The organism is Prevotella histicola, assembly GCF_055385135.1.
This window is the reverse complement of record NZ_AP043793.1, coordinates 865,074-980,416: the sequence shown is the minus strand read 5'-3', so window position 1 is coordinate 980,416 and position 115,343 is coordinate 865,074. Positions and strand designations below refer to the sequence as shown.

The following is a 115,343-nucleotide window of genomic DNA, read 5'->3' as shown; positions in this document are numbered from 1 at the left end:
TTTGAAAGGGCGTCTTTTGCATTCTAAAAGGTGCCCTTTTGCATGGTAAAAGATGCCCTTTTGAAGTGTAAAAGACGCCCTTTTGTAATGTAAAAGACGCCCTTTTGCAAGCCAGTTTGTAATTGCTTGATAGTGTTGATGTTACAAAGCACGAAAAAATTGATTTCTTCTTGTTTTGTTCTTTCTTATGTATTAAAATTTGTAAGAATGTTTCATGCGGAGTAAAACACATCCTACTTCCTCTTATTCTGTTCTCTTACACCTTATTATATTGTGTCATCTCGATATAGGTTTTACAGTCTTGATGATCTTTGGGCTTTACCTTTATATTATAGTATACAGTCGAACAATTGCTTTATGTTTATCAATCGCTACTTGTCTTGAACTCATTGTATTTATGAAGAAATAAGAATAAAATGTTGTGCATACCCAAAATTCTTTTTATTTTTGTAGCAGATAAAATCAAACCATATATATATGATAGACGTAAAGCAGACTTTAAGTGATGCTGGTGAAAGCATGGAGATGGCAACAATGTACCTCAATGATGAGTTACAGCGCATTCGTGCAGGTCGAGCAAACGTAGCCATACTGGATGGTGTACGAGTTGATTCTTATGGTTCAAAGGTTCCTTTGAATCAAGTAGCTTCGGTTATGGTGCCTGATGCACGTACTATTGCTATCAAACCTTGGGATAAGAAAGCTATAAAAGACATTGAAAAGGCTATTATGGACTCTGATGTTGGCATTACACCAGAGAACAATGGTGAGATGATTCGCCTGAATCTCCCTCAGCCAACAGAGGAACGTCGTAAGGATTTGGTTAAGCAATGTAATAAGATAGGTGAGCGTACGAAGGTACAAATCCGTAATGTGCGTTCTGATATCAAGGAGAAACTGAAGAAAGCTATTAAAGATGGCTTGTCTGAAGATAATGAAAAGGATGCAGAAGACAGTCTGCAGAAGCTTCACGACAAATACATCAAGCAGGTTGATGCATTGCTTGATGAGAAGCAGAAGGAGATTATGACCGTATAAAAAAGGCTAAAAAGGTAAGAGGGTAAAGAAGTAAAGGATGGTAGATTGATAACTGTAACATTGGTTATTACGAATAAGAAGATCCCATTATTTACTTTTTTACCCTTTGTATTATGCTCTTTACGTTCTTGCCTTTTTACTTATTTATCTTTTGCATCATGTGTTTTATTCTTTAATCTTTTTATTTTTACTCTTAAATAGTGCGTGGTTTAGTAATAAAGAATACTGGAAGCTGGTACACAGTGAAGACTGAAGACGGCAGAATGATTGACAGTAAGGTGAAGGGAAACTTCCGTTTGAAGGGGATTCGATCTACTAATCCTGTGGCTGTTGGTGACCATGTTGTGATTACTCCGAACCAGGAAGGGACAGCTTTTATCACAGAAATTGAAGACAGAAAGAACTATATCATTCGTAAGTCGCCTAACTTGTCAAAACAAAGCCATATCATTGCAGCCAATATTGATCAGGCTTTCCTTGTCGTAACAGTAAATTATCCTGAGACATCCACCACCTTTATTGATCGGTTCCTTGCTGGTGCTGAGGCTTATCGCATACCTGTCATCCTTGTTTTTAATAAACATGACCTCCTTTCTGAGGATGAATTGCGTTATCAGCATGCTGTGATGAATCTTTATGAGACGATTGGTTATCGGTGTGTAGAGATACAAGCCAGTGCTGATGCAGACTCTCCTTTTAGCGTAGAGGCTCTGAAACCGTTATTAGCAGATAAGATAACACTGTTAAGTGGGAATAGTGGAGTGGGGAAGTCGACTATCATTAACGCTCTGCTTCCACATGTAAATCTCCGTACAGCAGAGATTTCTGATGCACATAATACGGGCATGCACACTACGACATTCAGTGAAATGTTGGAATTACCATCAGGAGGTTACCTGATAGATACCCCTGGAATCAAGGGATTTGGTACTTTTGATATAGAGAAGGAGGAACTTACCAGCTATTTCCGGGAGATCTTCAAGTTCTCAAAGGACTGCAAATTCTCTAATTGTACACACACTCATGAACCAGGTTGTGCAGTGCGTAAAGCTGTTGAGGAGCATTACATCGCAGAGAGTCGGTACAATAGTTACCTCTCTATGCTTGAAGATAAAGAAGAAAATAAGTACCGTGAAGCCTTCTAAATACTGGAAATAAAATAAAAGAATAGTTGCTGTCACTTTTTAACATCTTACTAATCGCTTGTTTATTAGTATGTTATTCCGTTTTAAATAGTGACAGAAGTGACAGCAAATTAATAAATACTTCGTGTTACTTATTGACAGAATAAATTCCAGATGGTTAGGAATTTTTAGCTCAATATTGGTGATAAACCCCTTTCTCAGAAACAAAATGTTCTCACAACGATAGAACATTGGAATGTGAAAGATGCTAAACACGAATGGTGTTTACCATCAGCACCATATGTGCTGGGTGTCAACTCAATATGTGCTGGGCTGCTGCACATAAGTAAAAGATAAGACGGTGTGTTTGTTTCGGTTGTTATAGCGTATATAATAAGGTACAGGTTTGCTAATGAATATGAAACGTTTCTACTGTTAGCAACGATTGGAAATGTTGTTTAAAACTTCTTTCCAGTTGTCGGCAAACTCACGAATAGTTGGGAAAAGAATGTTGGCACCTTCATTTATGAGTACCGAATCAGCCAAAGGTCCACTGTTAATAGCTACCGTGTAGCATCCGGCTGCAACGCCTGCACGTACTCCCAGCGGAGCATTCTCAACAACAATACCTTCTGAAGGCGCATAGTTGCCAGCCTTCTTTAGCCCCATTAGATATGGATCAGGGTTAGGTTTGCCTCGTTTTACATCGAATGCCGTTGTTATCTGATCTCGTGAAACGAAATCTCCAAAGTCGTGTGTCACACGTTCGATGAGTGGGCGTTGTGCGCTTCCTGTTACTATACCGATCTTCAACCCACTGTCCTTAATCTTCTTCATAAGGTCAGTTACTCCATCAAAAATCTTTGCTTCAGGCATCTCATGGAAGTAATGTGCCTTCAGGTCATACATCTTCTGTGCCTCTTCCTCAGTAAGTTCCTTTCCGAGTTGTGCCTTGGCATATTTCCGGATGGTATCAACACCGCGTGCACCTTCAGTGGCATAGGAGTCTTCAACAGTGAAATGTATCCCGAATTCTTTCATGGCACGCTGCCATGCAATACCATGATTGGGCATCGAATCATAAAGGACGCCATCCATATCAAAGAGGACGACTTTAGGTGAAGTTGGTTGCATAGATAATAAAAAAGCCCCCCTCACCCCTTTTTCTGTAAGGGAATGAGGGAGGATTTTCGTATTTTTACTTTTCTTTTGTAAGTCTTTCCTGTATTGCTTTGCTCTCAGCCTCATAGCCAGGCTTATTCAAAAGAGCAAACATATTCTTCTTGTAAGCCTCTACACCAGGCTGATTGAATGGGTTAACTTCCATGATCAGACCACTGATACCACAGGCTTTCTCAAAGAAATAGATGAGCTGACCGAGGTAATACTCATTCAATGTTGGTACGCTGATACGGATATTAGGAACGCCACCATCAACGTGAGCCAAACGAGTTCCGAGCTCTGCCATCTTATTTACCTCATCAACACGCTTACCTTCGAGGAAGTTCAAACCGTCAAGGTTCTCATCGTCATGTGGGAAAAGGAGCTTTGTGTTAGGCTGTTCAATAGAGATGACAGTCTCAAAGATAGAACGTTCACCCTCTTGAATCCACTGACCCATTGAGTGAAGGTCGGTTGTAAAGTCACAAGCAGCAGGGAAAATACCCTTGTGATCCTTGCCTTCGCTTTCTCCATAGAGTTGCTTCCACCACTCTGCGAAGAAGTGAAGTTTAGGCTGGAAGTTGGCAACAATCTCAATCTTCTTACCTGCTTGAGAGTATAAACCTTGGCGAACTGATGCGTAACGAGCTGCAATATTGTTTGCAAATGGAACCTCATTTGAAGTCTCTTTCTCCATTACCTGTGCACCTTCTACCAATGCTTTTACGTCAAAACCTGCAACAGCAATAGGTAACAAACCAACTGGTGTGAGGACCGAGAAGCGTCCACCAACATTGTCAGGGATAACAAATGTCTTGTAACCTTCCTTGGTTGCGGCAGCACGTGCAGCACCCTTATGAGCGTCAGTGATGGCTACGATGACGTCTTTTGCGGCATCTTTACCCATCTGTTCTTCACATTGCTTCTTTAAAAGACGGAATGCGAGGGCTGTTTCTGTCGTTGTTCCAGACTTTGAAATATTGATAACACCAAACTTTTTACCCTTAAGATAGTCTGTTAATTCCGAGAGATAATCCTCTCCAATATTGTTTCCTGCAAAGAGAATCGTAGGATTTTTTCTGTCGTTTACAAGCCAAGCGAAGCTGTTACCCAAAGCTTCAATGACAGCACGAGCACCGAGATAAGAGCCGCCAATGCCTGCTACGACTACAACCTCACATTTCTCACGGAGTGTGTTGGCAACAGCCTGGATCTCACTGAGGAACTCTGGGGTAATGCTTGATGGCAAATGAAGCCATCCAAGGAAGTCATTGCCAGGACAAGTAGCCTTTTCTAATGCTTCTTGAGCAGCAGCTACGTGAGGTGCATAAGCCTCTACTGCGCCCGGATTCAAGAACTGGGCGGCTTTCGTAATGTCTAACTTAATACTTTCCATTTGTGTTTATCTAAATGAATCTGTTAATAATTTTATTTCCGTTTGTGGGTTGATACGCTCGTAAAGGATGTTGTATACCGCATCAAGGATAGGCATGTTGACATGCAACCGACGGTTTATCTCCTTCATACATTTTGTTCCGAAGTACCCTTCTGCCACCATTTCCATTTCAATCTGTGCTGCCTTTACACTGTATCCTTTCCCTATCATTGCACCGAAGGTGTGGTTACGTGAAAACTTACTGTACCCTGTGACTAATTGATCACCAAGATAAACGCTGTCAATGATAGCCCTTTCTATGGGATTAATGGTATTAAGGAAGCGGTTCATCTCCTGCATTGCATTCGACATCAGCACAGCTTGGAAGTTATCCCCATACTTTAAGCCATAGCACATACCAGCTGCTATAGCATAGACATTCTTCAATACGGAGGCATACTCAATGCCTATGACGTCTTGAGAGGTCTTGGTCTTTACATAGCTTGATGCCAATTTCTCCGAAAAACTACGTGCTTTGTCCACGTCAGAACAGCCTATAGTAAGATAGGTAAGCCGTTCCATGGCTACTTCCTCAGCATGTGAAGGCCCTCCTATGACTGCTAAGTTCTCGTAAGGTACGCTATATGCCTTATGAAAATATTCTGAACAGACGAGGTCTTCATCTGGTACTATACCTTTAATAGCTGTAACAATAAGCTTAGAGTGAAGCTCTTTCTTGAGTTTTTTCAGTAAGTCTTTTAAGTAAGGAGATGGTGTAACGAATACTAAAGTGTCGTATTCTTCAACAATTTCATTGATGTCTGATGAGAAAAAGATCTCATTTAAGTTGAAATGAACCCTAGTAAGATATGCCGGATTATGTCCTTTTCGTTTGAATTCTTCAATCTTGTCTTCCTTTCGAAAGTACCAACCGATGTCGTGAGTATGCTCAATAACAATCTTAGCGATAGCTGTTGCCCAGCTACCGCTTCCTATGATTGCTATTTTACCAACGTCGAACATTGCTTTACATCTCCGCTAATTCCTTACAAAAGAAGAAGCTTTTGCAGTATGATGCTCTATGGTATATATTAAATTACACACTAAAGAGCATACAAAAGCACTCCCTTTGTACAGGAGTTAGTTATGGATTTGTTATTTTGCTTTATCAATCCACTGTTGAATATCATCAACTGAAGGCTTCTCATAACCGAGTTTATACTTCTTGTTGATCTCTCCGAGCTTCTGCTGTAAGCCTTGTGCCTTCTCGTCTTTGATGTCAGAGATGAGGTTAAAGCCTGCTTTTCGCAGAACATATACCCAGTCTTCAGCTACCCCAAGTTCAGCCCATTCCTTTACAGAACTTTGTGGAATCTTTGGCTCAGGCTTCATTTGTGGGAAGAGCATAACCTCCTGAATGTATTCTTTTCCAGTCATAAGCATGACAAGACGGTCAATACCAATACCGATACCAGATGTAGGAGGCATACCATACTGTAATGCACGGAGGAAGTCTTGGTCAATGATCATTGCCTCATCGTCCCCCTTATCAGCCAAGTGCATCTGATCAATGAATCGCTCTTCTTGGTCGATTGGGTCATTCAACTCAGAGTAAGCATTTGCCAACTCTTTACCGTTGACCATCAATTCGAAGCGTTCTGTCAGCTCAGGCTTAGAACGATGCTTCTTCGTTAGTGGTGACATCTCAATAGGATAGTCAGTGATGAAGGTTGGTTGAATGTATGTTCCTTCACAGAATTCGCCGAAGATTTCGTCAATGAGCTTGCCTTTACCAAAGCTCTCATCAATGGTTTCCATCTTCAAATCATTGAGAGCTATGTTGCGAATCTCCTCCTCTGTCTTGCCGTTTAAGTCGAAACCAGTCTTCTCTTTGATAGCATCGAGGATAGGCAAGCGGCGGAATGGTGCTTTGAAACTAATTGTTTTATCACCTACCTGTACTTCAGGTTTGTCGTTAACTTCGGTACAAATCTTCTCCAACAGGCGCTCTGTGAATGACATCATCCAATTGTAATCCTTGTATTGAACGTACAGTTCGACACAAGTGAACTCTGGATTATGGAAGCGGTCCATACCTTCGTTGCGGAAGTTCTTGCCAATTTCATAAACACCTTCAAAGCCACCAACGATCAAACGCTTGAGGTATAGCTCTGTTGCAATGCGCATGTACATATCAATGTTCAGTGCATTGAAGTGTGTAATGAATGGACGTGCACTTGCTCCACCAGGGATACTCTGCAGTGTTGGGGTCTCTACTTCTGTGTAACCAGCTTCATCAAAGAACTGGCGCATGGTACGTAAGACCGTAGCACGCTTCAAGAAGGTATCCTTAACGCCATCGTTCACAACGAGATCAACGTAACGTTGGCGATAACGCTGCTCTGGATCTTCAAACTTATCGTATGCTTCACCGTCCTTATACTTTACGACAGGCAGTGGTTTCAGACTCTTTGAGAGTAGTGTGATCTCCTTTGCATGAACGGAAATCTCACCCATTTGTGTCTTGAATACAAAGCCTTTGATACCGATGAAGTCACCAATGTCAAGCAGTTTCTTGAATACTTTGTTGTATAAGTCTTTGTCTTCACCTGGACAAATGTCGTCACGAGTGATATAAACTTGGATTCTACCTTTGCTATCCTGTATCTCTGCGAAGGAAGCTTTACCCATAACACGACGTCCCATCATACGTCCTGCAATGACAACCTCACGCTGTTCGTCTTCCTTGAATTGCTCTTTGATGTCAGTAGAGTAAGCATTTACGGGAAACTCTGCTGCTGGATAGGGATTAATTCCCATGTCACGCAATTCCTGCAGGCTTTGGCGACGGCCAATCTCCTGCTCAGATAATTCTAAAACGTTCATCTTTATTATTAAATCGAATATATTCTTATAGGTTGCAAATTTACGAAATTATTCGCAAAATGCGGCTGATATTGTGTTTTAATTGCTGATGAACGTTATCTCATAGTTTGTTGTTTGCTTTCTTAAGGGTGTGATTTGGAGGAGAAGGAGTGCGGAAATGGAATGGTGTTGAGTGATGAGCACGAATGGTGCTTGCCAACAACTCCATATGTGCGGGGCGTCAACTCCATATGTGCTGGGCGTGCGCACCATATGTGCGGAGCATGAACGTGCCAGTAAAAGACAGAAATTGTACCCAGCAGTAGGGTGGAGTTGTACCCAACAGTTGGGTAGTCTGCTACCCAGCGGTTGGGTACAAGAGGACTTATTCGTTGGGTACAAGAGCACCCAACTGCTGGGTATGCTTAGTGGATTCTTTGTAGAGTGTGATAAGTTTATTCCTCTTCAGAGAATCCTTTCTTGTTTCATAAGTCGTCAGAATCAGAAACAATGTCGTTTAAGGAAGTCTTCATACTGATTCCGATATCCATTGAAGACGTTGATATCTACGCCACCATGTATCCCACGCACCTTACCATCAGGGCTGAGTTGCCAATAAATCAGTTTTACATTTGGCTTATATTCTCCATAACGAGCTATCCAAACCAAATAATTATCAGTTAAATCAGGAGCCAAAGGTAGATATTGGTTTACAAAAGATTGGCTGATATAGAGGATAGGACGCCTTCCCGTGCGTTGTCTTACACGCTCTAACCACGCACGAATACTCCTGAACATAACCTTTGCTCCGCCCATTTTCGCTATCTGGACATCACTTGGTTCTACATCCAATACCGGAGGAAGATCGTGCTTATTGAACTTGCTATGTTTTAGAAAATAGTCCGCTTGTGCTGCACCAGGCGTAGTTGTCGAAAAGAAATGGTAGGTTCCTGTCCTTATGCCATGACGACGTGCCTCTGTATAATCCGTTAAGTAATAGGCATTAAGTATGGTACAGCCTTCAGTTGATTTGACATAAGCAAATGAAATAGGGTAATCAACCTTGCCATTGATCGTCTTGGAACTCAGTGTTCCGAGGTCTGTGATACGTAGTTTGTTCCAGTAGATATGGTAATACTTATTATTTTGTTCATGCTGATGTCGTGAAAGGTCTATTCCGTAGATACGTTCTGTGGTGTACGTGAGACGTTCTCCCTTAAAGATATCATTCTTCCATTCTCCTACTTGTAAGTATTCGTTAGGGGCAACATAGATACCAAAGCCATCTCGTTTGCCTCTTTTCCAGTGTCCGTCATAGAAACTACCATTGTTGCCGAACAACTTTCCATATCCATTAGGGATACCTTTCTGTGTTTCACCTTTATATATACCGCTGGGAAGATGTATTCCTTCTATCTCGGGACCTACCGATTTCGGGTGAAGAAGATGGTGTTGTTTTAGATTGTCAATCGCCTTGGGGATGGTTAAACGTGTAGAGATACCGAAAGGAGTCATACCCGTTTCGGTCTGCAAAAGTACAGTCTGTGACTCTTTATATATCTTCAGGCGATTGCAGGAGATAGTCTTTTTATTAGCATTCGGTTGTATAACATAGTTGTTAATCTGTCTTATCTGAAGGTGGGAAGTTGACAACGTCATGTCATGTACAACCTTCATGATTCTCTGAAGAGAGTCCATTTGATGTACAACCATTGCGTGATAGTCTGCAATCTTGTTATATCCGTAATCTTGCACACTGTGTACACGGAGATAATATCCCAGTTCGTTACGCTTGGTTTGTAGTCCCCCTAGTTCAGCGTCCATCTGTATTAGTGAGTGAAAGAGCAGTTTCTTTAAGTGATTATCCCTTAAATTGACTATTCGTGAGGGCTTATGATTCCATCCAATGACGATACGACCAAAGCAAGAGGGTATGATGGAGAAACGATTTACCCAATATCCGTGCTGCTCGATACGCCGTTTATAGATAGAATCCTTATTGATAGAACCGCCAACAAAAGACGAATCACTATAGTCTGAGAAATAAATTCTGGGTTTACCATTCACCTCTATTTGGTAATAGGATGACTGACTGACAATCACAGTACTCTCTTCCATGTTCTTTTGAGACAGAGGTTGACAACGATAAGCCAAATATAACAATAGGAGAATAGCTAAAACTATGCCTCCAATATACCCGATTCGCCTATTAAGGCGTATTTTTAACATCTAAATTAAAATTAAAAACTTTGCAAATATACAAATAAATCCCTAACTTTGCATGCGGATAATGAGAAAGTCTATTAATATATTATTTTCAATCTTACTCTCAATTTTGATAGTATGGATTGGTTCGGGCATCATGACAATGGTGTGCGAGCATACGGGTAATGTGTCTTTAGCGCAGCAAATGGAGAAAAAGAATTGCAAGAATTCTGATGCCAAGCACTGCATGAAGATGCAAATAAAGACGCTCTCACCAACGAATACTGCTCAAACTGTAACACATCAGTTTCATCCAGTGCAGTTATCACTTCTTCCACAACTAACGACAAGTTGTGAATTGTTGCCTTTGCTTGTTCAGACAAAGGCTCCAGAGAAGATGTTGTCATTGCTTTGGCATAGCCCACCGCGGCAATATCTTCGCATTCTTACAATGCTTTTGATTTAAAGAGGATATTCTCTACACCTTTAAGAGAGAATATTCGGAGGTGTCACACTGGTTATCAGACTTATGAATGATTAGATAAGCGTCTGTTAACTGGTGGAAAGTTTCGTGATATAGCACAATATGAATGTAGGTAATCACACCTTATTTATATTGAAACATCATCTTTAAACATTAATCAAAGGCAATGAATAAAATTATATACTTAGCAAGTCTGTCATTATTAACTTGCATATCAGCCTCTGCTCAACAGTCAACTCCCGACTCAACAGCAACTCTGAAAGACCAGACATTGGATAATGTCACCGTCACAGCACGTGCAGCAACGGTACGAACATTGGCTGGTGCCATCAACGGAAAAGATATTTTACGTGATGAACTCTTCAAAGCAGCATGCTGTAACCTGGGAGAAAGTTTCGTAAATAATCCCTCCGTAGATGTCAACTACTCTGATGCTACAACGGGAGCAAGACAAGTTAAGCTGCTGGGACTTAGTGGAACGTATGTCCAAATGCTCACAGAGAACCTTCCAAACTTCCGTGGTGCAGCCCTTCCATATGGTCTCGGATATGTTCCAGGTAGCTGGATGAAGAGCTTACAGGTTAGCAAAGGCAACTCATCTGTTAAGAATGGCTATGAGGCAATGACTGGTCAGATAAACGTAGAGTACGTTAAACCAGAAGATCCAACAGGTGTTTCGGTTAATCTTTATGGTAATACGATGGGGAAATTTGAGGCAAATGCTGATGGAAATATCCATATCAATGGTAACAAAAACCTTAGTACGGAACTATTGGCACACTTTGAAAACAACTGGAGTAAGCATGATGGCAATGGAGATGGCTTCCAAGATGACCCACAAGTGAGACAGTATAACCTGCAAAATAGGTGGTATTGGAAGACTGGTAACTATATGCTCCATGCTGGTTTATCCCTCTTAAAAGAAGACAGGATGAGCGGTCAGGTCAATCACCACCACTCAATGACAGCTGGACTGGAACCTTATCGTATTAATATAGGTACGGATCGTTACGAAGCCTATATGAAGCATGCTATCATTTTGAACCCGGAACATGGAACAAACATGGCACTTATGGGTAATGTTTCTATGCATAAACAGAATGCATCATATGGTATTAAACAGTATGATGTGAACGAAAAGAATGCATATGCATCTTTAATCTTTGAGACAAACTTCACTCCAGAGCACAACCTTTCGGCTGGTTTAAGTCTCAACTATGATTATTTACATCAGAATCTGTCGTTGCCAGTGGGAGCAATACCATCAAATTACGGTAATTTATACCCACTTGTAGGTGGTATTGAAAGTGAAACAACGCCAGGAGCTTACGTGCAATACACTTATAATGTCAATGGAAAGTTCATTGCTATGGCTGGGTTACGCGTAGATCATAGTAATGTTTATGGTACGTTCGTTACTCCCCGATTCCATTTGAAGTGGGTTCCTGCAAGCTTCCTTACTATCCGTCTCTCTGCAGGAAAGGGTTATAGAAGTCCACATGCATTGGCTGAAAATAACTATTTGATGGCTTCTGGTAGACGACTTATCGTTGATAAACTCAATCAAGAGTCTGCCTGGAACTATGGGACATGCCTTGCCTTCCTGATTCCTGTTGGTCAAAAGACATTGAAACTGAATGCAGAGTATTATTATACTCACTTCCTTTCGCAGGCAATTGTTGACTATGACACAAATCCGCAAGAGCTTCATATCACCAATTTAGACGGAAAAAGTTACTCTCATACATTCCAGATAGATGCATCTTATCCTCTTTTCAAAGGCCTTGAACTAACTGCAGCTTATCGTTATAACCTCGTAAAGGCAACATACAACGGCCAATTGATGTGGAAACCATTACAAAGCCGATACAAAGGATTGTTAACTGCAAGCTATAAGACGCCTTTAGGACTCTGGCAGTTCGATGCAACAGTGGCATTGAATGGTGGTGGACGTATGCCTGAACCTTATACTCTTGCATCAGGAAACCTTTCATGGGATCGTAATTATAAGGCCTATGGGCAACTTAATGCACAGATTACGCGTTACTTCCGTCACTTCTCTGTTTATATAGGTGGTGAGAATCTTACGAATTTCAAGCAGAAGAACCCAATTGTAGGCTATCAGAACCCTTGGGATAACGGTTTCGAACCTACTATGATATATGGTCCAATACAAGGCGCAATGGGGTATGTGGGCATAAGACTTAACCTTGGAAAGCGCATGTAATTCTCATTTGGTATCAATAATATCAAACAATCAATAAACAAACAAAACAATAAACGATTATGAAGAAAGCAATTTTCACAATGATGCTCCTCATGGTAGCCATGATTGCATCAGCAAAAGACCTCAAAACAGTTATTTTCACAACAACACCACAGATGCATTGCGCAAACTGTGAAGCAAGGGTTAAGAACAATCTTCGCTTTGTTAAGGGGGTAAAAGAGATTAAAACTGATGCTAATGAACAGAAGGTTTATGTCACTTATGACGCTCAGAAGACCAATGAAAACTTGATTCAGAAGTCTTTCGAGAAGTTTGGTTACAAGGCAGAGAAGACCACTAAGGAGGCTAAAATCCCTGTTCATGAGAACGAAGAATGTGATAACATGTAATCAGGTTATCATATAAACAAAAAAGGTCCAGGCTCTTTGGAAGATCTTTCCATAGAACCCGGACTCTTTTTAATTTATCGGTCTTAACATTCAAAGACCGTTTATTTCGCTTTATGCATCCGTATTACAAGTTGGAAAAGTGATGGGATAAGAATACAAAGTGAGAAGAATAATCCACCATACATTAGTCGGCTATCACCATGAAACAGGTCTATAAGCTTTCCATCATTCATCTGTGGCATTAAATGGAACATCAAAAATGCTACAGTATTATTCACCCAATGGAATAAAATACCAGGAATTACACTGCCTGTTCGGTAAAACATCCACCCTAACAGTAGTCCTATAAGGAAAGCATGCAGCCCTTGTACAAAGTTCAGATGGATAATTCCAAATATCAAAGCTGATAAAACGATGGCAATCCAATGTTGGTCACCCTTAAGACTACTTAGAAGTTTGTTCAATATTGCCCCACGAAAAACAAGTTCTTCGGCTATTGGAGCCATTATTGCTACGGCTATATATCCCCAAGGAGTCTTCATTATGAGCTCAAAGAAATGCTGTGTCTGGTCTGGTAACGTCAGATTTGCTTTCTCAGATATAAATTCCATGGGAAGAATAGAGCCAATTGTCAACAAGAAGGTCCACATTAGGACAGCCCATGGTCGTGCTTTTAGATAATCTCTTGATACCTTTGACCATCTTGCTCGGATAAAAATAACGATCGTCAAAAGACTACCAAGAACGTCAATAACGGATTGTAGTTCAGAACTATTACTATAGTTGGATACTTCAGACAATGGAATTCCCTTGATAAGGGCATAACATCCTTTGGCAATCCAGCTACCAAAGACCTGTAATAGTACGAAAGCTGATATAAACAAGATGATGTAGAGGATCGAAGTCCATATGTTTTTATTATTCATATAAGCAAATTTATGACAGTTGATGATCTATATTTTATGAATTAATCAATGGCATCAAATAGGTGGTTTACGGCTATCTTGTCTTGTTCGAGCTGATGAGACAATGCTTCCAAGGATTCAAATTTCCTCTCTTTTCGTATGCGTTGTACAAAAGAAACACAAAGAGTCTGATCGTACAAGTTGTCAGATAAATTAAAAATATTCACTTCTAAAGAAATTTTTGAACCATTGAAAGTGGGGCGTATACCAATGTTCATCATTCCTCTTTTCCACTCTACAGAGTCTTCCAGACGGACTTTCACCGCATAAACACCAGATGCGGGGATGAGTTTTAAGCTGGAGCTCATGTCAAGGTTGGCTGTTGGAAATCCCAACTTATGACCGTTCTGATAACCTTTTACGATCTTTCCCTTTATAGAATAGGCATATCCTAACGCGCGATTGGCAGCTTCCATCTCTCCTTGCATAATATATCTGCGTATTAAAGAGGAACTTATTTTTTCTCCGTTAGGCTGGAATGGATCTGCATGAAGGACTTTTATTCCTATTTCATGCCCATATCGGACATAATCATCAAACCCTTCCTGACGATTATGACCAAAACGATTGTCATAACCTATAAGGAGTTCCTTTACATTCAGTTGTTTAGAAAGAACTTCATCCATAAAGTTACGGGCTGATAAGGCTGCCAATGACTTATCAAAATGTAACACAATGACATTCTCTACATGTGTCTTCGATAGTAACAATAGCTTCTCTTCAAGGGTAGAAAGCAACTCTGGCTGATATTCAGACTGCAGAACCTGACGGGGATGTGCATCGAATGTGATTACAGCAGACTCCATCTCGTTCCTTTTAGCCTCATCAATAACCTGATTAATCAAGAACTGATGACCGCGATGTACCCCATCAAAGAAGCCTATAGTAGCAACAAGGGGTGGTAACTTCGGTACTTCTCCCTGTTTAATATATATTGTTCTCAAAGTCTTTTATATACAGATTTTAAATTAAATGCCTATAGAATATTGTCCAATAGTCTTACTCGTAAAGGTGTGATCTGTCCTATCATGTCACGCATACAGAGGTCAGGAACTGCAGAACAAACATGCCTTACAGACATGCAAAGTTACTTTAAAAGGGCCATAAAGTCTTTATCCGACTACTCAAAATGTGTTAAAAGTTTAATTTTCCTTTCATGTTGTTTCTATCTTTTCATTATTTTTCATTATCTTTGCAGCCGAATTAAGAAACCCGGACTTGTAGCTCAGTTGGTTAGAGCAACAGACTCATAATCTGGAGGTCCCTGGTTCAAGCCCAGGCTGGTCCACAAATAGGTTTCAAAAGGATGTCAAACAATACGTCATTTTAGCCTTCAAAACAAGGATAATCGCTGTAAAATCAAGGTTTTACAGCGATTTTTTGTTTTTTATCCATATCCGTTTGACTGCCAAACTATACCTTTTGATAGTCATCATTCGGTCATTTTCTGCTACAGAAATTGCTACACAAAAGCAGGCTCTCAAAAAAATGTAGCAATGAATGGAAAATGACTATCAAATTGACGGCATGCAAAACTTTCGTTTTCAAGAACTTATGTCGAACTTTGTAGCCAAAAAGCTACACTAAAATGATGTGTTATGAAAACGACTTTCAAGGTATCCTACTACCTACGTTCCAACTATGAGAACAAAGAAGGAAAATCACCTGTAATGCTCCGAATATATCTCGGTGGCGAAAAGGCAAATCTTGGATCCACTAAAATTTTTGTGGATAAATCCAAGTGGAGTAACAAAACCAGCAGAATGATTGGCAGAACAGCAGAAGCACTCTCCATTAATGCTTCTATAGATGCACTGACAACAACACTGATGCAGATTTACAGGAAATATGAAACATCAGAGGAACTTTCCATAGACCTTATCAGGTCGGTATTCCTTGGTACAGACAAAGAATATACAACTTTTCTGCCAGTCTTTGACAAGTACATAGACTCCATCACACAACAAGTTGGTAAGACATTAACAAAGGGTACTTTTTATAAGTATAAGGTGGTGAGGCAGAACTTTCAGGATTTCCTACAAGCAAAGTATCATCGCAAGGATATTGGACTGACAGAACTGACAAGTGCCGTTGTTCAGGACTTCGAATTATACCTTACATCTGTTGTAGGTGGCGTGCATAACACAACCACCAAGAAATTGAGAAACCTGAAAACGGTCGTGAACTATGCGAGGAACAGAGGACTTATCATGCATGATCCATTTGCGAATCACAAGCTGCGCTATGAATTGGTAGATCGTGGCTACCTCACAGAAGAAGAGGTACTCTGTATTATGAAGAAGCACTTTGACATAGAACGGCTGGAGTTAGTAAAGAATATTTTTATTTTTTCCTGCTTCACGGGATTAGCCTACATTGACGTATATAATCTTACCTACGATAAAATTGTTACCGTAGAAGAAAGACAATGGCTCATCACCAAGAGATACAAGACAAGCGTAGATGAAAACGTCATGTTACTGGACATTCCACTTGCCATTATAAGAAAGTACTACGACATCAATAGAAAAGGGGGGAAAGTCTTTCCTATGTTGAGCAACCAGCGTATCAACTCATATTTGAAAGAAATTGCCGACCTTTGTGGCATAAAAAAGAATCTGACCTTCCACATGGCAAGGCATACTTTCGCCACTATGTCTATATCCAAAGGGGTACCAATGGAGTCTGTATCAAAGATGCTTGGACATACAAATATCAGAATAACTCAGATTTATGCACGAATAACAAACAAGAAAGTGGAACGTGACATGGAAGAACTGGCTGGAAAACTCAGTAAGTTCAATACAACTATGGGCATATAATATATTAATGTATAACCCTAAAATAATAGATGATTATGGAAACAAAGAAAGAGCTTTCTTACTTCCGTTTGAAGTTAGAGAACTACCTCAGTGAGCATTTCCCCGAAATGCTAAGTGACAAACCATTCATAACGGCAAGAGCCGATGAAGCCCTTACCACCTACTGCGATGCAGTGGCACAAGGCTTTTCTCATCCCGAGGCGGAGACGATGGCAAGCGAAGTTCTGTATCAAGGACTGCATTTCTCCAAGTACGACACCCTTGTTTCAGTTTTAGAGAATGAGTTCGAGAAAGAACTCCCTTCTCCTCTTCCTGAAAGACTAACACCAATGCTTCTGAAGAATAAGGCTGTGCAAAGCGTTTTCAATAAGTACGAACTGACAGACGACTTTGGCTCAATTCCAGAGTATGAGAAACTCTACACCGAACTGACAGGGACAATCGTTCTGCTTATAGAGGTTAATGGCCTGCCAACCGTCGATAGTAAGAACATGACTTGATGTAGCACCATCGGGAGCTTTTGTAGTGTCAAGAGCCAAGATAAACGCTCCGCTCCACACGCCAAGAGTTTGTACAAACACTTGTCTTTGTGTAGCCTGCGCATCTTGTTATTGCTCTTGAACTATTAAAAGCTCCGATATGAATACAATCATCATGAATCAAGATGTTCTTAAAAGTGCGATTTCTCGCCGAGACAATAGAAGCGAGCTTCCATTGTCCTCACGGCTTAACGAAATCGTTCACACACCTGCCTTCATCAAGGCAGACGCATCAAACAAAACCGATAATATCAAGCAGCAGCCGACTTCTCCCAAGCAAGTCCGCCGCTTCTCTTGGACACGCTTTATCGAACTCGCAATCCTACTTTCCATCGTTATCGGTGTCATTTGGCTTATATCGAAGATGGTAACGCCGCAAGTCGTAACTGCCGTCTCTGTCATTGCAGGCTTTCTGATACTACGCTTTATAGTCAGGGTAATTCTAAAAGTGACATTTACGCTGCTGAGCATTCTCTTCTGGCTGGCAATTCTCTGTGCCATCCTGCTTTGCGTGCTTTGAGAAGCACGACGATGTAATCTGTAAACACTTTCATTTATCGTTCATCAGGTGGTTATCTCGCATTTTGAGATAGCCACCTTTTCTATTTTCCACTATGGTCGTTGCACTTTCGCTTCTTTTCCAATGCTCCACGATATGCGATGACAAGAAGACGGATGCTGTTCCCTTTTTATCCGCAAAGGTAGTACGGGGCTTGTGGCTTTCCCAAGGTCCTAAGCCGCTTGGTTTGTCTGGAAAATCTCCACACCTACGGGTTGTATTTTCCGCCAAAACCTTGTGCAAGCCCGCCCCGCTACCTCTATTTTGCTACAAAAAGGAATCAGCATACTCCGATCTTTGGACGCATAAAAAAAATGTCGCTATGGATAAGCAAAAAGTAAATACAACATCTTCGATGAACAGAAAAGGATATAGCTCCTCCTCTCATTACCGCATTAACCCTACGGCTGAAAAAAGTGAGCAAGTGTTGGCAATTAAGTTTGTACAATGGGACGTTCCCCCTTTGGAGAGCCTTTGTAATAGCAAAGTATATCTCCTACGTGTGAAACTCAATCGTGGTGAGTGTATGAGCCGTGAGGAAAAGAATTGGCTATGTGAAGCGGTGAACTCTAATACCTATTTCCGTACAGCCGTTCCACTGCAAGGCTATCGCTTTGACTTCTTTGAAGTGCTGAAGAAATACCTTGTCAATCAGTACGGACAATGGACAGAGTATTACGCACCCGACAGAACAAGCCTAAGAGCCTACCTATATGGGCGTATCAATCAAATAGTAGAAATTCCCAAGTATTAACAACATCAAAACTTATACGACAATGAAAGGTACAGAACATTTCACACGGACAATAGCCGAGTATCTCAATCAGCGTGCTATGACAGACCCTTTGTTTGCTCCTAACTTGATGAAACCGAACAAGAATATTGAGGAGTGCATCACCTATATTCTTAATGAAGTGCAGAAAAGCGGTTGCAACGGCTTTGATGATGATGAAATCTTCTCTATGGCTGTTCACTACTATGATGAGGACGATATAGAAGTCGGCAAGGCTGTTTCTTGCCAAGTTGCCGTCAATCACATTGTAGAACTCACAGAGGAAGAAAGAGCCGAAGCAAGGCAGGAAGCCATTAAGCAATATCAGCGTGAGGAACTTGCCAAGTTACAGAGCCGTAACGCACGAGTGAAAAAGACCGAGAACATAGCAACCCAAGTACAACCATCATTATTTGATTTTTAAGCCTATGAAACCGAGAAACAAATTTGAGAAGGCGGTTTTGGAACAAAGCAAGCATCTTCGCCCAATAACCAAGACACAAAGTAAGTGGGCATTCCGTGAGTGCATAGACCACTTTGCCTACCGATTGCCAAAAGGTCGCACTACTTGTATGGATTGTGGGCATAGTTGGGTAATGGACAAACAGAGAGAAACTTGTACTTGCCCTCATTGTAGGGCAAAGTTGCAGGTCAAGGAAACATACGAGCGCAAGTTGCAGCAGAAGCAGTATTTCACCCTACTTACCACTTGCGGAGAGTTTCAAGTATTACGTATGTTCCTACTTATTGTGGGTATGGAGAAAGGTTACAAAGCACAGACGTCTATAATTGAGATTGGGCAATATTGGTGGAATATGCAGGGACGAAAAGCAGTGGTTGCCATACAGAGGGTATTGGGACACTATGTTGATACTTTTTCTTATTATAGTCCTATGGCGATACGCAACGATAATGAAGCCTACCAGCATATTGCCTACTCACCCATATATCCGAAGTTCAAGGTTACAGACATACTTCGTAGAAATGGTTTTAAGCATAATTTCTATGGCATCGTGCCTACTAAGTTTATTCCTGCATTGCTTACAGACAGCCGTGTGGAAACATTGCTAAAAGCAGGTCGCACAGACCATTTACGTTACTTTCTTGGCAACAAGAAGGCTTTTGAAGAACTATGGCAGTCCTACAAGATTGCAGTTCGTAACGGCTATGAGATAGCAGACATTTCTCTTTGGAGTGATTATGTAGATACACTTAGAAGATTAGGAAAGGATATTCATAATCCAAAATATTTATGCCCAACAGACCTTAAAGGCGAACACGACCGCAGACACGAGGGACTTCTCAGACAGCGTGAAAGGGAGGAGATAGAACAGAAGCAAAAGAAGGCTATGGAAGATGAAAAGCGTTTCAAGGAACTCAAATCCAAGTTCTTTGGTATCTTTTTTACAGATGGCACAATCCAAGTCCACGTGTTGGAGAGCGTGCAGGAGCATTTGGAAGAAGGTGTATCAATGCACCATTGCGTATTCTCTAATGCATACTACCTCAAGGAGGACTCCCTTATCCTTTCGGCTACCATTGAAGGCAAGCGAATAGAAACCATTGAAGTATCATTAAGAACTCTGGAGGTGGTACAAAGTCGTGGAGTGTGCAACAAGAATACAGAATACCACGAGCAGATAGTAAACCTTGTGAATGCCAATCGAGGACTTATAAGCCGAAGAATGAAAGCAACAGCATAAAGTATGAACCATTAAATTATCAGAGATATGAAGACAGAGATTGAAAATATCATCTACAACTATGCGGATGAGATACCGCATATTCTCATTAGGGTTATCAACGCAATAACCCTATCCGACAGCAAAGAGGAGTTAAGGTCGGCTATCAACAAAATAGCTGAAGAAACAGAGCTTGATAAGTTCTTTGCATACGGCTATGGCGCACATCACTTCTGGCTCAAACACCGCAAATTATCCAATGGAGAACCAAAGGAATATAGATTATTAAAGGTTGAATTTTAAGATTATGAAGAAGAAATTTTACAGAGTTCGGACACAATACGTCTTTGAAGGAGTGTTTGAGGTGGTTGCGGAGAGCAAGGAAGACGCACGGCAGAAAGTCCTGCAAAATTGTGGATTGGTTATGGGGTGGCAGTATTCACAGCACTTTGCCCGATGATGAAATAAATTGGGCTTTTGACAAACACCCCAACAAACGAATAGACAGAATAACGAAAGTGCAAAAATATCCTTCTGAATAATAGTAAAAGCCACGCAAACCGAAAATTTGCGTGGCTTCTTTTCTTTCTCTTTGAACGAGCAGGCGACCAAAGAAAAGAAGCAAAAGAAAGTCGCAATCTCAAACTGATAAATTATTCCATTAACCAATCTTTTAGTGAGATACATCCACCCTCTGTTTCTACCATAAGAATATCATCTACAAGGTTTACTCTTGGATAAATATCTATGTAAGCAGGCTTAGGTGTATCATTAGGTGTATATACACATATTCTGTTCCCTTTTAGTGCGTGAAAATACCCCAATTCCCATGGTGTCCATTGTGATTGAAAGCTAGAATCTGTATTGATATATAGTAGGGCCTTGGAAGACTTTAATCTCTCAATAATTGCTTTAGCTGTGCTAATATTAGTCAACTCTCGCTTTAAAGCATTTCTATCACTAACCCAGTCTATATAGACATTTAACCCAAAACTATTTAAAATCGCTTTCATCTTTAGTATCAAGTCACTATCGGATGAACTGTGAGATATAAAAAGGTCATATGTTTTCATTTGTTCAAGCTGAGAATTATAGATAAAGCGAATTAAATCTTCTGGGGTGTTGATAGGATTAGGGACTATTTTATCCCCAGGTCGTTTTTCCCCTTTCCTATTCGGTCGAAGACGAACCTCTTTTTCTCCAAATTTCTGCAATGTAAGAAATGCAAAATGTCTAAGGTGATAATTTCTTTCAGAAGCATTGACTTTGTAAAGGAACTTTATTGTAACGGGGCTTTTGTACTTAGAAGCTTCTTGTAACACTGCATAACGAGTATCAATATCAGTGGGGTTCTGATGTTTTCCAGCGAAATAAGTTTGAATATAATAATTAGAGTAACTAGGAATTACGTGTTGAACATACTTTTGATTTTGTCCTATTTTATCTTTTCTATTTTTTTGCTTGCATAGACTCTGTTCAAGTAAATTTTCCCTAAACTCAACTCGCTCCTTCTCTGGCTTCTTAAGTTGATTGTATAATCCCTCATTATAAATAATGGGTAGAGCAATAGATCGTAGATAACTGATAGGTTTTGGGAAGAAATATATTTTAGGTAGTCCTTTCTTTTCTCTCCCCTTATCCATCCTATTGTACTCTTTTGCTTTACTACAAATATCATCCCAGAAGTAAGAATATAAGAGTTTGAACTCTGATAAAAAGAGTTCCTCCGAGAATCCCTCTGGCATTATTGCTAAAATATTCCTCAATGGTCTCTTCAATATTTTTCGAAAGCGAAGCAGTTCTCCTTGATACCTCCGTTTGGTTCTCCCCATATTAGATAATTTTGCCAAAGAATAAAACGACTAAGGCTACAATCAAATAGAAGGGTGTTGTAGAGGGAGAACACGTCGCTTTGATAGTGTTCTGGAGCTGTGTACATCGACCTCCAAGATTTTCCACCCTATAAATTAGGTCAACATAAGTATCATCAGAGAGTTTGTCAAGAAAATCCTTCTGAGATTTAATCACCGCTCTCTCCAATCCTAGATAATAGCAATCTAGTAGATAAAGAAGCCCTACAGGAATCAAACAAAGGCAAGCATTTGGGAGTTGCATCTCTTTATCAACCAATAGTACAAGCATCGCAGCAACAAGAGTTACTGTCCAATTTTTACAGTTAGCACTATTCCCCGCCATTCTATTAATGATACCTTGAAGCATTGATATGTGAGCTTGTACTGCGGAGTCTTTTAAAACATCTAACTTTTTTTCTTTGTTCATTTTATTATTCTTTTAATTCGTATAATTTGTCCAATGCATGTACACTTAAATCTTCAGAATACTGTCGCAACTTATGGTGAGTATATACTTCTGTTAGCCAGGATTTTTTCCAATTATTCAATACTCTATTATCAATATCGGTAAGATGATCTATTGGTATGTTATATATAATACGTGGAGTGGGTCTTCCACCTTCAGAAAAGGACTCTACCGTTCTTTTCAATCGATATTCTGAGAAGTGTCTTCTCCTTATTAAATGCGTCGTTGCAATTTCGGAATAAATCCAAGGAGATTCTGTTTGATTAATGATGGTGTTAGGTGTAATTGAGTTAGGCGTATTCAGGAAAAATAAACACTCTGTATTGTCTATCATTTGAGTGAGTGCCACAGAGAGCATCATATGAACATGACTTGTTGAATAATTCCTTTTTTCATAGCTATAAGAGTGATTTCCATTAAGACAATAGACAGCATCTATCTGTTTTAGGAGTTCATTAGCATATCCCCAAACGCATGAGTCAATAAATGCAGTTAATCCAAAAGTATCTTTTAACCATCCTGCAAGAGCAATAGCAAGAGCCTCATCTTTATGTGAGTGTGATATAAAAATATCAGCCTTAATTTGGGGGAACCAGTTTGCTTGCATTTTACTCCCGTCAAGAAAACCATCTCCATTTGCAAAAGAGCTTATTTTTTCTATGATCTTTGCTCTTTGATTCGAAAAACTTTCCGAGCCTATTTCTTGTAATTTTTCGAAATCGTCTTGCTCGAAACAATTTTCCTTTAATGATAAATTAAATCCTCTGTACATAGCATTTATTACTTTTTCAAGCAAAGTTACTCATTCATAGTGACAAAGACGAATAAAACGGTAAGAAATCCTACCTTGCAAGCTGATAAAACTTGTAAGAAGCATATTTTGTGAAATCAAGGAATATAAAACAGGGTAAACTCCACTTGCCTCCGTTTCACTAATCCTTTCAAAACTTTTCCCTTATATCGGCAGAATGAAACATACTCCCGATAAAAGTTCCTGTCTCCAGCTTCTATTTTTCGTAGCAGCCTACTCTTGGGATGCTTACCATAACCGAGCAGTCGCCCTACACCCACATTATAGGCAAGGAGGCTGAGCAGCAGGGCATCCTTCCCATACCCCTTGAAGTGTTCAAAGCATTTCCAAAGGTCGGCACGAAGCAGCGAGTCTGCCTGCCGTTCCGTCATATCCGCAGTGAAACGCTCTCCTAATTGCAGCTGATGCCCATAACCAACATACGGATAATTCTTCCAGCCGTGCAGTCCCTCAAAGTATTTCACTACGACAACCGCACGTTCAAAAGGTGGCAAGTCTGCCAGCCGCACCCTGCGCTGGGCAAGGGTCGGCTGACAGAACAGGCAGAATACACAAAGTAAAATGAAAGAATTTATCGTTCGCATCAATTATGTTCTTAGTGGCGAGAAGATGCAGGCTTGTCCTTGCCCTCTTCTCGCTCGTTGTTGAAACTAAAGGTCAGCTGTTGAACTTTCCCAAAACTATCCTCCACATAGACATCAATCGTCTGGCGGTCAGCTGAGAGCGAGGTATAGTATAAGCGGAACACATCTTTTGTTAGCGGATAGCGGTCGTTAGGTTTGAAAACCGTGCCGTTATCATTTCTTAGCAAGCCCTTGCCATCAGACTGGAAATAACGTATCGTATAGCGAGTGTCAGCAAACTCACCGCCCCGCTTCAGCGTGCAGCGTATCTCAGCCGTCTGTCCCTTTATGATGTCCTTCTGAACCGGCATTGTCTCCACCGTAAACGGATAAGACTGCTGAACATCCAAATCCCTATCACAAGCAGATAGGCAAAACACGGCAAGGGTCAGCACGCCCATTACCCAAATCGTATTCAATATCTTCTTCATCTTTTCTTCTACTTAAAAGTTAAACCTTAGTCCTGCATAAACAGCCGGACGAAAACGATGCACGTCCGAGCCAAAGAGGAAACGTCCCTGCGCCTTTACAAGAAAGATAACCCTGTCCGTTAGGAACACTTCCACCGAGCCATGTACGGCACCGCCATAGACAAAGCGGGAGCGGTCGAGCAGTGTCGCCCCATCGGGCAGCAGCTTTTTGTCCTCGTTCAGTTGCTCATAGCCACCCAAGGCGGATATGCCACCATAAAGAAACACGTTCTTTCCTCTGTCGGAGAGAACAGGGTGCATATAACCCACCTGCAAGAGAGCATCCTTGAGTTTTACGTTATAGCTTCTGTACGGCATATTCTGCTGTTCATACTCTGCCATAACAAAGGTATAATTCTCACGACCCAAATATCGGGTGAGTGATGCTCCCATACCGAAATTGCCAGCAGCAAGGAACTTTTCACCCTTGATAAGCGGAACACCTCCTACAACCTCTATGCCCCTTTGCTTGGGTATCAGTCGCTGTGCCTGCGATGGCAAGCTAAAAGCCATTGCCACCGCCACGCAAGCCGATAAAATGATTTTCTTCTTCATAATGCCTACCATTTGAGTTTGAGGTTATCAATCTTCTTTGCTATCTGCAGGTCTTCTGCCGTTACATAAAAGGTTAGCGTACGACCGCCATTTCTCTCATAGAGCGTCACTTCAAGCTGCTTATCTTCTGCAAGAGAAAACTGCTCGAGCGCAAACACAGTGTGTTCACTTCCCATGCCACGCACCTGCATCACCTGATGATAGGCACGAAGTGGCTGAAGCACCTGCTCTTGTATAGCGGTGCGCTTTGCCATCTTCTTATCCACCACCTTAAACGTGATAAAATCCACAGAGTACGGCATATTCGTGCTGTTTTCCATACGAATGTGGAAATACAGCAAGCCGTTATGGGCATACAAGCCACGAAGCAGGAACTTCATACCAAACTGCTGAGCACCGATGTGCTTGATGCAGCGTCTGTCATTCTGATAGATAGTCTGCATCATCAGCTTTACTAATACGGGCGACTCGTTGCCAAGTTCCTTAAAGTAAATGTCAGAGCGATTGCTCGGCAGTCTACCTTCCGTCGTGGAGAGAAAGTCTTTCATCTCGATACTTAACTTCTCCGGCTCATCAGCATACTTGACGTTGAAAGCATAGAAAGAGCCGTCCTCACAGATAACACTCATATTGGTCTCCGTCTCAAAGTCCTTCACCGAAGCCTTTACACGCAGTACGTTCTCTGCATCCTCCGCCTTCCCTGCGATGATATTCTGTGAACCTAAGTCTACATAACGAATGGCAGAAGGGAAGATAAGATGCACGGTCTTGTCAAAGGTAACGTCAAGACCATACGGCAGAACGACACGCCCCGTTGGAATGGCACGGCTCATACCTTGAAAGAGCTCTCCCGAAGTAAGCGGATGGCTTGGTGTCAGACCATCATTGTTTTCCTGTGCTGTGGCTGTTGCTCCCACCATGGCAAGCATAGCCATTGATAAAATAATTTTCTTCATTGTTCCTTTTTTATTTGATGTTATTTTTTACTTATCATTTTTGATTGTTTTATTTGGACTGAACCAAGAAAAGGCGGTAGCCACCCTTGAGCGTTACCTTGATGGTGCGCAGCTTCTTTTGAAGCAGCTGACTTGCGCCCTGCATCACCCCACGGGCAGCCTCTGAGATAATCTGGTCTTTGGCAGAGGAAGCGAAGGTAAAGGATGTTCCCATTGAACCACCGATGTTCGCACCGACTTCCTTAAGCGCATTTATGTCCTCCGAACCTGGTATATACACGCCCTCCTGTCCGTCTGTGTCATATGCAGAGAGCTTGACGGCTATGATATGACCGTCCACCTCAATGCTTTTGATAAGTAGGTGCATACGGTTACCTTCAATCTTGGCAACGGCTATGAGTCGGCTATGCCGTGGAATTTGCAGTCCCTGTACCTTGGCACTTTCAAGCAGACGGAGTACGACATTGTCACCCTCCTTAAGAACAGTGGTCCTGTCTACTACAACTTTAAGCGTATTGCGCATTGTAGGTACAGCCGTGCTTGCAAGCGAATGAAAACCCATATTACGAGCCTTCTTGCCGTATTCCTCCATAAAGTACACATCGCTCATAGGCTGATCAAGTGAAGAAACTATCTGCCTACGCTCCGGCAGAACTTCCATTGCAGGCTTTTCATTCTGCATGGTCTTGCCCTTAGCGGCGTCAGAGCCACCTGCTGTATCTTCCGTTTTTTCATTTCCTGCCGCCAGACCATTATTGAAGGTAGGTGGAGTTGATGCTTTGGGAAGATACTTCGCTGCCATCTGATAGCTCTTTTCCATCAAGGCAAGCTGCCGTTTCTCTTCATTGTCCTCCCTGCTGTCTTTGGCTGAGAGTTCCTTTTTAAGATTATCTATTTCCGAGCGCAAGGCTTCACGCTCCTGCTCGTGTGGATCGGGAGCGTAAAAGGAGTTCAAGAGGCGATTATTCTCCTCATAGCGATGCATAGAGTTTTCTATCTTTGCCGTAGAAGCAGCCGTTTCTGCACGCTGCTCCTCTGATGGAGCAGTGTTCTGGGTGAAATAGTCCGATAGTCTGCCCATCTCCTCGCGGGTCTGTTCCTCCTCGTGTGCCTTGTCGCCCAATTCGTAGGCTTTGAGCTTGTTTTCGGTGAGCTTTTCTGTCGTTGCCTGCGGGATGCTGTCATTGAGTCCCTGCTCCGCTGCAGTCTTATCCTTGCCCGATGGTGCGAAGATGAACCACATTGAGAGGGCAAACAGCAGTCCCAGTCCTCCGAAGACTAAGCCTTTTTTCATTTGTTCTTTCTGTTTATTATCCATTTTCTTTGATTGTTTGATGATGTTGTAGATAAAAATTACCGTGTAACTCATGTAAAGTGCTGTCCGTCCGTATCGGACTGTCCGTCAGCTTTCCCGTGGGGATAGGTAGTTTCTCCTTCTTTGGAGGAAGGAAAAACTGCGCTATCATCCAAAGCGAGCAGAGCAGATAGATGAAGCTCAGCCCATAGACGATTTCCTTTCTCTGCCTTATCGTGAGCCTTTCACACCGATGGCGGAGCCACAGGTGAAAGCGCAGATAGTGACGTGAGAGTAAAAAGTTTCTTTTCCTTGCCATAGCCTTATCGTTTATAAGTCTGTATATCCCTGTTTTCCTTAACGAGGAAGTTCTCCATCAGGAAGCCTTGCGGGTTGTTGTCCGAACGGACAGAGTTCTGCAGCGTGCAGGTCGTAACAAGACTACGCTCTGTGACGTTGCTCTGGCGGACGATAAACTCCCGTGCATAGGTCGTTACCGCATAAGGGTAAGTATTAAAGTTGCAGTGGATAGAGTCCACCTCTATGCGCTGATTGACATTACCCGATATGGCACGGTTATAATAGCCCTTCTCTGCCAAGTCCTTATAATAGTTGAAAGCCGACTTGTCACACAGCACAAAGGCACGCTCCATATTCTTTTCGATGGCATCCTTGTCGGGCGCAATGGTGAAGAACAGCTCATGGAAACGGCGAACGTGTTCTCTTGCCTCTACGGGACGATTACGACTTGCATCCTGACTGAGGGCAAGCATGAGCGACTTTCCCTGATCAAGCACATAGATTTTCTCCCGCTGCTCCTTAGCGAAGCTGTACGAGGCATAAACGGCATAACCGCTTACTACCACACAGACGATGGCAAAGACAAAGGCATAGAGTCTTATTTGTCTGAATGAAGTCTCGATATTACCAAGTGATTTGAATTCCATTTCTTTTTTCTTTTATATCTGTTGATTAATTAGGCATAGTTGCTCGATTTCTATTTTCCTTTGAGCAGTGCACCCTTGATACGTCCACCGACATTTCCCACAGCAGCACCTGCGCCAGCCATAGCAGCCTTGCCACCGGTATATGCTCCTTGCGCACCATGCTGTGCTGTCTGGTTGACATTACGACCGTATGAGCCGATACCGCCTCCAGCTTCGATAATCCATCCTGCCACGGTAGGTACACAGAAGTAGCCTACGATACCGATAAGGAAGAAGACGATGTAGTACCACGTCCCCGAATCAGGCAGGTAGTTAGGGTCACTGAGTGCTTCGATATCCTTCTCTATCATCAGCACCTGTATTTTCGTAAGCAGTGCCGTAAGGATAGAGCTGACAGGCAGCCACAGGTAAACAGAGATATAGCGTGAGAACCATGCCGTAAGTGAGCCTGCAAGACCATCCCATACGGCAATACCGAAGACTATCGGACCGAGAATGGCAAGGACGATGAGTATAAAGGTGCGTAGTGTGTCGATGATAAGTCCTGCAGCATGGAAAAGAAGTTCTAAAAGGTCGTGTACCATCTTCATAATCCATTGCTTGGTCTGATAGGCAGCACGCTCGGCATACATACCCGCTATCGTCACGGCATCTTCAGGTCCGATGATGCCCATTTCCTCTATCTTCTCATCGAACTTCTCGTTGGAAACAAGGTAGGCTGTTTCAGGATTCCTAAGGTAGGCTTCCTCTTGCAACTTGTCCCGCTTGGCAGTAAGCTCGGCAAGGTTCCCCTCCTGCTGGTGTACCATCATCTCCGTTCCCTGCACTACGGGCGAGAGAACGGCATTCATCGTACCCAGTACGACTGTCGGGAAGAACATTATACAAAAGCCTAAGACAAAAGGTCGGAGAAGTGGAAAAACATCTATCGCCTCGGCACGGGCAATGGAAGCCCATACCCGAAGGGCAATATAAAAGAGTGCACCCAAGCCTGCAATGCCTTTGGCAATGCCCGTCATCTGGGCACAGAGTGGCATCATCTCGTCATAGGTTGAGCGTAGCAGCTCGTGTAAACTGGCAAAATCCATAAGCAAAAGTGTTTTATGAAAGTTTTTTCAAGTTCTTTTTTGTCTGTGGATTTACCAATACCTGCTTGCCGTATTACCGTAGAGTGCCTTGACAGAGGCAAGGTTGTTCTTCTCCCTTGCACGCACGTAGCTCACGGAAATGTTCTTCCTTGTGTAGTATGATACAAGCGAGCGGTTTTCCCTCAGTGTGGTATAAATACGGTCGATTGCCAGCATGCGCTCGTGGTCGTTCATCGAGAAGACATTACTCTTAACGATGGACTTTAGTTCCTTGAGACTCTCACCGCTCTGCTCCAAAAGCTTGGCATAGCCCGAAGCCATCGCAGCGAGTTCCGAAGGGCGGAAGTTCTTGTCCGAGAGCATTTTCTTATACGAGGTAACGTAAATCTCCGAGATGTCGCCCACCATCAGGATGCACTCCTTGACCTTGTAGGCATCGCCAATCAAGTTGTTCACCTTCTTGAGTGCATCGTAATACTTCTTGGTGTCGTTGTAGAGTTTCTCCACTTCCTTAAAACCGTCCAAGGTATTCTTCACCGTCTTGGAGGCGGTGGCTATCTCCTTGACCGAATTGACGATGTTGCCAGCAAAATTGCCAGGGTCGGTTACTACCCACTGTGCGTGGGCTTTGGGAACAGAAAGGCTCAATCCTAAGAGAGCCATGAAAATGTACTTTTTCATTGTTACTATAGTTTTGATGGTTTGTACTTATTTCTTTTTATTGTTTCTTTTCTCTATGGCAAGCTGACGGATAGCCGTTTCGATATCCCCACCAAGCTGTGCTGCCCTGTTCATCACCTCCACCTTCTCGGTTTCCTCCGTAGTGTAGGTTAGGTATTCCTCCATGCTCACTTCCGTAGCATAGACGGCACTCTGCATACCGCCCAGCCCTATCCACACTTCCTTGTAGAGTCGGTTGGGGTCGTTGTTCTGGTTGATGGAGAGTATCTGGCTCTTTTCCTTTTCCGAAAGACCGAGCATCGCCTGTATGCCGTCGAACTTGGTCATGTACTTGCGCTGGTCAAGCAGTATCTTGCAGTCAGAGTTATTAATAATGCTCTCCTTGACGATGGGTGACTGGATGATGTCGTCCACCTCCTGCGTTACGACAATGGCTTCCCCGAAATACTTTCTCACCGTCTTATAGAGATACTTGATGTAGTCTGCCATGTTTGCCGAAGCAATCGCCTTCCACGCTTCCTCAATAAGTATCATCTTACGGATACCCTTTAATCGGCGCATCTTGTTGATGAAGGCTTCCATGATGATAATCGTTACCACAGGAAAGAGGTCTTTGTTGTCCTTCACTTGGTCGATTTCAAAAACGATAAAGCGTTTGGAGAGTAGATCGATGTTCTTGTCCGAGTTCAACAGGAAATCATATCGACCACCACGATAATATTGCTTCAATGTAGTTAAGAGGTTGTTGATATTAAAGTCCGAGAGCGTTACCTTAATGTCTCTCTTTTCCATATCCTTTCGGTACACGTCCCGCAGATACTCATAGAAGGTATTAAAACAGGGTGTAACGCTGTGGTCAGCACATATCAGCTCGATATAGGTGTTGACGGCAGAACCAAGTTCGCCTGCCTCGGTCTTAGTGATATGCTCATCTGCACTCTTCCAAAGCGTGAGCAGCAGCGTGCAGATACTCTCCCTTTTCTCCACGTCGAAGAAGTAATCATCTGTATAGAAAGGGTTGAAGGATATCGGACTTCCATTGGTATAGGTGAAATACACACCGTCCTCACCCTTGGTCTTGCGGTGGATAAGTTCGCACAAGCCTTGATATGAGTTACCCGTATCGACCAAGAGGACGTGCGCTCCCTGCTCATAATACTGACGTACCATGTGGTTGGTAAAGAAAGACTTGCCGCTACCCGAAGGACCCAAGATGAACTTGTTGCGGTTGGTGATGACTCCTTTTTTCATCGGCAAATCCGATATGTCTAAGTGGACGGGTTTTCCTGAAAGGCGGTCTGCCATCTTGATACCGAAGGGAGAGAGCGAATCCTTGTAGTTCGTCTCTGCCGTAAAGAAACAGAGGGCAGGCTCGATGAAAGTATAGAATGACTCTTCTGCAGGAAAGTCTGCCGCATTGCCGGGAATGCCTGCCCAGTAGAGCGTTGCCGCATCAATGGTGTTGTGGCGAGGGTGGCATTCCATAAGAGCAAGTGCAGAGCCCACGTCATTCTTAATCTGGCGAAGTTCTTCCTTATCGCTACTCCAGGCCAATATGTTGAAGTGAGCACGGATGGAGGTCAGTCCCTGTGAATGGGCAATATTGAGATACTCCTGTATCCACTCCTCGTTGATTTGGTTGCTACGGCTATAGCGTGCCAGCGAGTGCATATTCCTTGCCTGCTTTTCGAAGCGTTCCAAGTTGACATCACTGTCCTCGATGAAGAGATACTGGTTATAGATATGGTTGCAGGGTAGCATCAATCCTACGGGAGAGGCAAAGGAAAGACGGCAGTCACTTCTGTCGGTGGATAGCCGTTCATATCGGCTGTCCGTGCTGACCGTTGTCGGCAGGTCATCCGTGTCGGAGAGTGTGTGTAGACAAAGCATATTGTCGCCCACACGCACAAGGTCTGCGCCCAAGCGGATGTCCTCCAACGACGCGTGTCCTTCTTCCGAGAGGGAGAAATAACGGTCCAAGAGTCCGCCCTTTTCATTTGTACCAACCAACTCTTCCTCTGTCATGCGGACAATCCTTAGCTGCTCGGTATCGTTGATGATACGCTCGAACTGGTCCACTGCTTCCATGAACTTCATCACCTCATCTTTGTTGGTGATTTCCTTGGGCAGCAGGTGTCCACGGCAGAGCGAAGAGAAATTACTCTGCTGTGCCATACGCTGCTTGTTCGTCTTGGTAAGGAAGAGATAGACTGAGTGGTGGAGATACGGACGTTCGTTGAAGTGCCGTTCAGAGGAGCGAGCAAGGAAACTCAGTCCGCCATCGGAGAGCTTTCCTTGATAGTCCTCCTTAATGAACCAGTCCTGCTTATGTACGATGCTGTAATTGGGCAGCACTTTTATAGCCTTGTGCCAGGCAGAGTGCATTGCTTCGTATTCTGTAGAAGTGACGGTAAAGAGTTCGGGCAATTCCACACGGAAAGCCACCGTGATGTCTGCATCCTTGCTCACCATACAGCCCTGCTCTATGGAGAGCAGTGGAAACTTCGATTCCAAGGTCGTTATCTTGCTTTTATTTCTCATTTCTTCGCTATCTTTGGTTGAAGGTTACGAATAAGGTGGCAGACCGTACGGCGGTTTACAAGGTAGCGTGGGTGCATACGCACTGCTCCTTTCTTCATCAGTCCGTACTGTCCGTACTTTCTGTTCATGGTGAACGTTTGCCACACCACTATGGTGGCACCCACTACACCTATGACAAGACAGGCTATCTGACTGATGCCGCAGAGATAGAGAATGACCACAAGAATGAAGACGGCAAGCAGCCCTCCTGCAAAGAGGAAGAGGTACTGCGCCTTCAAGCCCTTGAACTCCACCGTCCGGCCTACACCTTTGTTGATTTCAAATGCTGCCATCGCCTTACAGGAAGAAACTTCTCAAGATAGTGGCAGCCACGATGAGGAAGATACACGCACCGAACCAAGAGGCTGCGGTCTTGCTCGTATCGGGGTCACCACTTGAGAACTTGTTGTACACTTTAATACCTCCAATCAACCCCACTACTGCCCCCACGGCATAGATGAGTTTCGTGCCGGGATCGAAGTAGGAGGTTACCATTTTTGTAGCTTCATTGATACCAGCAATACCATTGCCTTGTGCGTATGCTCCTATGGTGGCGGTCATCAGCAGGAGCATCATCAGTGTAATTTTTTTGTTCATTTGTATGTTATAATTTTAAGTGTGATAAAATTGCTTGTTCTTAAAAGGAAGGGGAAAGAGAGGCACATTTTCATGTGGAAACCTTGTAGCTGTTAATGAGCCGTTTTCTTTTCCCGCTTCCATCGTTGATTGTTTACAGATAATATGAAAGAGGCTTGTCGTCGTCATTATCGGATGAAGTGTCAGAAGCGCTTGAATCTGCTGGTATTGAGTTTTGAGAAAACAACATTGCTTGTTGCTCGCTTTGTTCTTCCGCTTTACGGATTTTCTCCAAAAGCGAAGTTTGCTCACCCTGCATCTTGGCGATGTTCTCCTTGTACTTATCCAATAGATCTGAGTCTTGAAGCTGCCGAATAGTCTCTTTGACTTCTTTCTCATCAGCCTCCTCACAGTTCTTTGCCCATTTTTGCAGGCGGACTAAGTCACGTGCGAGGACGGACTGCCCTGACATCTCGGTTTCGTCCGATGTGGACTCAATGGGCAGAATTAATTCCTCACGGGCGACCTCATCCTCCTCAACTCGCTCCATCTCGAAATCAACGTCCATCTCGTTGTCCTCTTCCTTCATGTCCTCTTTCTTTTCGGAGTTCTGAGGTGCAAAATTATTACTATTCTGCTCTGAATTTTCAGATGAAGAAGCAGAGGGAACTTGTGGGATAATAGGGGAAATGGAACGGCTTTTGCCAATCAGTACAAACTCGGCTTGATCTTCTTTTCCTTCTCCTTTTTGTCCGTCTTTTTCCTTCGTCGCTTCATTCTCCTTAGTCTGCTCATTGCCCTTTTTATTTTTCTTGATAAGGATGCCATACGGAGATACATACCGCATATAGAAGTACAGGATACCCAGCATTATCCAAATGATGATGAGTATCAGTATAAAACTGAAAAGTATTGTTTCCATCATAGTGTTATTGTTGTCTTGCGTCTTTGTTTTGCTGCCGCATTGTTGAGCAATTCCAAATGTTCACGCAGGTGTTCCCTAAGAATGTTGTCTATATATGCGGCTATGGAAACACGCTCCCCCAAGTCCTGCAACACGTTGCGCAGGTTCTGCAGCGTTTCCAGATTAATGGAGAAGGCTGTCCGCATTTGGGAGCGGACGGGATGAAAGTACAGGGAACGGTAGTCCTCTATGGAAAGGGAGGACACGCCGGGCTTTTCCATTCTAGGCTTCCTTTCCCGTTTCTGTTCCGTGTTCCCCGTTTCCTCTCTTTCTATTTCATCTACCGGTTTTTCTTTTGCTGTTTTCGTTTCTTTCGTCTCTTCTAAATTATTGTCTTCCTCCCCTGATGTTGCAGGGGAGGACTCAGTATCCTCGGAAGGGTCGAAGGAGTTTGGTATCGTGACAGGTTTTACCACGACATTGTCCTCTGCCATTTTCTTCAGCTTGTTTTCCAGCTGTTGCTTTCTTTCCTCAATCGTTGCCATTTTCTGTTTTCGTTTTTAGGTTGAGACGTTGAATTATCTCATTGACGAGTTCGTCCAGCCCTGTACCCATTCGTAATCCCCTTGCAGGAGGCTGATAGGTAGAGCGAAACACTCTGCGCAGTCCGTATGTGGAAAGTTCGTGAGAGAAGCGGTGCGTGGCATACACATAGCCGGGCAGGAGCGTGAGTTCGTATTCGTCGATGAGCTTTGTATATTCATCGATGATGATGTTCCTTACTCTTCTGTCCACCTTGTTCCAGAACAGGATAATGTCCTTTATCCGGGAGTCGGACATCGAAACTCCAATCTCCGTGATAGTCTTGGCGTATGCCAGACATGAAACCAGCGACTGAATGTCGGCTTCAATCGGAGAAAGGATATAGTCCATCTGAAGGGACAGTTCCATCAGTTCGGTTGTTCCGGCATGTCCCGGGAAATCAAATATAACCAACTGGTACTTCTCGTTGCTGATACCGTCGATTTTACTTCGTGCAGTCCTGACGGCTTCCTTGGGTGCGGACTTGTAAATTCTGTATGCTTTTTTGCCGAGGTGATGAAAGTACTCCTGCATGGATTTGGAAAGCTCTTCGCTCTCCTGAACGATACTTTTCTCACGTTCCCTCAGTTTGTAGAAAGAGTCTTGCGACAGGTCGCAGTCCATCACGAAGAGGTTGATGCCTTGCTCGTAGTACAATATGCTGCTTACGATTTCGGCAAGAGTACTTTTTCCCACTCCTCCCTTTTGGGAAGAGAAGCCCAGAAAAAGGGGGCGTTGTTGTTTGTTCTCCATAATGATAATTTCTTAGTTCATATTATTTGTCTATTTGATGTTTGGATATTCTCTCATTATTAAGAGTCATCAGCAGACAGTTTGCTCTGACTGCGTATGGTTCGGGCGATAGTCCAAAAGGACGATTTCAAGTTCTTACAATTTGTTGTATTGACAATAGTTTGTCATGACAATAAATTGTTATGAATATGTATTGTTCCTTCTTGTCATCTTTGGTGCAAGCAGGCGGTAATATGATATATCTTTTGCTTGTGTTATCATACCATTGTTCGCTCGTTCTGACTGCAAAATAAATGATATTTCTGCTGATTTTATTACAGCGATGAAGTGCAGGGAAATACGAGGAAAAAGAGTGAATATCTCTGATAATGAGATATTTGAAAATCTGCCGTAACTTTGCAGGCGAGAATAATACATGGAGGTAACGTCCCGAAGCAGACACCCCAAAAGGGTGGATACTTCAATCGTATCAACTCTTAATATTGGCAAGGTGTGTCTTTGTCCGACAAACTCCGTTTCTGCCGACAAAGACCCTTGCCCCGAAGGGGAGAGAATTACTCCAAAGTCGTAATTAGATAAGGATAAAAACAATGAACGAAAAGATAGAACGATGGGACAGATGGGACACCCGTCTTCCCAACCCCAAAGACCAGCAGCGAGCGATTGATTTGTTTCAGCGTTCAGGGGCGCAAACCAAGTCGGATTTTGTGCGTGGTCGTATTCTCGGAGAGAGTTTCAAGGTCATCACGATAGACAAATCTGCCGTGGAATATTACCGAAAGCTCTCAGAACTGACGGCACAAATCCATAAGATTGGCGTGCTGTATAACCAAGCCGTGCGTGCCATCAACAGCTATCACAGCATAAAGACTGCACAGATTATGCTTGAGAAGTTGGAGAAATTGTCGGCTCAAATCATTGCCTTGCAAGAGCAGGCTATCAATCTAACTATTGATTATAGAAAGAAGAAGTATTGAGAATTTAGTTAGAAAGATGATAGCGAAGATTTCTGCCACAGAGAACCTTGGAGGTGCACTCGGCTACAACTTCAAAAAGGTGGAAAAAGGAGAAGCGAGTATTCTTCTTACCGCTGAATTGTATCAGAGCAAGGAGGGACGTTATACGATGGAGGAAGTGTTTGCAGATATGGAGGCATTGATACCGAAGAACTGCCGTACCAAGAAAACGGTGTTCCATTGTTCGCTCAATCCGCACCCAGACGAGAAACTCTCTGATGAAACACTCATGCAGATTGCAAGAGAGTATATGGAAGCACTCGGCTATGGCAACCAACCCTATATCGTATTCAAGCACAACGACATCGCCCGTGAGCATATCCATATCGTTTCACTTCGAGTGGACAGTCGTGGTCAGAAGATTAACGACAGATTTGAAAAGCGAAGGAGCAAGCAGATTACCGATGCCTTGGAAAAGAGGTTTGGCCTCATTCCAAGTTCAAAGGTCGTTGACAAAGCGGTGGAAGAAACGCCCAAAATTGATACTACCCAAAGAAATATCAAGGAGCAGGTGGCAAGTGCCCTTCGCATGGTGCTGAAACATTATAAGTTCTGTTCATTAGGAGAGCTGAATGCCATTCTTTCCCAATACCATCTTGCGGTAGAAGAAGTGAAGACGGAGTTTCGGGGAAAGAAATATGAAGGACTTGTCTATGTCCCAACAGATGATAAGGGAGACAAGGTAAGCAGCCCTATCCACGCCTCGGACATTGGACGTGGTGTGGGCTATACTGCCGTACAGAATAGGATGCAGAAGTCCAAACAAGCTATCAAGCCATTGATATCAATCATAAGGTACAGGGTGTTACAAACAATGCGTACCTCTCCAAAGACAGAGGAAGAACTTCGGCAACGATTGGAGGAACAGAGCTTGCGTGTGTTTATCCGAAAGAACGAAAGCGGTCGTATCTATGGCATTACCTTTATTGACGATGAGCAGGGTGTTGCACTCAATGGCTCACGCTTGGGTAAAGGATATACCGCCAATGTATTTAATGCGTATCTATCTAATCCTACGCACAACCCATTCTTGGACGAAACGCTGTATGGCAGTCCGTCTGCCCGTTTGGAACAATCAGCAACTGTCCAGCCTTTACAATCCAATGCAGAAGAAGGGGATAACCTTATTGATGAACTTATTAAGGATATGGTGGGGGACTCTTTCGTATCTACGGGCAATGATGATTGGAAGGAAGCAGCTTGGCAGCGTAAACTCCGTAGACAAAGTAAGGTTAATCTTAGACGAAAGAAAAGATAGGTAAGGTATTTCATATTTCAAACTTTGTTTGAACAACATTCAAATGCAATTCAAATAACGATAATACAACAAGTATAAAAACAATACGATTATGGCACAAGAAGATGATTTAAGGGCATTAGGTAAAGTCATGGACTTTATGCGGGGTATATCGGTGATATTCCTCTTGATAAATTGTTATTGGTTCTGCTACGAGGCTTTTCATGTCTGGGGGTTTACGCTTGGCATCATTGATAAAATTCTAATGAACTTCCAGCGCACCACGGGCTTGTTTTCATCCATCCTTTGGACAAAACTCTTTTGTGTGGTTTTCCTTGCCTTGTCCTGCCTTGGGACAAAAGGCGTGAAAGAGGAGAAAATCACTTGGCCAAAGATTTGGACGGTGCTTTTCTCAGGCTTCGTCTTTTTCTTTCTCAATTGGTGGCTGCTGGTACTGCCCATCGGCAAGATTGGTGCAGCTTCGCTCTATATCTTCACGCTCTCCATTGGCTATATCTGCCTGCTGATGGGTGGCGTATGGATGAGCCGACTACTCAAAAACAACCTAATGGACGATGTGTTTAATACTGAGAATGAGAGTTTCATGCAGGAAACACGGTTGATGGAAAATGAATACTCCGTCAATCTTCCTACACGCTTCTACTATAAGAAGAAATGGAACAACGGTTGGATTAACGTAGTCAACCCCTTTCGTGCCTCAATGGTACTTGGAACACCGGGTTCGGGTAAGTCCTACGCTATCGTGAACAACTACATCAAGCAGCAGATAGAGAAAGGCTTTGCCATGTACATCTACGACTATAAATTTCCCGACCTTTCAGAGATAGCTTACAATCACCTACTTCATCATTTAGATGCCTACAAGGTAAAACCACAGTTCTATGTAATTAACTTTGACGATCCGAGGAAATCGCATCGGTGCAATCCCATCAATCCTGCCTTTATGACGGATATATCGGATGCCTATGAGAGTGCCTATACGATTATGCTCAATCTCAACCGCTCGTGGATACAGAAACAGGGAGACTTCTTTGTGGAGTCGCCGATTATCTTGCTCGCCGCCATTATCTGGTTCCTCAAAATCTATGAGAACGGAAAGTATTGCACCTTTCCTCATGCCATTGAGTTCCTGAACCGTCCCTACGCACAGATATTCCCGATACTTACTTCCTATGATGAACTTGCCAACTACCTTTCTCCTTTTATGGACGCTTGGGAGGGTGGAGCGCAGGACCAGTTACAGGGACAGATAGCCAGTGCCAAAATACCACTGTCTCGTATGATAAGCCCTGCCCTTTATTGGGTGATGACGGGTGACGATTTCTCTCTCGACATCAATAATCCGAATGAGCCGAAAGTCCTTGTTGTGGGTAACAACCCCGACCGCCAGAATATCTATTCGGCAGCACTCGGTTTGTATAACAGTCGTATTGTGAAGCTCATCAACAAGAAGAAGCAACTCAAATCCTCAGTGATTATCGATGAGTTGCCAACCATCTACTTTCGTGGGCTTGACAACCTCATAGCTACTGCCCGAAGTAATAAAGTAGCAGTCTGCTTAGGCTTTCAGGACTTTTCACAGCTTACCCGTGATTATGGAGACAAAGAAAGTAAGGTGATTCAAAATACGGTGGGCAATGTTTTCTCTGGTCAAGTAGTAGGCGAAACTGCCAAGACATTGAGTGAGCGCTTTGGTAAGGTCTTGCAGCAACGACAGTCTATGACCATCAACCGCAACGACAAGTCTACGTCTATCTCCACACAGATGGACAGTCTCATTCCAGCATCCAAAATCAGTAACCTCACACAAGGAATGTTTGTGGGTGCAGTGTCCGACAACTTTGACGAGCGTATTGACCAGAAAATCTTCCACGCTGAGATTGTTGTGGATAGTACTAAGATCTCTGCCGAGATGAAAGTATACCAACCCATCCCCATAATCGCAGACTTCATAAACGAAGATGGCTCCGACAATCTCAAAGAGACTATCGAAGCCAACTATAAATGTGTCAAACAAGATGTTCTAACTCTTGTAGATACGGAGATTGAACGTATCAAGAATAATCCACAACTAAGTGTTTTATTAAAAGGAATATAGTTCTGTTGGTTACAGAATTATATATTACCAAGGAATTCTTCGTGGAGATCTACCTTCAGCAGAAGGTTCACCAAATAAGCCGCGTTGTTGGTTGAGTTGATGTTGTATTCTTAATCTTTCTTCGTCTGTTAATTTTCTGCCATCAATATAGACGATACTATCAAGTTCTGTATAGTTGTCTTTTCGAGCTATATATGGTAAGTAGTGCTGATTTAAAAAGTACTTATCTAAATCGGATAAGGTCAGATTCTTCAGAATTTCTCCTCCACTTATTAATTTAATAGTAGGATTACCATTCTTGCTATATGCCTTAGAAGATGCTATAGTAATAGAATTCTTATCGAAAGAGCCATTCATTATATAGTTTCTGCCACACTTCTCAAAATATGCTTGATAGCCATCTTTGATATTATCTCGGTAGATTGTGACATACTTATCTCTATCAGGGCGTTGTTGTTCATTGAACATGCCTGCAGCATTACAGAAAGCATGTAACAAGAATGCGACTAATTGCTTATAGCCAGCTGCCCCTAACTTATATTTGTCATCATTAAATGTCTGAGGAATACTAATAAACTGCTCCCCACCAACAAGACCAAAACTACCCGTTCCTTCATACTTACTGAGGTCGTATCCTATTGAAACATTAGGTAGTTTTATACCATATCTAGCAAGCACTTCTGGCTCGCCTTCCGAATTATAAAACCTTACATTTGTATTTTTTTCCATTTCATTTACAGCTTCATTGATTGCTCTTCTTATGTGCGGTGCCAAAACCTCACCTCCTACAACTTTTGCTTTTCTAAGTCTAATCATTGTCCAATATTGTGCAGGATATGACCCCCAAATGCCAACGGCTCGCGTTTCGGTTTGAGGAAAAGAATATATGCCATATCTCGTAGGTATATCTTTGGCTATTGTTGCATTAAAAGCATGTCTTTGCTGATTCTGCAAGAATGCTTCTCCTGTTTTCTGGATATTAATCTTTTGTTGTTCTGATAGTTTTGCAACAAACTCTGGAGACGATTGAGATATAGAAATATCTTCGACTGTACCTTCAACAGTCTCATCATTTGAACATGAATACGATGAGAAGATAGCAATAATTACTATCAACCCCAAAAATACTTTTCTTTTCATAATACAATAATTTGATTGGTTTTTATTTGTGTAATACTTTTATTTGATTGAGAGTTTTTACATAATTTTCTACAGAAAGATATTCGTTTAGCGTGAAGCCCATCTTATATGCATCTTCTTTTGATAAGGCTAGGATGTATTTACTACTGCCTTTATCAAACCAAACAAGTCTTGTAAGCATAGCTATATGATCAGTTTGCTCCATATATATGTTTTCTTTATTGCTCCTTGGCTTATTTTCTTTCTGATATTCAGTCATATTATTGTCTATATCCTCTATAACGTTATCATTGCAAGAGGTTGCAAAAATGACATATATCATTATGAGTATTATATTTATTTTTTTCATTTAGGATAAATTTAAAATTATTTTTGTTCTATATCTTCAGGGCCTCCAGCATGTGCAGTAAAATCTCCTTCAAGATTACATCTTTCACCTGTAGGCCAAATGCCTGAAAGTTTTAGATATCCATGAGCGAACCCTTTTTTATCATAATTATTGAGTACACAGGTACCTGAAAGAGAGGTGACTACCGCCGTTCTTATATGTCCAGTTACTGTTCTTAAAATGCAAACTCCTCCGCTACCAAATGTAGGGAGATGTCGCCTGTCCTCCCATATCTTTTTGTAAAAATCCAAAGGTTTATTCTTATAGAGTAAAGTGTCTGCAGTAGAAACTATAGTATAAGGCTCTTTTAACTTTAGTTTCTTCAACGGTGAATCAAAGATGATATCAAGAGAATATGCATAATTCGAACGATTGTCTGGCTGTTTTCGGAGATATAGGTCCAATTCTGTTAGTTGTCCCTCACATTCCAATCTTGATAAAAAGGAAGGATTGTATGAGCTACGCAGCCAGTTCCAAGAATCATAATCCTTATATACTTCTCCATTCAGCGTTATCGTTGCAAAGGTATCATATCCTTCCACTTCTTTCATACAACTTGAAAGAAGGAAAATATTGCATAACAATATTAAAGAGACTTTTAAAAACTTTATCATAATTCTATTCTTTATTTGTTAATATCACTTTTGTAGATAACTCTAATAGGGATATACTGTAAAGACTTATTTTCATAATTTAGAAGTACAATTGTATAAATATACTGTTGTCCTTCTTCTGAATGCGCCTTCATATACTCTATAGCATCTTCTGCAAACATATCCTTCAAAAGAATACTTCCCTCGTTAATAGTAACTTCTTTATATTTACCAATAGGATCAACTGACAACGCAGTTATGGCATCCCAAGAACTATCATCAAATGCTTTGCTAATATTTTTCTTGCGAGAGAAATATATGCTGGCATAGTCAAAATCATATTTATTTTTTATTCCATCATATAAATTACCACTCCTGTCTATGTAGAAAGTAGAATTTTCAATATCATAAATATTCAGAGAACTAATTTCCATATTTTGTATAGATACTCGTTCGCCTTGACTATTCAAAACTTCAAGAAAACAAACACAGTATTCGTTATCTGAAGTTTGTCTAAAAAGAATTTCATGTTTAGTGTTTTCTATCCATTCTATTGGGCTATTGCCATACTTAATACCCCATTTGAATTTGAAAGCGTCATTTATAAGATCCTGTGAGTTTTTAAATTCATTATCAAGACATTCAGCTTTAAGCAAATAGCCTCCTGGACTGTAAGAACCCTTAAGTATGTATCTTGGATTACCTACGACTATTGGCATACTATATTTAATTCCATTATTAGATGCCTCTACAAAGCAAATTCCTTTCCCCTTTGCGGTAAGTATTCCACTAGAATTAATAGTCGCAATCTTTGAATTATCTGTGCTCCAACTTGTCACCCCTATAGCGTTTGTCAAGAAATATTGGGCATTGGTATAAGCATTTATAGGTCCAACGATTAGAGTAGAGAGTCTTGATAATATCCAATCTTTTACTTGCTTTTCTTTTAAAAAAGAAGAGTGTTCTTGACTTTCATTATTAACAAAATAGTTTTTGCCAAAAGCACTGGCCATACTTTGCGGTTCAGCTTTATAAAGCTCAGGGTTATGAGTTAATCCTGACCCTATAGCCAAGGCACTAGAGGTTGGAACAAAAGGGATAGCTTTAGGCTTAACAAAAATTTCTCTTTGCAATAGAATATCAGGAACATTCAACTTATCTCCAAGATTACCATCTAGATTACCTGTGAATCCACTTACATCGTATTTTGAACTGGGATAAGTATCATAAAGCGGTATGTTGGGATAGTATCTATCAAAGCTAAAGTTAGTGTGACTAATAGTGGGTCCTATCCAAAGAAATTTTTTCTTAATTTTTATTCTAAAATAAGTAACTTCATCTCCAACTTTTTTAGCAGGAGAGATTTTTATGTCGGCATCTACCTTTGTTTTACCAGGTATCATGCTAACTAGTGCTGCGGTTATATCATTCAATGAAAGTCCATAAATAAATGGATTTAATGGGGTTAGAATGTCGAGTGAGCCTATTCCTGCATTGGCACCGGCTGATAAATAATGATCAGGAATAATCGGTTCTTTATATGAGCCATTAGCTATAGCAAACATGTTTAGTCCATGCCCATTATCACCTTTAGGGAATCCTAATTTAGAGAGTTCCTTTTGCCATAATATATATTCCCGATTATCCAAATTTCCCTCTGGGTTTACATAATCAACCAATAATTGGGCTGTAGCACTTGAATATGCCAATGAATTTCCCAATTGTATTAACTCATCCACATTAAATTTATTACCACTAAATGTTTTTATTACAGATTTAAGAAATTTTTTATCTGCGCACCAGTCGCGAATAGCTTTATAACCATATAGGACTCCCAAAGGAACATAAGCACCTAAATGTGGAGCATCATAACTTATATAAGTCTGAGTTTGGTGCTTGATATTCCTATCCTCCATTGTTTTAAGAGCATATCTTATGATAAGCCCTCCCATACTATGCCCTATTATTGTGTTTTTTTCTTTGCTATTAGATATAGCTTTCTGCTCATTTATCCAGTTAATAACAGATATCAATGTATATGCATTTGCCTGAATATATTCTCCAGAGCTCTTCCAATCTACATATACAAGATCATAGCCAAAATCTTTTCTTAACATTTCTAAGAAAGAATTCGGAGCAACGACATTATTGTAATGCGTAAAGCCTTTAGACTTGTTAGGTAATCTAGGATCAAAGCCTTCTACAATAATAAAAGGTTTCACAATAGTTGTATGATCACCTGATAAACAATATGTAACTTCTGCTTTTGTAGATATACCACGATAATCATCTCCGTCTATAACTATTGTATCTGAAAGGGGATTGGAGAGAAAGCTGTATTCAGAAGCTCTTGTTAATCCATCAGGCTTACGTTCTAATTTTGTTATAAACATGTGGGATAATAATGATTGTCCATTATCCAATGTTGCCTTTATTATTATTTCATTTCTTCCTTGTTGTAAATTCGCTTTTACCTTTTTATTCCCTCCAATTTCCTGAAAGCCATTTCCAATATTTATTTCAAGTTTACTTAAATGTATGTTAGTCAAAAGGTTACTTTGGGGCAAACTTATGACAACAGAAGATTCAGTTGTGTTTTCTACGAGTGAACTACAAGCGAACAGGTAACCTTGCTTATATGGATCTTTATTTGTAGTATATACTTGATCGTTTTTGTAGGTTATTAATCCATCTTTTAATGCATTTTCCTTAATTTGAGAATATTTGTACAATGCAAGACTTAATGATATAGAGTTATTCTCATCATAAGATTTTTTTTGACGGAAAAAAACATCTATGTCTTTACTTACTACACCTATTAAATCTGCAGACTTAATTGTTGACAACAAATAGCCAAATCTTACATAATCAGCAGCGTTATGTTCTGTTAAGGGCACTATTCCAGTAAATATATCAAGATCTTCATACTCTTCTGCATAATCTCTTAATAGTCCTGTTGGCACTTTATTTTTGTCAATGTGCGCAAACATTTTATCTAAGACTTTCCTTAAGCTCTCATCTTTACCTCTTTGTTGTGCCATTGTCGGCATACAAAGAAATAGAAATACGGAAAGAATTGCCGTTACTTTTAAAGTATGTATGTTCATATCTAATTAAGGTAAGTTAGGGCCTACTCGTAAGCTTTTCGGCTTCCGCTCCTTTTTACAGTATGGTCTGATAGATAATTATACTAAAATTACATTTTCCTTTTCTTGTCGCAAATATACAAATATATATTGTTTATAACAAGAAAAATAGTTATTTTATTTTCAAAAATTTGTATTTCCTTAGTATTTTCACTATATTTGCTATATTATTAACTATATATAACTCGTTGGCGGAAATAGATTAAAGGATAAATTAATATGCAATGACGGTTGCATATAACAGATATTTTGTAACTTAGTAATAACCAACATGCTAAGTTCAATAATCCGTATGCACAACTTATATGCGAATTTCGCAAAAATCCTTAATATATGCAATTCTTTTCAAAAGACTTGGTAAATTCGGCCTTAATTCCACCAAAGGGTCAGGGTATGTTTGAAGGTGTAGTATCCGATAATTTCGATGAACGTATCGACCAAAGGATTTTTTATGCCGAGATTGTCGTGGATATTGCCAAAGTTTCCGCTGAAATGAAAGTTTATCAGTCTATACCCACAATCGCAGACTTCAAAAACGAAGATGGCTCCGATAATCTCAAAGAAACTATTGAAGCCAATTATCGTAAGGTGAAACAAGAGATATTTTCATTGGTGGATTGTGAAATTGAGCGGATGAAAAATACTCCATACCTTACACATTTGGTAAAAGGCTAAATAAATTTTGGCTCTATAACGAATCGTGTGGGTAATCATAGATAACTTAGATAAAAATATTACCTTTGTCATATGAATAGTACCGAGATATTTACACAGCCTTTAGCCCTATCAGAAGCAACTTGTTAAAGGAGGGCAAGGGGATTCGTAAATGCAGAAAACTTTAAGTATATGGTCTATTTCATTACAGGGGAGCTTAAACTTAGTTACCCACACGATTCGTTATAGAGCCATAATTTTTGTTTGGGATTTTACATATTGCAGCCAGTAACTCCTAAAATAGTTTAAAGATAGTTTCGGGATTACCTTTATATAGACAATTCTAAATTGTTTTTAAAAGCTAAGACCTTCCTAAATGAAATAGATTCAGCTCTTGTGGTAGTGTTTTTGTTCTTTCTACCATTATTATGGGTTTATCATTTTGTGGAGTTCCCATGGAAGATGAGAAGTCTGTATCGTGTATCAGTGTAAGTCTTAGCATCGACACAATTTGAAAGAATGACACATGTATTCTAATCATTCGGAAGATGATGGAAGAAAGCGAGTTGACAATGAGTACAATCAATGTCAGTGCCTGTATTGCGTTAACACAGTCGCTATAGAAAAATCTTGTGGGAGTTTCTGTTTTGAGTTGTTAATATAAGAATGCTATAGCCTGTTTCTGCTTGTAAATTTCCCCAATGTCCCTTACGCCAAGCACAAAGTTATTGGGAAGAAGGACAATGGACTTGTTTGAGTTACCCACTCACAACTCCACTCGTATGACTCATGCCTTCTCTCTACTCAAAGACAGTCCTTTTGTCCGTGTGTGTAACCAATTCGTCAACTTACATAGGTTCAAGAATCCCTTTATTTATACTTCAGTCTCCTCTTTATCTTGGTGACATAGCACAATCCTCTTCGGTAATTTTTGGGCACCATGCTTAATCTACGCATGCCATATCCATGGTAAAGGTGCCATTTTGGGGAGATGCATCTCCTTAAGGGATTATAGTCATGCAAGAGGGCATTGGTAAGCTGTACAACTATAAGATTCCCTGCTCAACACCTCATCACCGTGTGTGCTTTCATGTCACCTTTCTTGCCACTTTTGAGTATCAGCTCATCCCTTGAGCGGCAGTTCGCTAAAAAAGTGTAGCATTCGAGAAGTGATGCATAGATGTTTGCGAAGAATTCTTGTGGCAATGCTGGTAGGCTTAGGTAAGGGTACTGTGATGGGGGATATAGTCGATTCAATAATGATACAATTTATTCACCTAAGTAGTCGTCCCTTAAAACTATATTTCAGCATAAAGCCTGTACTGACAAGCTCTATACTGATTCTTTTTATATGGTACAAAAGAACTCTCATAGCTCTTTTGAAGTTATATGCTGCCGCCGCTAATAAGACATTGATAGCATCTCCTTTCACACCTTTATAAAAGTTGCGAGATAATCGATGGTCTGCTTTAAGATGTCCTATGGTTGGCTCTATACCTGCTCGTTTACAAAATAGTTTGTGTTTCTTTCTCTTTTGGTAGTAGCTGTCTTTAGCTTTAGGAGTGTCTGGAATGAGTATCTTTGTCTTCCCAATCTGCTTTATACCTCTATACCCTCTATCTCCTGCTAACTTATCAACCTGCTTTCCTGTCATCCTTTGGGTTTGTTCTAACGTCTTTTTGATAGTATGCCCATCATATTCATTCCTAAAAGAACATGCACCAAGAATAAGTCCAGACCATGAACGAAGAATAGATACTTTATTGCCAAACTCATATTGCTTATGCTCCTTACCTTTGCTGACGCAAACTACATCTGGTTCGTGCAGAGAATATACTTTGTTCTTTGACTTCCTATTCTGAGAAAGAACTCTGTAATATAGCTCAAACATCTTCTCATATCCTTTCCTTCTCCCAAGATTACGCTCTAGCTCTCTTACTAATCTACCTGCTATGGTCTTCAGTTGCCTATCTGCCTTAAGAGCTTTCTTACGATTCTTGGGATGATTACGAAAACGTTGGGAACGGTAAATGCCTTTCAAGGTACGCGTATAACTCTGTCGTAGAGGAAGACTCTTGTCATGAACTATCTTCAGAACGTTTTTGATTATCTTTTTATGCAACTTCGCATCTGTAGGATAGGTTATATTCTTCTCCTGTACAGTAGAATCAATGAAAGCCGTATCAAAATGGTCTTCGTCATCATGGACAGTATTAACACGGATGATCTCGGCTAATATTAACTCCATACCTTCCTCACCTATACGATTTCTGAAGTGAACTAACTCGGAAGCATCACAGGGTTGTTTTGGCATAAATTCAAGTCCACCACAGAAGTATTGGTAGTAAGCATTCTCACTCCATTGAAAAACAACCATTTCATCTGACACATTACGCAAATATTTTAAAATTAAAAGACCACACATCAAGCGAATAGGATGAGCTGGGCGCCCGTTAGTACAGCAATACAATGGAGAAAAAGCTTTTTCAAAACACTTCCAATTAATCTTATTACTAAGTTGGAAAAGGGGGTGTTGATAACTAAGCATGTCCTCTAAATAAGAGAACATAGAGAGCTGTTTGGATGTACGTTTAAGCATAAATATCTGCAAGATTTATAATGTAAAGGTACAAAAACTTGCAGATATAAGCAAATAATTTGTAGCATAATATACTGTGAATCAGCGGAATATTAGATTTTTAAGGGTGGACTAAATATTCATTGAATATCTCCAACTCACGCAGAGAATCAAATTGTTTGAGTACTCCGAAGAGTATTACTACGAAATGAGTCCAATCGTCAAGACGCTTGATATAAGACTCGTACCGAAGGATATGGCTGATTTGTATGATTATTACCTATTTATAACTGGATGTTTTATATTTTTATATGCTAATAACTATCGGGTAGCAATAATTTAAAACAACGTGAGCTATATATCCAATATTATTTATATGTTGATATATGGCACCTATAGGACCTATAAACATCAGAAGCCAAGCTGATTTTTTACTAAATTATAATATAATCCTCGATGAGTAATGAGGTCTACATGTCGTCCACATTCCACTATTTTCCCATCTTTAAGGACAATGATATTATCTGCATTTTTAACTGTACTCAAGCGATGAGCTATTACAATAGCAGTCTTACCTTTGATAAATTTGTTTAAATGCTCCATGATTTCAAGTTCGTTATTTGCATCAAGGGAATTTGTAGCCTCGTCTAAAAATATATATTTAGGATTCTTGTAAACAGCACGTGCTATGAGTAGACGTTGTTTTTGTCCTATACTCAGATTATGTCCATCATAGCCTATTATCGTATTATATTTGAGAGGAAGTTTTTCTATAAATTCGTCTATATTAGCAATTCTTGCAGCTTTCTTGATACGGGATATATCTATTTTTGTAGCATTTGGGGCAATGTTATGGGCGATGGTATCAGTAAAAATAAATCCTTCTTGCATCACTGTTCCACACTTTTTCCGCCAGTCTTGCATATTTATATTATCTAATCTCTCACCGCCTATATATATAGTTCCTTTGTCAGGATGGTAAAAACCAAGGATAAGCTTTAGTAATGTGGTTTTTCCAGAACCACTTAGTCCAACTATTGCTGTAGTTTTACCTTGTGGTATACGCAAGCTGACATTGTCGATATTTGGTCTGGAATCAATTTTGTCATACTTAAAAGATATTGCGTTTAGAACAATATCTCCACAATCCTGATCGGATATATTTTTTTTAATTTCATTATCTTCATCTGGCTTCTCATATACATCTTGTAAACGGTCTAAACTCAATTGGGCATCTTGAAATTGGCGGATAAAATTAATTAATTGATCTACAGGACTATTTAAAGTCCCAACAATATATTGTGTGCTAATCATCATGCCAAGTGTAATTTTACCTTTTATCACTAAAGTTGCGACGAATGCTGTAATTATTAGGTTTTTAGCCTGATTGAGGAATAGCCCTCCAGATTGTTGAAACTGCGATAATTTCAAACTTTTCATAGAAAGGCGATAAATATTATGCTGAATATGCTCCCACTCCCAACGTTTCCTTTGCCCACATACATTCAATTTAATTTCCTGCATACCAGTAACCAGCTGTATTATACTACTTTGGTTAGCTGAATTCTGGGTAAATATTTTATTATCAAGGATGGCTCTTTGTTTCATAAAAGCCCAAACCCAAAAGATATACAGAATACTTCCCAAAAAGAAAATTAAAGATACTATCCTATTATAAATGCAAATAATACTACCGAAAATAATTATATTGATTATAGAGAAAGCAGCATTAATGCTAGAGTCGGTTAAAAAACCTTGTATTCTAGAATGGTCATTGATGCGTTGTAAAATATCGCCTGTTTGTTTCGTGTCGAAGAAGGATATAGGCAAGTGTATCAATTTTGTAAGATAGTCTGATATCAAAGAAATATTAATCTTTGTGCCTGTTTTTAGTAATAGCCAGTTGCGTAAAAATCCCATGAATGTATTACCCATCTCTAATACCATTTGACCTAAAAGTATTAAAATGATAATATTTATATTCTGACTTTTAATACCCTTATCAACAATGGCTTGAGTTAAAAAAGGCAACGTTAGTTGTATGGTAGTTCCGAAGATTAAGACCATGATAAGTAGTAGAAACTGCTTTTTGTAAGGTTTCAGATATGAATAGAGAAATTCTAGGGCTTGAATTTTCTTCTTATTATCATCTCCCTTCTTTTCATAAAATTTATTGGTTGGTGACAAATATAAAGCAATGCCAACACCACTTCCTTGCGCATTTATGGAGTTTAAAAAGCAATTACCAAACTCTAACTCGTTAAATTTTGCAATCATACCTGTAGCAGGATTTGCAACATAAAAGACTAATCCTCGGGATGTTTTCTTTATTTTATATAATACAACAAAATGATTTTGGTTCCAATAAATGATGCAAGGTAAAAAACTCTCTTGTCCTAGTTCTGATATGGTTAATTGGATACCAATAGTGCGAAAACCAACATTTTCAGCAGCTCTACTAATTGCATAAAGTGATACGCCCTCATGAGAAGTTGTGCATAGATTTCGAATGTGTGTTATGTCATAATGATTGCCATAATATTTGCATATCATGGCGAGGCATGTTGGCCCACAATCCATAGCATCGTGTTGTTGAAGGGCTGAGATTTTTTTCATTATTAAATAATATTAAAAGTTCTGTTCCTGAGTCAAGTAATTCAAGAAATAGTTAAACACTTAGTGATGTAGAGACTTTCCATTATCAAATAAAAGATATTGTCATGAATTTGAGTAGATGTTAGGTTGGGAAGATATCCTTCTTTGAATATTTCCATGCATATACTATTACCTGTATTTGGAAGCGAAAAAAGAGTTAAAAATATACACCAACCTGTAAGTTTATATCTGCCTTGGGGTGAATTCATATAGTAACTGTCATCTATAGCTTCTATATGACAATTTGATTTTAGTTTAAACTCAAAGTTAGTCATTATTTCTGATATGTTTTTAGCAACATTAATTCGCGTATATATTTTGTAGAAATTGTCATAGTCATTCATTGATTTAATATTTTCTGCATATATTATTTGATTTTTATTCAAATATGATATGATTCGATTATAATAAGTCGGGAACTCATATTTTAAACGATATTCTATCTGTTCACAAATATAATTGTATTTTTTCAGCCTTCCTAAGCAATGTGCATACTTGCTCTCATATTGGGCTGTTTCAATAGTGCTATATTTCACAATCTCATCAATATCGTTATTAGGTATCAGATATGATATTTTCTGCTGATGCTTATTTGCCAGTTCCGTCAGTAAAAGTTGTTCGTAAACAACATTGAACTTTCCCTTCATATCACCAGATTGCATGATACCGTCATATATACCAGTAAGGAAAGCTCGAGATTCCTTGCAGTATTGCTGTATAAAGTCCAAATTATTACCTCCGAAGATTCCCATATTCGCAGCAGTTTTACATTTACTGTCTATTATAATTTGTGGAGCAGCACCTATATGTTTCTTTATATAATCCACTGCTGAAGTATAGTCTGTCAACGAAAAATTGTCAATCATTTCCAAACTTTGGCATACGACTTCGGCATCAATTACCCTGTCGGGGAAATTCTGCCATATAAATACATCATTATCTATATGTAAAAATGGCTCTTTTTGGGCAGAATATGTCATTATTTTACCATAAGCCCATAAGGAGGTATCTATGTTGGCAATATCGTCAAGATTTACATGAAACTTATGGTACGGAAGTCTTAAGATATCTCTGAAAAGGTTCATACCAAAAGTATCTGTGTATAGTTCAAGATTAGGGTAGTATCGGGATATAGTAAGGCAACTATATGCCATTGATAGTAAGCAGTAGCGATAGTTTATCCAGCCACCATTATATCTGTTCTGACTTGCGTCTTTGTTAGCTTCAAAAAGAGGTTTACTCCAGAAAGACTGTATAATTTTCATACTATTTATATTTGATGCTCAATTATTTTTTATGATTTATATTAAACTTCCACACGAGTGAACACATAACATAGCGAGGTAGATTGTTATACCAAGTTTCTGTTCGCCCTTGTTCGTTCATCTCATATTTTGTGTTCGATAGTTGGTGAAGCAGGTCAAATCCCGTCAGTTTGGCAAGCAAAGCTCCTTTCATGAAGCTGTGATGGAGATGTATATTCCATACCCACTCCGTGGTATTCATCATACTTTCCTGATAGCCTCGGCGGGCATACAGGCTGAGGTCTGAGCCGAAAGAGAAATTTAGAGGGAGCTGAAACTCGGTTTCAAGCCCCAAGCGATAGGCTCCTGCGTGAATGTTCTTAAAACCGCTTCGTTGGCTGTTTAGGTTGTAGTATGTCCCATCAGCATGAAAAGCAAACTCACTTTTCTCGCTGGGTCTGAAATTTAACTTAACGGCTGCACCCCACTGCCAGTTGTTGACAACGCTGCGCATGCTTGATGCATCTTCTTCGGTTGTCGTCATGTCAACATTATGGGAATACTGAAAAGTAAGATGATTATCAAGCGTCCACCTGCGGGCACTGTCTAAAGGTAAACTGTAATCAAACTGTCCCTTTGCACGCCAATTGCCGTTCACACTGACTGGCATCATAGTTGCAACGCCTGTATGCGTATCATATAAAGTCGCATAGGCTACATCGTTGTCGGTCTTATTATATTCTACTGAGGCGTACCACAACCGTTGGCTGGCTCCTTCATGCCGCAGAGAAAGAGATGTGTTGTATCGGTGTATGTTTTTTAGGTCGGGATTGCCTGATACGATATACAGAGGGTTGGCATCATCACGGTAATCCACCTTGCTTACAAGTTCAGGAATTTCGGACTTCATATCGGCACGCACTTCCCAAACAAGGGCTTTACCACCCCGGAAGTAGGCTTCCGGTTCAAAGAACACAGCATTTTCAGAAACATCATGTCTGCCCAGGCGTGTATAGAAAAGTTTCTTTTTTACCAGACGCAAGGGCAGCCTGATGTAACCATAGTCTATATTCAGCTTGTTGGCACCGCTGGCAGCATTGATGTTCCACTCCAGCATCAAGCGGTGGTGGTTCTGATATTCGGTGTAAGCATAGCTGTTGTTATGGTCTAATACTGACAAAAGAGCGGCTTGTGCCGAGGGGAGTAAATCATAATGTGTACTGTCCCTATTTTCCAATTTGTCAAGCCGATAGAGAGAACTGTTGGCCTTGTTATACTTATAGTCGTATTGGTATTGCGGGCGAAGACTCCAGCCCGGCCAATTCCAATTGTATACGGTGCCTGCTTTTACGTCCCAGCGTCGGCGGTCATACCGGAGATGGTTGTTGCGGAAGTCACGAGCCGCCTCTGCGTCCTCATATTGAAGATCGTAGAGCGAAAAGCTACGGCCACTTTGTTTGTCAAACTCTGCGCCGAGATCCACATGCAGAAAGTCTGTAATATTTATGATGTCATAGCTGTTCGTAAACGTCACATGATAGTGTTCGTTTTTGTCGGTGCTTTTCTCTATCAGCTCATTAAGTAAAGATGTGGTATCTGAGGTGGATGTGTAATACATTCCATATTTCTCGTTACGCTTAAAATGAAAATTAAGATTTGCCATCGTGGAATACCTTCCTCTTTCTCCATAGTGAATAGAGTTTTGACTGTCAAAGATGGTAGCCTTGGTGTTTGTTCCTCCCTGCATACGCTTGGTGAGATTTCTATCTGGCAGAAAGACTTCTGTGCTTTTCAGTGTCTGATAGTCACCATCATTATGTACAATGGTATTCTGTGTACTGAGCCATTTGTCCATGTTACTGTCGAAGAATCTCGCATAACCTATCCCTGCTGTACGGTTGGTCAGCAGTCCGTTAGGTGTCTCTTGTGGCATCCACTGTCCTTGCAGACTTGGCTTCTGATTGTCGTTAAGGTTGTTGATATTTGTAAATGCAAAGAACATCTCTTTCTGGGAGGACTTCATGCTAAAACCTTTCAGTGTGAAGCGACTTTTTGTTCCCAGCCCGGCTTCTACATTGCCAAAAGTGATTGCATTGTATTCCTTTTTCAGTTTGACATCCATGACAAGACTTTGGTCGCCCATGTTTCTCTGCATGAGACGTGAGGCCGAGCCTTCTCTTTCATACACCTTTATTTTATTGACGGTATATGATGGCAGATTTTCGAGTGCCATTTTAGGATTGCCACTGAAGAAATCCCGACCATTGATAAGCAGGCTCTGTACGTGTCGGCCATTGACAAATATCTGTCCGTCTTTTGTCAGTTGTGCGCCTGGTAAGCGGGACACAAGTGCGTCAAGCATACTGCCTTGCGCAAGATTAAAGGCATCGGCATTATACACGATGGTATCACCGTACATCACCATCTTTATCTTCGTGGCCTTGACCACTACCTCCTGCAATTCATGGTAATTGTGTCCCATTAGGATAGGCTTGACATTGATACTGACTTGGCGCAGGCTTTTTAGTTCAAAGTCAGCATAAGTGTCCTGATAGTCAGGCATGACAGCCTTGATTATGTAATGTCCCTTTTTGTTTATTTTTCCATTGAAAACATACATGGAAATTTTTCCTTGATAGGGAATGTCCTCTACTACAGCCGTTGTTGTATCAATAACCGAACTATCCTCGTTCAGTAGAAAAACTTTGGCAGGTATTGGTTCTCCTGTAATTTTATCTGCTATTCTGCCTTGAACATTATGGTTGTAGTTTGCACCTCTAAGACCAGAACAAACTAAGAGACAAAAAAATATAGTTAGCGTGATTCTATTCATAAAAAAATTAGATAAAGTGTCTCATTGCAGTAATCTGCAATGAGACACTATTAACAGATTCTGTTTATGGAATTAAGTACCGTCTATTATCCACACCAACAGATTAGTCCATAAGAGAATGGAAGATATTTGCAGATACCACTTTTACCATTCCATGTACATGACTGATTTTCGTAAGAGCAACCAGAACTAGAGCCTCCTACAACATGTTTTAACTGTTCGCGATTGAGCGAATTTTTCATGAGTCCCTCAAAGGGATTAACTTTAATTTTTTTCATTGTTGTACTTTTTTATTAATGCATATTACTGAATATAAGTGTACTGCAGATAACTTATATTAGTTTTTATCCGTAAATAAAGAGCTAAAATCATTATAAGAGTAAAAATCATCAGGCATATGGTGATTATTTATATAGAAAGTTGGTGTATATTGTATCTTCAATTCTATGTTTTTTTGTACCAACCATGTAATTTTGTTGTTTTGTGCGTTTATTGCTTTGTCATCAATATCATTATATTTTTTTCGAAACTCTTCAAAATTTTTATCTGTCTGACTATACCAATCATGCAAAACTTGTAGCATATATTGATTTCCATATTTTTCTTTAAGGGCAAAGAATAGTTTTATAATATTCTTTTTTGTTTCATTGTCTTTGGAGGATACATAGAAAATTACCTGTAAGAAAATATTCTTATTGTCATATAATTTCTCCATTTCAATATGAGATTTAGAGCAGGAACGACAAAAAGGATCACATATCTTTAATATTGTAGTAGGCGCAGTGGACTGCCCAATATTTATGCTCATATCTAAAGGAACTTTTTCTATCAATGGGTATTCGTCTAATAGTGTGTAAAATACGTTTTTGTTAAATCTGACTCTATTAAAATATGGGAATAACTCGTTATATTTTTTATTTTGTTCACATAAACTCTTATACATGTTACTTCCCCATAGTACAATTAAATCAACTATAACAAATGGTGTGAAACAGTTAAGAATTATGCCCAAATGCAGATTTAATAAACCGCTCAAACAGGATATTATAAATAAGTATAGCAAAATAGATAAAATAGACAAACATATGATACACCAATGTCTATATATCATAATTTGATAATACAGAGAGTATATGATAAAAGGTAAGGTAATTACATTTAAGTATGCTGCCATCCGCCAATAGTTTAAATTTGTAGGACCTACACAAGCCAATACTATTAGTGTGCCTGTGAAATACGCAAGCCCGATAGTAGACCAGTTTACACCATAAATATTATTTGCTGATGATTTTAAAACTGTCGAACAATCCCATATTTTTCCAACTGGGCATAGTTTCTCAATTATATAAGATTTATATTCATTTACTTCACTGTGTACGAGAATTGCACAAATTATACTTCCTATTCCTACCCCTCCAATATATAGTTCTAAATAAATTGGTGTACCAGATAATAGTAAGGACAGGGCTATAAATAGTATAGTTATAATAATTATAAAAGCAGGTATTGCTTCTACAACTCTTTTAATGAAGAACCTTTTATATTTATTCTCGTATTCAGCTTCTGCAATATAGTCTTTTACATCAATGAAAGTCACAATCCCGGCATATATCTTTTTTAAATCTTCAAAAGACACACTTTCTTGTCGATGTGTTATGGGATTATACCATATTACAGATTCTTTGCTTATTGAGTATATGACACTAAAGAAAGATTCAGAGTTGATATGAACTAATACAATTTTCGGCTTATCGTATTTTTTTAATGCTTCTAAGCTTTTTATAGTATACGAATTCGTCGCAATATTATATCCCTCTAAAATATCAATAATTGCCATGAGAGAATTGGGGTAGGGATGCTCTGCAAACTGCCTATATATAGTCTCTTTGTTGATAGAAAGCCTATTATACTTTATTATTTTCCAACAAACTTCTGAACTATTTGTGGATGTAAAATTGTACATATTCATAAAAATATATTTTACGACAAGGTTTTTAAACTTTTAATCGAGTAAAACAGTATAGAAGCCAAACTAATCTCGTATGGACAATTATAAACCGACAGAATCAATGACCTTAATATGTTTATTTGCCATTTGCCACTTCTTACTATATAAGCTATATTTTGTTTTCATTCTAAACATAAATTAATTACCAAATATTAGGGATACATGAGTTAGGTCAAATTGACTAGGTATAATGGGCCTTCTCTTGCTCCCGGTATTATTTTGTTATGCCTGCTAAATAATCATGTTGATTAATTATCTTATAGGCGTAGCAAATATACAAATATAAATTGTTTATAACAAGAAAAATAAGTTTTTTTTTTTTTCGAAATTTGCATTTTATTAGGATTTTAGCTATATTTGTAGCACAATTTACTATTTACACATTGTTTATATGAGCAAAGAACTTATTTCATTAAAAGATTTCGAGATTACTCCCAACGAGAACGTTATCGAACGTAGCCAAAATTTCCAAAGTTACATTGACCAGATGGAGCAGTTTGGCTGCAAGAGTTATTGGGTCATGGCAAGAACGGGAGTAGGAGCCAAGATGCAGATAGAGGGCTATGATGGTGAAGTTTCCGCGTACATTTCCAATGATTACCTTGGTATGTCGCAAAGATCAGAAACTAAAGAAGCTGGCATAAATGCCGTCCTGAAATATGGCACAGGGGCAAGTGCCGCTCAAGCCATCGGTGGCTATTTAAACATCCATCAGCAGTTGGAACAAGGCATTGCAAAGTTCGTTGGTCAGGAAGATGCCATTCTATTCTCATCAGGTTTTGGTGCCAACGCAGGTCTGCTTCGTGCTATATTGGGAAAAAATGACATAGCCTACATCGATTCATATATACATACCAGTGCCACGAGTGGTTTAATTGGAACCAATGTAAAACATATAGGACACAATGACATTGACTATCTTGACATGATCCTTGAACGAGAAACGGGAAAATATCAGACTCGATTGGTCATCATTGATGGGGTCTATTCTCAAAATGGAGATTTATCAAAACTTCCAGAGTACATTGCAGTATGTAAGAAACACGATTGTCTTCTTATGATGGATGATGCCCACGGTATTGGAGTTATGGGAGAAAATGGCAGAGGAACAGCCGAATATTATAATTGCTTGGGACAAGTAGATATTATTACAGGAACTTTCAGTAAATCCTTCGGATGTGTCGGTGGTTTTGTTGCCGCATCAGAAAAACTGATTCAGTATCTAAGATATTATGCTGACAGTAATGTCTTTTCCGCTGCAATGACTCCACAGGTAGCAGCATCTTCATTAAAGGCTTTGGAACTTATACAGACACGTCCTGAAATTCGCAAGAAATTGTGGACCAATGTCAATTATCTGCGCAAACGACTGACAGAGGAAGGCTTTGATATAGGCTGTTCGGTATCAGCAATATTCCCTATTATGGTCAGGGACAATAGAAAAGTATATGAAATAGCACGTGAATTACAAAAAAGATGTATCTTTGTAAGCGGTATCACATATCCTGCGGTAAGAACCAAGGAAGCACGGCTTAGAGTCAGTGTGTTGGCTTCACACGAAATAGTACAGTTGGAGCAATTGGTGACCGCCCTTGTGGAAATTAGAAAATCAACACCTTTTTAGATGGCAGAAGAAGAAAATAAACCCAAAAGATACAGAAGGACAAACGTCGATATACAGGCAGACATTATCAAGGCAGCAGAAAGTCTGATCAAGAAAAAAGGCTTTGCATCAATGTTGGTGACAGAACTCATTAAAAAAGCCAGAATAGAGCCGCTTGTTTTCTATAACAGATATGATAATCTTAGAGAATTTTATGATGAATTCGTTAAGAGGTATGACTATTGGTTTAAGGATGTGCTCACTGGTGTTCAATTTCCTACAGATTCAGAATTGGGCTATATCAGTATTTTCAAGGATGTACAGAAAGCACTTCAAGATAAATCAGTGATGTTGGAACTATTACGCTGGGAGATTGCTGAAGGAAATGAGACCACAGTCCGTACGGCCATGCTCAGAGAAATGCACACTTTACCTCTTGTCAATATCTATGAAGAGAAATTCAAGGACACTGGTATTGATATATCCGCCATATCATCCCTGATAATCGGTGGCATTTATTACCTTAACCTTCACAGAGAGCGTTCCAAATTCTCTGACATTGACTTGAATACGGAACAAGGCAGAAAGCGTATAGAAAATGCTTTAGAGGGACTTGGACACATGATATTCCACAACCATGAAGTAAATAATTATAAAAAAGTAGTTGCTAAAAGAATGAAAGAAAATGGCGTCAGCGATGAAATCATAAAAAAGTGTTTGGATTAAACCATACAGTTCAAAGAGATTCCCCACTTATCCAGCGTGATAATTGGGGAATTTTCTTATTATAGAAACTATATTTTAATAAAGTGATATTTTAGGCTTTACCATAAACTAAACATAATAGATTGTTTCCCATAAATTCCTTTTATTTCCTACTTTACCCGAAAACTTTTTCATCTCTTCATATACCTATAATTTAGCAGCTTGATAACAGTATTCATCATTAAAATTATCAAGCAATGGAATCAAACAGCAATGACAATTATGTGCTGGTCTTGGAAGACCGCACGGAAGTGAAGAATGAAAAGGAAGCAGGAAAACTCTCCGTAATTTCTGGTATTGACGACAAGGGAAACCTTAAAACCACCGAGGCAATCGCCGCCAATCAGGCAGCGTTCTTGAAGTTCAACAACAAGGACGGACTTCTGAAGAACTTCATGACTAACTTCCTCAAACAGTTCAATAACCCGACTCATTTTGGACTGTACAAGGTATTGGCAGACAATGTGGAGCAAGGCGTGGACAACCTGCGTACCATGTTACAAAGCCGTGAGAAGCCCGAAAGCAAACAGCAACTGGCAGAGATGGGTGTTCCCTTTGAGGACTATCTGCCCCAGCAGAAGAATGCTACTGCCATCGATGAGTCGAAGATTGATTGGAAGCAACTCGATAATCTCGGACTTACCCGTGAGCGATTGGAGCAGAGTGGAGAATTAGACAAGATGCTCAATTGGCAGAAGAGCAATCTCTTGACGATTGCCGTACCTATTGGAGACACTACTATCTACACCGAAGCCCGCCTTGCTTTCCGCACGGACGATAACGGCAATGTCGGCTTGGCAATTCATCCTTTGAGAAAAGAACCACAGCTTGACTTTCCCTATATGGGCTACAAGTTCTCTCCCGAAGAAAAGGAGGCACTTCTCACTACGGGCAATCTCGGTAAAACTATCGAAGTAACTCCCAAGAACGCTGAACCTTTTTCTGCTTACGTCTCTATCGATCCGCAGACCAACGAAATTATCGCCCTGCGTGCTGACCGTGTGAATATCCCCAAGGAAATCAAGGGCGTGACCCTTTCTGACGCTCAGTATAAAGACCTTGTGGAAGGCAAAGCCGTGAAAGTGGAAGGCATGACCGCCAAGAGTGGCAAGACATTCGATGCAACCCTGCAGGTCAATGCCGAGCGAAAGGGCATTGAGTTTATCTTTGGCGACAACAAGAGTTTAAGAGAACGACAGGAACACAAACAGACACAGCAGCAAGGCGCACCGCATAAGCTCTGCGGCTTGGAGCTGTCAGATAAACAGCGTGAAGCATTGGATAGCGGTCGTACACTATATCTAAAGAATATGGTGGACAAGCAGGGACAACCTTTCAACGCCTATGTCCGCATGGACAAGGAACAGAATAGACCACGCTTTTATAAATGGAATCCCGACAAGAAGCTGGAAACTGGCAAGGAAAAGGTGGTAGCTGTGGCAGAAGAACACAAAACACAGGTAGCCGTCAATAACCACGGCAAGACCAACGAAGCCACCAAAAATGTGAAAGAACCACTCAAAACGGGACAGACACAGCCTACTGCTGAGCAGAAGCAAAAGCAGGACGAGAACAAACAGAAGAAGTCCCGTGGACGTAAGCTATAACCTTAAAATCATCCAACACTATGACAACTTGTATTATCGCCGAGAAGCCCTCGGTAGCCAGAGATATTGCCCACATTGTAGGAGCAACGAGCAAGCAAGACGGATATATGGAAGGCAGCGGCTACCTCGTCACTTGGGCAATGGGACATCTCATAGCCCTTGCCATGCCCGAAGCCTACGGTTTTTCTGCCTATAAAGCTGAAGACCTGCCCATTCGTCCCAATCCTTTTCAGTTAGTGGTACGACAAGTACGTAAGGACAAGGAGTATATATCAGACCTTGCAGCACTCAAACAACTTAAAGTCATCCGTTCCTGCTTCGACAAGGCAGATCGTATCATCGTCGCTACTGATGCAGGTCGGGAGGGTGAACTCATCTTTCGCTATATCTATCAATATCTTGATTGCAGAAAACCTTTTGACCGCCTTTGGATAAGTTCTCTCACGGACAAAGCTATCCGTGAGGGACTTTCCAATCTCAAACCAGGAAGCCATTACGACAACCTCTATCATTCTGCCAAGGCAAGAAGTGAAGCCGACTGGCTGGTGGGTATTAATGCCAGCCGTGCGCTGTCCATTGCCCGCAAAGGCGGCTATTCTTTGGGACGGGTACAGACCCCAACACTTGCTATGGTCTGCCATCGGTACATAGAGAGCCGTGACTTTTCTTCCGTACCCTATTGGAAATTATCCGTCCTTACAGAAAAAGAGGGCTTGTCGATAAAAGCCGTTAGCTGTAAAGACTATGAAAATGAAGCATTGGCACAGACTGCTCTCGCTGCACTTCGCAGTCAGAGCCAGCTTACGGTAGAAACGGTCACAAGAAAGGTAACGCATACCGCGCCACCACTCTTGTACGACCTTACTGCCTTGCAGAAAGATGCCAACAGACGCCACGGCTTTTCTGCAGACAAAACCCTCTCGATAGCCCAAAGCCTCTATGAGAAGAAAATTACGACCTATCCCCGCACAGGCAGCCGATACATCAGCGAGGATGTCTTCGAGGAAGTACCCGCCCTGCTGCGTAAGACAGGCATGCCACTATCAAATCCACTTAACCGCCATTCTGTGGACAACGCAAAGATTACTGACCACCACGCCATCATCCCAACTGGTGAAACACCATCAGGATTGTCGACAGATGAAACAACTATCTATCAAATGGTGGTCAATCGCTTTGTCGAAGCCTTTTCCCCCAATTCAGAGGAAGAGCGTATGCAGGTGCGGTTCACTCACGGCACCAATATCTTTACTTGGAAGGCATGCCGACAAATCTCCTTGGGCTGGAAAGCTGTACAGAAAGGTAAAGAAGTAGAAGCTGAAAAGAAAGAAGATGGTGATGAACATATTTTGTCTTCATTGCCGAACTTGACAGAAGGTGAAGTCCTATCACTTGTCAATGCAGACATCACCGAGCATAAGACCAAACCTAAACCTCTCTATACAGAAGCGACACTGCTTTCTGCAATGGAAAACGCAGGCAAGGAAGTAAAGGAAGATGATAAGCGCAAGGCAATGGCAGAGTGCGGTATTGGAACACCTGCCACCCGTGCCAACATCATCGAGATGCTTATTCTCCGTGATTATATCCGAAGGGACAAGAAATCCATCATACCTACCGAGAAAGGCCTGGCAGTCTATGAGATTGTCAATAATAAGAAAATTGCCAATGCGGAGATGACAGGCAGTTGGGAACTGGCACTTGCCGCTATTGAGGCTGGACAAATGCTGGCAGACAAATTCGCACAGGGCATCAATTCATACGTGGGGACAATCTGCGAGGAACTCCTCTTACTTTCTTCAGAGCAGAAGTCATATCCTGTCTACCGCTGCCCAAAATGCGGACAGCAAAGTGTCGGCATCTATGCCAAGGTAGCCAAGTGCAGGCATGAAACCTGTGGATTCCACGTGTTTCGTGAAGTCTGCGGCATACATCTCTCTGAAGATAACATCCGTGACTTGATAAGTTCTGGTCGTACGCCTATCCTTAAAGGGCTGACCAGCAAGGCTGGCAAGAAGTTCAATGCCCGACTTGTTTTGGGTGAAGACTACGCCACTTCCTTTGAATTTGAGAACAAAAAAGGAAAACAACGAGGGAGATAATCCTGGCAGAAACAACGAGGAACAGATATAGGTTGGTAGATACAAGTATTACCTGCCGACCTTTTTACCTCCACTTTTTTATTAAAAGAAAACACTATGGCATACAATAAGAAAGAAGTCCTGCAAGCCAACACGGAAGCCATCCGTGTGGTATTGCGATTAGAAAAAGAACGCCGCGAAGCCACCGAAGCTGAGAAAAGTATCTTACAGAACTACCAAGGTTTCGGTGGCTTGAAATGTGTACTCAACCGCACAGATAACCCCGATGACATACGCTATTGGAGCAAGTCAGAGCAGAATCTCTTTGAACCTACCCAGCAGCTCAAACAGATGATTTATCGTGAAGCCTTAGATGCTAACACCGCCAAGCGGTATTGGGAGAGCATCAAGGCAAGTGTACTGACCTCCTTCTATACCGATACCCGTATCGTTTCCGCCATTGCCGATGCTCTCACTTCTGTAAATGTACCCATACGTCGATGTTTAGATCCTTCGGCTGGCATGGGAGCATTTGCTGAGACCTTTGCAAGGCAAGCTGGAGTTGTAGATGCAATGGAAAAGGACCTGCTCACTGCCCGCATCAGCCAAGCCCTGCACCCGTATGGCAAAGGAAACATCTTCGTCCGAAACGAGCCTTTTGAAGCCATTGGGCAGTTAGAAAACAAAGACAAATACGACCTTATAACAAGTAACATTCCTTTCGGTGATTTCATGGTCTATGACCGAGAATACAGCAAAGGTAAGGACACTCTTAAACGTGAGTCCACACGTGCCATTCACAATTACTTCTTCGTGAAAGGTCTGGACTGCATCAAGGAAGGTGGCTTACTGGCATTCATTACCTCACAGGGTGTTTTGGACAGTCCTCGCAATGAAGCCATACGCCGTTACCTCATGCAAAACAGTCGCCTTATCTCCGCTCTCCGACTGCCATCGGGTATGTTTTCAGACAATGCTGGAACGGACGTGGGTAGTGACCTCATCGTCCTGCAGAAGCAAACAGGTAAAGAAATCAGCAAGGGAATTGAGCAGCAGTTCGTAGAAACCGTTTCCGTTCCTAAGGAAGAAGGCTCTTCTGTCGTCTTCAAGCATAACTCTCTTTTTGTAGGAGATTGGAAAGACATTTCTCATCGCACCATTGCCACAGAGCGCATAATGGGTACAGACCCTTATGGAAGACCTGCATGGGAGTATCGGTTCACAGGAGGGATTGAGGAAATGGCAGAAAGTCTCCGAATACAACTTACTCTTGAAATGGGACAACGCATCGACCGTAAACTATATGAGACCGGTATACCGATGACAGAAGCAGAGCGAGAGGCAGAAGCAGAGAAACAGCTTCGCAAGTTGGGTATTACCATAAGTCGGGAAGAAGAAACAGAGAAGACAAAGACTGAAGACAAGGGCATAAACGATGCCTATAACCTCATGCCCGACAGTATCAGGAAGCAACTGCCTAAACTCTATTCGACGGAAAAGGAACTCATTGGCGATAAGATAGCCTATGCACGCTATTTCTTCCCGATGGGAGCTTATACGGCTTACCTCTTGGAGTATGACTCCAAGACCCGCATCGGTTTCGGTGCGGTTACGATGGGTTACGGCTGGGAGCTTGGCAATATGTCCCTCGATGAAATGGAAGGCGTGAAGGTAAGAGGACTGGGCATTGAACGCGACCTGTATTTCTCTCCTAAGAAACTGCACGAGATAGCCGAACTGGAAGAAATCGTCAGGGGACAATATACCAAAGAAGAAGTGGTGGCAGAGGAAATCAAGGAAGAAGTGGTAACAAAAACAGAGACAGAGGATAAGGTTAAGGAAATTGTGGCCGTTGCTTCTGAGAACGATACGCAGATAATGGGAGATACCATTCATAGCGGAGAGACAGTTCCATTACAGCCATCATCATCAGAGTCTGCCCCACAACAATTCGTATCAGAACAGCCTTCCATAACTATTGAACCTGCACCCGAAGGTGTACCCGCTTTGACACTTCATCATCAATACGAGCAGGAACCACAGGAAATCCGTACGGATATTGAAGCCCCAAGAGAGATGAACGGACAGACAATATTCTTTGACGACGATCATCATCCGGTGGTGGACAATAACATGGAAGATATCGGACAACCGGAGCAACTGTCACTATTTGCCCCAGAGGAATACAGCCTTTGGACAAGAGAAGTTACCCGTGTGAACCATGAAATCAAGGATAATTCAGGAACTTCACAGGCGCGCCGTCCTGTAACACAAACTGTTTCCCAAAAACCAGCGGAGTCCAAGATGCAAAAGGCTGCGACCATTCCTCAACGGCGTACCCGTAGTAGCAGGAAAGCAGCTTCTTCCTCTTCACGTGAGCCGTCACTTTTCGACTTCATGAACGAAACCGAGGAGCGCAAGCCAAAACCGATAGCGGAAGTCAGAAAGGAGTTTGACGCTTCCCCACGCCCTTTTCTCTCTTCGCCGGACTCTCACCTGAGAGACGGCTCCATTGTCGTGCAGAAAGGGCAGGTGGGGTTTCTTTCTGACTTAAAGCGACATCCGACCTTCAACCCGATGGACTTGCCGTATGCGCAGCTTTCCCGTCTCAAAGCCTATATCGAGATACGGGAGTGCTATCATCGTCTTTATGACTACGAGGCGGAGAACCATGTAGAAGACAAGGAGGACCGCAGCAGGCTCAACCACCTTTATAATGACTATATTACACGCTGGGGCTACTTCAATCAGAAGGCGAACACCGACATTATCAAGATGGATGCTACAGGTGTGGAAATGCTCTTCTTGGAACGCTCCGAAAACGGCAGGTACGTCAAGGCGGACATCTTTGACCATCCTACGGCATTTTCCACCATGGAACTGACCATTGCCACAGACCCGATGGAGGCTCTTGGTGCATCGCTCAACAAGTACGGCGCGGTGGAACTTGACTACATGAGTTCACTTTTACCTGATATGGAGGAAAGCGACATCATTTCTTCCTTGGAAGGTCGCATCTATTACAATCCCGAAGAAAACGCATACGAGGTGGCGGACAAATTCATTTCGGGTAATGTGATAGAGAAGGCTGAGCGCATCGAGTCGTGGCTCTTGGACCATCCCGACCACGAAGAGGCAAAGCAGAGCCTTGCTGCCTTGCGTGCAGCCACACCAACACCCATTCCATTTGCAGACCTTGACTTTAATCTCGGTGAACGCTGGATACCTGCCAAAGTCTATGGCAGGTTCGCTTCGGAGTTTTTCGGGACGGATATTGGCGTATCCTACCATTCCAATATGGACGAATACAGCATTGTATGTGACCATAAGAATGCCAATATCTGGCACAAGTATGCCGTACAGGGAGAGTTCCGCCGTTATGATGGCATCAATCTCCTCAAGCACGCCCTGCACAATACCATTCCCGACATCAACAAGAGCAAGGAGGTGACGGACAAGGTTACGGGAGAGACCAAGACCATCAAAGTAAGGGACGGACATGCCATCCAGATGGCAAATGCCAAGATTGAGGAAATCAGACAGGGCTTTGTTGATTGGCTCGGACGGACACCTGACACGTTCAAGCAACAACTTTCTGACCGTTATAATCGTCTTTTCAACTGTTTTGTGCGACCCAACTTTGACGGCACGCACCAGACGTTTCCCGACCTTGACCTCAGACGATTGGGCATTGCCGACCTCTACAAAAGTCAGAAGGATGCCGTGTGGATGCTCAAAACCAACGGTGGCGGCATCTGCGACCACGAGGTGGGAGCGGGAAAGACACTCATCATGTGTACAGCTGCCTACGAGATGAAGCGATTGGGACTAGCAAACAAGCCGATGATTATCGGACTGAAGGCAAACGTCTTCGATATTGCCGACACTTTTAGGAAAGCTTATCCCAATGCTAAGGTACTCTATCCAGGCAAGAATGATTTTAATAAGCAGAACCGCCAGCGTATTTTCAACGACATCAAGAACAACGACTGGGACTGTATCATACTTACGCATGAACAGTTTGGCATGATACCGCAGGCATTGGAGATACAGGAAGCGATTATGCAAAAGGAACTGGACTCCGTGGAAGAGAACCTCGAGGTGTTGCGACAACAAGGAAGAGACATCTCCCGTGGGATGCTCAAAGGCTTGGAGAAGCGCAAGCAGACACTGGAAGCAAAGCTGCAGAACATACAGGACAGCATCGCCGAAAGAAAAGACGATGCCGTGGACTTCAAGATGATGGGTATCGACCACCTCTTTGTAGATGAATCGCACCAATTCAAGAACCTGATGTTCAATACCCGCCACGACCGTGTGTCGGGCTTGGGCAATCCTGATGGTTCACAGCGTGCCTTGAATATGCTCTTTGCCATACGCACCATACAAGAACGGTCTGGCAAGGACTTGGGAGCGACTTTCCTTTCTGGAACGACCATTTCCAACAGTCTGACAGAATTGTATTTGCTCTTCAAATACCTCCGTCCGCAGGCTTTGGAGAAGCAGGGCATCAACAGCTTTGATGCTTGGGCAGCAGTCTTTGCCAAGAAGTCGACCGACTATGAGTTCTCCATAACAAACGATATCATTCAGAAGGAACGGTTTAGAACATTTATCAAGGTTCCGGAGCTGGCTGCGTTCTATGCGGAAGTATGGGAGTAGAAAGCAGAAAATGGCATAAAACTCATATCTGACTGAAATACAGCGGATATTGCTTGTTTCTTCTTAGGGTTGCATCATAGGAAACAGGCAGAAAAGGGAGCGAAAAGGAGGGAGTTCAGTTACCAAATCGTTCGAAAAACGATGAAAGGAAAAGGACGGCTGAAAGTGGTAACTAAAACGGAGTTTTCTCTTTCATTATCAATGTTTTGCATCGTTCAAAGTTCCTCAAAGAAGTGTAATTTTGCAAGTAAAAAACAATGGAAAAAGAAAAATTCAAGCTGCTTTTCTACCTCAAGAGAGGTACGCAGGACAAAAACGGAAAAAGTCCCATCATGGGACGCATCAGCGCAGGAAGCTCTATGGTACAATTTAGTTGCAAATGCTCGTGTACTCCTCGTTTGTGGGACAGTCGCAAGAACCGACTGCTGGGCAAGAGTGCCGAAGCCGTATCGGTAAACAAGGAACTTGACCGCCTTCAGGTGAGTATTCACAAGGTTTATGAGTCTCTTTCGGGAAAATCCGATGCTCGCGTCACGGCAGAGCGAGTAAGGGAATTGGTGTTCGGGTTGAACAGCGAGTCGCAAGGACTGCTTTATCATACGGGCGAGTATATCAACCGCTTCCGTGAGCGTGTGGGCATAGACCGCAGCGAACGCAGACTAAAATGCCTGTTGCTCTTCCGCAAGCATCTGGCAAACTTCGTCAGGTACCGCTACCATGTGGAGGATATTCCCGTACAGAAAGTGGACACAGCCCTCATCAAAGACTTGGAGGACTACTTCGCCAAAGAAAAGGGCTTCAAGCTCAATACCTCGGCTGGTTATCTCTCCATGCTGGCTTCCTTGCTCAAAGACCTGCATAAACGGCATATCATTGACACCTATCCCTTCATCAACCATTCCATTCGTTGGGAAGTGGGCACTCCACGTTACATCACGAGGGAGGAGGTAAGCCGTATCGCAGCCTTGGGAGAAGACGAACTGCAAGGCTATGAAAAAGTGTCGAGGGACATGTTCCTTTTCTCCTGCCTGACGGGACTTTCCTATACCGACGTGTATCACTTGACGGAGCAGCACGTCTTTCACGAAGCGGGAATGACTTGGATACGCAAGCCGAGAATAAAGACGGGCAACGTGTGCCACATCCCCCTACTTCCCGAAGCCGCTGCCATTATCGAGCGTTATCGGGGCATTCACACGAGGGCTTTCCGACACGAACCGCCCAAGGGGTATCTGCTGCCCATACCCGGATGCGACACGGTAAACATACACCTCAAAAAGATAGCACGGCTTTGCGGTATTCAGAAAACGCTGACCTATCACATGGCACGGCATACCTTCGCATCTCAGATGACACTGTCGGAGGGCGTGTCCATTGAGAGCGTTTCCAAAATGCTCGGACACAGTCAAATCAAAACCACGCAAGTGTATGCGGAGACATCTCCCGAGCGTGTCTTTCTGGACATAGAGAAAATACTTCCACAACTCGCACATTATCAACTGACCAACTAAAACCGCAGAACAATGAAAAGTACATTTGCCATACTATTCTACATAGATAGAAGCAAGACCAATGAAGACGGACTATGCGTAATCCGTTGCCGTATCACCTGTAATGGAACGTCCTCATCGTTTTCCACGCAGTTGCAAACTTCCCCCGACGAGTGGCTTGCCCGAAAAGGGTGCATCAAGGCGACAACAGGTAATTCAAGCGGCATCAATCTGCAACTGAACTCAATAGAAGAGTGCTTGCATTCACTCTATGAACGTACATTAAGGGAAGAAAACTATATCACGGCGGAATACCTCAAGGAGCGTTATATGCAGCAAAGTCGCCCCATGCCAACACTTACGGAGCTATATCAATCCGTTTGTGAATACAAGGAGGAATTGCAGGGCAGAACATTAAGCAAGGCAACTGTCAGGGCTTTTAAGGACAGCTACAAGAGTTTTGTTCATTTCCTGCAAGTAAGGGACAGGGCAGACTGTATGCCCACAGAGGTGGACAAGACTTTGCTTGAGGACTATCGCCTTTTTATGCTTCGGGACTTGGGAAACAAGGAAAGCAGTGTCGGCAACCGCCTACGCCACTTGCATCAGGTCATTCGCAAGGCATTGCAGGAGCGATACGTTCGTGAAGACCCTTTTGAACTCATAGACATAGAAACGCCTACCTACGAGCGCAATGCACTTACGGCGGACGACCTGCAAAAACTCTTGGCTTACCGTCCGCACCGCTCGACAGATAACCATTGCAGACTTATTTTCCTCTTGGGATGTTTCACGGGGCTGGCATTCTCAGACTTAAAGAAACTCCGAATGGACGATGTTTATACATTCGGGGATGGGCGTAGGTACATATCGCTCTGTCGAACAAAGACACAGAACAGAAGTATTGTCCCGTTGCTGCCCGTTGCCGAGAAAATACTCGCCATTGTGAGCCACGGACGAAGGGAGGGGCTTTTCTTTCGAGAGTTTCCCAGCAACAGTAATTTCAATAGAACTATTCAGGAGATATGTATTAAGGCAGGACTGCCACCGCATACACAAGCGACCTCGCACACCGCACGGCACACCTTTGCCACGACCATCTGTCTGGAGAACGGACTTCCGATAGAGACGGTGAGCAAGATGCTGGGGCATCGCTTTATCTCCACGACCGAGATTTATGCACGGGTGACCAAGAGCAAGATTGCCAAGGAAATGCAACCCCTGATGGGTAGTGAGCATACAAGGGTACTGCGTAAAGCCTTACGGCTGTGTCCGTCAAGAACACCGAAAAAGTCAAGTCCCATAATTGGGATGTAACAGCCGTAATGAATGATTCAAAAAAAAGAAGTCCAACTTTTTAACAAGAAAAACAATGAAACAGAAGAACAAACAGGAACTTTCCTACTTTCGATTGAAGTTAAGAAGTTACATGAGTGAGCATCACCCCGAAAAGTTGCAAGATACGGAGTTTATCACTGCACGGGCAGATATGGCTCTCACAGTTTACTGCGATGCTGTAACACAAGGCTTTACACACATTGAAGCGGAGAGCATGGCAAGCGAGGCATTGTATCAAGGCTTGCACTTTTCCAAGTACGATACGCTTATATCCGTGTTGGAAAACGAGTTTGAAAGGGAACTTCCTGCACCGCTCCCAGAGAAACTCGTACCTATACTGTTGTCGAACAAGGCTATTCAAGCCACATTCGACAAGTTCGGTTTGACGGACACATTGGCTTCTGACGAGCAATACGGCCGTCTTTACACCGAACTCACAGGCACGATAGTGCTGCTCATCGAGAGCAACAATCTGCCAACGGTCAAACAGACGGAGGAAGCAAGCCCGAAGGCGTTGTAGGCAAAGGCGCACGCAAAGTTCCTGATGCCGTTTCTTATCGTGCAAAGGTACAACGGCAGCCTGTCTGCCCTGAAAGGTCGAGTCCTGCGGATGGAGAGAAGAATCTCCACCGCAGGATTTTTCTGTTTCAAGGTGGTATTGCCATTTTCTATATCCATGCGGTCGTATTCATCTCTCCCAACCTTGCAGGGCTGGGCTGCCGTAGAGAGATAGGCACGACAAGAATACGGCATACTCAGGCTCTTTGGACGCAAGGCGTAACAACTAACAACAGATAGGACTGACGATAATACGGACTATCTATTGTTTGTACAATTTGTTGTCATGACTATCTGTTGTCAAAACTATATATCGTCAAAATAATCTATCGATAAAACTATCTATCGACACTTCGACATCTCGATTTGTCGAACTATCGAATTATCGATAAAACAACAAAATAATAAAAGGAACGAGCCGGCACCTCATCTCATTACCGCAATAACACAGACGGATTTCCTTTGTTTTTCTATTGCTTTCTCTCTATTTCCCTGCTTATCCTCATTTCTTGCAGCGGTGCTTCCGAGGGTTTACTTTTGCACCCGAGAAGTACGGCAATGGACTGCATAACAGTTTGTTTGCTGAGTAACAATAAAGTAATCAAAACAAAATTAAGGCAATGAAACTCATTATCATCGACCGCAAAGCGTGGGGGCAACATCGCTCCGAATTTGCAGACTTTATCCATCGTGTGGAGAAACTCATCGGTAATCCTCCTGAGACCGAGCAATGGCTCGACAACGAAGCCGTGTGCAAGCGTTTAGGCATCAGCAAGCGTACCCTACAATCATACCGAGATACGGGCAAAATCCCTTTCTCCATGATTGGACACAAGTGTTATTACAAACAGACCGACATCTGTGAAATGCTGAATGCAGTCAAGGATTGAAATCAAAGAATGAATGAATTATGGCAGAGAATGAAATCATTACGCGGGAAGACCCTCAGATGCAGATGTTTGCACAACTGATGGAAGGCACTTTGAAGAAGTTGGAGCGGTATTGTGCCACAGCTCGTCCGATGTTAGATGGCGAGGTTTACCTTTCGAGCGAGGAAGTGTGCAGGCAATTACGGCTCAGCACACGCACGCTCCAAGAGTACAGAAATGCAAGAATACTTCCTTTCTACAAAATCGGAGGGAAGATACTCTACAAGCAGAGCGACATACAAGCCATGCTTGAAAAACACTATAACCCGATACCCAAGAAATTATGGCAAGAATAGATGAAAAAAGGAAACAACGCTTGGAACAAGCCATTAGAGATATGGGAAATTATGGCGTTAAGCTCCGCAAGCCCGAAGAGTTACCCGATTTTGACCAGCCCTTCGATTATGAAGAGGAAAAGAGAAGGTTTGAGCCTGTTGATAAAGTTGAGGAACAAAATGACAAGGAGAGTAACAAGGATTTTTCTCAACCGTCCTATCAAGAAACAGCGTTGTCGCCAACAGAAAGGGCTACTTCTACCGAAGAATTTCATCAAAGAATGGGAAAAACAAAGGACAGAAAGCAATTATCCGAGTTTCAGGAGAAATATCTCCAGCCCTTTCGCAACAGCCACCGCAAAGCCGTGTATGTATCAGAGGAAACCCAACGAAAGTTAGACTTCGTGGTACGGAGAATCGGTAAGCATGGAGCGAGCGTTTCGGGATATGTCGAACAGGTACTGCGGGAACACCTCGACCAATACAAGGAAGATGTGGAAAGATGGAGGAAACTCTGAATTACTGCATTCCTCGAATGCAAGCCTACGCCGAGTTACTGTATTCAATGAATGCAGTAACACAGCAGGGGCTTATAATCCCATTTTCTACATCAGCAAGGTGTGTCTTTGTACCACAAATTGCCATTTGTACCACAAAGACCCTTGCCCCGAAAGGGGATTAAATCACTCCAAAGTCGTGATTAGATAACAGAATAAAACATAAGATTAGGCTAAAATTAGAAGTAGCCAACAACAATCGTTACGGACACAGAGAGACAGAGGAAGTGCCATGCTGGGATAGATGGGACACCCGTATGACCGACGTGAAAGACCAGCTGCGTGTCATTGCCTTATACAATATATCGGGTGTCGTAAGCAAATCCGATTTTGTCCGTGCCCGAATCCTCGGGGAGAGTTTCAGACACTACCTAATATCATCTCTTTTCGTATCATCCCACACCTTAAGAGTGTAATAACTTGTGTGCATTATATTATTCAAGGGAGAAATAGAAACTCTAAAAAACAAAGTATCATTGAAATGACTATTCTTTAGTTTCTTATTATATGGGATTACGATACAGTAAACACTATCATCATAGTTATATTTATCATATTCAACTATTATTTGGTATGGGAGTTCTGGGTGATTGTTTCCAGTATCATCCTTTTTTGTTAGCTTGATTGCGTGCATGTTCATGAAGTTGTCCCATTTAAATCCCTTTTCAACAAAAATACTTTTTACATGTAATAGTGGGGACACTTTATATTTTACATCCTTGACAAATACACCATTATTTTTGGATTCCTGTTTAGTTAAAGAAAACATTCTTGCTCCATCATAGCCATATCCATAATAACCAATTGATATATTTAAGACTTCAAGAAATAATACACACAATGCAATTATCAGGAAACATATAATAATGACTTTTTTTTTCATTTTCATATACAAATAGGATTAGGTGATACGTCATTAAATGACATATCACCTTTTGAAAATATTAACGATTATCAGTTTTTTCAGAATATTTTAGATGCATCCGTTGTTTTATCTGAATATCATTTTTTTTGCCAGTATTATTATTGATATTCATATTAACCCGAGTAATACGTTTTGACAATTTGTCATACCAATTTTTAGGTATCAAGTCCGATTCTCCAGGTATAGCTTCCCCGGTCGCTTCTATCATTCCTGAATTATTAAATCCTTTTCTTGAATTAGCTACAGAAGCAAAGGCACTTTGAGCAACATCTATGCAAGATTTACCAGGACCTGCAACCCCATAGTATTTAGCTTTAGAAGTCTTCATTGCGGCAGATAGAGCTTGCTTGTCTTCTGCTGTAGAGGTTGCTATTCTCGTATAATCATCATAGGAATGATGCTCTTTCAAATTGCTATTAATAGAATTAGCCGTAAGAACAGCTTTTTTAAGGTCAGTTACAACCTTTCCATTACTGTCAACTATAGGCGTTCCTGAATCAGGATTTCGATTCTTTCCCCACGGATTTCCTCCTCCTGTTCCATTTATCGAAACGTATTTCCACCCTGAGGTTTCATTTCCAATGAGAACTGCAGCATGACCAAATCCATTAGCAGCCTCTCTGTCCAGTAGAAAGACAATATCTTTACCATCAGGATCTATAATCTTTAATGGGTTATTTAAACAATATACATAGGCACTAACATTCTGATATTTCTCCATCTTTGGATCCACAGTCATCCATAGACTCAACCGTGGCTCATAGTACCTCGCACCATAGTAGTACATTCCCGTTTCCTCGTCAAATTCTTTCGCATTGAAGAGATAAGGCGTGTTCCAAGTGTTGTTGCGCTCCTCGATGAATACCTCGCCGAACGGCACGTACTCGATATGCTGAGCTACCTCGCCGTCAAGGTTGGTGATGTAGCTTGAGCTGCCCAAGTGGTCGGGGTGATAGTAGAACTGCATCTTCTCGTAGTCGTCATTCGGCTTGAAGTTGCCATCAATGGCTGACCGAGTCATGACTTTCTCCTGTGCAGCCTCCGATGTGCCGTCGTTGCAGCAAAAGCCCTCGCCGTCCACGTAGTCGTTGTTGTCCTCACCATTGTAAGGCACATTGAATGTGGCGTAGTTGTCCTTGATGACTTGCTGCTGGCTGGCATACTTGCCCTTGTAATCTACGCTAACTGCATCAGCCTCGCTACCTGCATACGGTATCCGTCTCGGGTCTGAGCCATAGGAAGCAAAGTCACCGAGCTTGCTGACAATTCTCTGCGAGCCGATGTAGATATGCTTGGTGTAGCGTCCGCCTTGGTTGGCCACCAAATATGGACTGACGTACAATGAGAACTTTGCTGTGTTGGTGCGTCCTCCTGCAAACTCGGAGTTCACATAGATTTGCTCGCCCTCGCCACTGGTCTTTACCGTGCGCTCACCGTCGGCATCGTACCAGTAGTTGGAAACAAAGCCGTTCTCATCGGCAGCAAGAAGTCTGTTCTCCTCGTCCCACTTGAATTTCTGCTCGGTAGCCTTCTCATCCTCCTTACCGTCCTTCTTCACGCGGGAGGTATTGATATAGACAAGGTTGCCGTTGGCATCATAGGTATAACGATGGCCGTTGTTTACCTTGTCATTCTCACCGGCTGTTCCCTCCATACGGTAGTTCACATCCTGAACATTCGCCAGCTGGAACTTGTGTCCCGTGGAGTCCTGATAGGTGTAGGTGAGGTCATAACCTGCATTAAGCGTACCGTTGAACTGTACGTTCTGCTGGGTCAGGTGCTGTGCCTTTGACGTGATGCGGTGCATGTTGTCATAGCCCATCGCAAGGGTATAGGAAGCCGTCTTGCTATCAGCACCCGTGTAAGTACCCGTTGCTCTTGTCAGACGATACAGGGCATCATAGGTGTACTGGTGGCTCATCTGACCGCCTGCCTTGCCACCCTGTGGCAGTGGCGCGTTGTTGGCAACCGAAAGCACGTTGCTCATTGCGTCATAGCTGTAGGCATTGTCCATGATGGTGCCTGCCTTGGCATTCACCACAAGGTTCTGAAGTCGGCGACGCTGTGGGTCGTAGGTGTAGAACGTCTCCGCCCCGTTGCAGTACTTCAGGTAGCTGCGCTGCTCGAACTTGTCGTAGCCAATCTTCTGCACGTAGTCATAGCCGTAGGACTTGTAGCCGCGCACATGGGTGAGCTGTCCGCCGAGGTTGTAGTCGTAGGTGACCTTCTCCTCGTCGGGATAGATCATCTCCAGCAGGCGGTTGTGGCTGTCGTACTTCCACTGCGTGACGTAGGTGGCGATTGCCTGATTGGGCACAATCATCGTGCGCACGGTCTTCAGGACTTCGCCCATCTTGCCGTAGAAGTATTCGATGGCACCGCTGCCGTCCTCACGGAGCATCAGCCTGCCGATGCGGTTCTGCGAGGCATTGCGTCCGCCATAGTAGTACTTCACGTTGTTCTCTGGATGGTCGGGATAGTTGATGGCCGTCAAACGTCCGTAGTCGTACTCATAGTTGATGGTCTTGCCTTCCTTCTTGAGGTTGGCAGTCTGCTTGGTCACCACGTTGCCAAGTGCATCGTAGGTAAAGGTGGTAATACCGCTGGCAGGGTGGTTGACCTCCGTGCGGCGGTCGCCCATGTCATAGACCAATGTAGTTACGTTGCCCTCGGTGTCGGTCACCTTAACCAATCGGTCGATGCCGTCATACTCGAAGGAGGTGGTGATCATACCATCGGGTCCGTTGAGTTGCTCGGTCTTCACGGTCTTGCCACTACCATTGGTATAAGTTGCTTGACGATTACCCAACGCATCAGTAACAGTCGTTACGAGTACATTGCTACCTGCGTCCGTAGAGTACTCCGTCTTGGTCTCAGCATTGTCCGGAAGCGTTACTTTCATAGCACGGTTAAGCACGTCATAAACTGTTACGGTTGGCGACACGTTGTCAAAAGCCTTGTTGAAAGTTGTCTTGCTTCCCACTGCTTCGGTTACAGGGTAATAAGCCTTAGCCACACGACCGAAAGCGTCATAGACATTGCGTCCGCTGACAATCATTACGGTCTCGTCTTTCGGAGCACTACCCTTAGCAGCTGTCGTTACCACACCGTCTTTCTTCACCTGAACGGGACGCCCGAAGCCGTCCACGAAGGTTACGGTCTCCATATCATCGCTTGGGTGTTGTATGTCGTAATGCTTCGTCACTGCGTAAGCAGGCACTGTAATACCGTTGGTGCCGAAAGTAGCCTTAGGCTGATAGTCAAAGGCAATGATGTAAGGCACGCCTGTTGCCAACTCATTAGGACCACGCACAGCTTTCACACGTCCGAGATTGTCTATATCCGTTTCATAATAGAAGTGGTTGAGATCCATACGGCGGAGTGCCATACCATAGCGGTAGTCGAAGTTGGCTGCCTCGCTACGGTAGCCAAAGGCATCGTCTATGCGCTCCACATACATATTCATCACCGGCTCATAGCGGTAGGTGAACCACATGCGCTGTCCCTTGCTGTTAGCAGGAAGCGTGGTCTTGATGATGTTGCCGTAAGCATCATAAGTATAGTCTGAGACAGCTTCGCCGCTTCCGAGTTGTTGTTTAATCTGCGTGATATGGTCGGCATAGTTCAAATCGTAAGTCGCAGAAACTTGATGATAAATCTTACCATCACCGCCCGTTACGGTTACGTTGGTAGGTAGCCCGAAGATATGTTTGTTATCATTGTGAGCATATTGTATTGCGGTTTGGTAGTCGAACTTACCCGAACCGTCAGCACCCAACTTGCCCTTATCACTAAACTTGTAGGACTTCAACTCTCCGTGATAGCCTGTGAGGTAATACTCGTTCCAAGCCTCAGAGGTGGTGATGCCAGTTGCCTGTCCCTCATATTGCTTATTGGCGGTATAGCGTAGCGGTACGAAAGCGGAAGCGCGGTCGCTACAGAGCTTGGTCTGCTTGGTGAAAGTGTACTTGTCGCCATTGGCAGTGAGGTAGTAGCCGTCGTACTCATTACGTGTCTCGGTGTACTTGTTGCCTTTGGCATCCTCCACAGAGGCACTAAGTTCGTTACCTTGTGCGTAGTAGGTGGACACATCATAGAGCTGCACAGCCTGACGATAGACTGCGGATTCTCCCTGTTCGGTGTCGATATTCTTGGTTACGACCTTTCCAAAACCGAGGAACTCACGCTCGTGGCGATCCTTCTGTCCATCTGAATAGGCAAACATCGTCTTCATCATCGGTCCATCATCACGGATACCATCGTCAATGGTTACGGACGACATTACCCATTTACCACCGGGCAGGCCGTAGGTAGGCGTGCTGTGTTCGTAGTCCAGTGTAAAGGTTCCGCCAAGGGAGTTGGTCACGCTCTTGAGCATGTTCGTTCTGCCGATGGCAGAGCGGGTTACTTTCAGTTCACTTTCCTTATCGGATTCCACAATATCGAGGTAGCCGTCGCCATCTACGTCCTGCAAAGCATAGTTGTTACGATTTATACTATGACTGACAGAAACAACTGGATTTATGGAAATTTTGACAGGAATTAACTTTGGAGTGAAATTGACAGTAAATGCAACCTCAGCACCCTCTGAGGTTGAGGCAGATTCGCTAAGAGAAGAAAGCCCTTTCCACTGAATGGCATCCATAAAACCATTACCGATATTAAATGCCACCATGATAGTCTTGTCATTGCGCCATACCTTATCTGGTAATCCGTCAGAATTTACATCAGAGAGATTATACTCTTCTCCATTCTTAGAGGTTACAACATTGTATCCCCCGGCGAAGCTTGATGACCCCTTATTGAAGCCACCACCTATATTGGCGTTATAAGTAATTCCCTTACCACCTTGTATTCGTTCAATTCCCCAATCAATCGGTTCTGTGAAGTTGTACCCTAAATTAAGTCGAACTTTATTTCCCTTAATAATTTTATCAGGTAGACCGTCTCCATTCACATCCATGAATGTTTCTGTGCTCCAATCCTTGTTAGAGGGAGGAATACTGACAGATCCAGACATACTAGCTTTTGCCTTGTTGCTGGAGCCTTGGTTGCTGGAATGATCCTTTCCTTTTGCTATATGAGCAATCGTAGAACTTATCGAAATAATGGGATCACTTCCCAATGCCCATCCTTCAGACTTGTTCTCGCTGCCGATGGTTCCAATTCCACTATACTTTTCGCCACTGATACCTCCTTGCGAATTTGTATATTGTATGACTCCCTTTTGAAAAATATCCGGGAAACCATCCCCATTGAAATCCATCATGGTGGAGCGAGTTACACTCTTACCACTTGCATCATTGTATGTAAAAGCAATGCCTGCCTGATTGACATCACTTGTTGCAACCATTTCCTGTGTTATAGCTACAGCACCGGTTCCTTGTAAACATGTACCAGAAACTCCTGCTATATCATCAATATGTTCGAATGGGTTAGTTAATATTACATTTTGTTCAGTTAGTCTTGAAGCCCCAGCTTCTTTAGCTGTAAGGTACAATTCTGCTCGTTGTCCTATCCATCTGTCAAATGAACTTTGGTCTGTTCCTATTGGTACAAATGCCATTGTCAAAGGATCCATCTTGGCATCCTTGCTATCGGGGAGCTTCAGCAGTGATTCATCAATAGGTTTGCTATACCTACCTTCGGAAGCATTATAAACAAAACCACCCCAACCACGATACATTGTGCCGAAGCCTTTGTTCTCTGTCTGGGCATAGAAGCCTGCCTGTGCTGTTCCTATGCCACTGACAGTAGCTGCAGAAGTTACTGTCTGACCTGAGATGTTACCTGAATAGAAGTAATCTATCCATATCTTGCCTGCACTGACACCAGTGATTATCAGAGGATCCCCTGAAAGACTGCCACCACTGAACGTATAAGTCTTTTTACCCAACAGTTTGTCTACAGTCTTGACTGTCATCGTTACCATTCCGTTTACCGTTGGTGGTAGCATCGTGATGCCCGGAGTAACAGTCAGGGTTGGAACATTGGAAGCGAGTACTACAGGCTTACCTTCACTAACCATGTCAGCAAAGAGAACATAATGGGTTGCCCCTGCCGTACGCTGCCTGCTTCCATCCTTGCCTATGGTCTCTATTTGTGGGGTCCACTTTATTTTCGACCAATCCACATTAGAAGAAGAACTGATTTCAAAGTTTAGATTTGTCAAGCCATCCGGATTAGGAATCGTCTGTTTAATTTCTCCGTCAAACGCTTCATTCCATGCTAAGGTACGGGTATAGATTTCTCTTTTTTTATAATTCGGATTATTATTACCCAAGCTGTCTTTTAACTCATTAGATGCGACAATTCTGAGCGTAACGTCATCTGTTGTGACGGGTTTGGTGAACTTGCCTGACAGGTTCAAAGAAGTGCTCTCTGCCACATTGGTCAGTGTATTGGCATCATAAACGGCACCCTCCTGAGGTTGATAAACAGTGGTAGATAATCCGCCGGGGAGTGTTTCTGCCGCACCTGTATAGGTAATGACAGGCGCCCATTTCACGTTGTCAAAGGCACCGTTGCTTGTTTCCTCCGTACCAGACTGAACACGGAAATAAATGCGGTCGCCTTTCTTGACAGTGATATTCTGTGCCGTAGCATTATAAGCCGTTGCATCTCCTTTGGTAATTTTCTTGTTCCAGAGTTCCGTACGACCTTTCTGAATGGCTACGCGCACACCATCAGCATGAGCATACTCATCGGTATCGTATTCGCCTGTTGGAGTAATCAAACTAACTGTACCCGAGATGCTGATGATTCCATCTTTAGGTGCCTGCCATACACGTACCATATCTTCCATCGGAGAGGATTTAATCAATTCTGCTTGCTCGGCAGGATCAACCTCCCCAATAGTTTTATCTATTTTCTTGGCATCATAGATGATAGGGCTTGGTGTATCGGCACTGCTAAGCGTAAAATGAGGAATAGCATGACCTTGTTCGTCAATTTCTATATGATTAAAATAAACCTTACCACTAGAAACTATATCTACAAGCCCATCACCATTAACATCGCTGAAATATACAGAGGTTTTGGTAGTCGTACGAGAAGTACTTGTAGCAACAGTAGCCATGATATACTGCCACCCAGCCTTGATGGCAGGTCCTCCAGAGAAAGTATTACTGGATGAAGCAGAAAATTTAGAGATACCAATAACTTTGATAGGTTCTCCATAGGTTATTTTCTTTTCGTCTGTGCATATTTGCGGACGATAGTACACAGAACCTCCATCCTGATATATCTTGTCGGGTAATCCATCTCCGTTAAGGTCTGCAAAAGTCAATAATCCCTTAGAATTATCATGAGAGTAATTAAAAGAACCACCAATAGTGCCACTTGTTGAAGAACTTTGATCATCAACTCCTGCTCCAGCATAGAAAGAACCACCATAAGAAAGGCTTGTTGTTCCTCCTAAGGCAGTAGGTTTGTCGCTGAATATGCCACCAACTTCTTTGAGAGGACTTATAAATCCTGCGTCAAGGCCGTCATCGTGCGTATTCCATGTTTCCTGTTTTTCCTTAAAAGGCACATACCCCTTAGCAGCCTGTACATCATCATAATAGTCAAAATTCTGATAAGACACTTCTGCACCTTTGTCGTCGAGTTGCTTCACACCCGTAAGCACATCTTTGTTGAACGCACCCTCGCTATAGGTAAAGGCATAACTGCGGAGCGTACTTCCTTGGAAGTGCACCGTTAGCTTCTCTAACAAACGATTCGATGAGGTTAGGAAGCCATATCTTGCATTGTTGTTTTTGAGTCGTTTCTGTTTACTGCCTTCTAAGACAACCACTGTGTGGGGTGCTTGTCCGCTATTACCGGCACGTACTTCCTTAAGATAAATGGCTTTTGCCACAAGTCCACCACGAACAGGTTCGTCGGCTGTCTCATAGACGTATTCGATATAATCACCGTGTGTTTCTTCCACACGTTTGAGCTTCCATTCGGTAATCACCTCACGGCTTTGACCGCTTGCATCGGTGATGGTACCTTTGAGAACGGCACCTTCTCCACCATAAATATATTTGATTCCTTGTTTGTCGGTTACTTCCCAAGTATAGTCGGCAGGAGAATTACCCTTTCGGATAATACGGCTGAAGTCTCCTCCCTGCCGAGTGTAGAACTGTCTGTCCGCTTTTCGGTTCATCTTCTCACCACGGTGAGCCACACCCATCTTGCCATCGTCACCCATCGTGGAAAGCATAGAACCCGACATCAAATAAGTCTCGGTTTCTTTACTTGTATCGTATCTTGGAACACCCCAGCGAGTATCCAACGTAATAGAAGGAACAGAGAGATTCCAACCCTCTCCAAGCCATCCACTACCGCCTTCACTACTGTACTGTATGCCCAAAGAAGGAGCCATACCATTGCGTGCGGGAGGCATTTCAAAGGCATACTGAAGATTGGCAGAACCTCGGTTGTTGGCTGTAGGAGGAGTGATGAGATTGATTTTTGTCGTTGGGTCTGCCGCCTTGATGTCATTCATCATCGTCGGCGTAAATCCGTCGGTCTGTGGAGATTCCGGTGCCTTGATTACACCATTGATCATATCGGTGAAGTGCGTCGTTTTCGATACCACGCAGGCTGTAGCCTTATCCACCTTCACACGTTCCAAAGCCACCCAGTGCCTGGTGTCTTGGTCGAAGTAATAGGTATTGATGTCGTCTTCTGTAAAACCGCTCGGGATTCGCGTGCGGTCGTATTTTATCTTCACCGTTGCACCCTTGCCCTCGAAGTGGTTGCCGTGGGGCAGAAAGCGGTAGCCGTCTCCCTTGGCGGTGACGTTGGTCATGCCGTAGTCAAGGGCAGGAATGTCCGTCTCGCGGAGTGCCGTGATGGAGTATCTGCCATCCCTTGCGATGTCCGCAGCCTTCACGGAAAGGACGTTGCCGCCGATGGCGATGCTGTCCGCCCTGTGTGCGAGGAACTGCTTCTCCGCCTTTCCACCGACGGACACGAGGGCACGGGCATAGTCCGCCCTACCTTCCTGTATGGGTGTTATTGTCCTGCTGATGTTCCTGCCCGCAATGGTTGCCGTGAGCGTGAGGTGTCTGCCCGTCGATGGCACGATGCCCTCGAATTCTCCGTCATGGACGGTGAGGATTGTGCCGTTCACTGAGACACGGCTTGCCTTCCCTCGCACGAAGCCGTGGAGGTAGGTCTGACCGTCATAGGCTATGGGGGCGGAGGAAAGGATTATTTCTTCCTGCTTATTGGTATTAGTCTTTGTCTTAGAATCCGCTACGGTCTCGATATGTACATTCCTGACCGAATAAGCGTAGGAAGCAGCCGTCGGAATGGTGAAGAGGACGGTGTTCTTTCCGTCTTTCAGCCACTCTGGACTTATTTCCTCCCTGACGGTCTTCCATTCCTTGGAAAGTGCCGTGAGGTAGCCGCCGACAGCCATGCGGTCGTTGATGCTCCTGCTGATGCCCTGACCAGAGCTTACGCCCTTGAGGTCATAGACCAACCATGCGCGCATATTTGGAGAGACTTTCTCGACTGTTATCTCGAAGATGTTGTCCTCGGGGTTGTCCGAAACCCGTCCGTCGGACTGTCCTATGATGCCCGAGGCATGGTCTGCCGTGTAGGTGGTCTCCATAACGGAAGAAGTTGCTGCTGCTGTCGTCTTTGACTTATCCTCCTTCCTTGCCATCCGTGATATTCCCTGCGTAGCTTTTTCTGCATTATGGACGTTCTTCGTGGACGTCTCGGTCTGTGCTGTCTCCTGTGATATACTCGTGCCGTTGTTTTCACGTGCACTGTCCTGTCCCTTGTATATATGCGTCGCAGCGATGGCTGCGGTGATGGCTGTCAGTAATGCCGCCGATATGAGGTAATGCTTTGTCTTCATAGCCGTTGGGGTTTAGTAGTTTGCCATTATCTTCCTTGTAAATTCCTCTTCTAAGGTGAGTGCTTTGACGACGTACACGCCCGTCTGCGGTACGGTGAAGTCGGCACGCTTGATGGTGCCTCCCGCCATGTCCGTCCGGCTCAGCAGCCTTCCTGATGTGTCATAGACGAGCAGTTCGGCATCGGTCTCCTTGGTGAGTTTCAGCTCGGCACTGAACGCCATACCGGTCACGTCCTTCCTTGTCACAGTGAGGGCAGAATGGGCTTGCCTCTCGATGAAGGAGGTGTTTTCTGCCGACCTTGTCTGTGCCTTGGGCACGCTCGAGCTGCACTCGCTGCCGATCATTACCGCCATGCTGTCCTCGACCGCCTTCTTCGTCTCGTAGGCCACGCCCCTCGAAACGCTCGTCAGGGCGAAGTCTCCGCCGTCGATGCTCAGCCCGTCGATGGTCGAGAGTCCCTTGTTGAAGCCCATGCCGAAGAGCCAGCCGAGACCGGCTTTCTTGGCCGCACGGTGGACGACGATGCCGTTTACCGTATAGCTTACCGTGTCGGGGGTGAAGATGATGCCGAGTGCGTCACCTCCATTCAGGGTGACGGCAGCACCCATGGGCTTACCCTCGACCACGACTTGTGCCGTGGCATTCTTCACGTCGAAGCCGTGGAGGATGTTCTTTCCCAGTCCGAGCGTGGTGCAGAGTCCCGCCCTGTAGTCGGAGGTGAGCGAGGGAATAGTCCATGTGACCTCTCCCTGCTTTCGGCGACCGACCGCATGGGCATACTCAACGCCTCCCGTGCTCTCCGCCATGATGTCGATGCCCGCGTTCTGCTTAATGAGCAGACTGTAGTTTCCCGGGAGCAGGTTCTTCACCGTGTGCGTGCTTGTGGCGAAGATTCCCCGTGAAGCTACGGCACCTTTCTCCATATTCTCCACGGAATCCGCCAGCAAGCTGTATGAAAAACTCGGCAGGCCGACCACCATGCTGATGTCAAGGCTGCCGTCCTTTCGCGGCTTTCCGCCCGTGCAGCTCGCATCGTGCGGTGTTAGCCGTGCCAGTATGCCGTCGAAGCTGGCGAAGGTGAACGTGTCGAATCCGCTGCCATCGGTGTCCATGAAGATGTTGTCGAAGATGAGTTTTTCACGGCTCGCGTCCTTGCGCGAGCATCTGATGATGGTGTTTTCCTGTATATCGGTCTTGTCGCCTGCGTTTCTGTCTATGAGCATGAAGACGTTGCGGTAGTCCGCACCTGCGAACTTGTTGCCTTTGGCGAGGACTCCGTATCCGAGCTCAACCATGTTGCCGCTGTCTCCAAAGCCGTTTCTGCGCAGCTTGGGAATATTTAATGCTGTCTCGCCGCTTGCGATCTCGAAAATCATGCAGGCTGCCTTTGCCGTGCTTTCAACGGGTATGGTTATCTGCAGGTCCTTGCTGCCCCTGCCGTCGATGAGTAAGGTTACGCTGTTTCCTTTCCTGCGTACGATGAAACTCTTTCCGCCCGTATTGCCTGTTAAGACACGATTCCGTATTGTTCCGTCCTCTACGATTCGGATCTCACCCCGTGCGCTGACGTTGAAGCCGTATGCGCACTTCGTGCCCGATGCCTCGGTGAAGCCCACGTTGTAGGCGGGATGGAGTCTCGGGTTGGTGTACTCCATCGTACCGTTTCCCGTGTCGAGCGGGGAACTGACGATGTATGCGCCCTCCTTGGGCTCATTCTGCGACACTGCATCCATAAAACCGTCGGAGGTGACGGTGATGCCGTTCTGCGTCCAGATGTCCTTCCTGTACTCGGTGGAGTCGATGTTCGTCCTGACGAGCCACCTGCGGTTCATGACGTGCCACGGTGTTTTTCCTTCCGTCTCGACGGTGGTCGTGGCGGCATTGTCGTCGCCCCATATCATAAAGCCGCCGTCGGGCATGGGAGAGCCATCCTCGCGTCCCATGACGAGAAGGCGTTGGCTCGTCGGCAGGCCGTATGGGTCTGCGTCTCTGAAGCTGTCGTATGTCTTTTCAGTAGAGTATCTTGGTGCTTCCTCGTAGCTCGTCGTGGAGAGAGGCTGGAAGAGGTCGCCCGCGTCGTCACGCCCGATGCCCGTCACCCTGTGGTGGTAGGCGGCGCTTTCGTCCCTGTCCCATGAAAGGTTGCCAGTCCCCGTATAGTATGAGCCGTTGAGCGTGATGCCGTATCTGATGGCGAGATAGGTCTCCACCTGCCTGCGCTCCAGCGGCGTGAGCGTCCTGCCGTATGCGATGAGCTCGGGCGTGTAGCCATTGAGCGCACCGCCCCCGAACAGGGACTTGTCAAAGGCTGTCGAGAAATTGACGTCTCCGTCCCTGTATGTTCCCGTGGTGATGGTCGCACGTCTGCCTTCTCCCCACACGGAATGCACGGGGGCGTATGCCCTGATGTATGAGACGATGCGGGGACTCGTGGACTTGAATTCCTCTGCGGTCTGCCTCTCGCTCCCCGAATAAAGAAGGTCCTCGCCAGCCGTGCTTCCGTAGTTGAGCGGTTCTATGCCCTGCTGCCCGACCGCCTTGTCCCTGCTCACGAGGCTTCCCGCACCCTTGCGTCCGCTGACGGCATATAGCACCTCATCCTTGTTATAGGCGGTGGTCGTCGGGGCAAACACCCCGATGACGGTCATCTGCGCGAGGTTGGAGTATTTCAGTAGACTCTCCTTCGGCTGATTCCCCTCGGAGAAGTTCAGGGCGGGGTTGAAGTTGAAAGTCCGTATCCATGTGTGCCGCTGCGTGAACTCACCACCGTAGGCTGCGCCCTTGGCATCGTAGAGGTTGGTTCTAACGGAGTCGCCCGAAAAGTCGCGCCAATGATAGTACCCCTGCAAGTCTGTTGTCAGGGGGACGGTCTTCAGCCATGCCTCCGCACCGCTGACCTGACCGGGTGACTGCGCACGGGACTGCACGGGAATGAATAAGGCTGTAACTATTAGAAATGCTGTTTCGTGTAAATGTCGTCCCATAAGTTAATACTGTCTATGTTCTTTTTCAGTCTGATAAGATACCCGCAATAAAAACGGTAAAGAGAGAAAATCCGTAAAATAAAAGTGAGATGGATTGTATCGTGTGTGCGAAAATTGATTAATGCAAAGCCTTTTCGTAGAGTCCTGCATATCTCCCTTGACTGCCGAAAGTGGCGTTCTTTATGTCAAGGGGGCTGAAATTGGTAAAATCAACGTTGTCTTCATAAGCATGAACGTTTAAGTTGTTTTTTCCTAAGTGCAAATATAGGTTATTCTTCTTTAATTTGCAAGGAATTGCACAGAAAAATTTTATTTTAAACACACAAAAGGATAATGAAGACAATAAAAAGGAAGTATTAGACAGCAAATTCACGATGAGATGGGCTTTGGGCATAAAACGGCAATTCAAGTGCGGAAAAATGAAACGGACTGATAAAAAAGTGTGGCTTTCTTTTGTTTTCATCGAAAATAAAGACTACCTTTGCAACGTTAGGTAAGTGGTCTTTGAGACATTGCAGAATAAAGAAAGGGAAAGAAACTCGCTCGTTTCCAAATCGTTCACCTTTTATTATTCTATATTATGTTTTCCTTTTGTAATCAGCCGATTACATTCGCTCCTATTACTTTTATGGGAATGCCCGATACTCTAATATGGGTAATAGGCAACACCCTTGTATGGGGGCGGTATAACTATGTAAGGGTAGTCGATAACTTCAAACAATACTCGCATATTTAGTGCAGACGACAGAATTTTTTATTGCCCTATAGCCCATCCCCCCATATTCCCTTGCAATACTATCTATTCCTAGCAGTTACACCTATCCGTTGTATTACTCTATCTTTAAAGGTATAATAACCAAAAAGTTTGCCGTTCTCATAACGTGCTATTTTTGAAATATTTGTTTTGTCAGTTACGATTCTAAGAGACTCGAAGGGACATCTTATTATCTCCCAGTTTCCTAAGCCATCATTATCATAGATAATAAAGAGCATAGAAGCTCCATACGTGGAACCTTTTACATACATTTCCATAGCATAAACCTTATTATTAGGTTCAAAATAATATGATTTCAAAGAGATTTTCCCCTTTTCAAAATCAATATTGCCCGCTCCTGAAATAGTTCCTATTTCCGAAAAATTTTTACCATAACATCTAATTGTTGAAAACATGACATAATTATTGATAGTATCTTGATAGACATTTAAAAAGGAGGCTTTATTTTCCCCCAAAGGAAATATTTGGACACATTGAAGCGAGTTGTTCTTTAAAATACTATTTGATACCTTTTGAGCATGGATAACGGTTATATTAAATGACATAATGAATAACCATATGTATTTTGAAATATTCATTGTTTCTGACCTTTCTTTTTCGTTTCTTTGTAATTATACATCCTAATATATGAAGTCCTAACTCCATCTACGTATATTTCCTTTAACTTGCTAAAGTCCCATTTAGGAAGGGTAGGATTACCTTTCTTATCTTTTGTCATTGATCTTGGACTATAATATAATAAAGCCGATTTACTAATCCCCCGTTTACTTCCATTAGAGACCTTGATAGCATTAGATAGACTTTTAACCCACGCATTATGATTCAGTTTGTCTAACTCACCTTTATGTTTTCCACTTTGGATTTTAAGCGTCTTACTAGGATTAGTATAGAAAATCCGATTATTATCATTCTTATTTAATGAAGAGAACTGCCATGGTTGTACTATAACACCCTCTATAGTATTTGGAAATTTATCAGACTTAACTCTATTCATAACTATATCCATTCCTGCTAGTTGCTCCGTAGAATTTCCTCCTCTAAATTCGGCATAACCAATTCTAGCTAATTGCCCAATATCATCATTTAAATTAATTTCGGATATTGAAGTCTGTTTACCAAGTTTTCCTTGAAGATAATCATTCATATTAAAATCACCGGTCACAAAATAAGCTTTCCCATTATTTTTATTATCGTAACCTAAATAATTTCCTGATTTTGTGAAATAATCTCCTTCGCCCGTAGGATCAATCATAACTAAAGGATTGGCATGGCAATACAAATAAGAAGAAATATTTTCATAATCCTCCGTTAGTGGATCCACTCCATACCACAGACTCGTCACAGGGTTCATGTACCTTGCACCATAATAATACAAGCCCGTCTCAGAATCCATCTCCTTGCCGTTGAACTTGTATGGCATGTCCTCGCTACTACTATGTTCATCGACAAGTAGCTCACCATATGGCAGGTAAACATCATATTGGGTGATGTTACCCTTGTCATCGGTGATATAAGAAGTTGAGCCAAGATGGTCTGAATGGAAGAAGAAAGTTTCTTCTTTCGTCGTGTCATTGGGGATATAACCATAGCCAGCCTGCGGGGCATCGGGGCTTGTTGGGTCGTTCCAACTTATCGGTCCGCCCAGATTGCTGCCCTGCTCATCGTTATGCTTCGGAGTCTGCACCCAGCCTTCGAGCACAGTGTGGTCGCCAAGGTTGGTGATGACCGTGTTATAGCCCACACCTGTGTTTTCAGGGTCTCCGTAGGCACCTTTCTCGGTAGGTACGCTCGGAGCAACGCCCAACTGCTTGTAGTATTCCTCCTTCTGTGCCTCTATCTGGTTCATGCGCTCGGCATAGTCCTTTTCACCAGCTGTTACATAGCTGCCGCTTCTGCCATAGACATTGTTGAACGATACTTGAGTTCGGGATAAGTTTAGCATGAAAAGAGTTCCAACTGCCTTGTTTTTTCCACATACACTGGCAGTGCCTCTGGCTTGTTCTCAAAGAAGCAGTATGCTGTAAGGGCAGGACACAAGTTCATGATAAGGTTGTGTATTGAGCGGTGTCTTGAGTGAACAAGGTTGGCTTTGTTCTTGAGTAGTTCGTTAATGCACTCGATAATGTATCTTTTCCTCAGCATGATCTTGTCCCACATAGGCATCAGTTTGTTCTTCATCTTAGCCTTGAGCCCATGAATGAGTTGGATACCTTGACTGAACAGGCTCTCAAAGAGTTCCTGCTTGATGTATCCTCTATCAGCAAAGACCTTCCCAAATAAGACCTTTGCAAACACCGTCCATACCCTGCTATCCCTGTCATCCACATTTGCTCCTGTAAGACAGAACGTTATCACTTCACTAGAATCATTGCATAGCAGGTGCAGCTTGAATCCATGGCACCAGCCCATGATACCCTTCCCGTCCTTGGCAAGGCCGGCAAAGACTTTCTTGTAATATCGTCGTACATTGTGACATACGGGTATCATTATGCTATCAACAAACGTTATACCCGTACACTTGCCGAAGGCATAGAGCTTCCTGAACAGCATCATCTTAAAGAACACTCTTGGCATGAGTTCAACGAAGCGGTTATAGGAAACCGCGTCGGGAAAATCCTGACGCATCACCCCTTTGACCCAATTCAAATAATACTCCTTGAAATTGCGATATGCGCCGAAATGATAGCATACCAAAATGGTCATAATCTCACTTTTCGAGAGTCTGCCCTTGCGATTTCGGTAGCGTTTGCCGTCACTGTTATGGGACGGTAGACGCAGGTTTTTCGCTAATTCGGCACTCAAATTCTTATCAAACTCGTCGATTATACAGAAAATTTCAGTAACTTTGTCCTTGGTAATCATCGTTCAAAAATCTTGTAATCTATTGATTTTCACCTATAAAGATACGAATTTTTGACGAGATTACCAACTTTTTCAAGCCTTTTCTTATCCCGAACTCGCGTAACGATCCATTACCGATACAGATGTATGAGCAAAGATAGTCCTGCATATACTTATAACGTACTGTTAATGATTATATTGCACATAGCTCAAAAAATGATAGTGGAGGTAAACCGCCACTATCAAGTTCGGTTTATGATTTTAGTTCTATTTTATTTTAAAGAGTAGCATTTCCCCTTTACCATCCTTATCTTAAATTTTCCTTTACAAGATTCTATAGTAGATATTTTGTCTGATTCGATTTCTACACTAAGACTTAAAGGTTTGTATAGAGTCTTATCCAAGGATGAAATTATCTTTATTGGCTGATTATTGTAAAAGAACAAATAGTACTCTACGGAGCTGTTTCTATTTGAGCATAATTCCATTTCGTACACACCTTTTCTAATTTTACAACCATTCAACTCATAAACCGTTAGACGACGATAATTAACTGATTCTCCATTAATAAATATTAAGCTCTTCTTATATCGGCCAAAGTATTTTGGTAAATACTTTGAATATGGAACACCTTCCACAAATAAGAATGAGTCTTTATACGCATGACCGTTAATTGACACGGTCATTACTAAAGTAGAATCATTCCGCTTATTATATTTTACATTACATGTTTTATCCAATAATATATTATTGGGTATATTATCTTGTGCAAACGTTTCTGCAAAGAACAAGCTAAGAAGAAACACTATTACAAAAAACTTACTATTCATATTGATAAACTTAGTATGTATGTTTGTATGTCTCTATTTTTCCAGCGACTTTTCTTGTCGCATTTAAATTGGCCTTCCAAAACATAGTCCTACCATAAGCAGCCGAAGATGAATATAGTACATACCCTTTATTCGATCCATATGTTGCAGGATGACTTCCTGAATGAAAATTAGAAGAGAAACTCGTATACTTTCCAGCACTATAGGCCTTAATGAGCTTTGCTGGCCACGCGGCCTTAAAATGCATAAAATCTGCAGGACTAATTTCTACACCAGCAGTTTTAGGCTTAGGATGATTAAAACCTCTCGCAGCAAGATCAAAGCCATCCCACCTAATTGCGCCATTAGAGTAATCCTTACCATTAGTTAAGGCATTTATTACAGCCTCCATACTGTATTCGGCATTACCTTCATAATCCGTTTTGTATCCACCATCTCTAAACCCGTAAATACCTTCGGTTTTTAATGTTGCAAGAATGCTCTTTTTCTTATATTTAGATAAATTAGATATGGCACTTGCCAAGGCATACGACTCCTGTTTATTACCTGACGATTCTTGTGCCACTGTATTCGCGTACTGATTTAAGACATCATTAGTAACGGGTAATAAACTTTTATCCGTTGCACTTGTGACAACACCCTTTTTATCTGTTATAACGGAAGTGGCAAGATAAGCTTTATTATTTTTCACTCCATCATTTCCTAGTAACTTTCCACTTTTATTGTAATAATCGCCTTCACCTGTAGGATCTATCAACATAATAGGAGAGCTATGACAATAAATGTAACTACCAATGTTAATGTATTTCTCTGCTAAAGGATCCACACCATACCAAATACTTGCCATAGGATTCATGTATCTTGCACCATAATAGTACAAGCCAGTTTCCTCATCAAACTGCTTGCCGTTAAACTTGTACGGTAGGTCTTCACTGCTGCTGTGTTCATCAACGAGGAGTTCGCCGTACGGCAGGTAGGCATCATACTGGGTGATGTTACCCTTATCATCTGTGATGTAAGATGTGCTACCGAGGTGGTCACTATGATAGAAGAAGGTTTCCTCTTTCGTTGTGTCGTTGGCAATGTAACCATAACCAGCCTGTGGGTCACCAGGGTTGCTTGGGTCATTCCAGCTTACAGGTGGACCGGGGGTTGTATTTGGTGTGGTGTTGGGGCGTGGAGTCTGAATCCAACCCTGTGGCACATCATGGTTACCGAGTTCGGTGAGGACGGCATTATACCCTACACCCGTATTCTCTGGATCACCATACGCACCCTTCATTGTAGGTACACCAGGGGCAATGCCCTGCTGTTTATAATAAGCCTCTTTCTGCTTCTGTATTTGATTCATGCGTTCAGCATAGTCCTGCTGACCAGCCGTTACATATGAGCCGTTACGCCCATAGACGTTATTGAACAGACCCGTTCCTATCCTTGAAGCAACTCGTTTGTCACCAATGAAGTAATGCTTTGTAAAGCGATTCTTGTTTACAGAGAGGATACTTGCAGGATAAAGTGTGAAGTTGTCCGTCTCGTGGAAGGTAATACCCTGTGGTGCTCCGTTGATATACACACCTTCCATCGTGCCGTAACTCTTCATGATGCGTTCACCAGCAGCATTGTATGTATATCGGCTTGTTTTACCGTTGTCAGAGAGAACCATCAGACGGTTGTCTTCATCCCAATACATCTCACGGGTAGTGTTCGCCGAATCGTTCGTTACCAGTGTTGGATTACCGTTGGAATCGTATGTGTAATGGTCGTTACCAATCTGCGTTGGAGCCGTCGGATGGTTATTGTCCTCATACTTATAAGCAAAGTTATAAGACTTGGCAGTTCTCGTTGAGTCCACCTTCTGAACTTTTGTCAGCGGCTCACTCATCCGTCCGAACGACATCACCATATCATACGATGCACGCTTAGCCTTACCGCTTGCATGAATAAGGCGGTTTAGTTCGTCATATTCATACGTATGCGAACTCCTTCCTCCTAACTTCGCCCTATTGAGTTTTGTAAGCGACGTTGGGTTGGCAGCATTCGTAATACCGAGGATATTATCCACAGCATCATACTGGTACCTGTTCTCCATCACAGTCTGACCGTCCGCTGTAAGGTTCATCACCTGCAGACGTTCACGCTGCTTGTCGTAGGTATAGGTAGTCTCCGTGCCATTACCGAGTTTCGTATAGACCGTACGACCCTCCTTGTCGTAACCTATCCTATCAACAATAACGCTCTGACGTCCCTGTTTATTGCTCGTAAGACGCTCAACCTGTCCAGCAGCATTGTAGTGATAGGTAACTACTTCACCATCAGGATAAGTCATCGACTGCACACGGTTCCAGCTATCATAGGTAGCACCATAGACATAAGTCCTAATATCCGCCACGCTCGCCATGACCGTACGGACGGTCTTTGTCACCTCACCCTGTCGACCGTAGTAATAGGCTTCACCGCCACTCGCATCCTCTACGAGGGCAAGACGACCAGCGCGATTATACTTATCGCCAGCTTTACCATAGGTATAAGTAACACGATTAAAGAGATTTTCTGGATAAAGTACCTCATGGAGTCGCTCGAAGTCGTAGGTGTAAGAGATATAGCCCTTGTCAGATATCGACTTCCTAAGCTCTGCCGTGAGCTTCGTCAGGAGGTTACCCGCCGCATCGTAAGTCATATCCGTCTCACCTGCATCAGGATGATTCACCATCAGTTTGCGACCAAGCAAGTCATAGGCATACTTCGTCTCCCTACCGTTAGGATGCTGAACTGTCATCACCTGACCGACAGGGTCATAGCTGTACTTCACCGTGATATCCTCACCACGGGCATGCTGCACCGTCTCCCGGTTACGTCCCTTGGCATCCGTATAGTTCTCCGCATGTCGTCCCAGTGCATCCGTGACTGTTGTCTGGAGCATTGGTTCACCGTCATGGTTGCCGATACTGTAGGCTGTGCGTGTCACACTGCCATCAGCAAGCGTAACACTCATGGTACGGTCGTGCGCATCATACTCTGTCTTTGCCTGCAAATCACCTGTAGCATGGTTGTAAGTACCAATATTACCATGGCTCTCCGTCATTGGATAATAAGTCGCAATATTACGTCCGAAGGCATCGATAACAGCCCTTCCACTGACGATGGAGACCTTTTGATTGCTGCCACCAGACCACACCACACCTGTCTGCTTTGTCTGGACGGCACGCATCAGCGAGTCGGCAAAGGTGTAGGTATCTATGTTGCCTTCCTTAGAATAATGAATGGTATGTGCCTTACGCTCTGCAGGGAAGTACTCAAAGCGGATAGTAAACGGCTGACCGCTCTCTATCTCATACGGAGCACGGATTGTCTGCTGACGTCCTAAGGCATCGTAAGTATATTCCATCTTCTGCCCGTTAAGGTCGGTCGTTACAGACGGAGCATTCCAAAGACCATCATAAGCCGTACTGGAGCTATAGCCGTATGCATCCTTGACACTTGTCACAAGACTGTGATAGCGGTCGTCATACGTATAAGCATAGAACATACGCTGATGGTTATAGTTCTCCGGCTTCGTCATGCGTGTGATGTTACCATAGCCATCGTAAGTCATGTTATAGACAGAAGGCTTGTCACCATTATGAAGCACGATCTCCGTTATCTCACCGTTACCGTCCACCTTCGTGCTGCGTTCACGATAAGTCTTACCGCCACTGCTGACAGTGATATGGCTCGGAACACTGACAATATACTTGTCGGCTATCTTATGATAGTTGATATCTGCCTCTAAGCTATAGCCCGTTGTAGTCTCCTTATATCCCTGTAGGTTACCATAGTCATCGTAAGTATTGCTGACAGCAACCGAAAGACTGTCTCCACTGGCTTCATCAAAGTTACTCTGAACAAGCGTCTTTAGGGCAGGGAAGACAACAGCATCAGCCGTGTTATGACCAACGGCGAGTGTCTTTAGGTCGTAGTCATAGACAGCTCCCTGCAGTTTCTTTCCATCAGCGGTATAGAGATATTCACTCGTAACAAGTCCATGTGCATAGTAATCCCTGTTCTTGCCATAGGTCTGTACCGAGTAACGATAGAGTCTGTCACCGTTCTCTGTGTCTATCTGATTGGTACGTACCTGCTTGAAACCATAGAAGTCACGCTCACGACGGTCACGATAGCCACCATTATATTCGAAGGTATTCCTGCTTCGTACCGCTCCGTTCTCCTTGTATCCACCTGTCGTCTCAACCGATGACATCACCCAGCGACGTCCCGGCAAGTCGTAACTTGGAGTTGTCTGCTCATAGTTGATATTGATATGTCCGCCGAAAGGAAGCGTCACAGAGCGCAGCATGTTCGTTCTTCCCGTAAGGTTGCGATAAACAATAAGCTGCTTTCCTCCGTCAGATATGATAAGATCAGGTCTTCCATCGCCATCTATATCCCTTAAGGCAGCACTCGTACGGCTAACTCCACTTGACCAAGATTTGGTAACCTTAGCTGTAAACCTTAGTTTTAAAAACAGAATATGTATTGGAATGGAAACAGCAAAATTACCATATTGAGAAACGGACGTTGCCAATGACTCATTGAAACGACCTTGTTGTTCTTCGGAATAAGGAATAAATCCAGAACCCGTATTCAGCATTATGGTGAACTTTTCAGCATTACGAGTTACCATATCAGGTAAACCGTCGCCATTAACATCTATAAAAGATACATTATACTTTGTTGTTGTCTTCGTTCCATTAACACCAAAAGATATATCGGCATTACCGAGAACTTCAATGGATGTACCAAGTCCTGCACCCCATGTGCTATTTTCAGAAGACTCCAATGACGTAACACCGCTATTCTCTTCATTTGTAAAGTCATATCCAAGACCAAACTTCACTTTATCACCAAAGAGCATATCAGGAAGTCCGTCACCATTAAGGTCAGTCCAATCACTTTCTGTATGAGAGGTTCCAGAAGTAAAGTTCCCACTTGCACTCACAGACACACTGGAGATAGCATTACCATTGGATGAATTATGTCCATCACTACCGCCTGATGTTTCATCGTCTTGTGGTTTAGGGTTGATACTGATAGCTAAAGCACTCTTTGACGAAGCCCGTTTTGATAGACTAGCATCTGCTCCTATAGTAGAAGAACTTGCTTTAAATTTTGGTCGATTGACATTTAACTTCATGCGACCTTTCCCAAGTGTACCAGTTGCATTGGTATATTGAGTAACAATATTGCCATCTACCTCCTCTAACCAATCAGGATAACCATTACCATTGATATCCATTAGAGCCACCTTGCTATAAGAAGTCTGTGTACTCTTACTGCCACTGAGTCCTGCATAAGAGACTCCACCGCTTACACCATAGCCATTACTCTTTGACTCACTCATAAGTACAGGTGCAGACAATTCGCCCGCATTTTTAGCATAATGAACACTGTCAATTATAATAGCATCCTCGCCGATACGAGAACTACAGATTGTATCTAAAGAGACAAAGACATGCTCAGATCCACCAACATACATCCTCTTATTTGCATCATATCCCATAACAAAGAAGCGCTGTTCGTTGACAGGAGTAAGACTCTCTGCAAGTCTGTTCCCATCGTGGGTAGAATGATAATGCTCGGCTATATCCTTATATTTATCCCTGTCAATGGTCAGTGCTGATACTTCTATTGGCTGGGTGGCATAGGCCTTATTGCCATTATAGGCGAATTGTCCCCATCCTCGGTAGAGCCTTCCATAATCAACAGAGTTATACCCAGAGAATACACAAGCCTCTAACGTATCCACAAGAACACGCTGTTCAGCAATAACAACTGTGGATGTGGCACTTTGGTAAGAAAGGCTATCACGTAAGAAACTAACTTTAGCATAAGTAGATTTAGCTAATTCATTACTTATTGCAAAAGTAGCAGTCACCTTACCTGTATTTAATCGTTTAATAAGTGTTGTGTCTGTAACTACAATAGTATCTACCTTGAGCGTATTGGAAGTATTCAGACGACAAGTGTGATGCAATACGGGGAGTCCGTTTTGATCATGTAAAGTAAGGTAAACAGTAGTAGTATCTGTGTCATTCTTTTTATCTTCACGTACAACGGAGAGTGTTGGAACAATGAAAAGTTTAGGACGGTATTTCCTATTTAATACGGTAACACCCTGTTTCAACACTTTGCTCTCTGCTATACTAACAGGCTTGTTGAACATCCTACGAGATGCTACAAAACGTACACTTTCTTGGTCATCTTCATAATTATAGCTACCCGCCCATTGTACTTTTGTCCAATCAACTGGGGATGTGGTTGTAATTTCAAAGAAGAATGAAACAGAATCTTTCTCATTAATGTTACCAGTATAATCGTAGGAGCCATTGACTACACTATCAGCTGAAAGTTTAAGTCGTTTTACAATCGTTTCACCATGATGATCCAATCGTGTGACGATAAGTGTAACATCATCAGAAGTCTTCCCCTTCATATAAGGAGCGTGAAGCGTAACCTTACCAGTACGATTAAAAAACGCAATATTGTTTTCACCCTCTATATAATCAGCCTTGCTATTATATGTTTTTAAGTCTTCTGACAGATACCGATCCTTGCCAACAGGTAAAGAGACATAAGTAATTATAGGATTCCAAAGAACCTTATCATCCTCACCATCATATCGGGACTGAAGACGAAAGAATATTCTGTCTCCTGCTTTTACATCACAATTAAGATTGTTGGTTTTGCTACCAGCTTGTAATAAAGAGTCGCGGACCATAAAACCATCACTCTCATGTTGAATGCTGTAGATGATACCATCACCTTGATTGCTAAGTTTTTTTATAGTACTTTGTATGTTGACCTTGCCAGCAAAAGGTGCGCACCACATCCGGACGGCATCATTCAGGGGATATTCCTTTTCCAGGGAGTCACGGATAACCTTATAGTCTGGAATAAAATGCTTATCAATAGGTGCTCCTTCACCAATAATAGGATTGGCTGTCACATTACTTGCAGGACTAAATACAGGTTTACCATCTACAATATGATTGAAATAGACCTGACCATTGATAGCTATGTCTGTAAGTCCATCACTGTTGAAATCATAAAGATAGGTGGTTGTCTTGTCTTGTTCTTTTGAATGTGTATAAGAAATTCCAGCAGAGGCTTTAAGTTTACTTGAAATACCAACTTCAACAGCTGCATCAGCATTAAAAGAGTGAGTGGTACTATTTCCATCAGAGAAAGAGTTTACCCCTGATACCAATATAGTTTTTCCAAAGAGTAAATTCTTTCCATCTGCGCTCATGTTCTTACGATAGAAAAGTTGGTTACCTCGTTTGAAGAGTTTATCGGGTAGTCCGTCACCATCAATATCAACAAAAGCAACTTTACCAGAATTTGAACTCTTACTATTAGAGAAAGATGGACCAACATTTACTGTTCCAGCAGCGAAGCCAATACCTACCATTGTTCCCCAACCCGTAGTGTGGCTTTTTGAAGCTCCACCACCAAGAAGACTTAGATTGTCATCACACCCACGAACCGAATGGCTGAGGAATGCCTCGTAATCTTCTCCTTCGGCCTTCCATAATTCTGCCTTAGAAGAGAAAAGTCCATTTTTGAGGTCATTGTAATAGTCAAAAGATTGTGTAGCAACCTTACCATCCCTACTATCGTTCTGATCAATGCTCTTTAGCAGTATCTTGCCAAACGGTCCTTCTTCATAGTTTAAGGTATAGCTGCGGAGCTGCTGACCATTATTCTTCACTATGACCTTACGGAGTAGCCCTTTGTCCTTTTGCATAATGCCAAGTCTTCCGCTACTCGTCACATCTTTTCGGTCTGTGGCTGTAGAGTCAATATCAAACTCAATGCTATACAATCCTTCCGTCTCCCCGAATCCTGTCCAGGTATAGCGTTCAGGATAAAGGTTATTGCCAGACTTCATGTAATGGAAAGCGGCAAAGTTTCCGTGAACATCGGTAACACGGTCAAGTGCCCATTTGATACGGTTACCTTTGGTATCGGTAAGAGAGGTTGCATCACTGACATGACCACCATGACCACCATAACTATAGACTGTACCATCCTTTCCTGTCACTTCCCAGTAATAGTTCTTCGGGCTGTTACCCTTTCGGATAATCCTACTGAAACCACCTTCAGTCATTGGATAGAACTGCTTATCAGCTTGTCTTGCCAGAGAATCAGTCCTACGATAGAGTCGATCACTGAGCTGCTGTCCCATGAGGAGATAGCTCTCACTTTCGTACTGATCTTCGAAACGTGGTACACCCCATCGGGTCTCTATGTCAATGCTCTGCACCGGAAAACTCCATCCATAGCCTACAAAGCTACTGCCTCCCTCACTGCTGTACTGTAAGCCGGCACTTACACCAATATCATTACGCCCTGCAGGAACTTCGAAAGGATAGGACAGTGTTGCCGTACCATTCTGATTAGCTGATGGAGCTTCAATCTGCTGAATACCTGCTGCTGGGTCAGCAGCCTTCAACTCACTGATGCCTGTAGGGACATAGTTCTGTGTCTCGGGACTCTCAGGAACTTTGATGATACCATTGATAACATCCGTAAAGTGTGAAGTCTCTGCCATTGCCACCTCACGTTTAGTATCAATACCTTTCGACTGGAGCATTGTCCAGCGTTGGTGCAGTTCATCATAATAATAGGTGTGGATATCATCTACAGTATAGCCTTTCGGTATCAACGTGCTGTCATAAGGTACTGCAATACTTGCCAGATGATGGACAAAGTGATTGCCATGAGGTAAGAAACGATAACCTGACACCGTATCGGTTCTTGCCATTAAGGTGTCACAGCCACCTGTAACATTCACCATACCCGTAGGTAAGGTTGGTAGTTCACCCTTTCTAAGTGGAGTAATACTGAGAACTTTACCCTTTGCCATAGCCTCACGTGGAACGGCAAGCTGGGCTCGTCCAACATTGAGCGTATCGCTGTCGGAGTTGGTAAAGAACTTACTGACGGTACGTTTGCCTAAATCTGCAAAAAGTCTTGCAGATTTCCTGTTCAGCTTGTGAGTATCTACACGATTCCTCTTTTGATTTCTTATAACTTCTTTGGAGAATCTCTTCACAGAAGAGTTCTGTATACTATTCTTAACTTGTGTTCGTAAGGAAGTAGCCTTTCGGGAAGTGCTATCTTTTTGTACAGAAGAGACTGTATCACTGGATGTAGAATCACTGATTACAGTTTCTTTAGCAGAACGATTACTTCCACCATTACAGGAGTTTAGTATGATTCCTGCTAGCAACAGGAACGGAAGGAGGAGTGAATGTGTAGAATACTTCATTATTCTTGCTATTTTGTTTCAGGCCTAAAGGTCCTTAGTATATATACTTGCGTTGGAAAATTTTATAAAGGATAAAAAGAGGATTACTTTCTCACCAGTTTAAATGTCTTTTCTTTGCTACCACTTTGCAGTGTCAATAGGTAAACACCCGGCTGTGGAAGATAGACTTTAGTGGAGAAATATGTATCTGGCATATTCGTCTGACGACTGACAAGAGCTCCACCCGTCGTATAGAGCGCCATATCCAATGGAGCTACTTCGCTCAGTTCCACCTGCACACTGACATATCCATTTGCCGTTGGATTAGGACTTACACTTACATTCGCAAAGAAGTCACTACTTCCGTCAGAAGGGTTCATGGAAGGAATTTCTGTGATACCCGTCTTAGATATCTGAAACTCATTCTCTGCCTTATTGCCCACATGATCTGTCGTTGTAAGGAGGTATTTCCCTTCTATGAGTCCGTCAGCAGACTGTATGCTGTCACTTGTGGTACGATTGAAAACAGACATGTGTTCTCTCTGTAGGGTCATCTTGTAAGGGGCGATACCACCTGTTACCCTGACAGAAAGTGTTCCTGTACTACCGCTCTTCTCCGTTGGTTGCTTTACTTCTATTGTCGTAAACATATCTTTGGCAGCTCGTAGCGTGAAGACATCACGCCTTCCTAACGGTATATTCTTAAAGACAATACTGTCACCAACAGTCGTATTTGCCTTATGATAGCTTAGAGTTTTGACAGAAAAGCTACCCGTTCCTGTAGGATCAACGGCAAGATAGTAGCTCTCACCTTCTGCAAGAGGCTGTATCTGGCGTAGCTGCTTGCTATCAGCTACAACATCAACATTAGGCTTGTCAATCCGTGTTACTGTATCCATCCATCTTCTACCAAGCCACTTGCCGTAAGCCTTACTCTGGCGGAAAGAAAGTTTACCATTGTTGTCACCCCAAAGAATACTCTCACCATCTTCAAGAGGCTTACTCATACTGATTGTAAGAAAACCGTCTTCCTCACAGCTCTTGGCTCTTGTCTTATGCAGGGCAGAGGCTTTGTCTGAGATAAGACCAGCTATACGGTGGCTATAGTCCTTGTTGGTATACCCATTCCAAATAACCTCGCTTCTTGAATTAAGGTAACTGCTGCGAAGGCTCACGTCATATTTCAAAGCAAGATAGCTTTCCACACGGCACCGTTCTGTATCAGAAAGGCGGCGATCGAAGACAGTATACTCAACAGTCCTACCATCAAGGTTCTTTACAGGCAACTTAGCATTCCCATTCCGACCGATATGCAAAGTCTGACCATTACCCATATTGGAAGAGGTCGTATAGCTATAAAGTCGCATTTCAGGCAACGAGTCCTTGGCATAATTCATGAATGTACCATCGCCAAGGTTAGCAGCACGTTCAGTTGTCTGTATACGGGTAATAGCTTTTCCACTTCCAAGAGACCATATTGCCTGCTCCTTTTCGCCATATACCTTACTTACGCCTATATAGGTAAGTCCAGCACCAGCAGAGACACGGACAGAGGTAGAATCGTGTGACCATACCATTGGCTTATCTACACCACCAGGGGTCTGAGCAGTAGCAGAAAGAGTGGATAGAAAGAAGAAAACTGCTGTGAGGTATTTATGTTTCATTTAAAGACCGTTTTAATATGATTGTAGTTATGCTGCTTATTTAGCTTTGCCAATAGGAAGACTGTAACCAATGGTAAGGCTGACAGTCTGAAGATTATTCATACGCTCCTGATAGCCATAGTCATTGGCACTGGTGCGGAGCATATCATTAAATCCGAAACCGTATTCCAGTCCTGCCTCAAGACCGTTCTTTATATCAACATAGCCAATTTTTATAGTAGGAATGAATACTACTCGTGCTTTGACAGATTCTCTCAGATGATCTTGGGTACGTTCAGCCTGCTGTCGGTATACCTCTCCAATGCGGTCATTGGTGAAGTCGATATTACGGCTACCAAACGGAATAGCGGCACTAATTCCTGCTCCCATATAGAACTTTGGGAAAGCATAGAAACGAAGCAGGACTTGTGGAGTAATGAAATTATAATGAAATCGTGTAGTCTCGGTTACATTTTCAGGTATCTTATGCTCTGTCAGCTTGCTGAGAATACGGGTGTAATCAATGCCCAGCTCAGCACCTAATCTACGATATTGCCATGTGCCAAAGATTCCAATACGAGGATTTACACCACCACGTTCACTCATTGTGAAAGTAGGGCGTATATCATAGTTCTCAATAATACTGCTTAATCCTGAAATGCTGGAATAACCAACTCCAGCTCTGAGTCCTATCCGAAAAAGGTGATAGTGAGGAAAAGAATAAGTTATCAAAGATAGTGATTCTTTCGGATTCTCCTGTACGATGGAGGGCTGACTATTCATAGAGTTGTCAAGAACATGTTCACCTATTTTCAGATTTGTTGGCTCATTGTCTGGTTCGCTCATCTCATGTTTTCTAATGGCTGTTTTATCGTTTAAATATGAAAGGTCAGTTGATAATGATGGAGAAAGGATAGGCTGCTCTGACGAGGAATGTTTGCCATTAGCAGTTTTTCTTGTCCTGCTTGATTTTTTAATTCTCCTTGTATTGATACTTGTAACGTTTCGGGGCACATTCCCCAGCTTATTATATACACAATCTGAACGTCCCGAATCCTTCTGCACTTTTGTCTTGTCTAAAGAAGAAGAGACATGCGGTGTAGTAGATTGTGATGGTGCCTTGTCTGCTGTCTTTTGTTCTATACGCTGCTCAGACTCTGGATCGTCATTAACACAGCGTTCTATACCAAAAAGAGTAGCTATGCCAAGAAAGATTCCTGCCAGAATATAACGTTTTTTCCTGTTGCTCTTGTCCTTCATAGATAAACTCATAAGGGTTAAGGTTTAAAAAGATAGCTGATACTTAGCTCTATGTTCTGTCCATGGGTTGAATGTTCTGCCCAGTTATAGTCATTACGCTCTGTCTTAATGGTAGAGTTCAATCCGAGGAAGTAACGTAAGTCTATATTCCAATGCTTGCCTATTTCATATCCAAAACCACCGCCAACAGCAATATCTGGCTGTCCTGTCAACTTCTCTTTCATTAGACGTTCCGTCTCATCGACAGTGGCAAAATGATAGTTTGCAAACTTACTGTCTTCTTGATTACTCTCGTAAGATATGCCCTTGCCATTAAGGTTAGCTCCCGCGCGTCCTCCAATTGAAATATTGAAGCCTTTGCGCCAAGGATAAATCTTCAACAGAGCAGATACGCCAATGTAATTATAACGAGGTGTTACCTTATAGTTTAACTCCTTATTATCATTATAGACAAGCTGTGAAGCCTTCTGCCAATAGCTAAATCCACCTTCAACACCTATGATGGAACCATCAACATGATACTGAGCAAATACACCAACTGTTGGCGTAAGCTGCCACTTGTCTTTGGAACTGTAATTGGAATAATAGTCTTCAGGAACAAGAATCCTATCCAGACCAGTAGTGACAGACATGCCGCCACCTAAGCGGATGCCTAACTTGAAGGCGGAATCTTGCGCGGATAAATGCCCGCATGAGAGACATAGTGCTAATACGGTGACTGACTTGATGATGTTCATATTGCTAACTGTTTAATAATTTTTGCAAAAATACGAAAAACAGTGAAAATCAACCGTAACTATCGTAAATTTAACATTTTTGTAGGCTTAATTTTCTGTAAAAGGAATGAATAGTATGAAAAACTGTGGACGAGAGGTAAAATCCATTGAGTTTGTTGGATATTTCATTTTTAGTTACTATCTTTGCCGTATTTATTGGTCTTTGAAGTATTGCAGAATAAAGAAAGGAAAAGAAACTCGCTCGTTTCTTAATCGTTCACCTTAATTATATCATATATTCTGCTTTCTATTAGTAATCAGCCAATTACATTCATACCCACTACTTTTATGCGGAGATATGCGATTTTCGCACTGCCAAGGACATCGGCATTGACAGACCAGAGAAGAATGAGATACTGCATAACATACCACCGACACCCGAGCAGGAGGTGTTTATTAGCAAGCTGATGGAGTTTGCCAAGAGTGGCGATGCCACAATCTTAGGACGTGCACCTCTGAGTGAGAGCGAGGAAAGGGCAAAGATGCTAATTGCAACAGACTACGCCCGCAAGATGAGCTTGGATTTACGCATGATTGATGAAAATGGCTACTCAGACCATATCGACAACAAGGCGAGCCACTGTGCGAAACTACTCAATGACTATTACAAGAAGTTCGACGCACAGAAAGGTACGCAGTTCGTTTTCTCTGATTTAGGTACTTATAAGCCCGGTGGAGACTTTAATGTCTATTCGGAAATCAAGCGTAAGCTGGTAGAAGACTATCACATCCCGTCCTACGAGATACGCTTCATTCAGGAGTGCAAGAACGAGAAGGCAAAGAAGGCGATGGTAGATGCTATGAACCGTGGGGATATCCGCATTATCTTCGGTTCTACCTCTATGTTGGGTACTGGTGTGAATGCTCAACAACGTGCCGTTGCGGTCCATCATTTGGACACGCCTTGGCGACCTTCGGACTTAGAGCAGCGTAACGGACGAGCTGCGCGCAAGGGAAACCTTATCGCCAAGGAGTTTGCGGACAACAAGGTTGATGTGATTATCTATGCTGTAGAGCGGTCACTGGACAGCTACAAGTTCAATCTGCTGCATAACAAGCAATTGTTTATCAATCAGTTGAAGACCAATACGCTTGGCAGTCGTACCATTGACGAGGGTTCAATGGATGAGGACAGCGGCATGAACTTCTCAGAATATGTAGCAGTGCTTTCAGGTAATACCGACCTTTTGGAAAAAGCCAGATTGGATAAAAAGATTACCACCTTGGAATCCGAGCGCAAGAACTTCCTCCGTGAGCGTGATGCCGCAACGGGCAAGTTGGCAGAGATTGAGAGTTCTGTATCCTTCCATACGGACAAAATCAAAGAGGCACAGTCTGATTTAGCTCTCCTTGAGAAGCGTGTGGAGCGTGATGATGAAGGTACACCTATAAATAAACTTACAATCAAAGGTGTGGAAGACAGCACCGATATCAAGGCTATTGCTGCACGTTTACAAGAAATAGACGAGAAAGCTCGCACCAAAGGGGAGTACAACAAAATTGGCGAAATCTATGGTTTCTCCATTATGGTCAAGACAGAGAGCACTTCCAAGGATTTGTTTGACTGTTCGGTGAATCGCTTCTTTGTGAAAGGGCAGGAGTCTATCTACTACACTTACAATAATGGAAAGTTGGCAACTGACCCGAAACTTGCGTGTCAGAACTTCATTAACGCCTTGGAGCGTATTCCAAAGGTGATAGAGTCGCACGAGAAGGAAATGGAGAAAGTAACAGCCAATAAGGATGTTTACATTACTATTGCAAACAGCTCGTGGAAAAAAGAGGACGAGCTTCGCTCACTTAAAAGTGAAGCTGCGGAGCTGGACAGAAAAATAGCCTTAACACTTTCACCTCCGGAAGAGGAACAAGATGCAAAGGATGAAATGAAACAAGGAGAGGGTCTGTCTGGCAACAATCATTCTGTCGGGAAAGGGAATGATAACCTTTCTGTTCAGGATGCAGAAGAGGAGAAACATTCGCAGAGTTTCAAACCGAAATGGCGACATTATCCTTAATGTTATTCCTTAGTTCTCTCTATTAGATTTTGGCAAATAACGCTTGTTATTGCCAAAATCTAATAGATTACTTGTGTTGTTTACTATTTGCTTATCCTAAACCTTTCTTGAAGTTCGGATAGTGCAGCTAATAGTTCTTCAAATGAAGGTTTTTTCCCATAAATCATTGATTCCATCATTGCCTGATAGTCTGATTTCCATTCTTCAAGAATATCTTTCCGGGGGACAATCCTGAGACGTTTGCGTACATCAGGAGTATAATCCACATCTTTCACTGAAGTATAAATTTCTCTATGATGACGAATAGATTCCCATAATGCATCATCTGCAATGGCTTTCTTTGCAAAATCTTTATTCATCATGACGTAAAGGTCATAAAGATGTCGGCTCTTGCGCTCTGCTATCATTCCGTGTCCGGGAATGGAGAAGAGTTCGTGAAGCAAAAACGCCTTTTCAAGGAATGTCTTTGAGGGAATAGCAGTATAAACGGCACTGTCAGCCAATGGTGTAATCGGAAGATGCTCTCCAATAATACTTTTAATTTGTATTGATTCTGTCGGTTCAAGCAATGAACGTGCACTCACTTCCAATACAATATCAGGGCGGAGATATGTAATCTCCTTGTCAAAAACTGATTTGTAGTGAAGATAAATCTGACGTGGCTCGGGATAGGTGGTGTCACCTTCGCCATTGGGTTGGGCATTAACTGTGACAAACGACAGCAAGCCTTGTCTTTTTAGTTCTTCACAAATCATAGGGGTTAGTTCCTCTAAAACAAAAAGCGATGATGCCTTGCGCAATTTCTTGATTTGTTTTTTTGTGAGATCTCCTTCAGGAGCACCAAGAAAAACAGGATTGACAGCAACATCTATATCTTCCGAGAATCGCTCTATAAGTTTCCAACCTTTGCTCAGACTTGTGCCGCCTTTGAAAACGAGATGCTCTGCTATAGGAAGTGAAAAGATAGTTTGCAAGATTGCAGTTACCCAAAAATCTTTCTCTATCACTTGTGCGGGTAACCCAACTTTATCTGCAATTGATTCATAGACGCTTTTCCGTTGTGAGTCGGATAATCCAAGAAACCTATTCATATAGACCAACTATAAATTCCCTTACCTTTGATGGCATCAGTTTGAGGTCGGCAACTTGAAGGTGAGGATTTTCGTTTAACTTCATTTTAATGGTAGCAACCTGCTCATTAGTCAGGTTCTCTACTTTCCAGTCTTTAAGGGCTGTTGTTAAGAGAAGGGCCAACCGGCTACGGATGGAGAAATATCTGGGAGAGGCGCGCTTGAATCTTATGTTTTTCCCTTCGCCAAGATTTATAGTACGTGAGACGCCATCGGTTAAGTAAGCTATGTTCATCGGTATCTGTTGAGTCAGTCCTAACTGGTATTGGGCATAAAGCCCCGTTGGGACAATTCTTGCGCCATCCCTTTTTGCCATTGCTTTGGCAATATCCTCAAGCGATGGAGGAACCATACCCAGGCCATATACTTTTTCCATTTTGGGGTAGCAATAAATGCCACGTGCAACCCTAAGCATCTGTCCTTTTTCTACGAGACGTTCCAAAGCCTTATTAACGGCATCTCGATTGCCATACGAAATAAAATCCCCCACAAAAAACACAGAACCACGTCCGCGCTTCTTTGATTTTATAAGTATTTCACTTTCAATGCTTTTTGTCATAATTATAATTGTATTTTGTCGTGAAATAATGCATTATTCACGACAACAAAGGTACATATAAAATCTCATAATCAGCACAAAAAACGGAAAAAAGTACAAGCTTAGCGAGCTATGCCAGTATTAATGTACGTATTTTCAATTTTGGGTTCTGCGGGATTTAGTGTGAATTAACATGCCGTATCCCGCATTAAGCGGCACGAAATTCGTATCTTTGTAGTCTGTATGAAGAAATCAAGACCATCGGCAGAGGATATGGTACTGCCGAACGCTATCGGATAGCGATTCTATTCTTCTATGGTGATCTAGACATATGTTAACTCACACTAAATCCCGCAGAACCCAATTTTGTAACCGTTATTTTGTAATGTAACTGCTTGCATTTACACAACAAAACAACAATAAAAACCAACAAATACGCATCACCAACTATCTCGCCTTCTCAGCATCTCGTCAATCTCTTCCCGGAGAAAAAGTAATCGCCCATTGGCCTTGAGATAGGGAATTTTCCCTGCCCACACCCAATTATAGATGGTCTTTTGTTCTACTTTGAGTATCTTGGATACATCAATGATATCCAAGTATTCGGGTTTCAAGGGAGGATGGACAGTTATATCAACAGATTGCTCTTGCAGAATCAGCAGGCGGTCGAGTTTACCCTCGACGCTTATCAGCTTGTCGAACAGGCGTTTTTGCCAAGTGTCTTCGGTTTTATAATCTATGTACGGCATAGTTCTCCTTTTTGATAGTTACCATTGGTATCTTGTGACAAGATACGTTGTTCTTTCATATAGGCGATGTATTTCTTTGCAGTTCTGTCCTTGATTTCCATTTCTCGCATCAGAACCTCACAAAGTTCTTGGTAAGTGAGCTTGAAAGAATTTCGGAAGGCTTCTTTGACAACAGCAATGAGTTCCTCAGTCTTGCGCTTTTCCTTGTCCTCTTTAGACTTCTCGCCACGATAGACGTGCATGTCCTCAGCCTTATCCCAGCCGAAAAGCATCATCGGTACGTCCAACGGACTTCCGTCACGGACTTTCAATGCCTTTACGACCGAGTATTCGGGATTATCGTCTTTCTCAATGGAGAGTATCCCTGCTGCCTTTCGTTGAAGTTCCGAGCCGATATGCCCACGGAGTTTAATACCATTTGGTACGAAGTGTAGCACGCAGATGATACAGGTATTATAAATCCCCGCCAAGCGATAAAGCTCGTCCACAATGGCAATACTTTCCGTTTCATCGTTGGCAGAACGTATTAAGTCGGCTATTCCGTCAATCACTACAAGATGGATGCCTCCATGCCTGTGATGGAACAAGTCCATACTCTCACGGATAAGGTTCAGTCTGTCCTTACGAGACAGAGAGGCAAGGTACAGAGAATGGCAAAACTCCGGTACTGCCGTCAAAGAAGCCCTACGCAGTGTCTTACCCAAGTTCTTGTGCAACTGTGCCTCGGACTGTTCCGTGTCATAGTGTAGGACCGCCAAGCCTTTGGGATTGGCGGTAATCTCTAATCCCAAGGTCTTCTCTATCGGCAATCGTTTTTCTCCCAATGTCCCAGCAAGAATAGCACCCACATAGTTGCTCTTGCCCGTACCCTCACCTCCGGTAATGCAGAACAGGTTATCCTGTGTGCCGAGTGGCACACCGTTTACTGCTACTACTGATTTGGAAATGTCCGGTGGATTCTCATAATCAATCTCACAGGAACGTAACATCATCATGGTTTGGCTATATAGATCTGAGAACATCTTGGCAAGCAGCTCTTTCAGTTCCTTTGCCCCGTTGCCTAAGGCAAAGAAATCAGAAATGTCTTTTTCAGACTTCGTACCACTTAGCGGAAGTGAAAGGTTCAAGACCTTGTATTCCACCAGATGTTCAGACTGTTTATGTGCCTCCCGTACACCTGTTTCATCCGCATCATATAAGAGTATTATATGCCTAAAACGAAGCTGAAGGCTCTCAATGATACTTGTCGGTATCTGTGCCGTTTCACTATTGAAGCAAATCGCATTGAAGCCGTGTGCATACAATGAGAGTACATCCTTTTCTCCACCTGTAATGAAAAGCATATCTCCTTTGGCAGGAATCTGCTCCATTCCGAAGCAATAAGTCGCAGGCATCCGTCCACCATAAAGAAAGCGGATTTTTGGACTGTGAGGTCGGTATATCTTTACATAGTCATTTCCTATATAGGCAAACATAGGTTCCGTAGGTGAGCTATAAAGTTCAAATTTCTTACCTTCAGCAGATACACTTTCATAGCGTTTAAGACTCCGTACACGAAAGCGACGGAGTGTATCCCCATGGATGCCATAATGTGCCCAATAGTTCAGCAGACCATCGTCAAATGGCTGTATCTCAAAACTATATGGACGTTCTTCCGTCCACTTGGTTATATCAGCCTTAGGAGTGGGAACAATAGTTTTTTTATATGCTGACGTGATATGGCTGCTATGCTTTTCACCATCACATAAAGAATACAATCCAAGTTCTTGTACTATCGTTTCCAATACTTCGGGAAAACTTGTTTTCAGGTTCAAATTACGGAGGGTTGCCACAAACCAGAAGCAATCCCCAGAATAGGTGGTATCTCCATGATCATAGAATTTGTAAGAAGAAGTTTTCCTGTCGTAGTAGATATGGCAGGAAGCCCGCCTGTCGTCATAGAAAGGGCTTCGGAAGTTGCGATGAAGGTTTACCTCAAAGCCAAGGAAATGTGAAAACACATTCAAACCTCCTTGTGTAAGTAAAAGAATCTGTTCCTTTTCTATCATAGTTGTCGGTTTTTAGGATTAATACATGAACTCATGATGAGATTGTCCTTGAAACGGTTGAGCCGACCAAGAATCTCGTCGTTTTTCATACCTGATACGCGAAGCCGGTTACACTTCGTGGCTATCACGATAGACTTGAAGAAGTAGCGTACATCGCCACCCTCCGTGTAGCGATACCGTACCAACTGCTTCTTGCGCCAGCGGTAAAGGGTGGACTCTGAAACATTCAGAGTCCCGATAAGGTCTTTCGTGGTCATCTCCAGCTCGTCGTCAATGTCTTGAATAAGACGGGAGGTGCGCTCAACATACTGCTCAATACGATTGAGCTTGTCTATCAGTTCTTGATAGGCTTGGCTTTCTACTGCTATTATTTCCATCAGCGTAATCGTTTGGTTTTAATTGTTACATGTTCTATTCCAAGTTCACTGACTAACTGTGAAAGTCTTCTGAATGCTTCCTCAGTAAAAACTTCCAGATGAATTTCTGCTATAGGTAAAGGACCGGGCTGCCCATTACGTGCAAGAAACTCAAATATTTTGGTAGACTGGATGCCCACCTTTGAAGCGTACATCAGAATTTGTTCAAGAGTCATTGCTGTCTTTCCTCTTTCCCAGCGCGAAATCCGACTCGAACTAACTTTCAGAATAACAGATAGATACTCCTGCGAATAACCATTTTTCACTCTTGCTGACTTCAGCATTTCCAATAACTTTTTCATACTTATAAAGTTACTAAAGCACCGTTACAAGAGCAACCCGCCACATGCAAATGTTTGCACACTATGCAATCCGTCTTGCAGACGGTGCAAGTTTGTTTGTTAGTAGCGGAATACACAGTGTACCAATAAATATAACGAACTAAATCTAAAACATTTTATTACTCTTATATCTTTGTATAATTATTATTGTTTTGTAAAACTCCAGTGCAAGGTGCAAGTCCCTTTATATATAAGGGCTTGCACCTTGCACTGGAAAATGTAGCAGTAAAATCTCTAAATATTTATGGCACAAAGATTTGGAGATATAAACAAAAAGATCTAACTTTGTACTCCGAGAATGGGAGTGAGCGTGCTTTCAACTGATAGTCAAAATAGCGGTCATAAACCAGTCAGTTTGCTGCTACATTTCTGCTACAGAGACTGTCAGTACAAAAAGGTAAATATTTAGCTAACAGCGATAAGGACATATTGTGGATTAGTTCAGGCTGGTCCACAAATGATTCCCTTGTAATTAATGATTACAAGGGATTTTTTGTTTTTTGAAGGTTGCAGACATAGTCTATGAGATGCTACTAGGAACAGGGGTGCTGTGTTAATGATTGATTTCTACTTCTTTATGTAGCATAGAGTGTGTGGCAAAACTTGAATACGAATTATATGGAAAAGTGAGAATAATGTAAGGGAATGTTTTCTTTGCAGTTTTTATTGGTGTACTTTTACATTGTAGAAGCTTATCCTATTTCTTTTATCCGCACGAAATCTGATTGGTATAAGATTGTTCATAGGTTTGTCTTTTTAGTATGTAATTGCATGGTGATACAACGAAAATAAGCCTTATACCTCCAAAGAAATGATGTGTATTTGGGATTGTTCAGCCTTCCTTTAAGAACAAATTACGCTTGGAGTTATGATGTGTTGTAAGGTGTTTGACCCTCAGCACGTCTGGTGCGGACCACTAACTCCATTGGTGCTGGGCATCAACTCCATTGGTGCTAGGCGTCAGCTCCATTGGTGCTGGGCTGCAATACATGAGTAGAAGATGGTGGAATATGTTTGTTCTTGTCGTGGTAATATGTTTGATAAGATACTAATGACTTACTGATACAGGGAATATTTATCACTCATCAAAGTTATTATGCCTTGTAGATGTACGCTTATGATTATCAGAAGTCCATTTTCTTACAGTTTTTCTAGCTGCATTTTGCCTGTTGATAGCATATATGTTCATTTATTCAGCTTGCTTGTTTATCTGCCTAGCAAGTTGTCTTATATTTGCTCGAGCAGGTTTCCCCGTTTCTGTCTGTGGGATATTGTCTGTATGAAAGATATGCCGTGGCTGCCAAAACTTAGGTAGAATCTTCTTGCAAATAGCGTCAACGATAGTAATGTCGGTTAGTGTTGTCAGCAGTACAACAGCCTCTCCAAATTTCTCATCTGTTATACTTGTTATTGCAAAGCCACCCGATAGATGGGGCTTTAGTGTCCTTTCAACTTCTTCAATCTGAATCTTTATGCCTCCAGAATCAATGACATTGTCTTTTCTTCCGATGATACGAAAGCGTACGAAAGCCTCGTTTTCGTCAGTTTTGAATGTCTGAAGCTCGGCTATATCATTAGTAACCAGTGTTTGATTGCATACTGCAGGAGCATGGATAGTTAGACATTTTTCATGGTTTAGGCAGACTTCTATACCATCCAACGGCGTATACCATTCAGTAGCCTGGGGCCCGTTAAGGCGTCGAAGAGCAATATGTGACAGTGTTTCTGTCATTCCGTAGGTACTCCACACGGCATTCGGGAAGTTCTTTAGTTCCTCTGATAGTTTTTCATCAATGGCTCCTCCACCGATAATCAAGTGCTTTATCTGCATCAATCGTTCCCGTTCTTCAGGTATTTGCAATGAGTTATATACCTGTAAGGGAACCATGGCTGCAAAGGTTATTGGTCTTTCAGGGTTTTCAAGTTGCTGAAGTGATTCAGAAGACAGTGGATGTCCTGACGGTTTCACGCTCAATAGCTGCATACCTCGCTCTAATGTCCGCACTACAACCATCTTACCTGCAATGTAATCTAACGGCATACAGAGTAGGGCAGTGTCGTGTTTCTGTAGTCCAAGGAAGTCACAAGTGATGCGAGCAGAGTTCAACATGCGTTGCTTTTCCACCCATATTGGTTTCGGTTTCCCTGTAGATCCACTTGTATGAACACGCAGAAGGGGGCTGTCATTGTTCCATTCTGAAAGAAATTCTTGTAGTGTCACAATCCTATTCTATTCTTTATGAGGATATTAAATATTCCGATTTGTGTTGTTGACCCACAACTGTTCTCCTCTGATTTCAAGTGGCATGGGGATATTATCACTGAAAAGTTGTCCCGTACCTAAGCCTTGTGCCATAGTGATGTGTGGACCATAGATGTCAGCAGTGAGCTGTGCTATGGCGTTAAGTCCTATGTTACTCTCCAAAGCTGATGTTATCCATGAGCCAATACCTCGCTCTTTTGCCAACTTTATCCATTCCCTTGTACCACTAATACCCCCATGTAGACTGGGCTTGAGGATAATATATTGTGGTTGAATGGTATCTAACAGCTGGTTTTTCTCCGTAAGATTATTGACGCCAATGAGCTCTTCGTCCAACGCAATGGGCAAGGGACTGTTCTTACACAGCCGTGCCATCTCCTTCCATTGATGCTGTCGGATGGGTTGTTCTATGGAGTGTATGTCATATTTAGCCAATGCTTCTAATCGTTGCATGGCGTTATCAGGTGTGAAACCACCATTGGCATCTACTCGTAATTCCACCTCTTTGCGTGAGAAATGCTGTCGGATGTGTTGTATCAGGCGTAGTTCTTTCTTAAAATCAATGGCACCAATCTTTAGTTTTACACAATGGAAACCCGCCTTTAGTTTAGCTTCTAACCGTTGGAACATCTCATCGAATGTTCCCATCCATATCAGTCCGTTGATGGTAATGCCTTCTTCTCCTCTGCCAAAAGGAGTATTAAAGAGGTCAATTCCCCCTCCATTGTCAAGCTGTCTCTTTGCTGTCTCCAGTCCAAAGAGCATAGAAGGATAGGGACGCATCGCCTTTTTGTTAATTTTTCCAGACTGACAGAGGTCATCACAGAAGCCTTTTAGTATCCGTTCATATTCCTTTGGAGGCATAGCATCACATGATAGGTCGGGTAAGGTGGCACACTCTCCGATACCAACGATACCTGGTACATTATCATCAGACAATGTTACGTAATAGCTTTGTCGCGTTGTATATACACCACGGGATGTCCCTGCAGGTTGAATGAAGTGCAGTATGCGTGAAGATAGTTTGAATTGATACATCTAAAAGGCTTCTGTGTTATTTTGTTTTTATGATGTTTCAGTTATTTTTTTACTGTAAGTTGCGATTATACTAACAACATCTTATATGTGTGCGGCACGCTCAACACCATTGGAGTTAGCCCTCAACACCACGTGTGCTGGGCTGCAACACCAGTGGTGCTCGGCTGCAGCACATTGATGAAAAACAGGAAGACATGTGCCCGACAGGCATCCTTGAAGAACCAGTAAGTTACTTCTTACTGACTCAAAGTAGAGGATATTCCCTGCCGCCAGTTGTCTTTTGCCCTCTTAAGGGAACTGTGGATACTTGTCAAAGTCGGGCTTACGCTTCTCCAAGAATGCTTTTCCTCCCTCTTGTGCCTCGTCAAGTGTATAATAAAGCATGGTAGCATCACCAGCCAACTCCTGTATGCCAGCTTGTCCATCCAGCTCAGCATTAAAACCAGCCTTCATCATTCGCAGTGCCAAAGGTGACCGTTCCATCATAGTTTCTGCCCATTCAATGCATTCATCTTCGAGTTTTTCGAACGGAATGACCTTGTTTACCAGTCCCATACGCTCTGCTTCAACTGCAGAATACTGTCGACAGAGGTACCATATCTCACGTGCTTTCTTCTGTCCTACGATACGTGCAAGGTAAGAAGCACCAAATCCGGCATCAAAAGAGCCCACTTTAGGTCCTGTTTGTCCGAAGATAGCATTGTCAGAGGCTATACTGAGGTCGCAGACAACGTGTAGAACATGGCCTCCACCAATGGCATAACCATTTACCATTGCTATGACTGGCTTCGGCAAAC

General features: G+C 42.6%; 82 protein-coding genes, 1 tRNA gene and 5 pseudogenes (1 of these 88 only partly in view). 32 read left to right on the top strand and 56 right to left on the bottom strand.

Annotation, left to right across the window (positions count from 1 at the left end; all coding sequences use genetic code 11):
• Nucleotides 1-477: 477 nt before the first annotated feature.
• On the top strand, nt 478-1,038 hold the full coding sequence (gene frr, locus ACZ48L_RS04095) for a ribosome recycling factor (protein ID WP_025791886.1): 561 nt from the start codon (nt 478-480) through the stop codon (nt 1,036-1,038).
• A gap of 200 nt (nt 1,039-1,238) precedes the next feature.
• Nucleotides 1,239-2,183 carry a ribosome small subunit-dependent GTPase A gene (rsgA, locus tag ACZ48L_RS04090; protein ID WP_025791888.1) on the top strand — a complete coding sequence of 315 codons (945 nt, stop codon included), beginning with the start codon at nt 1,239-1,241 and terminating at the stop codon, nt 2,181-2,183.
• A 414-nt stretch (nt 2,184-2,597) separates the two neighbouring features.
• On the opposite strand, the gene ACZ48L_RS04085 is transcribed toward rsgA, so the two are convergent.
• From ACZ48L_RS04085 to ACZ48L_RS04065, 5 genes are all read right to left on the bottom strand, one after another.
• On the bottom strand, nt 2,598-3,296 hold the full coding sequence (locus tag ACZ48L_RS04085; protein WP_025791891.1) for an HAD family hydrolase: 699 nt from the start codon (nt 3,294-3,296) through the stop codon (nt 2,598-2,600).
• 64 nt (nt 3,297-3,360) lie between these two features.
• Nucleotides 3,361-4,719: a glucose-6-phosphate isomerase gene (locus tag ACZ48L_RS04080; protein WP_025791894.1), complete on the bottom strand. Its 1,359-nt coding sequence runs from the start codon at nt 4,717-4,719 to the stop codon at nt 3,361-3,363.
• A 6-nt stretch (nt 4,720-4,725) separates the two neighbouring features.
• Entirely contained in the window at nt 4,726-5,721 is a 996-nt protein-coding gene (locus ACZ48L_RS04075; protein ID WP_314694401.1) for an NAD(P)H-dependent glycerol-3-phosphate dehydrogenase, read from the bottom strand.
• 132 nt (nt 5,722-5,853) lie between these two features.
• The gene (gene lysS, locus ACZ48L_RS04070) at nt 5,854-7,584 is read right to left on the bottom strand and encodes a lysine--tRNA ligase (RefSeq protein WP_025791896.1); all 1,731 of its coding nucleotides are present in this window, start codon (nt 7,582-7,584) and stop codon (nt 5,854-5,856) included.
• 480 nt (nt 7,585-8,064) lie between these two features.
• A complete protein-coding gene (locus ACZ48L_RS04065; protein WP_464722025.1) occupies nt 8,065-9,792 on the bottom strand; it encodes a glycoside hydrolase family 25 protein in 1,728 nt (575 codons plus the stop codon).
• A gap of 106 nt (nt 9,793-9,898) precedes the next feature.
• On the opposite strand from ACZ48L_RS04065, the gene ACZ48L_RS04060 reads away from it, so the two are divergent.
• The 3 genes from ACZ48L_RS04060 to ACZ48L_RS04050 all read left to right on the top strand — a co-directional run bounded on the left by ACZ48L_RS04060 (nt 9,899) and on the right by ACZ48L_RS04050 (nt 12,868).
• Nucleotides 9,899-10,234, top strand: a complete 336-nt coding sequence (locus ACZ48L_RS04060; protein WP_025791898.1) for a hypothetical protein — start codon at nt 9,899-9,901, stop codon at nt 10,232-10,234.
• 184 nt (nt 10,235-10,418) lie between these two features.
• Nucleotides 10,419-12,479, top strand: a complete 2,061-nt coding sequence (locus ACZ48L_RS04055) for a TonB-dependent receptor plug domain-containing protein (RefSeq protein ID WP_025791900.1) — start codon at nt 10,419-10,421, stop codon at nt 12,477-12,479.
• A 59-nt stretch (nt 12,480-12,538) separates the two neighbouring features.
• Nucleotides 12,539-12,868 carry a heavy-metal-associated domain-containing protein gene (locus ACZ48L_RS04050; protein WP_008824110.1) on the top strand — a complete coding sequence of 110 codons (330 nt, stop codon included), beginning with the start codon at nt 12,539-12,541 and terminating at the stop codon, nt 12,866-12,868.
• Nucleotides 12,869-12,969: 101 nt separating this feature from the next.
• Here ACZ48L_RS04050 and ACZ48L_RS04045 read toward each other — a convergent pair whose 3' ends face one another.
• Together ACZ48L_RS04045 and ACZ48L_RS04040 are read right to left on the bottom strand one after the other, a co-directional pair.
• Complete coding sequence (locus tag ACZ48L_RS04045; protein ID WP_464722024.1) at nt 12,970-13,794, bottom strand: lysostaphin resistance A-like protein; 825 nt, start codon at nt 13,792-13,794, stop codon at nt 12,970-12,972.
• Between the two features lie 41 nt (nt 13,795-13,835).
• Nucleotides 13,836-14,777, bottom strand: a complete 942-nt coding sequence (locus ACZ48L_RS04040; RefSeq protein WP_025791904.1) for a bifunctional riboflavin kinase/FAD synthetase — start codon at nt 14,775-14,777, stop codon at nt 13,836-13,838.
• A 270-nt stretch (nt 14,778-15,047) separates the two neighbouring features.
• On the opposite strand from ACZ48L_RS04040, the gene ACZ48L_RS04035 reads away from it, so the two are divergent.
• The 9 genes and pseudogenes from ACZ48L_RS04035 to ACZ48L_RS03995 all read left to right on the top strand — a co-directional run bounded on the left by ACZ48L_RS04035 (nt 15,048) and on the right by ACZ48L_RS03995 (nt 20,749).
• Nucleotides 15,048-15,121: transfer RNA gene (locus ACZ48L_RS04035), tRNA-Ile, on the top strand.
• A 310-nt stretch (nt 15,122-15,431) separates the two neighbouring features.
• On the top strand, nt 15,432-16,655 hold the full coding sequence (locus ACZ48L_RS04030; protein WP_025791906.1) for a site-specific integrase: 1,224 nt from the start codon (nt 15,432-15,434) through the stop codon (nt 16,653-16,655).
• A 35-nt stretch (nt 16,656-16,690) separates the two neighbouring features.
• The gene (locus tag ACZ48L_RS04025; protein WP_025791909.1) at nt 16,691-17,155 is read left to right on the top strand and encodes a DUF1896 domain-containing protein; all 465 of its coding nucleotides are present in this window, start codon (nt 16,691-16,693) and stop codon (nt 17,153-17,155) included.
• Nucleotides 17,156-17,294: 139 nt separating this feature from the next.
• Entirely contained in the window at nt 17,295-17,714 is a 420-nt protein-coding gene (locus tag ACZ48L_RS04020; RefSeq protein WP_242401723.1) for a hypothetical protein, read from the top strand.
• Between the two features lie 361 nt (nt 17,715-18,075).
• Entirely contained in the window at nt 18,076-18,507 is a 432-nt protein-coding gene (locus ACZ48L_RS04015) for a hypothetical protein (protein WP_464722023.1), read from the top strand.
• A 22-nt stretch (nt 18,508-18,529) separates the two neighbouring features.
• Entirely contained in the window at nt 18,530-18,949 is a 420-nt protein-coding gene (locus ACZ48L_RS04010; RefSeq protein ID WP_025792479.1) for a PcfK-like family protein, read from the top strand.
• A 4-nt stretch (nt 18,950-18,953) separates the two neighbouring features.
• A complete protein-coding gene (locus tag ACZ48L_RS04005) occupies nt 18,954-20,228 on the top strand; it encodes a PcfJ domain-containing protein (RefSeq protein ID WP_025792478.1) in 1,275 nt (424 codons plus the stop codon).
• A gap of 27 nt (nt 20,229-20,255) precedes the next feature.
• Nucleotides 20,256-20,510 (top strand): hypothetical protein, encoded by a 255-nt coding sequence (locus ACZ48L_RS04000; protein ID WP_013265154.1) that lies wholly within the window; start codon nt 20,256-20,258, stop codon nt 20,508-20,510.
• Between the two features lie 4 nt (nt 20,511-20,514).
• Nucleotides 20,515-20,749: pseudogene (locus tag ACZ48L_RS03995) on the top strand (hypothetical protein).
• 111 nt (nt 20,750-20,860) lie between these two features.
• Here ACZ48L_RS03995 and ACZ48L_RS03990 read toward each other — a convergent pair.
• The 18 genes from ACZ48L_RS03990 to ACZ48L_RS03905 form a co-directional block, all read right to left on the bottom strand.
• On the bottom strand, nt 20,861-21,985 hold the full coding sequence (locus tag ACZ48L_RS03990) for a toll/interleukin-1 receptor domain-containing protein (protein WP_464722022.1): 1,125 nt from the start codon (nt 21,983-21,985) through the stop codon (nt 20,861-20,863).
• 55 nt (nt 21,986-22,040) lie between these two features.
• Nucleotides 22,041-22,487 carry a hypothetical protein gene (locus ACZ48L_RS03985; protein ID WP_025792474.1) on the bottom strand — a complete coding sequence of 149 codons (447 nt, stop codon included), beginning with the start codon at nt 22,485-22,487 and terminating at the stop codon, nt 22,041-22,043.
• 4 nt (nt 22,488-22,491) lie between these two features.
• Nucleotides 22,492-23,322, bottom strand: coding sequence for a toll/interleukin-1 receptor domain-containing protein (locus ACZ48L_RS03980; RefSeq protein WP_199897304.1), 831 nt, complete (start codon nt 23,320-23,322; stop codon nt 22,492-22,494).
• A 92-nt stretch (nt 23,323-23,414) separates the two neighbouring features.
• Nucleotides 23,415-23,921: a glycoside hydrolase family protein gene (locus tag ACZ48L_RS03975; protein ID WP_025792470.1), complete on the bottom strand. Its 507-nt coding sequence runs from the start codon at nt 23,919-23,921 to the stop codon at nt 23,415-23,417.
• Nucleotides 23,922-23,932: 11 nt separating this feature from the next.
• Entirely contained in the window at nt 23,933-24,391 is a 459-nt protein-coding gene (locus tag ACZ48L_RS03970; protein WP_025792468.1) for a DUF3872 domain-containing protein, read from the bottom strand.
• A gap of 12 nt (nt 24,392-24,403) precedes the next feature.
• Nucleotides 24,404-24,997, bottom strand: a complete 594-nt coding sequence (locus tag ACZ48L_RS03965) for a conjugal transfer protein TraO (RefSeq protein ID WP_025792466.1) — start codon at nt 24,995-24,997, stop codon at nt 24,404-24,406.
• Nucleotides 24,991-25,941, bottom strand: a complete 951-nt coding sequence (traN, locus tag ACZ48L_RS03960; protein ID WP_025792464.1) for a conjugative transposon protein TraN — start codon at nt 25,939-25,941, stop codon at nt 24,991-24,993. The genes ACZ48L_RS03965 and traN overlap by 7 nt, the downstream gene beginning before the upstream one ends.
• Before the next feature lie 49 nt (nt 25,942-25,990).
• Nucleotides 25,991-27,259: a conjugative transposon protein TraM gene (gene traM / locus ACZ48L_RS03955; protein WP_464722021.1), complete on the bottom strand. Its 1,269-nt coding sequence runs from the start codon at nt 27,257-27,259 to the stop codon at nt 25,991-25,993.
• Nucleotides 27,252-27,554, bottom strand: coding sequence for a hypothetical protein (locus tag ACZ48L_RS03950; protein ID WP_025068482.1), 303 nt, complete (start codon nt 27,552-27,554; stop codon nt 27,252-27,254). The genes traM and ACZ48L_RS03950 overlap by 8 nt, the downstream gene beginning before the upstream one ends.
• 4 nt (nt 27,555-27,558) lie before the next feature.
• Nucleotides 27,559-28,182 carry a conjugative transposon protein TraK gene (traK, locus tag ACZ48L_RS03945; protein ID WP_025792462.1) on the bottom strand — a complete coding sequence of 208 codons (624 nt, stop codon included), beginning with the start codon at nt 28,180-28,182 and terminating at the stop codon, nt 27,559-27,561.
• A 50-nt stretch (nt 28,183-28,232) separates the two neighbouring features.
• The gene (gene traJ / locus ACZ48L_RS03940) at nt 28,233-29,270 is read right to left on the bottom strand and encodes a conjugative transposon protein TraJ (RefSeq protein ID WP_004372732.1); all 1,038 of its coding nucleotides are present in this window, start codon (nt 29,268-29,270) and stop codon (nt 28,233-28,235) included.
• Nucleotides 29,271-29,321: 51 nt separating this feature from the next.
• Nucleotides 29,322-29,951 carry a DUF4141 domain-containing protein gene (locus ACZ48L_RS03935; protein ID WP_025792459.1) on the bottom strand — a complete coding sequence of 210 codons (630 nt, stop codon included), beginning with the start codon at nt 29,949-29,951 and terminating at the stop codon, nt 29,322-29,324.
• Nucleotides 29,952-29,978: 27 nt separating this feature from the next.
• The gene (locus ACZ48L_RS03930) at nt 29,979-32,492 is read right to left on the bottom strand and encodes a TraG family conjugative transposon ATPase (RefSeq protein WP_464722020.1); all 2,514 of its coding nucleotides are present in this window, start codon (nt 32,490-32,492) and stop codon (nt 29,979-29,981) included.
• Nucleotides 32,489-32,824 carry a DUF4133 domain-containing protein gene (locus tag ACZ48L_RS03925; protein WP_025792458.1) on the bottom strand — a complete coding sequence of 112 codons (336 nt, stop codon included), beginning with the start codon at nt 32,822-32,824 and terminating at the stop codon, nt 32,489-32,491. Before ACZ48L_RS03925 ends, ACZ48L_RS03930 begins: the two co-directional genes overlap by 4 nt.
• Before the next feature lie 4 nt (nt 32,825-32,828).
• Nucleotides 32,829-33,128, bottom strand: a complete 300-nt coding sequence (locus ACZ48L_RS03920) for a DUF4134 domain-containing protein (protein WP_004342556.1) — start codon at nt 33,126-33,128, stop codon at nt 32,829-32,831.
• A 133-nt stretch (nt 33,129-33,261) separates the two neighbouring features.
• Nucleotides 33,262-34,032: a hypothetical protein gene (locus ACZ48L_RS03915; protein WP_025792456.1), complete on the bottom strand. Its 771-nt coding sequence runs from the start codon at nt 34,030-34,032 to the stop codon at nt 33,262-33,264.
• Nucleotides 34,029-34,556, bottom strand: coding sequence for a DUF3408 domain-containing protein (locus tag ACZ48L_RS03910; RefSeq protein ID WP_025792455.1), 528 nt, complete (start codon nt 34,554-34,556; stop codon nt 34,029-34,031). Before ACZ48L_RS03910 ends, ACZ48L_RS03915 begins: the two co-directional genes overlap by 4 nt.
• Complete coding sequence (locus ACZ48L_RS03905; RefSeq protein ID WP_025792454.1) at nt 34,543-35,346, bottom strand: division plane positioning ATPase MipZ; 804 nt, start codon at nt 35,344-35,346, stop codon at nt 34,543-34,545. The genes ACZ48L_RS03910 and ACZ48L_RS03905 overlap by 14 nt, the downstream gene beginning before the upstream one ends.
• Nucleotides 35,347-35,936: 590 nt before the next feature.
• Here ACZ48L_RS03905 and ACZ48L_RS03900 point away from each other — a divergent pair.
• The 3 genes from ACZ48L_RS03900 to mobC all read left to right on the top strand — a co-directional run bounded on the left by ACZ48L_RS03900 (nt 35,937) and on the right by mobC (nt 39,718).
• Nucleotides 35,937-36,323, top strand: coding sequence for a plasmid mobilization protein (locus ACZ48L_RS03900; protein WP_025792453.1), 387 nt, complete (start codon nt 35,937-35,939; stop codon nt 36,321-36,323).
• 16 nt (nt 36,324-36,339) lie between these two features.
• Entirely contained in the window at nt 36,340-37,620 is a 1,281-nt protein-coding gene (gene mobB / locus ACZ48L_RS03895; protein WP_025792452.1) for a conjugal transfer protein MobB, read from the top strand.
• A gap of 91 nt (nt 37,621-37,711) precedes the next feature.
• Nucleotides 37,712-39,718 carry a conjugal transfer protein MobC gene (gene mobC / locus ACZ48L_RS03890; RefSeq protein ID WP_025792451.1) on the top strand — a complete coding sequence of 669 codons (2,007 nt, stop codon included), beginning with the start codon at nt 37,712-37,714 and terminating at the stop codon, nt 39,716-39,718.
• A gap of 24 nt (nt 39,719-39,742) precedes the next feature.
• On the opposite strand, the gene ACZ48L_RS03885 is transcribed toward mobC, so the two are convergent.
• The 4 genes from ACZ48L_RS03885 to ACZ48L_RS03870 are packed head-to-tail and all read right to left on the bottom strand — an operon-like array spanning nt 39,743 to nt 44,946.
• Nucleotides 39,743-40,858 (bottom strand): M12 family metallopeptidase, encoded by a 1,116-nt coding sequence (locus ACZ48L_RS03885; RefSeq protein WP_025792449.1) that lies wholly within the window; start codon nt 40,856-40,858, stop codon nt 39,743-39,745.
• Between the two features lie 22 nt (nt 40,859-40,880).
• The gene (locus ACZ48L_RS03880; protein ID WP_021670464.1) at nt 40,881-41,207 is read right to left on the bottom strand and encodes a hypothetical protein; all 327 of its coding nucleotides are present in this window, start codon (nt 41,205-41,207) and stop codon (nt 40,881-40,883) included.
• A 17-nt stretch (nt 41,208-41,224) separates the two neighbouring features.
• On the bottom strand, nt 41,225-41,860 hold the full coding sequence (locus ACZ48L_RS03875) for a hypothetical protein (protein WP_081767865.1): 636 nt from the start codon (nt 41,858-41,860) through the stop codon (nt 41,225-41,227).
• A gap of 11 nt (nt 41,861-41,871) precedes the next feature.
• Nucleotides 41,872-44,946 carry an esterase/lipase family protein gene (locus ACZ48L_RS03870; RefSeq protein ID WP_464722019.1) on the bottom strand — a complete coding sequence of 1,025 codons (3,075 nt, stop codon included), beginning with the start codon at nt 44,944-44,946 and terminating at the stop codon, nt 41,872-41,874.
• Nucleotides 44,947-45,366: 420 nt separating this feature from the next.
• Here ACZ48L_RS03870 and ACZ48L_RS03865 point away from each other — a divergent pair.
• Nucleotides 45,367-45,660, top strand: a pseudogene (locus tag ACZ48L_RS03865) (conjugal transfer protein TraG); the annotation flags it as partial.
• A 1,252-nt stretch (nt 45,661-46,912) separates the two neighbouring features.
• On the opposite strand, the gene ACZ48L_RS03860 reads toward ACZ48L_RS03865, so the two are convergent.
• The 7 genes from ACZ48L_RS03860 to ACZ48L_RS03830 form a co-directional block, all read right to left on the bottom strand.
• On the bottom strand, nt 46,913-48,238 hold the full coding sequence (locus tag ACZ48L_RS03860; RefSeq protein ID WP_278565434.1) for an IS5 family transposase: 1,326 nt from the start codon (nt 48,236-48,238) through the stop codon (nt 46,913-46,915).
• 100 nt (nt 48,239-48,338) lie between these two features.
• Entirely contained in the window at nt 48,339-48,452 is a 114-nt protein-coding gene (locus ACZ48L_RS03855) for a DUF4372 domain-containing protein (protein ID WP_231294698.1), read from the bottom strand.
• 176 nt (nt 48,453-48,628) lie between these two features.
• Nucleotides 48,629-50,833 carry a peptidase domain-containing ABC transporter gene (locus ACZ48L_RS03850; protein WP_025792445.1) on the bottom strand — a complete coding sequence of 735 codons (2,205 nt, stop codon included), beginning with the start codon at nt 50,831-50,833 and terminating at the stop codon, nt 48,629-48,631.
• A 41-nt stretch (nt 50,834-50,874) separates the two neighbouring features.
• Complete coding sequence (locus ACZ48L_RS03845) at nt 50,875-52,137, bottom strand: DUF6734 family protein (protein WP_008824353.1); 1,263 nt, start codon at nt 52,135-52,137, stop codon at nt 50,875-50,877.
• Between the two features lie 22 nt (nt 52,138-52,159).
• Nucleotides 52,160-54,949 (bottom strand): TonB-dependent receptor, encoded by a 2,790-nt coding sequence (locus ACZ48L_RS03840; RefSeq protein WP_025792444.1) that lies wholly within the window; start codon nt 54,947-54,949, stop codon nt 52,160-52,162.
• Nucleotides 54,950-55,035: 86 nt separating this feature from the next.
• The gene (locus tag ACZ48L_RS03835; protein WP_008824355.1) at nt 55,036-55,227 is read right to left on the bottom strand and encodes a TIGR04149 family rSAM-modified RiPP; all 192 of its coding nucleotides are present in this window, start codon (nt 55,225-55,227) and stop codon (nt 55,036-55,038) included.
• Between the two features lie 59 nt (nt 55,228-55,286).
• Complete coding sequence (locus tag ACZ48L_RS03830; protein ID WP_206777547.1) at nt 55,287-56,912, bottom strand: vitamin K epoxide reductase family protein; 1,626 nt, start codon at nt 56,910-56,912, stop codon at nt 55,287-55,289.
• Between the two features lie 436 nt (nt 56,913-57,348).
• Between ACZ48L_RS03830 and ACZ48L_RS03825 the strand changes: the two genes are divergently transcribed.
• The 12 genes and pseudogenes from ACZ48L_RS03825 to ACZ48L_RS03770 all read left to right on the top strand — a co-directional run.
• Entirely contained in the window at nt 57,349-58,581 is a 1,233-nt protein-coding gene (locus ACZ48L_RS03825; RefSeq protein ID WP_025792443.1) for an aminotransferase class I/II-fold pyridoxal phosphate-dependent enzyme, read from the top strand.
• Complete coding sequence (locus ACZ48L_RS03820) at nt 58,582-59,286, top strand: TetR/AcrR family transcriptional regulator (protein WP_025792442.1); 705 nt, start codon at nt 58,582-58,584, stop codon at nt 59,284-59,286.
• A 236-nt stretch (nt 59,287-59,522) separates the two neighbouring features.
• The gene (locus tag ACZ48L_RS03815) at nt 59,523-60,932 is read left to right on the top strand and encodes a DUF3945 domain-containing protein (RefSeq protein ID WP_025792441.1); all 1,410 of its coding nucleotides are present in this window, start codon (nt 59,523-59,525) and stop codon (nt 60,930-60,932) included.
• Between the two features lie 20 nt (nt 60,933-60,952).
• On the top strand, nt 60,953-63,034 hold the full coding sequence (locus tag ACZ48L_RS03810; protein WP_464722018.1) for a type IA DNA topoisomerase: 2,082 nt from the start codon (nt 60,953-60,955) through the stop codon (nt 63,032-63,034).
• Nucleotides 63,035-63,130: 96 nt separating this feature from the next.
• A complete protein-coding gene (locus ACZ48L_RS03805) occupies nt 63,131-67,675 on the top strand; it encodes a DUF2958 domain-containing protein (RefSeq protein ID WP_464722017.1) in 4,545 nt (1,514 codons plus the stop codon).
• Between the two features lie 257 nt (nt 67,676-67,932).
• Entirely contained in the window at nt 67,933-69,186 is a 1,254-nt protein-coding gene (locus tag ACZ48L_RS03800; RefSeq protein ID WP_025792440.1) for a site-specific integrase, read from the top strand.
• A 12-nt stretch (nt 69,187-69,198) separates the two neighbouring features.
• Nucleotides 69,199-70,482 (top strand): site-specific integrase, encoded by a 1,284-nt coding sequence (locus ACZ48L_RS03795; protein WP_004378883.1) that lies wholly within the window; start codon nt 69,199-69,201, stop codon nt 70,480-70,482.
• 55 nt (nt 70,483-70,537) lie between these two features.
• Entirely contained in the window at nt 70,538-71,023 is a 486-nt protein-coding gene (locus ACZ48L_RS03790; RefSeq protein WP_025792439.1) for a DUF1896 domain-containing protein, read from the top strand.
• 658 nt (nt 71,024-71,681) lie between these two features.
• Nucleotides 71,682-71,951: a helix-turn-helix domain-containing protein gene (locus ACZ48L_RS03785; protein ID WP_006045125.1), complete on the top strand. Its 270-nt coding sequence runs from the start codon at nt 71,682-71,684 to the stop codon at nt 71,949-71,951.
• A gap of 20 nt (nt 71,952-71,971) precedes the next feature.
• Complete coding sequence (locus ACZ48L_RS03780) at nt 71,972-72,286, top strand: helix-turn-helix domain-containing protein (RefSeq protein WP_006045126.1); 315 nt, start codon at nt 71,972-71,974, stop codon at nt 72,284-72,286.
• Nucleotides 72,274-72,783 (top strand): DUF3408 domain-containing protein, encoded by a 510-nt coding sequence (locus ACZ48L_RS03775; protein WP_025792438.1) that lies wholly within the window; start codon nt 72,274-72,276, stop codon nt 72,781-72,783. Before ACZ48L_RS03780 ends, ACZ48L_RS03775 begins: the two co-directional genes overlap by 13 nt.
• Nucleotides 72,784-72,989: 206 nt before the next feature.
• Nucleotides 72,990-73,187 (top strand): annotated as a pseudogene (locus ACZ48L_RS03770) (plasmid mobilization protein); the annotation flags it as partial.
• 2 nt (nt 73,188-73,189) lie between these two features.
• Here ACZ48L_RS03770 and ACZ48L_RS03765 read toward each other — a convergent pair.
• The 11 genes and pseudogenes from ACZ48L_RS03765 to ACZ48L_RS03715 form a co-directional block, all read right to left on the bottom strand.
• A complete protein-coding gene (locus tag ACZ48L_RS03765; protein WP_257879408.1) occupies nt 73,190-73,705 on the bottom strand; it encodes a hypothetical protein in 516 nt (171 codons plus the stop codon).
• A gap of 61 nt (nt 73,706-73,766) precedes the next feature.
• Complete coding sequence (locus ACZ48L_RS03760) at nt 73,767-83,609, bottom strand: toxin TcdB middle/N-terminal domain-containing protein (protein ID WP_464722016.1); 9,843 nt, start codon at nt 83,607-83,609, stop codon at nt 73,767-73,769.
• 12 nt (nt 83,610-83,621) lie between these two features.
• Nucleotides 83,622-86,594 (bottom strand): DUF8202 domain-containing protein, encoded by a 2,973-nt coding sequence (locus ACZ48L_RS03755; RefSeq protein ID WP_025792435.1) that lies wholly within the window; start codon nt 86,592-86,594, stop codon nt 83,622-83,624.
• A 795-nt stretch (nt 86,595-87,389) separates the two neighbouring features.
• Nucleotides 87,390-87,947, bottom strand: a complete 558-nt coding sequence (locus ACZ48L_RS03750; protein WP_025792433.1) for a hypothetical protein — start codon at nt 87,945-87,947, stop codon at nt 87,390-87,392.
• A pseudogene (locus ACZ48L_RS03745) lies at nt 87,944-89,281 on the bottom strand (RHS repeat-associated core domain-containing protein); the annotation flags it as partial. The pseudogene ACZ48L_RS03745 and the gene ACZ48L_RS03750, both read right to left, overlap by 4 nt.
• Nucleotides 89,282-89,304: 23 nt before the next feature.
• The gene (locus ACZ48L_RS03740) at nt 89,305-90,231 is read right to left on the bottom strand and encodes an IS982 family transposase (protein ID WP_464722015.1); all 927 of its coding nucleotides are present in this window, start codon (nt 90,229-90,231) and stop codon (nt 89,305-89,307) included.
• A gap of 251 nt (nt 90,232-90,482) precedes the next feature.
• On the bottom strand, nt 90,483-91,040 hold the full coding sequence (locus tag ACZ48L_RS03735; RefSeq protein WP_025793083.1) for a hypothetical protein: 558 nt from the start codon (nt 91,038-91,040) through the stop codon (nt 90,483-90,485).
• Between the two features lie 10 nt (nt 91,041-91,050).
• The gene (locus ACZ48L_RS03730) at nt 91,051-100,350 is read right to left on the bottom strand and encodes a SpvB/TcaC N-terminal domain-containing protein (protein WP_464722014.1); all 9,300 of its coding nucleotides are present in this window, start codon (nt 100,348-100,350) and stop codon (nt 91,051-91,053) included.
• An 83-nt stretch (nt 100,351-100,433) separates the two neighbouring features.
• A complete protein-coding gene (locus ACZ48L_RS03725) occupies nt 100,434-101,993 on the bottom strand; it encodes a T9SS type A sorting domain-containing protein (RefSeq protein WP_464722013.1) in 1,560 nt (519 codons plus the stop codon).
• 36 nt (nt 101,994-102,029) lie between these two features.
• Nucleotides 102,030-103,232 carry a PorT family protein gene (locus tag ACZ48L_RS03720; protein ID WP_464722032.1) on the bottom strand — a complete coding sequence of 401 codons (1,203 nt, stop codon included), beginning with the start codon at nt 103,230-103,232 and terminating at the stop codon, nt 102,030-102,032.
• A 17-nt stretch (nt 103,233-103,249) separates the two neighbouring features.
• Nucleotides 103,250-103,969: a porin family protein gene (locus tag ACZ48L_RS03715; RefSeq protein ID WP_025792285.1), complete on the bottom strand. Its 720-nt coding sequence runs from the start codon at nt 103,967-103,969 to the stop codon at nt 103,250-103,252.
• A 323-nt stretch (nt 103,970-104,292) separates the two neighbouring features.
• Between ACZ48L_RS03715 and ACZ48L_RS03710 the strand changes: the two are divergent.
• Nucleotides 104,293-106,023 (top strand): annotated as a pseudogene (locus ACZ48L_RS03710) (helicase-related protein); the annotation flags it as partial.
• An 83-nt stretch (nt 106,024-106,106) separates the two neighbouring features.
• Here the strand turns inward: ACZ48L_RS03710 and ACZ48L_RS03705 are convergent.
• The 6 genes from ACZ48L_RS03705 to ACZ48L_RS03680 all read right to left on the bottom strand — a co-directional run bounded on the left by ACZ48L_RS03705 (nt 106,107) and on the right by ACZ48L_RS03680 (nt 111,206).
• A complete protein-coding gene (locus ACZ48L_RS03705; protein ID WP_025792287.1) occupies nt 106,107-107,114 on the bottom strand; it encodes a nucleotidyl transferase AbiEii/AbiGii toxin family protein in 1,008 nt (335 codons plus the stop codon).
• Complete coding sequence (locus tag ACZ48L_RS03700) at nt 107,107-107,712, bottom strand: DUF6088 family protein (RefSeq protein ID WP_025792289.1); 606 nt, start codon at nt 107,710-107,712, stop codon at nt 107,107-107,109. Before ACZ48L_RS03700 ends, ACZ48L_RS03705 begins: the two co-directional genes overlap by 8 nt.
• Before the next feature lie 419 nt (nt 107,713-108,131).
• The gene (locus ACZ48L_RS03695; RefSeq protein WP_008822851.1) at nt 108,132-108,440 is read right to left on the bottom strand and encodes a helix-turn-helix domain-containing protein; all 309 of its coding nucleotides are present in this window, start codon (nt 108,438-108,440) and stop codon (nt 108,132-108,134) included.
• Complete coding sequence (locus tag ACZ48L_RS03690) at nt 108,428-110,488, bottom strand: bifunctional DNA primase/helicase (protein ID WP_008822850.1); 2,061 nt, start codon at nt 110,486-110,488, stop codon at nt 108,428-108,430. The genes ACZ48L_RS03695 and ACZ48L_RS03690 overlap by 13 nt, the downstream gene beginning before the upstream one ends.
• Nucleotides 110,485-110,865: a MerR family transcriptional regulator gene (locus ACZ48L_RS03685; protein ID WP_008822849.1), complete on the bottom strand. Its 381-nt coding sequence runs from the start codon at nt 110,863-110,865 to the stop codon at nt 110,485-110,487. Before ACZ48L_RS03685 ends, ACZ48L_RS03690 begins: the two co-directional genes overlap by 4 nt.
• Nucleotides 110,865-111,206: a helix-turn-helix domain-containing protein gene (locus ACZ48L_RS03680; RefSeq protein WP_021672407.1), complete on the bottom strand. Its 342-nt coding sequence runs from the start codon at nt 111,204-111,206 to the stop codon at nt 110,865-110,867. Before ACZ48L_RS03680 ends, ACZ48L_RS03685 begins: the two co-directional genes overlap by 1 nt.
• Before the next feature lie 907 nt (nt 111,207-112,113).
• Here ACZ48L_RS03680 and ACZ48L_RS03675 point away from each other — a divergent pair.
• Complete coding sequence (locus ACZ48L_RS03675; RefSeq protein ID WP_257879316.1) at nt 112,114-112,242, top strand: hypothetical protein; 129 nt, start codon at nt 112,114-112,116, stop codon at nt 112,240-112,242.
• A gap of 192 nt (nt 112,243-112,434) precedes the next feature.
• Here ACZ48L_RS03675 and ACZ48L_RS03670 read toward each other — a convergent pair whose 3' ends face one another.
• From ACZ48L_RS03670 to menB, 3 genes are all read right to left on the bottom strand, one after another.
• Nucleotides 112,435-113,466 carry an AMP-binding protein gene (locus ACZ48L_RS03670; protein WP_025792293.1) on the bottom strand — a complete coding sequence of 344 codons (1,032 nt, stop codon included), beginning with the start codon at nt 113,464-113,466 and terminating at the stop codon, nt 112,435-112,437.
• 27 nt (nt 113,467-113,493) lie between these two features.
• Nucleotides 113,494-114,546 carry an o-succinylbenzoate synthase gene (locus tag ACZ48L_RS03665; protein ID WP_025792295.1) on the bottom strand — a complete coding sequence of 351 codons (1,053 nt, stop codon included), beginning with the start codon at nt 114,544-114,546 and terminating at the stop codon, nt 113,494-113,496.
• A 288-nt stretch (nt 114,547-114,834) separates the two neighbouring features.
• Nucleotides 114,835-115,343 carry the 3' portion of a 1,4-dihydroxy-2-naphthoyl-CoA synthase gene (menB, locus tag ACZ48L_RS03660; protein WP_464722012.1) on the bottom strand. 319 nt of this gene lie beyond the right edge of the window, so 509 of the gene's 828 nt are visible here — the last part of the coding sequence; the start codon falls outside the window, past its right edge; its stop codon occupies nt 114,835-114,837.

Bases quoted from the DNA above. Each gene is read 5' to 3' on its own strand.
- frr (WP_025791886.1), top strand. From the start codon at position 478: ATGATAGACGTAAAGCAGACTTTAAGTGATGCTGGTGAAAGCATGGAG.
- ACZ48L_RS04085 (WP_025791891.1), bottom strand. From the start codon at position 3,296: ATGCAACCAACTTCACCTAAAGTCGTCCTCTTTGATATGGATGGCGTC.
- ACZ48L_RS04080 (WP_025791894.1), bottom strand. From the start codon at position 4,719: ATGGAAAGTATTAAGTTAGACATTACGAAAGCCGCCCAGTTCTTGAAT.
- ACZ48L_RS04075 (WP_314694401.1), bottom strand. From the start codon at position 5,721: ATGTTCGACGTTGGTAAAATAGCAATCATAGGAAGCGGTAGCTGGGCA.
- lysS (WP_025791896.1), bottom strand. From the start codon at position 7,584: ATGAACGTTTTAGAATTATCTGAGCAGGAGATTGGCCGTCGCCAAAGC.
- ACZ48L_RS04065 (WP_464722025.1), bottom strand. From the start codon at position 9,792: ATGTTAAAAATACGCCTTAATAGGCGAATCGGGTATATTGGAGGCATA.
- ACZ48L_RS04055 (WP_025791900.1), top strand. From the start codon at position 10,419: ATGAATAAAATTATATACTTAGCAAGTCTGTCATTATTAACTTGCATA.
- ACZ48L_RS04050 (WP_008824110.1), top strand. From the start codon at position 12,539: ATGAAGAAAGCAATTTTCACAATGATGCTCCTCATGGTAGCCATGATT.
- ACZ48L_RS04045 (WP_464722024.1), bottom strand. From the start codon at position 13,794: ATGAATAATAAAAACATATGGACTTCGATCCTCTACATCATCTTGTTT.
- ACZ48L_RS04030 (WP_025791906.1), top strand. From the start codon at position 15,432: ATGAAAACGACTTTCAAGGTATCCTACTACCTACGTTCCAACTATGAG.
- ACZ48L_RS04025 (WP_025791909.1), top strand. From the start codon at position 16,691: ATGGAAACAAAGAAAGAGCTTTCTTACTTCCGTTTGAAGTTAGAGAAC.
- ACZ48L_RS04020 (WP_242401723.1), top strand. From the start codon at position 17,295: ATGAATACAATCATCATGAATCAAGATGTTCTTAAAAGTGCGATTTCT.
- ACZ48L_RS04015 (WP_464722023.1), top strand. From the start codon at position 18,076: ATGGATAAGCAAAAAGTAAATACAACATCTTCGATGAACAGAAAAGGA.
- ACZ48L_RS04010 (WP_025792479.1), top strand. From the start codon at position 18,530: ATGAAAGGTACAGAACATTTCACACGGACAATAGCCGAGTATCTCAAT.
- ACZ48L_RS04005 (WP_025792478.1), top strand. From the start codon at position 18,954: ATGAAACCGAGAAACAAATTTGAGAAGGCGGTTTTGGAACAAAGCAAG.
- ACZ48L_RS04000 (WP_013265154.1), top strand. From the start codon at position 20,256: ATGAAGACAGAGATTGAAAATATCATCTACAACTATGCGGATGAGATA.
- ACZ48L_RS03985 (WP_025792474.1), bottom strand. From the start codon at position 22,487: ATGAACAAAGAAAAAAAGTTAGATGTTTTAAAAGACTCCGCAGTACAA.
- ACZ48L_RS03975 (WP_025792470.1), bottom strand. From the start codon at position 23,921: ATGCGAACGATAAATTCTTTCATTTTACTTTGTGTATTCTGCCTGTTC.
- ACZ48L_RS03970 (WP_025792468.1), bottom strand. From the start codon at position 24,391: ATGAAGAAGATATTGAATACGATTTGGGTAATGGGCGTGCTGACCCTT.
- ACZ48L_RS03965 (WP_025792466.1), bottom strand. From the start codon at position 24,997: ATGGTAGGCATTATGAAGAAGAAAATCATTTTATCGGCTTGCGTGGCG.
- traN (WP_025792464.1), bottom strand. From the start codon at position 25,941: ATGAAGAAAATTATTTTATCAATGGCTATGCTTGCCATGGTGGGAGCA.
- traM (WP_464722021.1), bottom strand. From the start codon at position 27,259: ATGGATAATAAACAGAAAGAACAAATGAAAAAAGGCTTAGTCTTCGGA.
- ACZ48L_RS03950 (WP_025068482.1), bottom strand. From the start codon at position 27,554: ATGGCAAGGAAAAGAAACTTTTTACTCTCACGTCACTATCTGCGCTTT.
- traK (WP_025792462.1), bottom strand. From the start codon at position 28,182: ATGGAATTCAAATCACTTGGTAATATCGAGACTTCATTCAGACAAATA.
- traJ (WP_004372732.1), bottom strand. From the start codon at position 29,270: ATGGATTTTGCCAGTTTACACGAGCTGCTACGCTCAACCTATGACGAG.
- ACZ48L_RS03935 (WP_025792459.1), bottom strand. From the start codon at position 29,951: ATGAAAAAGTACATTTTCATGGCTCTCTTAGGATTGAGCCTTTCTGTT.
- ACZ48L_RS03930 (WP_464722020.1), bottom strand. From the start codon at position 32,492: ATGAGAAATAAAAGCAAGATAACGACCTTGGAATCGAAGTTTCCACTG.
- ACZ48L_RS03925 (WP_025792458.1), bottom strand. From the start codon at position 32,824: ATGGCAGCATTTGAAATCAACAAAGGTGTAGGCCGGACGGTGGAGTTC.
- ACZ48L_RS03920 (WP_004342556.1), bottom strand. From the start codon at position 33,128: ATGAACAAAAAAATTACACTGATGATGCTCCTGCTGATGACCGCCACC.
- ACZ48L_RS03915 (WP_025792456.1), bottom strand. From the start codon at position 34,032: ATGATGGAAACAATACTTTTCAGTTTTATACTGATACTCATCATCATT.
- ACZ48L_RS03910 (WP_025792455.1), bottom strand. From the start codon at position 34,556: ATGGCAACGATTGAGGAAAGAAAGCAACAGCTGGAAAACAAGCTGAAG.
- ACZ48L_RS03905 (WP_025792454.1), bottom strand. From the start codon at position 35,346: ATGGAGAACAAACAACAACGCCCCCTTTTTCTGGGCTTCTCTTCCCAA.
- ACZ48L_RS03900 (WP_025792453.1), top strand. From the start codon at position 35,937: ATGAACGAAAAGATAGAACGATGGGACAGATGGGACACCCGTCTTCCC.
- mobB (WP_025792452.1), top strand. From the start codon at position 36,340: ATGATAGCGAAGATTTCTGCCACAGAGAACCTTGGAGGTGCACTCGGC.
- mobC (WP_025792451.1), top strand. From the start codon at position 37,712: ATGGCACAAGAAGATGATTTAAGGGCATTAGGTAAAGTCATGGACTTT.
- ACZ48L_RS03885 (WP_025792449.1), bottom strand. From the start codon at position 40,858: ATGAAAAGAAAAGTATTTTTGGGGTTGATAGTAATTATTGCTATCTTC.
- ACZ48L_RS03880 (WP_021670464.1), bottom strand. From the start codon at position 41,207: ATGAAAAAAATAAATATAATACTCATAATGATATATGTCATTTTTGCA.
- ACZ48L_RS03875 (WP_081767865.1), bottom strand. From the start codon at position 41,860: ATGATAAAGTTTTTAAAAGTCTCTTTAATATTGTTATGCAATATTTTC.
- ACZ48L_RS03870 (WP_464722019.1), bottom strand. From the start codon at position 44,946: ATGAACATACATACTTTAAAAGTAACGGCAATTCTTTCCGTATTTCTA.
- ACZ48L_RS03860 (WP_278565434.1), bottom strand. From the start codon at position 48,238: ATGCTTAAACGTACATCCAAACAGCTCTCTATGTTCTCTTATTTAGAG.
- ACZ48L_RS03850 (WP_025792445.1), bottom strand. From the start codon at position 50,833: ATGAAAAAAATCTCAGCCCTTCAACAACACGATGCTATGGATTGTGGG.
- ACZ48L_RS03845 (WP_008824353.1), bottom strand. From the start codon at position 52,137: ATGAAAATTATACAGTCTTTCTGGAGTAAACCTCTTTTTGAAGCTAAC.
- ACZ48L_RS03840 (WP_025792444.1), bottom strand. From the start codon at position 54,949: ATGAATAGAATCACGCTAACTATATTTTTTTGTCTCTTAGTTTGTTCT.
- ACZ48L_RS03835 (WP_008824355.1), bottom strand. From the start codon at position 55,227: ATGAAAAAAATTAAAGTTAATCCCTTTGAGGGACTCATGAAAAATTCG.
- ACZ48L_RS03830 (WP_206777547.1), bottom strand. From the start codon at position 56,912: ATGTACAATTTTACATCCACAAATAGTTCAGAAGTTTGTTGGAAAATA.
- ACZ48L_RS03825 (WP_025792443.1), top strand. From the start codon at position 57,349: ATGAGCAAAGAACTTATTTCATTAAAAGATTTCGAGATTACTCCCAAC.
- ACZ48L_RS03820 (WP_025792442.1), top strand. From the start codon at position 58,582: ATGGCAGAAGAAGAAAATAAACCCAAAAGATACAGAAGGACAAACGTC.
- ACZ48L_RS03815 (WP_025792441.1), top strand. From the start codon at position 59,523: ATGGAATCAAACAGCAATGACAATTATGTGCTGGTCTTGGAAGACCGC.
- ACZ48L_RS03810 (WP_464722018.1), top strand. From the start codon at position 60,953: ATGACAACTTGTATTATCGCCGAGAAGCCCTCGGTAGCCAGAGATATT.
- ACZ48L_RS03805 (WP_464722017.1), top strand. From the start codon at position 63,131: ATGGCATACAATAAGAAAGAAGTCCTGCAAGCCAACACGGAAGCCATC.
- ACZ48L_RS03800 (WP_025792440.1), top strand. From the start codon at position 67,933: ATGGAAAAAGAAAAATTCAAGCTGCTTTTCTACCTCAAGAGAGGTACG.
- ACZ48L_RS03795 (WP_004378883.1), top strand. From the start codon at position 69,199: ATGAAAAGTACATTTGCCATACTATTCTACATAGATAGAAGCAAGACC.
- ACZ48L_RS03790 (WP_025792439.1), top strand. From the start codon at position 70,538: ATGAAACAGAAGAACAAACAGGAACTTTCCTACTTTCGATTGAAGTTA.
- ACZ48L_RS03785 (WP_006045125.1), top strand. From the start codon at position 71,682: ATGAAACTCATTATCATCGACCGCAAAGCGTGGGGGCAACATCGCTCC.
- ACZ48L_RS03780 (WP_006045126.1), top strand. From the start codon at position 71,972: ATGGCAGAGAATGAAATCATTACGCGGGAAGACCCTCAGATGCAGATG.
- ACZ48L_RS03775 (WP_025792438.1), top strand. From the start codon at position 72,274: ATGGCAAGAATAGATGAAAAAAGGAAACAACGCTTGGAACAAGCCATT.
- ACZ48L_RS03765 (WP_257879408.1), bottom strand. From the start codon at position 73,705: ATGAAAAAAAAAGTCATTATTATATGTTTCCTGATAATTGCATTGTGT.
- ACZ48L_RS03760 (WP_464722016.1), bottom strand. From the start codon at position 83,609: ATGAAGACAAAGCATTACCTCATATCGGCGGCATTACTGACAGCCATC.
- ACZ48L_RS03755 (WP_025792435.1), bottom strand. From the start codon at position 86,594: ATGGGACGACATTTACACGAAACAGCATTTCTAATAGTTACAGCCTTA.
- ACZ48L_RS03750 (WP_025792433.1), bottom strand. From the start codon at position 87,947: ATGAATATTTCAAAATACATATGGTTATTCATTATGTCATTTAATATA.
- ACZ48L_RS03740 (WP_464722015.1), bottom strand. From the start codon at position 90,231: ATGATTACCAAGGACAAAGTTACTGAAATTTTCTGTATAATCGACGAG.
- ACZ48L_RS03735 (WP_025793083.1), bottom strand. From the start codon at position 91,040: ATGAATAGTAAGTTTTTTGTAATAGTGTTTCTTCTTAGCTTGTTCTTT.
- ACZ48L_RS03730 (WP_464722014.1), bottom strand. From the start codon at position 100,350: ATGAAGTATTCTACACATTCACTCCTCCTTCCGTTCCTGTTGCTAGCA.
- ACZ48L_RS03725 (WP_464722013.1), bottom strand. From the start codon at position 101,993: ATGAAACATAAATACCTCACAGCAGTTTTCTTCTTTCTATCCACTCTT.
- ACZ48L_RS03720 (WP_464722032.1), bottom strand. From the start codon at position 103,232: ATGAAGGACAAGAGCAACAGGAAAAAACGTTATATTCTGGCAGGAATC.
- ACZ48L_RS03715 (WP_025792285.1), bottom strand. From the start codon at position 103,969: ATGAACATCATCAAGTCAGTCACCGTATTAGCACTATGTCTCTCATGC.
- ACZ48L_RS03705 (WP_025792287.1), bottom strand. From the start codon at position 107,114: ATGAATAGGTTTCTTGGATTATCCGACTCACAACGGAAAAGCGTCTAT.
- ACZ48L_RS03700 (WP_025792289.1), bottom strand. From the start codon at position 107,712: ATGACAAAAAGCATTGAAAGTGAAATACTTATAAAATCAAAGAAGCGC.
- ACZ48L_RS03695 (WP_008822851.1), bottom strand. From the start codon at position 108,440: ATGCCGTACATAGATTATAAAACCGAAGACACTTGGCAAAAACGCCTG.
- ACZ48L_RS03690 (WP_008822850.1), bottom strand. From the start codon at position 110,488: ATGATAGAAAAGGAACAGATTCTTTTACTTACACAAGGAGGTTTGAAT.
- ACZ48L_RS03685 (WP_008822849.1), bottom strand. From the start codon at position 110,865: ATGGAAATAATAGCAGTAGAAAGCCAAGCCTATCAAGAACTGATAGAC.
- ACZ48L_RS03680 (WP_021672407.1), bottom strand. From the start codon at position 111,206: ATGAAAAAGTTATTGGAAATGCTGAAGTCAGCAAGAGTGAAAAATGGT.
- ACZ48L_RS03675 (WP_257879316.1), top strand. From the start codon at position 112,114: ATGATGTGTTGTAAGGTGTTTGACCCTCAGCACGTCTGGTGCGGACCA.
- ACZ48L_RS03665 (WP_025792295.1), bottom strand. From the start codon at position 114,546: ATGTATCAATTCAAACTATCTTCACGCATACTGCACTTCATTCAACCT.